Source organism: Burkholderia arboris, from assembly GCF_038723655.1.
GTDB classification, from domain to species: Bacteria; Pseudomonadota; Gammaproteobacteria; order Burkholderiales; family Burkholderiaceae; genus Burkholderia; species Burkholderia arboris.
The window spans coordinates 1,868,894-1,981,784 of record NZ_CP109821.1; the positions used below are offsets into that span (position 1 = coordinate 1,868,894).

Consider the following 112,891-nt stretch of genomic DNA (forward strand, 5'->3'; position numbering starts at 1 on the left):
GGCCGTCAACGGAACAACGCGCAGCGGCACGGCGGCTGCGCATCGCAACACATGGCAGGAAATCGAACGATGGGGAAGGGTGCATGACGGCGTGGCTGACGGTAGTGGGCATCGGCGACGACGGTTACGCGGGGCTCGGGCGCAGCGCACGACGCGCGCTGCTCGACGCGATGCGCGTGGTCGGTGCGAAACGGCATCTCGACATGCTGCCGGCACGGCTGCGTGCCGAACGCGAAGCGTGGCCGTCGCCGTTCGATCTCGCGGGCGTGCTCGCGCGGCGCGGCTCGCCCGTATGCGTGCTCGCGAGCGGCGACCCGATGCTGTTCGGCGTGGGCGCGACGCTCGCGCGCCAGCTTTCCCCCGACGAATGGCGCGTGCTGCCCGCGCCGTCGTCGCTGTCGCTCGCGGCCGCGCGCCTGGGCTGGGCGCTGCAGGACGTCGGCGCGGTCTCGCTTGTCGGGCGTCCGCTCGCGACGCTCGCGCAGCACCTGCTGCCGGGGCGGCGCCTGTTCGTACTGAGCGCCGACGGCCGCACGCCGGCCGCCGTCGCGGCCGAGCTCGCCGCACGCGGCTTCGGGCCGACGCGCATCAGCGTGTTCGAACATCTGGGCGGCCCGCTCGAACGGCGTCTCGACGGCCTCGCGCAGGACTGGACCGTCGCCGAAACGGCCGCGCTCAACCTCGTCGCGCTCGACTGCCAGGCCGGCCCCGACGCGCCGCGCCGCGCGCTCACGCCCGGCCTGCCCGACGATGCATACCGCCACGACGGCCAGCTCACCAAGCGCGACCTGCGCGCGATGACGCTCGGCCGCCTCGCGCCCGCGCACGGCGAGCTGCTGTGGGACGTCGGCGCGGGCAGCGGCTCGATCGGCATCGAATGGATGCGCGCGCATCCATCCTGCCAGGCAATCGCGATCGAGGCGCATGCGGAACGGCAGCGTTTCATCGAACACAACCGTGATGCGCTCGGCGTGCCGGGCCTGCAACTCGTCGCGGGCCGCGCACCCGATGCGCTTGCGGGGCTCGCCACGCCCGACGCGATCTTCATCGGCGGCGGTGCGACGGCGCCCGGCGTGCTCGACGCGTGCTGGTCGTCGCTGAAACCCGGCGGCCGGCTGGTCGCGAACGCGGTCACGCTGCAGGGCGAGATGGCGCTCGCCGCGTGGCGCGACGCGCACGGCGGCACGCTCACGCGCGTGTCGCTCGCGCATGCGGAGCCGCTCGGCCGCTTCGACACGTGGCGCCAGCCGCTGCCGGTCACGCTATATGACGTGCGCAAGCCCGACACGGACGACAGGGCCGATGCGATCGCCACGGCCAGCGCGTCGAATCCGGCGAACGCAACGGACGCGTGATGCGCGACGAAACCCCCGAACAGCCCGCGCCGCTGCGCTTCGGCTATACGACCGGCAGCTGCGCGACCGCGACGTCGCTCGCCGCCGCGCGGCTGCTGCTCGCGGGCCAGGCGGACGACGCGGTCGAGATCGTGCTGCCGAAGGGGCAACGCGTGATGATGCGGCTCGAGTTCTGCCGCACCACGGCCGACGGCGCCGAAGCCGGCACGATCAAGGATGCCGGCGACGATCCGGACGTCACGCACGGCGCGCTGATCTTCGCGCGCGTCGCGCTCGCGGCGGCGCCCGGCGTGCGCTTTCATGCGGGGCCGGGCGTCGGCACGGTCACCCGCGCGGGGCTGACGCTGCCCGTCGGCGAACCGGCGATCAACCCGGTGCCGCGTCAGATGATGACGACCCACCTGGAAGCGCTCGCGGCAGAACAGGGCTACGCGGGCGGCTTCGACGTGACGATCGGCGTCGAAGGCGGCGAGGCACTGGCACTGAAGACGATGAATCCGCGTCTGGGCATCGTCGGCGGGCTGTCGATCCTCGGCACGACCGGCATCGTGCGGCCGTTCTCGTGTTCCGCCTATATCGCGTCGATTCACCAGGGCATCGATGTCGCACGCGCAAACGGCATCGCGCATATCGCCGCGTGCACGGGCAACGCGAGCGAGGACGCGATGCGTGCGCACTACCACCTGCCCGACATGGCGCTGATCGAGATGGGCGATTTCGCGGGCGCGGTGCTCAAGCACCTGCGGCGCGCGCCGGTTGCGCGCCTGTCGATGTGCGGCGGGTTCGGCAAGCTCAGCAAGCTCGCGGCCGGTCACCTCGACCTGCACAGCCGCCATTCGAGCATCGACCTGCCGCTGCTCGCACAATGGGCGGCCGACGCCGGCGCGAGCGATGCGCTGCAGGCCGCGATGCGCGCCGCGAACACGAGCCAGGAAGCGCTGAAGCTTGCACAGGCCGACGGCGTGCCGCTCGGCGATCTCGTCTGCGCACAGGCGTTGCGCGTCGCACGCGATATCGTGCCGCCGTCGGTCGCCGTCGAGATGTTCGCGATCGACCGTCAGGGGCGCTTCGTCGGGGAGGCGCGATGAGCGCGCGGATCCTGCTGCTCGGCGGCACCGGCGACGCGCTGAAAATCGCGCGCGCGCTCGGCCCGCATCACGTCTATAGCCTGGCCGGTCTCGGCAAGACCCCCGACGACCTGCGCTGCGCCGTGCGCGTCGGCGGTTTCGGCGGGGCCGCCGGCTTGGCCGCGTATCTTCGCGACGCCGGCATCGGCCTCGTGATCGATGCAACGCATCCGTATGCCGCGCAGATCAGCGCGAACGCCGCTGCCGCGACCCGCGACGCCGGTGTGCCGCTCTGGGCGTTGCGACGCGCGCCCTGGATGCCGCAACCGGGTGACGACTGGCGGATGGTCGACGACTGGGCCGGCATCGAAGCTGCGCTCGCACCGTTCAGGCGGCCGCTGTTCACGCTCGGCCGCGAACCGCTCGCGCATCTCGATGCGATCCCGCCGCATCAGTTCTGGCTCGTGCGCTGCCTCGACGCGCATCCCGGCAACGCGCATGCGCAGATCCTCGCCGCACGCGGGCCGTTCACGCCCGACGGCGAACGGGCGCTGTTCGCGCTGGCGGGCATCGACGTCGTCGTCAGCAAGAACAGCGGCGGTGCGGCCACCGAGGCCAAGCTCGACGTCGCGCGCGAGCGCAGGCTGCCGGTCGTGATGCTGCGCCGGCCGCCGCTGCCCGACGCCGACCGCGCATTCGACTCGGCCGCGACATTGCTCGACGCACTCGATCCGGCCGCGCGCGCATGACGCGGCGCAGCGGATCATCCAACGAATTGACGGAGAATTTTCGATGACGGTGTATTTCATCGGCGCGGGGCCCGGCGACCCGGAGCTGATCACGGTGAAGGGCCAGCGCCTCGTGCGCACGTGCCCGGTGATCCTGTATGCGGGCTCGCTGGTGCCGGCGGCCGTGCTCGACGGTCATTGCGCGGAGCAGGTCGTCAACACGGCCGAACTCGACCTCGACGCAATCGTCGCGCTGCTCGCGGCCGCACATGCGAAAGGGCAGGACGTGGCGCGCGTGCATTCGGGCGACCCATCGCTGTACGGCGCGATCGGCGAGCAGATCCGCCGGCTGAAGGCGCTCGGGATTCCGTATGAAATCGTGCCGGGCGTGACGGCCACGGCCGCCTGCGCGGCGACGCTCGGCGTCGAGCTGACGCTGCCCGGGGTCGCGCAGACGGTGATCCTCACGCGCTTCGCGGGCAAGACGACGATGCCGGAAGGCGAGGCGCTCGGCTCGCTCGCCGCACACCGCGCGACGCTCGCCATCCATCTCGGCGTGCGTCATCTCGCGCGCATCGTCGACGAAGTGTTGCCGCATTACGGCGCGGATTGCCCGGTCGCGGTGATCTATCGCGCGAGCTGGCCCGACGAGGCGCGCGTGACCGGCACGCTGGCGGACATCGTCGCCAGGGTGCAGGGCACGCAGATCGAGCGCACCGCGCTGATCCTGATCGGACGCGTGCTCGATGCCGAAGGGTTCGCGGATTCGACGCTGTACGCGAGCGCCGGCTGATTACGCGCGCGCCGTGACCGGCGCGGCGCGGCGTGCCGTGCCGGTCACGCAGACGTGTGTCGAGCGCGGCGCCGATCGTGATCGCGCCGCCGACGAAACGGACCGGCGATGCCGTCTCGCCGAGGATCGGGATCGACGCGGCAATGCGGACGACGGGGAACCTGCAACAGGCGATCCGCGGGTGCCGGCGGTGCGACGAAGATGCGTGCGACTTGCGGCGGCGTCCGTCCGGGCGGGCCTGCCGACGGTTCGTCGCGGAGCGGGAAGCGGGCGGCTGACGGCTAACGCGAGGGCAGTCGCCTAGGCGCGCGCAACCTGCCGCGCCAACCGCGGCGCAAACCCGGCCGCCAGCGCGAACAGCACGACACACAGGCACGCCATCGCGATCCACGCAGGCGTCAAATCCGCGAGATGCTGGCGCACGATACCGGCCGCGAACGGGAACGATCCGGCGATCAAATAGCCGAGACCCTGCACGAACCCCGTCAACGATGCGGCATCGGCCGGCGTCGCCGCATGGTCGACCGTGACGATCAGCGACAGCGGAAACAGCGCGCCGATTCCCGCGCCGAGCAGCAGCGCGGCCGGCAGCGCGAGCGCTTCGGGCGCGGCCAGCATCACCAGCAACCCGGCCAACAGCGACACGATCGCCGCATGCAGCGCAGGCCGGCGATCGGGCAGGCGGTCGATCGTCGCCGAGATCGTCAACCCCGCGACGACTTCCGCGAGCGTCACGCCGCCGAGCAGGCTGCCGGCCGCCGTCGGCGACCAGCCGAGCCGCATGTAGTACGGCGGCAGCCAGGCGAGCACGAGCGTGTAGGCGCCCGTCGCGATCCCGAAGAACAGCGCGAGCCGCCATGCGCGCGGCGAGCGCGACGGCTGCGCATTCGACGTCGAGGCCGGCGCGGCGGCAAAGCCGTCGCCGCCGCGGCTGGCAAGCGGCCACGCGAGCGCGGCCACCACGGCCGGCAGCGCCCAGCCCGCGAGTGCGGCGAGCCAGCCCCAGCGCGCTGCAGCGAACGGCGCGACGACGCTTGCGAGCACTGCACCGCCCATGATCGACGTCGAATAGACGCCCATCGCGCCGCCGATGCGCGTCGCGAAATGCGCCTTCACGAAGCCGGGCAGCAGCGCCTGCACCATCGCGATCCCGACGCCCGCGCAGCAGGCGCTCGCGAGCAGCAGCCACGCGTGCTGCGCGCCGATCCGCGACACGCAGGCCAGCCCGATCAGCGCGACACCCAGCCAGACGCCGCCCGCGATGCCGGTAACGCGCTGCAGGCGCCGCGCGCCCAGTGCGCCGAGCCCCATCAGCAGGATCGGGATCGTCGTCAGCAGGCTGGCCGTGCCGTCGCCGATACCGGTCGCGCGCTGGATCATGTCGAGCAGCGGGCCAACCGCGGCCAGCGCGGGCCGCAGGTTCAGCCCGACGAGCACGATGGCGGCAAGCCGCCATCCGGGGGAAGTGAAGCGATTCATCGGCGAGGCCCTCGATATCGGTGACGGCTGCCAACGAGGCGCCGTGCGTTTTCAGGTAAAGTATCTCGACATCAAGATAAATGCTGATTTATCTCGACGTCAAGATAACTGGTGAGCCGAGGAGGGTTAATGGATCGAGCCGCGCATGCGCTCGCGCAATGGCGCGCCGAGCGTCCGGATCTGGACGCGTCGTCGATGGTGGTGATGGGGCGGCTGCAGGAAGCCGCGCTCGTGATCGCGCGCGACCGTCTCAATCCGCTGTTTGCGCGCTACGGGATGCAGCCGGGCGAATTCGACGTGCTCGCGACGCTGCGGCGCGGCGGGGCGCCGTTCGCGCTGACGCCGACGGCGTTGTACGACGCGCTGATGATGTCGTCGGGCGGGATGACCGCGCGCATCGACCGGCTGCAGAAGGCCGGCTGGGTCGAGCGGCGGCCGAACCCGGCCGACGGGCGCGGCACGCTCGTCGCGCTGACGGACACCGGCCGCGCGCTGATCGACGACGCGGTCGTCGCGCACCTCGACAACCAGCGCGCGCTGCTGGCCGCGCTGTCGGACGCGGAACAGGCCCAGTTGTCGCAATTGCTGGGCAAGCTGCTGACGGGGCTGGAAAGTCCTGTGCCGGAAGCGCCGCCGGAGGCGTGACGCGGACGCGTCGCGCGGGCAAAAAAACGCCCGCCGTGCAATGCGGCGGGCTCGCGCAGCGCGCGGGCCGCACACGGCGCGCCCGCGCGGCTGCCCGGTCGCTTAACCGCGTGCCGGAATGTTGAGCCCGCGTGCGACGGCCGGGCGCGCGACGAACGCGTCGAGCGCGCGTGCGACGTGCCGGAATTCGCTGAAGCCGACCAGGTCGCCCGCTTCGTAGAAACCGACGAGGTTGCGCACCCACGGGAAGATCGCGATGTCGGCGATCGTGTAGGTATCGCCCATCACCCACTGACGGTTCGCGAGATGCGCGTCGAGCACGGCGAGCAGGCGCTTCGACTCGTCGACGTAGCGGTCGCGCGGACGCTTGTCTTCGAAGTCGCGGCCGGCGAACTTGTGGAAGAAGCCGAGCTGGCCGAACATCGGCCCGATGCCGCCCATCTGGAACATCACCCACTGGATCGTCTCGTAGCGGCCGGCGAGATCCTTCGGGATCAGCTGGCCCGTCTTGTCCGCGAGATAGATCAGGATCGCGCCCGATTCGAACAGCGGCAGCGGCTTGCCGTCGGGGCCGTTCGGGTCGATGATCGCCGGGATCTTGTTGTTCGGGTTCAGCGACAGGAATTCGGGCGACAGCTGGTCGTTCGTGTCGAAGCGCACGAGGTGCGGCTCGTAAGGCAGGCCGGTTTCCTCGAGCATGATCGACACCTTGACGCCGTTCGGCGTCGGCAGCGAGTACAGCTGGAGACGGTCGGGATGCTGGGCCGGCCACTTGTGCGTAATCGGGAAGGCGGACAGATCGGGCATGAAGGTTCGCTCGTCGAAGTGAAGGATCCGCGCGCCGTCCGTGCCACCGCGCTCGCGCACGATCCGCGGCGCGGCGGCGGGCCGGCGCGCGCCAAAGACGCCCACTGTAGCCGATCCCCGGAATCGATGCAGGCGCCGGCCTCGGCCGGCCGCCGCCACCCCGCCCGAAGCCGTCAGAAGTTGTGCCGCAGCCCGATCATCGCGGCCGTCGTGCCGACGCCGGGCGCGACCGGCTGCCCGTACACGAGCATCTGGTCCATCGTGCCGCGGTTGTTCACGCGGCCGACCTGCGCATAGACCATCGTCCGCTTCGACAGGCTGTAGTCGGCCGCGAGCACAACCGCCGTCGAACGGTTCTCCGAGCGGTTGCGATCCTTCAGGTAGTACACGGCGGACGTGACCTGCAACGCGGGCGTGAAGCGGTATCCGACGCCGGCCGACAGCATGTCGAGGTTCACCTTGTCCGCATGCGACGGATTCCTGCCGTTGCCGTACGACGCCGACACCGAAAAGTCGTGGATCGTGTATTTCGCGCCGACGTAAAAAAAGCGATTGTTGTCGACGCCGGTCGGCGCGACGCCCGGCGCCGGATTCGTATCGTGCCCGTTGTAATAGACGGCCGACGCGTTCAGCCCGTAGTTCGCATACCTGAGCACGACGGACTCGCGCGTGCCGCCCTGGAACTGCCCGGCGACGCCGCCCGGCGCGTATTCGAGTGCGATCGTCGCGCCCGCGAACGCCGGCGACTGATAGACGAGCGCATTGCTGTCGTACAGCGCGCCGATCGCGCCGTTGGTGCTCGTGCCCGGCCAGCCGGCGGCGGTGTTCAGGCCGAGCCATGCGGTCAGCACGCTGCCGAAGAACTGCGCGTTGCGCACGTCGGTGTCGGCCATCGCATAGATCATCGGCACGATCTGGCGGCCGGCCGTAAACGAGCCGAACGGGCCCGACACGCCGAGCGACGCGACCTGGTTGAAGATCGCGACGGCGCCCGGCGTATCGCTCAGCTGCAGCTTGCCGGTCCCGCTGTCGAACGAACCCTGCAGCTTGAAGTTGACCTTGTAGCCGCCGCCGATGTCCTCGCTGCCGCGGATGCCCCAGAAGCTCGAATAGATGCCGCCGTCCTTCATGCGGAACACCTTGCCCGTATTCGGCGCGGTCGGGCTGAACGACGCAGCCGACGTGCTCTGGTACAGCAGGCCCGAGTCGATCACGCCGTAGAGCGTGACGGAGGATTGCGCGTGCGCGAGGGCCGAACAGCCGGCAAGCGCCGCGAGCGCGGCCAGTTTCGTCTTCATGAAGTCTCCGGGTTGTCATGGGCCGGACGGGATCGAGCCCGTCCGGGTAAAGCGGGGCAACATCGAGGCAGGCGGGAAGGCGCGACAAGCGGCGCCGGTGCGAGCCGTGCGGAAAGACTACGCAACGGCGGGCAGCCGCTCCCCCCCACGCACGGGGGGCAGGGTTGCGGAGAATCGAACGGGGAGGGACGGGCGGCTATGCGGCCAGGGGCAAGGGATTCAGGCCGATCTCAGGGCGCACTTTCGAGCAGCCCGAGCACCAGCGCGCGGCGCACCGCATGCTTGCGCGAGCTCGCGTCGAGCTTGCCGAACAGGTTCTTCAGGTGCCATTTCACGGTTTCCTCGCCGACGGCGAGCGCGACCGCGATCTCCTTGTTCGACAGGTTGCGTGCGAGCAGCTCGAGGATCGCGCGCTCCTTCGGCGTCAGCACGACGCTCGGCACCGCGCGCGGGCTCGCCGCACCGCGCGGGGCCGGCGGCACGATCCGCGGCTGCGGCAGCGCGTGCCGGGCGGGGCCGTCGCCGGCGAGCGCCTCGTCGCCGACGCGGCGCGCCCAGTCGGCGACGGCCGGATGCGCGTCGGCAAGCGTGCGCGTGAGTCCGAACATGTCGGCGAGATTCATCGCCTCGTCGAGCAGCGTGCGGCCGCCATGCCCCGACTGTTCGAGCGCGAACGCGCTGAGCGCCATGATCTCGATGCGCTCGCGCCCCATGCTCATTTCGCGGGCCAGCACGGCCGCTTCGTCGAGCGCCGCGCTCGCATCGTCCCAGCGGCGCGCGGCGAGCGCCGCGCCCGCATGCGCGGTCGCCTGCAGCAGCACGACGGGGCGCCGCCACAACGGCCCGTGCGCCGGAAATTGCGCCGCGGCGATCGCGTCGATCCGCTCGACGAGCGCATGGCAGGTGGCCTCGCGATAGCGCGCCGCGTGAATGCGCACCTGCTCGGCAAGGCTCGCGACCGACAGGCGCGGCAGCCGGCGCGCGACACCCATCGCGTCGAGCGCTTCGAGCAGGTCGATCGCGCGATGCTCGACGCCGCGCAGCAGCGCGATGCGCGCGGCCGTGCGATAGCCGAGCAGCACGGTATCGGGCGTGCCCGCGTGTTCGAGCACGTCGAGCCGGTTCGCGAGCAACGCGGCCGCCTGGTCGACGCGATCGGCCTCGTACGCGATGGCCGCGCACATCGCCGCGAACATGCAGGTCAGCGGATGGCGGCGCCCGAGATCGGCTTCCGCACGCGCCAGCGCCGGCGACAGCACGTCGTCCGCGAGCCGGATCTGGCCTTCGCGCAGGTAGCTCAGGCCCGCGATCAGCTCGCCCCAGCGGGCGACATAGCCGAACCCGGCCGCCGTTTCGCCGCGCGGTGCGGCCTGCTGGAAACGGCGCGCCTGCGCGGGTTCGCCGACGATGATCGCGCGCGCCGACAGCCGGTTCGCGTGTATCTGCGCGAGCCATGTCGCCGCCGGCGGCGTGAAGTCGGCCCACGGCTCGAACAGCTCGACGAAGCGGTCGATTTCGTCGGCGTAATACGCGGCCGCGCTGAGGATCAGCGCGCATTCGTAGCGCATCGCGGCCGGCGTGCCGCCATCCGCGAGGATCCCCGCGATCTGGCGCTGCGCCTCGACATGACGCTCGCCGAGCGCCAGCGCCCATGCGACCGCGATCCGTAGCGTCGGGCGCTTGTCGAGTTCCGCGTCGGGCAGCAGCGCGAGCCAGTCGAGCACATCGTTGATGCGGCCCTGCTTGATCGCATCCTCGAGGCAGCGCTGCGCGAGCGCGTACGCGGCCTCGAACTGGCCGGCCGCGTACGCGTGGCGCGCGGCTTCCTCGCTCATCCCGTGCGCATCGAGCCATGCGGCCGCGCGCGCATGCAGCGTGCTGCGCTCGACGTCGGAACGTGTGGCCAGGCGGTCGCGCAGCGTGTCGCGCACGAGCGGATGCAGCCGGCACCAGTCCGAATCGTCCGATGCAATGAACAGCGGCGTGTCGCGCGCAAGCCGTGCGAGCCGGTCGGGTGCGTTCGCATCGTCGAGCAGCGCCGCGCACAACGACGGATGCAGGCGATCGGCGACGCTCGTGCGTGTCAGGAACGCGGTGTCGTCAGCCGACTGGTTCGCGAGCAGCAGTTCGACGAGCCGGTCGCGCGTGCCGTCCATGCGTGCGGCGAGCGCGTCGACCGCCTGGCGCGGATCGGCCGAGCGCGCCATCGCGGCCATCGCGAGCTGCAGCCCGAGCGGCCAGCCGTCGACGCGTTCGAACAACCGCGCGCACCCGTCGGCGTCCACCCGTTGCGCGAAGCGCGCACCGACCAGCGCGATCGTCTCGTCGAGCGTGAAGCGCAGCCAGTCGGGGCCCGCGAGCGTGCATTGCCCGCCGGCGAGCAGATCGCCGGCCGCGTGATCGAGCCCGCGCCGCGCGGCGACGACGACATGCAGGTTCTGCGGCGCGTTGTGCAGCACGTAGATCAGCGCGTCGAGGCCGGCGCCCGGCAGCCGCTCGGCATCGTCGACGATCAGCAGCGCGTCCATCGACAGTTGCGCGACTTCCGCGAGCCACGCGGTCAGGCCGTCCAGCGCGCGCGCCGCACCGCCCGGGATCAGCCGCCCGAAGCCGGGCCGCGCGCAGCCGGTGCGCACGGCCTGCACGAGCCCCTGCAGCAGCCGCGGTGCGTCGTCGCGCTCGTCGGCCGACAGCCACACGACCGCGCGGCCGAGCGCAAGGGTTTCGCGGCGCCATTGCGCGAGCAGCGACGTCTTGCCGTACCCGGCCGGCGCCTGTACCAGCGTGACCGGCCGGCCGTCGAACGCCGGCGCGGCGAGGCTCAGCCGCGCGCGGGCGAGCAACTGCGCCGGCACGCGCGGCGCGGTCGTCTTCAGGACCAGTTCGGTGGGGGGCGCGTCGGCGCGATCGGGTGGGTGGGCCATCTGGGCAGCAGTCGGAATCCGGCGGGGCCGTGCGGGCCAGCGTCCGGGGTGGGCGTGGGGGGAAGGATCGGCCGAACCGTATTCGCCCGTCAATCCCCCCCGCGACGAGTGGGGCCGCACCGGCGCCGCGTCGATAGCATGGGTTCCGATACATGACGAACGCCGCGAGGAGGGCACCCATGAAGATCGTATCGAGCGGCACACGGCGCAGCGCGCCGACCGCCGGATAAGCGGAGCGGCGCGATGTACCGCCATCTGCTCGTGACGGTCGACGGCGTGCCCGGCGGCATCGACGCGATCGGCCATGCACTGGAACTGGCGCGGGCGGTCGGCGCGCGGGTCACGTTCGTCCTGCCCGCCGCCGCGCCGGACTCGCGTTTATCCGGAGCGCGGCTGCCGGAACACGGTGCGAAAGTGGAAGCCGCCGCGCGGGCGCAGGGCCTGTCCCATGCGATCGCGGGGGCCGGCCACCCGGCCAGCGGCGACGCATCGCCCGGCGCGCTTGCCGGCGAGCTCGGTTGCGACCTGATTGGCGTCGCGGCACTGCCGCCGGATGCCGATGCGGCGCAATGCACGCAACGGCAGCATCTGCTCGCGACGAGCGCCGTGCCGGTGCTGGTGTGCACGTCGCACCGGACGCCCGCCGAGGCGCGCGTGATGGCGCGTTGTCTCGATGCGCATCGCATGGCCGGCGTGCTGCTGCAGGCGCTGATGGGGTCCGGGCCAACGGCGAACGAACTGCAGCGGCAAGCGGTCGACGCACCGGGTGCACTGGCCTCGCTCGCCGCGCTGCAGGACGCGCGTTTCCGCACGGCCACCGAAGCGCGGCTCTTCGCGGCATTGCGCGTCCGCGCGGAGTGCGTCGCGGCCGAACTGGACGAACTCGACCGCCAGCGGCAGCGCGACGCGCAAGCGCTCGGCGCGCTCGCCCGGATCGCCGCAGACGGGCTGCCGTCGGCCGCGTTCGACGCAGCGCTGGCTCGCTATGCGCACGGCGCGTTCGAGCAGATGGGGCGGATGGAAGGCGTGATTTTCCCGGCCGCGCGGCGCTACCTGGGCGACGCGGACTGGAACGAACTGGACGAACCGCCGGTGGACCGCGCAACCGCGACGCCGCCGGGCATGACTGGACCTGACGATGCGCGACGCGCATCGGACTGACAACATACGGAGAACAAAATGGCACATGCAGTGCGATTCCACGAAACCGGCGGCCCCGACGTGCTGCGCTGGGAGGCAGTCGACGTCGGCGATCCGGGCGCCGGCCAGGTGCGCCTGCGGCACGAAGCGGTCGGCCTGAATTTCGCCGACACGTATTTCCGCAGCGGCCTGTATCCGGTGCCGCTGCCCGCCGGCATCGGCGTCGAGGCGGCCGGCGTGGTCGAGGCCGTCGGCCCCGGCGTGACGAACGTCGCCGTCGGCGATCGGGTGACTTACACGGGCTTCCTGAACACGCTTGGCGCGTACAGCACCGAGCGGTTGATCCCGGCCGCGCCGCTCGTCCGGCTGCCGGCCGGCATTTCGTGCGAGACCGCCGCCGCGATGACGATGCGCGGGCTCACGTCGGCCTATCTGCTGCGCCGCATCCACGCGTTTGCGCCGGGCGACACGATCCTGCTGCATGCGGCGGCCGGCGGCGTCGGGCTGATCGTGTCGCAATGGGCGAAGCTGCTCGGGCTCACGGTCATCGGCACCGTGTCGAGCGAGCACAAGGCCGCGATCGCCCGCGCCCACGGCTGCGACCATGCGATCGACTACAGCCGCGAGGACGTCGCGAAACGCGTGCGCGAACTGACGAACGGCGCAGGCGTCGACGTCGTGTTCGACAGCGTCGGCAAGGACACCTTCGAAGGCTCGCTCGATTCGCTGAAGCGGCGCGGGCTGATGGTGTGCGTCGGCACCGCGTCGGGCCCGATCCCGCCGTTCGATCCGCAGCGTCTCGCGATGAAGGGCTCGCTGTACCTGACGCGCCCGGCGCTGGCCGACTACATCGCCGATCCGGCCGAAAAGAACGACCTGGCCGGCGAACTGTTCGCGCACGTCGCGGCCGGCCGTATCAAGATCGGGATCAACCAGCGCTACGCGCTGCAGGACGCCGCGCAGGCACACCGCGATCTCGAATCGCGCAAGACGACCGGTTCGTCGGTGTTCATCGTCTGAGGAGACGCGCATGCGAGTCGAACCCCTGACCTGCGCGCTCGGCGCGGAACTGCTGGATGTGAGCCTCGCCGACGCCGTGCACGACGACGGCCTGTTCGCCGAAATCCGCGCGCAGTTGCTGCGGCATCGCGTGCTGTTCCTGCGTGACCAGGACATCACGCGCGCCGAACACGTTGCGTTCGCACGGCGCTTCGGCGAGCTCGAGGATCATCCGGTCGCCGGCAGCGATCCCGAGCACCCGGGGCTCGTGCGGATCTACAAGTCGCCCGACCAGCCGAACGACCGCTACGAGAATGCGTGGCACAGCGATGCGAGCTGGCGCGTGGCGCCGCCGTTCGGCTGTGTGCTGCGCTGCATCGAGGGTCCGCCGGTTGGCGGCGACACGATGTGGGCGAACATGGTGCTCGCTTACGAGAACCTGCCCGACCACGTGAAGCAGCAGATCGCCGACTTGCGCGCGCGCCACAGCATCGAGGCGAGCTTCGGCGCGGCGATGCCGATCGACAAGCGGCTCGCGTTGAAGGCGCAGTATCCGGATGCCGAGCATCCGGTCGTGCGCACGCATCCGGAAACCGGCGAGAAGGTGCTGTACGTGAACGCGTTCGCGACGCATTTCACGAACTTCCACACGCCCGGCCGCGTGCGCTTCGGCCAGGACGCGAACCCCGGCGCCGGCCAGTTGCTGCAATACCTGATCAGCCAGGCCACGATCCCCGAATACCAGGTGCGCTGGCGCTGGAAGAAGAACAGCGTCGCGATCTGGGACAACCGCAGCACGCAGCATTACGCGGTGATGGACTACCCGCCGTGCGTACGCCGGATGGAGCGCGCGGGCATCGTCGGCGACGTGCCGTTCTGAGCGCGCCCGCACCTTAACCGATCCGCAATCCCACATACGACGCGCCGGGCTCGCCGCCCGGCACGGCGGGATACGCACGCCCGTACGCCCGAAATACAACGATTTCCACTGGAGGACGACATGCAATTTCTCGACGATTCGCTGCACCCGGAAAACCAGGACAAGGTGGTCATCACGGTCGCGCCGTACGGCCCCGAATGGATGCCGGCCGATTTTCCGGAAGACATTCCGGTGACGATGGACGAGCACGTGCAGAAGGCCGTCGACTGCTACAACGCAGGCGCGACCGTGCTGCACCTGCATGTGCGCGAACTCGACGGCAAGGGCAGCAAGCGGCTGTCGAAATTCAACGAGCTGCTCGGCCGGCTGCGTGAAGCGGTGCCCGACATGATCCTGCAGGTCGGCGGCTCGATCTCGTTCGCGCCGGAAGGCGACGGCGCCGAAGCGAAATGGCTGTCCGACGACACGCGCCACATGCTCGCCGAGCTGACGCCGAAGCCCGACCAGGTGACGGTCGCGATCAACACCGTGCAGATGAACATCACCGAGCTGATGAACCGCAAGGACATCGCCGGCACGTCGCTGAACGAAGCCGCGCTGTGGGACGCGTACCGCGAGATGACGGTGCCGGCCGGCCCGGGCTGGGTCGACGAGCATCTGCGCCGGCTGCAGGCGGCCGGCATCCAGCCGCATTTCCAGCTGACCGGCATGCATGCGCTCGAAACGCTCGAACGGATCATCCGGCGCGGCGTCTACCGCGGCCCGCTGAACGTCACGTGGGTCGGCATCGGCGGCGGCTTCGACGGCCCCAATCCGTACAACTTCATGGAGTTCGTGCGGCGCTGCCCGGACGGCGCGTGCATCACGCTCGAATCGCTGATGAAGAACGTGCTGCCGATCAACACGGTCGCGATGGCGCTGGGCCTGCATCCGCGCTGCGGGATCGAGGACACGATCATCGACCAGAAGGGCAACCGGATGACGTCGGTGCAGCAGGTCGAGCAGTGCGCGCGGATTGCGCGCGAACTCGGCCGCGACATCGCGACCGGCAAGGAAGCGAAGGCGATCTACCGGATCGGCGTGCAGTACGACGGCGTCGACGAAACGCTCGCGCAGCTCGGCATGGCACCGAACCGCCGGCCGGGCCAGCTGAGCGTGCCGCTGCGCGCGGCCTGACGCGCAGCGCATCCGGGCGGCCCGCAAACGCCGCCCGCCGATCGATGTGGCGCGGCACCCATCCTCGCGCGGCGCGCGAGGCAAGCTCCGCCGGACGGAGCGGGGCCGCGCAAGCCGCGCCGGCGCATTGCCGCCCCGGTGCCGGAGGAGACACGCATGTTGATTCATCACGTCGAGCCGTCGCTGCAGGACCTGGCGGCCACCGAGCGGCGCGCGCCCGCGTATGCGTGGCTCGTGTTCGGACTGACCGTCGGGCTGCTGCTGTCGGACTACATGTCGCGGCAGGTGCTCAACGCGGTGTTTCCGCTGCTCAAGCACGCGTGGGCGCTGTCGGACACGCAGCTCGGCTCGCTGTCCGGCGTCGTTGCGCTGCTGGTCGGCCTGCTGACGTTTCCGCTGTCGGTGCTCGCCGACCGCTTCGGGCGCGTGCGCAGCATCGTGCTGATGGCCGCGTTGTGGAGCGTCGCGACGCTCGGCTGCGCGCTGTCGACCAACTACGCGGAAATGCTGGTCGCGCGCGGCCTCGTCGGGCTCGGCGAAGCCGCGTACGGCAGCGTCGGCGTCGCGCTGATCCTCAGCATCTTTCCGGCCCGGCTGCGCGCGACGCTGACCGGCGCGTTCATGGCCGGCGGCGCGTTCGGCTCGGTGTTCGGGATGGCGCTCGGCGGGCTGGTCGGCGCGCATCTCGGCTGGCGCTGGTCGTTCGGCGTGATGGCCGCGCTCGGCATCGTGCTGCTCGTCGCGTATCGCTGCGTGGTGACCGAGCGGCGGCTCGCCGCGTGCCGCGTCGAACCGTGCCGGCGCGACGCCGACGCGCCGCGCGGCCTGCGCGGCAGCGTGCGCGCGCTGATGGCGGGGCTGTTCGCGTCGCGCTCGGTGATCTGCGCGTATCTCGGCAGCGGGCTGCACCTGTTCGTGCCCGGCGCGCTGTTCGCGTGGCTGCCGAGCTACCTGAACCGCTACTACGCGATGGCGCCCGACCGTGCGGCCGTGCTCGCAGCCGGCTTCGTGCTGATCGCGGGCGTCGGGATGGTCGGCTGCGGCGTCGTCACCGACCGCGTCGGGTGTACCGACGGCTCGCGCAAATGGCTGACCGCGATCGCCTATTGCGTGCTCACCGGTGTTTGCCTCGCGATCGCGTTCCGGTTGCCGCCGGGGCCGCTGCAGCTCGCGTTGATCTGCGCGGGCATGCTGGTCGGCGCGGGCGCGTCCGGCGCATCGGGCGCGATGGTCGCGAACCTGACGCCGGCCGCGATCCATGCGTCGGCGTTCGCGACGCTCACGCTCGCGAACAACCTGCTCGGCATGGCGCCGGGCCCGCTGCTGACGGGGTGGGCCGCCGATCGCGCCGGCCTCGTCGGCGCACTGCAATGGATTCCCGTCGTGCCGCTCGCGGCCGCCGTGCTGTTCGCGATCGGACGCACGAGCTACGCGGCCGATCTCGCGCGCGTCGAACGCGAACGGCGCGCGTCTCAACTTTCCTGACCCCTTCCGGAGGCTGCATGACCCTGGCGACCGCGCCCACCATCCTGATCGTGCCCGGCTTGCGCGATCACGTCGAAGACCACTGGCAGACGCATCTCGAACGGCGCTTGCCGAATGCGCGCTCCGTCGCGCCGCTCGAAGCCGACAAGCTGAGCCGCGCCGCACGCGTTGCGGCACTCGATACGGCGCTGGCCGCGATCGACGGCCCCGTGATTCTCGTCGCGCACAGCGCGGGCGTGATGATTACCGTCCATTGGGCGCTGCAGGCCACGCGCGCGATCCACGGCGCGCTGCTCGCGGCGCCGGCCGATCTCGAGACGCCGATGCCCGCCGGCTATCCGTCGCCGGAAGCAATCGACGCACACGGCTGGACGCCCGTGCCGACGCAACGGCTGCCGTTCCCGAGCATCGTCGCCGCGAGCCGCAACGATCCGCTCGCGCGCTTCGAGCGCGCCGAGGCGTTCGCGGCCGGGTGGGGCAGCAAGCTCGTCGATCTCGGCGAGGTCCGACACCTGAACCCGGCGTCCGGGTATGGCGAGTGGCATGACGCCGAACGGCTGATCGGTGAAGTGGCGGCGCTCCGCGCGGCCTGACTGAAGATCTCTCCACCACGCGCCGGCCCGGCCGGGTTCCGGCGCGACTCCCGTCACCCTCAGCCGTGATACGGCCCCGAACCGATCGCATCTCGCCATTCACCGAGATATGACGTCCTAACACGACGCCCATTCGGCGCCGCGCCGCTGCACAATGTCGGTCAGCACGCCAATCGTTGACAAACGGAAGGTTTTTGTCAGGGAAAGTCCCGCCCCGCGCGTCGTGGTTTTTTGTTGACCGACATCGTATAACGCCGTCATGATTTCCTGAAAAGAAAGGTCCCATCCACCGACCGAAGTGAGGAGACATGAACACCACCACGATCGCTCGCCGTGTCCGCCGGATCGCACTCGCACTGGGTTTCACGCTGACGGCCGCGGCGGCCGTTGCAGCGCCCGTGTCACTGAACATCGTCGACGTCGCAGGCAACCTGCAGCTCACGCAGAAGGCCATCGAGGCGTTCCGGGACAAGAACCCGACCCTCGTGTCGAACGTCACGTTCACGAATGCGCCGGCGCCGCAGCTGCCGGGCAAGATCAAGGCGATGCAGGCGGCGGGGCGCTCCGACATCGACCTCGTGCTGACGGGCACCGACGCGCTGGCCGCGGGCATCGAACAGAATCTGTGGTTGAAACTCCTGCCCGACGACGCGGCCGCGTTCCCCGGCGTGCTCGACAAGTACGCGCCCGGCCCGCGCAAGATGCAGGATCTCGCGCAGGGCTTCGGCCTCGAAGTCACCTACATGCCGGCCGGCCCGCTGCTCGAATACAACCCGGCGAAGGTCAGCAACCCGCCGAAGACGCCCGACCAGCTGCTCGCCTGGTGCAAGGCGCACCCGAACAAGCTGATCTATGCGCGCCCGGCGAATTCGGGCCCCGGCCGCACGTTCCTGATGGGGCTGCCGTACGTGCTCGGCGACAAGAATCCGCAGGATCCGATCAACGGCTGGGACAAGACCTGGGCGTTCCTGAAGGCGCTGAACGACTGCGTGCCGTACTACCCGGGCGGCACGTCGGCGGTGATGAAGGAACTCGGCGAAGGCACGCGCGACATGACCGTGACCGTCACGGGCTGGGACCTCAACCCGCGCGCGCTCGGCATCGTGCCGGCCGAGTTCAAAATCCAGGCATTCGACAACATGACGTGGGTCAACGACGCCCACTACATGGTGATCCCGAAGGGCGTGCCGAAGGAAAAGCTCGACGTGCTGTTCAAGCTGATGAACTTCCTGCTCGAACCGGCGCAGCAGGCGATGACCTACGACGACGGCTATTTCTATCCGGGCCCCGCGGTGAAGGGCGTGACGCTCGAGATGGCGCCCGCGCACAGCCAGGAGGTGGTCCGCAAGTTCGGCCGCCCCGAGTACGCGAAGCTGCTCGCCGATCGCCCGCACGTGCAGCCGCTCAGCGCGCAGGCGATGGTCGCCGCGTTCCAGAAGTGGGACCGCGAGATCGGTTCGCAGAAGTCGAAGTGACGCCTGAACCGGCGGGCGCCGCGGCGCCCGCGTCGATGGAGTTCGCGGAATGAAGCACAGTTTCGAACGGTTACGGCTCGACGGCGTGTGCCGCAGTTTCACCAACTCGGAAGGCGCGCAGGTCGCCGCGCTGAACGGGCTCGACCTCGAGATCCGGCGCGGCGAATTCATCGCGCTGCTGGGCCCGTCGGGCTGCGGCAAGTCGACCGCGCTGAACTGCATCGCGGGGCTGCAGCCGCTGTCGAGCGGCGGCATCTGGCTCGACGACGCGCGCATCGACGTGCTGCCGCCCGAGCGCCGCGGCTTCGGGATGGTGTTCCAGAACTACGCGCTGTTTCCGCACATGTCGGTGCTCGACAACGTCGGCTTCGGCCTCAAGATGCGCGGCGTGCCGAAACAGGAAACGCGGCGGCGCGCGCAGCAGGCGCTCGAACTCGTGCAGCTCGTCGGCCACGAGGGCAAGCTGCCGGGACAACTGTCCGGTGGGCAGCAGCAGCGCGTCGCGATTGCGCGTGCAATCGTGATCGAGCCGCCGCTCGTCCTGATGGACGAGCCGCTGTCGAACCTCGACACGAAACTGCGCATCGAGATGCGTGCCGAGATCCGCCGCATCCACACGCAGCTCGAACGCGCGACGATCTACGTGACGCACGACCAGGATGAAGCGTTGTCGATGGCCGACCGCATCGTCGTGATGAAGGAGGGCGTCGTGCAGCAGGTCGCGTCGCCCAAGGACGTCTATACGCGCCCGCACAACCTGCATGTCGCGCGCTTCATGGGCTATCGCAACGTGCTGCCGTTCACGCTCGAAGGGATGGCCGGCGATGGCGTTCAAATCGCAGCCGGCGGGGTACGGCTCACGGGGATACCGATGGCCGGCTTCGACGCGAAGGATGTCGTGGTCGCACTGCGCCCCGACGACATCGAGCGCGCGGACGCGGGCGGCGACAACGCATTCGATGCGACCGTCGAAACGGTCGAATACGGCGGCCGCGATTCGCTGATCCGTGCGGTCACGCCGTTCGGCGCGATCTGGGCGCGTGTCGCCGGCGAATTCGCGGAAGGCGAGCGCTTGAGGCTGCGCATAGCGCCGTCGCGTACGCTCGTCTACGCCGCGGAGCCCGCATGAGCACGCTCGCGTCCGGCGCGCCGCGCGACCCGAAGGCGTGGCTCGTCACGCCCGCGCTTGCGTTCATCGTCGCGCTGTTCATCTATCCGTTCGCGTACGGCCTCGTGCTGTCGTTCCAGCCGATGAACGGCGGCGGCGCGCTCGCGAACTACGTGCAGTTCTTCACCGATACCGCGATGTGGCCGACCGTGCTCGTCACGCTGAAGCTCGCGGTGCCGGCGACGCTGCTCAACGTCGGCATCGCGGTGCCCGTCGCGTTCGCGCTGCGCCGCAATTCGCCGTACCGGAAATTCGTCACGACGCTGCTCGTGATTCCCGTCACGCTCGGCACGGTGCTCGTCGCCGACGGGATGCTCACGTATTTCGGGCCGAACGGCTGGTTTCCGCAGGCGCTGCAGGGGCTGCACCTGTACACCGACGAAGTGCGCCTCACGCACAACTACTGGGGCGTGCTGCTGTCGCTGATCGTGTCGGGCTTTCCGTTCGCGTTCCTGCTGATGCTGTCGTACATCAGCGGCATCGACCCGACGCTCGCGCGTGCGGCCGCGACGCTCGGCGCGAACCCGTGGCAACAGTTCCGGCAGATCTACCTGCCGCTGCTCGTGCCGGGGCTCACGATGGCCGCGTGCCTGTCGTTCGTGCAGGCGTTCTCGGTGTTCCCGTCGGCCGTGCTGCTCGGTGCGCCGGCCGGGCCGACACGCGTGATCTCGATCGCGGCGGCCGAAGCCGCATTCGAGAGCTACGACTATTCGCTCGCGTCGGCGATCGCGATCGTGATGGGCTTCGTGCAGTTGCTGGTGGTCGCGTCGATGCTCGGCGCGCGCCGCTTCTTCTATACGGGCGCGGTCACGGGAGGCAAGGGCTGATGGCGACCGACAATCATGCCGCGCGCACCTGGCCGCCGAAGCATGACGCGCCCGACGCGCGGCCCGTCGACGCAAGGAAACCGCACCGGATGAAAAGCAACCTCGCCGGCCGTGCCTGGAAGGCGCTCGTCTGGGGGCTGATGGCGTTCTTCCTGCTGAACGTGATGCTGCTGATCGCGACCGTCGCGGTGAATTCGGTCGCGACGCGCTGGTTCGGCACGCCGCTGCCGCAAGGCTTCACGCTGCACTGGTACGCGAAGGCGTGGGAGGACTTCCAGCTCGCGAGCGTGTTGTGGGTGACCGTCGAAGTCGTCGGCGCGGTCGTGCTGCTGTCGATCGCGCTCGGCGTGCCGGCCGCGTATGCGCTCGCGCGCGTGCAGTTTCGCGGCAAGCGCCTTGCGCTGCTGGTGTTCCTGCTGCCGCTGATGGTGCCGCCCGTCACGTACGGGATCCCGATGGCGACCGTGATGTACAAGATCGGGCTCGCGGGCACGCTGCCCGGCGTGATCCTCGCGAACCTCGTGCCGGCGCTGCCGTTCGTGATCCTCGTGATGACGCCGTTCATCGAGCAGATCGATCCGAACCTCGAAGCCGCCGCGCGCATCTTCGGCGCGAACACGTGGCGCTATTTCCGCTACGTGCTGCTGCCGCTGCTGGTGCCCGGCATGCTCGCGGCCGGGCTGCTGGTGCTGGTGCGCACGATCGGGATGTTCGAGCTGACGTTCTTCACCGCGGGGCCGAGCACGCAGACGCTCGTCGTCGCGCTGTATTACGCGGTGTTCTCGACCGGCGTGCGCGCGCCGCAGTCGATCGACGCGATGGCGATGATCTACATGGCGATCACGCTCGTGTGGGTCGTGATCGCGTTGCAGTTCGTGAGCCCGACGCAGCTGGTCAGCCGCGTGAAGCAGGAGCGTCAATAGGCGAGGGCGTCACACGGTCGTGCCGGCCATCCGTGCAATTGGTTACAAATGGATACCGCGCCCGGCACGCGGACGTTGCAGACTACGCGGCGTTCACCCGATCGACGGATATCCATGAAGTTTCAAACGCTGCTGACACTCGCCGGCGCCTCGACGCTGCTGGCCGCCTGCAACCTGCTCCACGACGGTCCCGGATCGAGCGACGTCGACGCGGCCGTGCGCCGCGCGCTCGAAGCGGAAAACCACGGCGGCCTGAACGCGCTGTTCGGCCAGCCGCTGCCCGTATCGGCCGATGTCGTGTCGGCCAAGCCCGACGGCGACTGCAAGAAGCTCGGCGATCGCACGTATTCGTGTGACGTCGTCGTCACGTGGCGCAACGCCGATTACTCGCCGTCGCGCGCGAACCTGACCTTCGTGAAGGCCGCCGACGGCTCGTGGCAGACCTCGGGCGTCGATGCGGCGCTCGTGACGGGCACCGCGAAATCGCTGATCGACCATATCGGCAAGGCCTGGCCGGGCAATGCGGCCAGCGGCGCGTCGGCGCCGCAGTGACGCGCCGGCTGCCAGCCTTCTTCTCCTTCTCCCGGCACGCGGCCCCGGCCTGGCAGGCCGCCCCGTCTCGCGGCTTGGTCTGAAAAGGGGCGCGAGCACCTGGCCCGATCTCGATTGAATGCATCCTCGGTATGCGGGCTGACTTATAGGGAAAACCCTTATCTCAGGGTATAATCACGGCCTAAGAGAAAGGTCGAACCATGCCTGAACGTTTCCAAACCCTTGAAAAATTTGTGTTTTCCCTCGTCGTGATGTCCGCCGTCATGTGCTCGGCATTCCTCGCGTACGAGCGTCACCCCGAGATCAAGATCGCGCTGCACGAAGGCGAAGCGCTGATGCGCGAGAGCGCCAAGTACTCGGTGATCTGCTCGCCGTCCAAGGTCGATCCTTGCGTCGAGATGTCCGCATACTGAGCGGCTTTCCGGATTAGCCCTACCGCGTCGTCGGCCTGAATTCCCCAACGTAGCGCTCAACAGGCATTCAGAAACCAGCCTCACGACCGGGCTGATGCACGAACCCGTTACGCGCCGAGTCGCCGGCGTAAGCCGCCCCCGAATTCAGTCGGCCCCGCTTCGAGCAATCGAGCGGGGCCGTTCCGTTTGTGCGTGCAGCGCTACACGACATGCCACGGTTCGCCACCGACGAACGCGGCAACGTTGTCGACGAGCTGATCGGCGAGTGCTTGCATCGCCTCGTCGCTCGCCCACGCAACATGCGGCGTCAGGATGAAGGCTGGATGCGACAGGATCGCGTGGAACGGATGCGCGGCCGGCAGCGGCTCCTGCGTGACCACGTCGAACCCCGCGCCGGCGATCTGCCCCGACTGCAACGCGTCGACGAGCGCGCTTTCGTCCACGAGCCCGCCGCGCGCGGTGTTGATCAGCAGCGGCCGGCGCGCCATCCGCGCGAACGCGTCCGCATCGACCAGGTGTCGCGTCGCGGGCGTGAGCGGGCAGTGCAGCGTGATCACGTCGCTGACGCGCAGCAACGTGTCGAGCGGCGCGTGGTCGTCACCTGCGGCATCGCCGTGCGCCGCGAACAGCACGCGCATGTCGAGCGCACGGGCGATGCCGGCCACCGCGCGGCCGAGCACGCCGTCGCCGACGATGCCCAGCGTCGAACCGGCCAGGTCGCGGATCGGATAATCGAAAAAGCAGAACTGTCCGCTGTCGAGCCAGCGCCCCGCGCGCACCGCGTCGCGATAGGCGAGGAGACTACGGCGCAGCGCAAAAATCAGCGCGAACGTGTGCTCCGGCACCGTGCGAACCGCATAGCCGCGGATGTTGCTCACGACGATCCCGCGCGCCGCGCACGCATCGAGATCGACGATGTCCGTGCCGGTCGCGGCGATCGCGACCATCCGCAGTTGCCGCGCGTCGGCTAAGGCGGCCGCATCGAGCCGCACCTTGTTGGTCACGACGATGTCCGCGTCGCCGATACGTGCGGCGACCTCGTGCGCGGCCGTGCGGTCGAACGTCTGCATCACGTGCGGAAACGGGAACGGCTTCAGCACGGTTTGCGGCGACAGCGTCGCGCGGTCGAGAAACACGATCTTCGCGGGAGAGGAAACGGAAAACATGGCAGGTCTCGCTGACAGGCGCCCGGTGGCGCGGAACGGCTTCGATTCTGCCGGCGGCGCGCGCGCCGTCGTTTGACCGTTGCGCGAGTGCGCTTTCCCGGATGGAAAGGCTGGCGCACCGCACGACAGCCGACGCGACACTCGCCCGGCGCGTGCCTTTCCGTTTCGGAAAGGCTGGTTGAGCATCGATCGATTTTCGCGGTGCGCGAACGCCGTCATGATCGCCGTCATCGACTACACGATTTGATCGGAGACAGCCATGACACGACCCCTCGACGGCATTCGCGTGCTGGAACTCGGCCAACTGATCGCCGGGCCGTTCGCGGGCCGGATGCTCGCCGAATTCGGCGCGGACGTGATCAAGGTGGAGCCGCCCGGCGTCGGCGACCCGCTGCGCAAATGGCGGCTGCTGCACGACGGCACGTCGGTCTGGTGGGCTGCGCAGTCGCGCAACAAGACCTCGCTCACGCTCGACCTGCGCACGCCCGAAGGCCAGGACGTCGTGCGCCGCCTCGTCGCCGAGACCGACGTGCTGATCGAGAATTTCCGGCCCGGCACGCTCGAAGGCTGGGGGCTCGGCTGGGACGCGCTGTCCGCGATCAATCCGGGGCTTGTGATGCTGCGCGTGTCGGGCTTCGGGCAGACGGGCCCGTACCGCGACCGACCCGGCTTCGGCGTGATCGCCGAGGCGATGGGCGGCCTGCGGCACCTGACGGGCGAGCCCGGCCGCACGCCGGTGCGTGTCGGCATCTCGCTCGGCGATTCGCTGTCGGCGCTGCACGGCGTGATCGGCGTGCTGCTCGCGCTGCGGCATCGCGAGCAGCAGGGCGGCAAGGGGCAGGTCGTCGACGTCGCGCTGTACGAATCGGTGTTCAACCTGATGGAAAGCCTGCTGCCCGAATACTCGGCGTTCGGCGCGGTGCGCGCGCCGGCCGGCAGCAGCCTGCCCGGCATCGCGCCGACCAACGCGTACCGCTGCCGCGACGGCAAGTACGCGCTGATCGCCGGCAACGGCGACAGCATCTTCCGGCGTCTGATGGAACTGATCGGCCGGCCCGATCTCGGCAACGATCCCGCGCTCGCGCGCAACGACGGGCGCGTCGCACAGGTCGAGCGTATCGACGCGGCGATCGGCGAGTGGAGCGCGCGCCACGATCTCGACGCGGTGCTCGCGGCACTGAACGAAGCACGCATTCCGTCCGGGCGCATCTACGACGTGGCCGACATCGCGGCCGACCCGCACTACCGCGCACGCGACATGATCGTCGACGCCGCGCTGCCCGACGGCACGCCCGTGCTCGTGCCGGGCATCGTGCCGAAACTCGAGGCCACGCCCGGGCGCATCGAGCGTCCGGCGCCCGCGCTCGGCGCGGATACCGACGCGGTACTCGAATCGCTCGGCATCGGTGCCGCGACACGCGACGACTGGCGCACGCGCGGCGTGATCTGAACCGGACTCGGGAGAAGACGACATGAGCACAGCACACAAACGGCTCTACATCCACGAAGTCGCGACGCGCGACGGTTTCCAGAACGAAGCTGCATTCGTCGACACCGACGACAAGATTGCGCTCGTCGACGCGCTGAGCGCGTGCGGCTACGCGAAGATCGAGGTCACGTCGTTCACGTCGCCGAAGGCGATTCCCGCCCTGCGCGACGCGGAGGCCGTGATGCACGGCATCGTGCGCGCACCGGGCGTCGTCTATACGGTGCTCGTGCCGAACGTGCGGGGCGCCGAGCGCGCGCTGTCGTGCGGCGTCGACGAAGTGAACCTCGTGATGTCGATGAGCGAAAGCCACAACCGCGCGAACCTGCGGATGACGCGCGAGCAATCGTTCGCGCAGCTGCGCGACGTGATCGACGCCGTGCGCGGCTCGCGGGTCGCGATCAACGTATCGCTGTCGACCGCGCTGGGGTGTCCGATGGAAGGCGACGTGCCGGCCGAAACGGTGCTGGCATGGATGCAGCGCTTCGCGGATCTCGGCGTGCACGGCTTCACGCTGTGCGACACCACGGGCATGGCATTTCCGTCGCAGGTGCGCGATATGTCCGAACGCGCGCGCGAGCGCTTCCGCGCGCTGCAGCTCACGCTGCATTTCCACAATACGCGCGGGATGGCGCTGGCCAACACGCTCGCGGCGCTCGACGCCGGCATCGACCGCTTCGACGCGTCGCTCGGCGGTCTCGGCGGCTGCCCGTATGCGCCGGGCGCGACCGGCAACGCATGCACCGAGGAACTCGTCCACATGCTCGAACTCGACGGCTACGATACGGGCATCGACCTCGCGGCCGTGCTGGCCGCATCGGCACGCCTGCCCGCGCTGATCGGGCACGACGTGCCGAGCCAGATCCTGAAGGCCGGGCGCCGCTCGGACCTGCACCCGCCGCCGCGCACCGACGCCGGCGACATGCCCGCGCAACGCGCTTTTTCGTGAACGACAAAAAGGAGCCCATCCCATGGCGCTGATTGACCACCTCGACCATCTCGTACTGACCTGCGTCGATCCGGACAAGACGAAGCATTTCTACACCGAGGTGCTGCAGATGCAGCTCGAAGCCTTCGGCGCCGGCCGCCTCGCGTTCCGCTTCGGTAACCAGAAGATCAACCTGCACGTGCGCGGCGCGGAGTTCGAGCCGAAAGCGCATGTGCCGGTGCCCGGCGCGCTCGACCTGTGCTTCATCGCATCGGTGCCGCTCGACGACGTGATCGCGCACCTGCGGCGCGTCGAATGGCCGATCGTCGAAGGGCCCGTCGAACGCACCGGCGCGACGCAGAAGATCCGCTCGGTCTACGTACGCGATCCCGACCTGAACCTGATCGAGATCTCCGAGCCGATCTGACCGGCAGCGGGTGGCGTGCCCATGCGCGCACGGCATTCACAGTCCTTCGCCGAAAGCGGACAGGTGCGCGCCGCGCCCGCCGATTTCGGATAGCCGGCCGCGGCCGTGCTGCGGATAATGGTGCAACGGCGCCGGCTCAGTCGCCGCCTTCGCAACACGCATGGCGAAGCTGCCCTGCGCATCCGCAACCCGACCCAGGCGCTCCCGGAATGACGATCCTCTATCGCGGCATGGACCGCGCGGCGCTCGACGCCGCGTACCTGAACACGAAGGTTGTTCCCGATTTCCCGGCGCTGCTCGCGTCATGCCAGGCGCGCAGCGCGGCGCTGTACGATGCGACGCCCGGCCGCCGCGACCTGCGTTACGGCGCACACCCTGCGCAACGTTTCGACTGGTTGTCATGCGGGCAGCCCGGCGCGCCGCTGTTCGTGTTCATTCACGGCGGCTACTGGCAGCACTGCACGAAAGAGGATTTCGCGTATGCGGCGAGCGGGCCGCTCGCGCACGGCTTCGATGTCATCCTGGCCGAATACACGCTCGCACCGGTCGCGACGATGACCGACATCGTCGCCGAGATCGGCGCGCTGCTCGACCATCTCGCTGCCGACCGCGACGGCCTCGGCACTGCGCACCGGCCGATTCACCTGAGCGGCCATTCGGCGGGCGGGCACCTGACGGCCCTGCATCGCGCGCATCCGGCCGTCGTGTCGGCGCTCGCGATCAGTCCGCTCGTCGATCTCGAACCGATCTCGCTGTGCTGCCTGAACGACAAGCTGCAGCTCACCGCGCGCGAAGTCGACGCATGCAGCCCGTTGCGTCATGTCGGGCCCGGAGCGCCGACCGTCGTTGCGGTCGGCGACGCCGAACTGCCCGAACTCATCCGCCAGGCGGACGAGTACGCGGCGGCGTGCGAAGCGGCCGGCGAACGGATCGCACGTACGTGGTTGCCCGGCATGCAGCACTTCGCGGTGCTCGACGATCTCGCGCGGCCGGATGGCGCGATGCTTGCCGCGCTGCAGGCCATCGCGCCGCGCCAGCCGCGCTCCATCGCGACTACGCGGCCGGGCGGCGTATGATCGGCGTCAGGCTCGCGCGATGATGGCGCACGACCCGCATGGCCCTCCCAGGACCCCGACATGGTGAACCCGCTTCATTTCGATCTGCAGTCGCTGCGCGTGTTCGCGCTCGTCGCCGAGCACGGCAGCCTGACGAAGGCGGCCGAACACGGCCAGCTCACGTTGTCTGCGGTCAGCAAGCGCATCGCCGAGCTCGAAAGCGTGACCGGCAGCGCACTGTTCGTCCGGCATGCGCGCGGCGTCGAGCTGACGCCCGCCGGCCGCGCGCTGCTCGACCATGCGGCGAAGGTGATCGAGCAGGTCAACCGGATGGCGCACGAGATGAGCGACTACGTCGCCGGCGTGCGCGGCCACATTCACGTGTGGACCAACACGTCCGCGATCGTCCAGTTCCTGCCCGCCGATCTGGCTGCATTCCTCACCGACAATCCGGGCATCAAGGTGAGCCTGGAGGAGCGACTGAGTCACGAGATCGTCGACGCGCTCGCGTCCGGCAAGGCCGATCTCGGCGTGTTCGCGGACAACGTGCCGGCGCCCGGCATCGAACGGCGGCTGTACCGGCGCGACGAGCTGGTGCTGCTGGTGCCGCGTACGCACCGGTTCGCCGCGCGCGACAGCATCCGCTTCGCGGATACGCTCGACGAGGATTACGTGGGCCTGAGCGACGGCAGTTCGCTGCTCGCGCGCATGACCGACGCCGCGTTCGCGGCCGAGCGCTCGCTGAAACTGCGAATCCAGGTATCGAATTTCGACGGTGTAAGCCGGATGATCGAGGCGGGGCTCGGCATCGGCGTGCTGCCGCGCGATGCGGTGACGGGCGAGCGCGCGGCGCGGCTCGGTGTCGTGAAGCTCGACGATGCGTGGGCCACGCGCACGCTGTGGGTCGGCGTGAAGGCGGGAACCGCGCTGACGACCGACGTCGCGAAACTGTTCGATTCCATGTCGGCGCGCTGAATGCGCTGAATGCGATGAAACGACGACGCATGGGGCACGGGGCACGCTTGCGCGCCCCCCGTGCCGCTCGCCGCATTACACCGGATTGATCTCATCCTGACTGCGCCGCGTGGTCAGCGGCCCGAGCATGCGCAGCGTCACCGCGACGATGCCAAGCGCGCCCGAGATCACGCCGAACATCGCGCCCGCCCCGTAGCTGCCAAGCACCGGCAGCAACACGAACGGCAGTGCGCCGCTGACGATCCGCGACAGCGCATAGGTACTGCCGATCGCCGTCGAGCGCACGCGGGCCGGAAAAATCTCGGCCTGGTACACGTGATAGGCGTTGCTGAACACGTTCGATGCGCAGGTCGTCAGGAACCCGAAGCCGACGATCAGCACGGTATTGCCCGAGTACGCGAAGCACAGCCCGAATATCGCGATCGACAGGATCGACACGATCACGAGCGTGCGGCGTTCGATCCAGTTCAACAGCGGAATCGACAGCAGCGAGCCGATCGGGTAGCCGATGAACGACAGCGCGATGAACAGCGTGCTGTCCGTCACGTCGAAGCCGCGGCTCTTCACGACCGTGCCGGCCAGCGTACCGAACCCGTAGTAACCGAAGCCCTGGAACAGGTGAAAAACCGCAAGCATCAGGTAGCGCGCGCCATATGGCTGGCGGCGCAGCAGCGCGATGCGCGCACCGAGCCCGAGCGGCCGCTGCGGCTCGACCGGTTCCGCGAACTGGTCGGGCACGCGCACGCCCGCGCTCTCCGCGAAACGGCGCAGCGCCGCGTGTGCGTCGGCGGTGCGGCCTTGCGCGAGCAGCCAGCGCGGGCTCTCCGGCAGGCGGTGCTGGACGAGCAGCACGTACACGGCGCCGAGGCTGCCGATCGCGAGAATGATGCGCCAGCCGGCCACGCCGGCCACATGCAGCGGGTTCAGCCACAGCGCGAGGAAGCCGACGAGCGGCACCGCGACATACGAGGTCGTGTAGGCCCACGCAGCGAGCCGCCCGCGCTTGTCTTTCGGCAGGATTTCGGACAGGAAGCTGTCGGCGACCGGGTAGATCGCGCCGACGCCGATGCCCGTCAGGAACCGGCATGCGACGAGCATGTCGGCGTTCACCGAAAACGCGCCGACCAGCGAGAACGCGCTGTACCACAAGAGCGTCAGCAGGAACGCCTTGCGCCGGCCGATGCGGTCGGCGAGGCTGCCGAGGCACATCGCGCCGACGAACATGCCGATGAAAGCAGAGGCCAGCAGCAGCTTGAAATCGGCGCTTTGCCGGCTCAGCCCGTATTCGTTCTGCAACGCGGAGCCGATCGTGCTGACGAGGAAGATCTCGAACATGTCGAAGAACAGCCCGATGCCGATCACCCAGACGACGAACCGGTGCAATGCGCCGACCGGCAGGTCGTCCATGAAATCGCCGAGCGTGACGCGACGTGCGGGCAGGGCCGCCGCATCGGCGCCGACGCCGGAAGAGGCGGCCGGCAGTCGGGCGGACGCGGGTCCGCCCGCGTTGCCGCCGAGATCGAGGGATTGGCTGTTCATCGTGTCTCCTGATTTTCGATATGCCGTGGCGCGCAGCCCGGCCGTTCGCGGCCGGCGTGGTGCGTCCGGCTGCACGACGCGGCGACAGACATGGCAAGGCCCGTGAAAGGGCCGGCTTTGAGGGGTGCGCCGATCGTCCGACACATGGTGGGCAAATCGGCGGCGCGTGATAATTGCGGATGTTTCAAGCGTCCTTTCCCGGGCAGAAAGGGTAGGGAACGCGCGGCAGCCCGGATTCGCGCGGCAGGCCGTTGCAGCCTGCGTGACACGCGGTGGCGTACCGGAAGCGGTGCGTCGCCGCGCACCCTGACGGGCCGGGAAAACCATGAGGCTCGTCGCGTGGCCGCCGGTGCAACCGCCGCCGACAGCCACACCGCCGTGCTCAATCGGCCGGCATGAACGCCGGCCCATGAAACACGCGCACGGGGTTCCCGCGCTCCAGCGCAAAGTGCTGCATCCGCCGCTGACGACGCGCGTCCGACGCGTGACGGTCGGCTTCCTGCTGCAAGCGCACCTGCAGCAACTGCAGCGCCAGACGCTTGTTCGCGTGCTGGCTGCGCTCGCTTTCCACGCGCACCGACAGGCCGGTCGCGACATGCGTCGCGCGGATGGCCGAGCTCGTCTTGTTCACGTGCTGGCCGCCCGGCCCGCGTGCGCGCATCGCTTCGAACCGCACGTCGCCGTCCGGCAGCGGCTGCGCATCCGCACAGCGCGTGACGCCGATGAACCAGTTCTTGCGCGGATGGCGCAACCGGTACGGGCTCGCGCAAATCCATTGCAGCGTGCCCGTCCACCGGTCCGCGAGCGCCTGCGCCGCCTTGCCATCGAGATCGAACAGCGCCGAGCGCAGCGTGCCGGGCCGTTCGCCCGGCTGTGCATCGAGCACCGTCACGACCACACGCCGCGCATCGGCTTCCGCCTGCAGGCGCCGCAACGCGTGAGCCGCGGCGAGCTGGCATTCGAGCGGGCCGTGCGCCGAGGAAATCTGCATCAGCATCGGCAGCCCTCCCCGGACGTCTTGTAGGTCAGCACCGGCGCGAGCCGGGCCAGCCGGCGCAGCAGCCCGGCCGCCTCGAGCGCGTCCACGACGCTGTCGATCGGCTTGTACGCCTGCGGCGCTTCCTCGTACAGCAGTTCGCGGTCTTCGCAGACGATGTGGCTGCCGAGCGGCGTGCGCGTGAGCTGCGACGGCGTGAAGCGCCGCTCGAGGCGGCCCTTGCAGTCGCCGCGCGCCCACTTGCGACCCGCACCATGCGCGAGCGACGCGAGGCTCGCCGCATCGTCGGGCCGCACCGGCGCGACGAGGTAGCTGTAGTCGCCGCGCGACCCGGGAATCACGACGGGCCCCGAGTCGGCCGGCGTCGCGCCTTTGCGATGCAGCCAGCCCGGTTCGCCGTCGACGCTCGCCCGGCTCACCAGGTTGTGGTTCACGTCGAGCACGCACCGGCCGTCGCTGCGCCAGCGCGCCAGCATGCGCCGCGCGATCAGGTCGCGATTCGCGATCGCATAGCGCAACGCCGCATCGTGACGCGCGAGGTACGCCGTGCACGCAGCATCCGTCTCGTCGAGGCCGTTGTAGCCGCGCTCACGCATGTGCTGCTCGAGGATCGACTGGCCGAAGCCGCGCGACCCGCTGTGCACGAGCAGCAACAGGCGGTCGCGATCGAGACCGAGCGCCGCGACCGCCTCGGCGTCGTACACCGTGTCGATCCGCTGCGCCTCCGCGAAATGATTGCCGCTGCCGATCGTGCCGAGCGACGCCGCGAACGGATGATCCGCGAATCCGGCGGCCGCGATCAGCGGCTGCCAGCCGGCATCGGGCGCGGCGTCGATCGAGCCGAGCCGGCTCGCGAGCTTCGACGCGCCGACGCGCCGCGTATCGAGCGCGGTTTGCCATAGCGCCATCCCGCAGCCGATGTCGCCGCCGATCAGCGCCGGATACAGCCGGCCCGTCGAAAAGAACGCAGCGCCGACCGGGTAGCCGCGTCCGGGGTGAAGATCGGGCATGCCGGCGACGCGCCGCATGCCGGGGAGGGTGGCAGCCAGTTCGAGCTGCCGGATGGCCTCACCTTCGATCCAGGTGGTGGGGCAAGCGCACAACGTGATGCGCTCGCCCAGGTATTGCATGGAATTGCCCATGGAGGTTTCCGTTCGATGAAAAGGAAGAACGGCGGGCCATGGCGCGGGCAGCGCACGCATGCGCTGCCCGACATCGGAAGTCGGGAGGAGGGCGGCACGACCGGATCGGGACGACCCGGCGCATCTCCGTGACGGCGATGCGCGGTGCTGCGTAGCGTGAACGATGAAACGAACGGACGCGAAAAACCCGAACTACGACCCGCGACGGGAGAAGCGTTGGCGTGACGTCATGATTTTCTTCTCCTTGCGAGTGAGGGGTTGATCGGAATGGCGGCGACTCTAGCATGCACACAACGGGCGCAGCAAGCGGGTGACGCGATGCATCCGATCGATTCGATGCACGTTGTGGCGAAAAACATACACATAGGAATCCGGATCATTCGCGCATCGATTGTACGTGTGACGTACCGCTGCAGGCATTCAACGGCTGCGGGCCACCGCAACGCGAGCGTCCGGTCGCGCTTGACAGCACAAAAGCCGTTTCGTAGCATCCGCCTGCTTCATCCCAGAACCCTCATCGAACCGGTGATCCAAGTGCCCGCAAACATTCGTCCCTTCGCCTGATACGCCGACGACTGCCGTCCCGGCCGCGTGTCGTCCTGCCCGTTTCCGTCTGCCTCGCAGCGCCGGAACCGTCATCGCAGGGCCGCGCCCGGACTCGCACTGACACCGTAACGCACACCCATCCGTTCGTTCACGTCGTCGGCTTTTTCCCTGTTTCCGGAGAAAGACCATGACGCTGGATTTTCGCGCCTACGCGCAATCGCTCGACCTCGCCCGTTACCCGCGCACGCCGCATCTTGAAGGATCGCGCCTGCAGAACGGCGACGAAGGTCACGACCACATTCCGTATCGCACCCTCGCGGGCACGCACATCGTCGTCGAGGAAAAGCTCGACGGCGCGAACACGGGCATCAGCTTCAGTCCGGCCGGCGAACTGCTGCTGCAGTCGCGCGGCCACTATCTGGCCGGCGGCGGCCGCGAGCGGCAGTTCGGGTTCGTGAAGACCTGGGCGGCCGCCCATGCCGGCTGGCTGCTCGAGCGCCTCGGCGATCGCTACGTGATGTACGGCGAAACGATGAGCAAGAAGCACGCGGTGTTCTACGACGCGCTGCCGCATCACTTCTTCGAATTCGACGTGTTCGACCGTGCGACGGATCGCTTCCTGTCGACGCCTGCGCGGCGTACGCTGCTCGCCGACGGGCCCGTGCTGTCGGTACCCGTGCTGTACGAAGGCATTGCACCGGCGCGGCTGGCCGACCTGAAAGCGCTGCTCGGCCCGTCGCTCGCGAAGACGCCGGACTGGCGCCGCGCATTCGAGGAAACCGTGCGGCGGCAGGGGCTCGACCTCGCGCGCGCCTGGCAGCAGTGCGACAAGTCGGAGCGCTCCGAAGGGCTCTACGTGAAAGTCGAGACCGACGACGCGACGACCGCGCGCCTGAAGTGGGTGCGCCACGATTTCGTGCAGGCGATTCTCGATTCCGCGCGCCATCACTCGGAACAGCCGTTCATCCCGAACCTGCTCGCACCCGATGTCGACCTGTATGCGCCGCATCCGACGGTGACGTGGCCATCGGCCCCGGCCGCGCGGCCGAACAAATGAATACGGGACGGCCGCGCGCCGTTTCGGAAGGAGTCTTGATCATGAAGTACGAACAGCTGCAGGCACTCGTGCCTGCGCCCGGCCGGCAGCCGGACTATCGCGCGTGTCTCGCGGCGTTTCCCGCGCTCGAACACGCGAAAACGACACCGCAAGAGCCCGCGCATCACGGCGAAGGCGACGTGTGGACGCATACGATGATGGTGATCGATGCGCTGCTCGCGTTGCCCGGCTATCAGGCCGCGTCGCGCGCCGACCGGGAAATCGTGTTCCTCGCCGCGTTGCTGCACGACATCGCGAAAGCGGGCACGACGGTCATCGATCCCGTCACCGGTGCGATCGGCCATCCCGGCCACTCGCGCAAAGGGGCGATCGATGCGCGCATCGCGCTGTGGGACGCCGGCATGCCGTTCGCGGCGCGCGAGGCGGTTTGCCGAATGATCGCCGTGCATCAGGTGCCGTTTTTCGCGATGAGCGGGTCGCGCCGCGGCACGCCCGAGTTCATCGCGCGCGAGCTGTCGTGGCAGGTCGGCATTCCGCTTCTGTGCCTGCTCGCGGAAGCCGACATCCGCGGGCGCATCTGCGACGACACGCAACGCGTACTCGACAACATCGAACTGTTGCGCGAACTGGCGCGGGAGGACGGTTGTTACGGCCAGCCGCGTACGTTTGCCGACCCGCATACGGCGCTCAGCTACTTCCGAGGTGCGGACGTGCATCCCGACTATCCGCTGTTCCGCACGCCGGGCTCGCAGGTCGTCGTGATGTCGGGCCTGCCGGCAACGGGCAAGAACACGTGGGTTGCGCGGCATCATCCGGATCTGCCGGTCGTGTCGTTCGACGATGCGCGCGATGCGTTGGGGCTGCGTCACGGCCAGAACGAGGGGGCGGTCGCGCACCATGCGGTCGACGCTGCGAAGGCGCTGTTGCGCGAGCAACGGCCATTCGTATGGAATGCGACGAACCTGTCGCCGCTGATGCGCAAGAAGACGCTCGACCTGCTGTATGCGTACGGCGCCGACGTGACGCTCGTCTACCTCGAACAGCCGCGCGCGGAACTGTTGCGCCGCAATGCGCGGCGCGACACGTCGCTGACGAACCGTGCACTCGAGGCGATGCTGCTGCGCTGGGATCTGCCGCTGCCGACAGAAGCGCACGCGGTGCGGTACGAAGTCTGACGCGGCACTGTCGCGGTGCGCGCCGGTACGCCGCAAGTCACTGCGGCGTACCGGCGACGCGCATCATTTCAGGTCCGGATTCTGCTGTGTCGCGCACGCGCGCAGCGCGGTGACCCGATCGTTCTTGCCCAGCTTCTCGAACAGATCGGCCATCTCCATCTGCGCCACGGGATCGCCTTCGCGTGCCGCGCGCCAGCGCAGCGACGCGATCATCCCGCGCATGCGCTCGCCGGGCGTTTCGCCGTCGTAACCCGACATCGCCTGCAGCACGTCCGCAAGCTTGTTGTAGCCGGCCGGCACGTGATGCGCGAGCAACCATGCGATCGCCGGCTGCGCGCCTTCCCAGTCTTCGTCCTCGAGCGAACTGTTCACCAGACGCGCGGCCGCACGCCATGAGCCGAGCGACGCGGCCTTTGCGTAGGCCTTGTCCGCGTCGCGGCCGCGTGATGACGGCGCCGCGTCGAACGCAGCCTGTGCAGCGTCCGACGGCGGCGGCAGCGCGAGCTTCGTGCATTGGAACGCGCCCGCATCGGGCGTGTTGCCCGGCAGGCCGGCCCAGCGCACCTGATCCTTCAACGTGCGATCGAGCGTCGGCCGCACGTCGCTTTCCTTCATCGACGCGAACACCCAGTCGGTACGCACATGGCGTGCGGCGTCCCAGTCGCTTTCGGCTGCGGCGGGTTGCGCGAATGCGAGGCAAGCGGCCACGCAGCCCATCCGGAACAGGTTTCGGCCAAGCGATTCCATCATCGATGCCGGCCTCAATGCGCGACGATGATGAATGCCGTGAGCGCGATCGGGAACAACGCCAGGCCAAGCAGGCCCACTGCGCCGTCGGCCGCAATCGTGACCGGCGACATCGCGAGCTTCGCGCCCTGGCCGAGCAGCGACGGCCGCTCGATGACCTTGACGTTGTAAGAATGATTGAACGCCTGCGGAATCGACGACGGCGTAACGTCGTTCGGCTGGTAACGCTTGCCGCTGATCGTGCCGCGCTCGGTCAGCTTGTAGCGCTCGTCCTTGAAACCGTCGGCGAGCGCCCGCGCGCGCAGTTCGGAGCCGGGGGGGGCGTCCTCGCTCGAAAGCTGCAGGATGTAACGCCCGGAGATCTTGTCGCCGTGCGTCTCGAAATCGTCGAAATCGGTATCCAGCTTGGGGCGATAGGGCGCCGTGAGGTTGACGGCGAGGGCCGGCGGCACATCGAAGATGTAGTGGTACTGCTTGCCGATCACGACAAGTTTCTTCCCGTCGGCGCTGATCAGAAACGCCGACAGCGTTTCCCGGTATTCCGGATCCTTCATCATGCGATTGGTGATCGGGCCGATATTGACGTCGGAGCAGGCGGCAAGCATGCCGGACGCCGCCACGGCGGGCAGCGCGAGGAATGTTCTTCTTTTCATGAATGCTGTGATGGTGTTGTTGGTTTTTGACAGCGGAGCCGCATGAATGTCGGGCGAAGCGTTCGGCGAACGCTGCGCGCTGACGGCCTTGGATGCGGTTTCTCCGTCCGCTATTCTAGGGGTGAAACCGGAAATGCGATACGTGCGGCCCATGCGACCCGCCAAGCTCGCGCGTCGGCCATCAACAGGAGGCAGGCAACATGAATCAACCGACCAACAACCGGACATTGTTGCGCACGCTCGGCATCCGCGCACCGATCGTCCAGGCGCCGATGGCCGGCGTCAGCACGCCGGCACTGGCCGCCGCCGTGTCGAACACGGGCGGGCTCGGCTCGCTCGGTGTCGGCGCGACCGACGCCGACGGCGCACGCAAGATGATCCGCGACACGCGTGCGCTCACCGACCGGCCGTTCAACATCAACGTGTTCTGCCACAGTCCGGCCCATGCCGATGCCGCCGTCGAACGCGGGTGGCTCGACTGGCTCGCGCCGGTGTTCCGCGAATACGGCGCAACGCCGCCCGCGTCGCTGTCGGAGATCTACACGAGCTTCGTCGCGGACGACGCGATGCAGGCGATGCTCGTCGAAGAAAAGCCGGCCGTCGTCAGCTTCCATTTCGGGCTGCCGTCCGCGGACGTGATCGCTGCGCTGAAGCGCGCGGGCATCACGCTGTTCGCCGCCGCGACGAATCTCGACGAGGCACGCGAGATCGCCGCCGCCGGCATCGACGCGATCGTCGCGCAGGGCATCGAAGCGGGCGGGCATCGCGGCGTGTTCGATTCGAGCGCGCACGACGATCGCCTCGGCACGTTCGCGCTGACGCGCCTGATCGTGCGCGAATGCGCACTGCCCGTGATCGCCGCCGGCGGCATCATGGACGGCGAAGGCATTGCCGCTGCGCTCGCGCTCGGCGCGCAGGCCGCGCAACTCGGCACCGCGTTCGTCGCGTGCCCGGAGACGTCGATCGACGACGGCTATCGCCGCGCGATCCTTGGCGACGCAGCGCGCCGCACGACGTTCACGCGCGCGATCTCGGGCCGGATCGCCCGCGGCATCGCGAACCGGCTGACCGCGCTCGGCGACGACCCGCACGCACCGGCCACGCCCGCGTATCCGATCGCGTACGACGCGGGCAAGGCGCTGCATGCTGCCGCGAAGGCAAAGGGCGAATTCGGTTACGGCGCGCAATGGGCCGGGCAGGCGGCACCGCTCGTTCGCGCGCTGCCGGCCGCCGAGCTGTTCGCCGCACTCGAACGCGAAACGCGCGCGGCGATCGAACGGCTGCAACACGCGCTGGACTGATCGCGCCGGCCGCAGATTTGCAATGTTCTGTATCTGCGCTGGCGGCGGATACAGCGCGATACAACGCCCGCGCGCGGGTTCGCTATAAAGCAGGCATGACCTTTTCCGGAGCGTGTCATGTCTGCCACCTGGTTCAAGGGGTCCTGCCATTGCGGGGCCGTCAAGTTCGAAGTCAGAGCGGCCATTGCGCCGGCCGTGCGCTGCAACTGCAGCCTGTGCCGCCGGCGCGGCGCGCTGATGAGCCCGATGTTCGCCGCCGCCGACCTGACGATCGTCGAAGGCGAGGGCGCGCTGACGTGCTATCGCTTCAACACGCACACGGCCCGCCATTATTTCTGCAGCCGATGCGGCGTCTATCCGTTCCATCAGACCCGCAAGGACCCGGCATGCTGGCGCGTCAATCTCGGCTGCCTCGACGGCATCGATCCGTATGCGCTCGACGCGACGGTCGCCGACGGCGCGAGCCTCTCGGTCGTGGAGGACGCATGAAACGCTGGTTGATGATCCTGCTGTTTGCCGCGGGCGGGCTCGCGACCGAAATCGCGCATCCGGTGCAATGCTCGTTGCTGTCGGTCAGCCGTCAGCAAGCCGGCAAGCGCCGCACGCAGCGCTGAACACGCGTCGGGCCGGTGCATCGCAGCCGATTAACATGCCTCCGATAAAATCGCATGCGATATATAATGCGGTTGTCTGCGACCATTCGCGTCGCTGGAGGAAGTTCATGAAACCGACCGAAACCCCGCCGCCCGCCGCGCCGAAGCTGTCCGAGTTCCTGTGCTTTGCGATCTACTCGGCGAATCTTGCGTTCGGCAAGGCCTACAAACCGATCCTCGACGAACTCGGCCTCACGTACACGCAGTACATCACGATCATTGCGCTGTGGGAGCAGGACAACCAGACCGTCGGCCAGCTCGGCGAGAAGCTGTTTCTCGAATCCAACACGCTGACGCCGATCCTGAAGAAGCTCGAGGCAATGGGCTACCTGGAGCGGCATCGCGATCCGTCCGACGAACGCCAGGTGCTCGTCAGCCTGACGAAGAGCGGCCGCCGCGTGCGCGAGAAGGGGCTCGACATGAATCTGGTCGAAGCCACCGGGTTGAAGCCGGACGAATTCGCGAAGGTGCAGAAGGCGATCGTCACGCTGCGCGGCAACCTGATCCGTTCGACCGAAGCATAAGCCGATGAACCATCGGCGGCCGGCGCATACGTCGCGTCGGCCGCGTCGTCATGCGTGCGCGTCGCCCAGCACCAGCAGGCGCATCTCGCGGCGCACGTCGAAACCGAGCGCGACGTAGCGCTCAATCGCAACCTGGTTCGTCGTGAGGACATGCAGGAAAGGCGTTTCCGACCGTGCGGCAATCGACGCAATCAACGACCGGATCAAGCGCGCCGCAAGACCTTGCCGCCGAAACGCGGCGTCCACGCACACGGCGCTGATCTCCGTGTAGCCATCGAGCTGCATCCGCTCGCCGGCCATCGCGGCCAGCCGGCCTTCGCTGCGCACGCCGATGTAGCGGCCGAGCTCGAATGTACGCGGGCCGAACGGGCCCGGCTGCGCGGCGGCGGTCAGTGCGAGCATGTCCGGTACATCGGCTTCGCCGAGCGTGACATGCTCCGATTCATACGCCGAATCGGGTGTTCCTTGCCAGACCATTTGCAACAGCGTCGCGCGCCGGATCACCGGCAATCCCGCCGGCGGCTCGATCTCGTCCGGCGTGACGAGGGCCGTTGGCCCGTGCGCGGCAACCAGTTCGGACAGCGCGCCGAACGACGCTGCACTCGAGTCGGCGATCGCGGCAAATGGCGCAATGGCCGCCGGAAACCGCCACGCGCGGTCATTGCCGAGCGCAAAGCGGCGCTGCTTGCCCGTGAGTGCGTTCCAGGCAACGCGGTCGAGCACGTGCGTTTCGCCTGTCGCGTTTCCGGTCGTGGCATCCGGCATCGGCTGCTCCTCGAATGAAGATGGGGTGGCGCACAGCATAGACCGGGATTGGCCGGGCAGGTAGCGCTGTCGATTCAAATTCCGCCGCCTCCAACAACAAAAAGCGCATGCGATTGCATCGCATGCGCTTTATTTGGCAGAGGTTGGCGACCGGTTTCGTCGCGCCACGCTCAATGGCCGAAATAAACCGAGCGCTCGACCGTGCGAGCCACGTTGCGGCTGCCGGACTGCGTCGCGCCGCTGGCGTCGCTGCCGTAACCGGCTGCCTGCGTGTCGGCCGCGACGGCACCGCTGTCGTGAATCCGGTTCAGCGCCGCCTGGATATTGTCCGGGTAGTTCGGATCGTTGGGACGGTTCGGCAGGTAGCCGGCCTTCTGCAGCGCGGCCAGTTCCGCACGCAGTTGCGCACGGGTGACGGTGCTTTCGCCGGCGAACGCCGGTGCGGCGACGGAGGCCGATACGGCAACGAGGAGGGCGGCAATCAGTTGGGGCTTCATCATTTACCTCGACAGGGAAACAGGCATTCGGGGGTCGCGCACCGCACGCCGGCCATCGGCGCCGTTCGCGGTTTCATTCAATGACCGAAGTAGATCGAACGTTCGGCGATGCGCGTCGCAGGCCGGCTGCCCGACTGCGTCGTGGCGGCAGCGTCGCGGCCGTAACCGGACGATGCGGAAGGTTCGGCCGCCACGGCGTCGTTCGCGTGAATGCGTGTCAATGCGGCCTGCAGGTCGTCCGGGTAATGCGGATCATTCGCGCGGCCCGGACGGTAGCCGGCCTGTTCGAGCTGGACGAGCTCGGCACGCACCTGCGCGCGGGACACGACGGCCTGGCCGGCGAACGCCGGTGCGGCAGCGGAAGCGGAAACAGCGACGAGCAGGGCAGCGATCAAGCGGGTTTTCATCATTCACCTCGACAAATTGGAAACTGGAAAGGAATCAGGGGGCACGTACCGGCGCGACGCTCAATGACCGAAGTACACCGAGCGCTCGGCCACGCTGACTGCAGGCCGGCGGCCCGATTGCGTCGCGGCGGCGCCGTTGCTGCCGTAGCCGGACACCGGCACGTTGGCCGCGACGGCATCGTCGGCATGGATCTGCGTCAACGCGGCCTGCAGATCGTTCGGGTAGGTCGCGTCGGTGGCACGGTTCAGCGGATAGCCGGCCTGTTGAAGCTGCGCGAGTTCGGCACGCACCTGCGCACGCGTCACGGTCGTTTCGTTGGCAAACGCCGGTGCGGCAACAGCGGCGGATACCGCGACGAGCAGGGCAGCGATCAATTGGACTTTCATCATTCACCTCGATAGAAAAGGAATCGGAGTTTCGGCAGGGCGGCGCTCGGCCGCCCGACATAAGTTCAGGCGATACGGATGTCGACGTCGATGTTGCCGCGCGTCGCTTTCGAGTACGGGCAGGTCTGGTGTGCGGCGTCGACGATCTGTTGCGCGACCTCGCGATCGAGCCCCGGCACGCTCACGTTCAGCCGGGCCTGCAGGAAGTACGCGTTGCCGCCGGTGCCGAGATCCACTTCGGCGTCGACCGCGAGACCGGCCGGCAGCGTCACCTTCGCGGCACGCGCCGCAAGCTGCATCGCGCCGATGAAGCAAGCCGACCAGCCGGCCGCGAACAGCTGTTCCGGGTTGGTGCCGGTGCCGGCGCTGCCCGGCGACGACAACTGGATGTCGAGGCGGCCGTCGGAACTGCGGGCCGCACCGTCGCGGCCACCGGAAGTCGTATGCGTCTTGCCCGTGTACAGCACTTTTTCGATCTTGCTCATCATTTGCTCCGTCAGTTGAGGTTTGTGTCAGATGCGATTCAATCGCATGCGACGCAGTTTGGTCCCGGCGGCCGATCGCGTCAAGCGCATTCGATTAAATCGCATGCGATATTTTGTATTCCAATGTATCTGGAGCGTGTAGCGCCTTGCTGGACAAGGCGTTCAGGCGAACAAAACCTGATTGCCCGGCATCAAGAAAAGAGGCGCGATTCGGGGAAGGTGGCGGGGGAGCGGGGAATCGTCCAACCTGGTGTTTCCATAAAGCGAACAGGTTCCTTGTCATTATTTCGCTTTCTACAACGCAACGTCTCTTCTAACCTTGCCGCACCCGATCGCAAGCGGCCCGCCCGCGGCCAGCGCTTGCGTGGACAACGAGCACAATCGAAACGGAGACATTACGTGTCGCGCGTCAGCCCTCTTGCAACGGCCACGGAATCCCGGCCGACCGGAACCCTCGCGAACCTCCGATCCATCTTCAGCGGATCGGTCGGCAACCTCATCGAGTATTACGACTGGTATGTCTATTCGGCGTTTTCGCTGTACTTCGCGAAAGCGTTCTTTCCCAACGGCAACCTGACCGTGCAGTTGCTGAACACCGCGGCCATCTTTGCCGTCGGCTTCATCATGCGCCCGATTGGCGGCTGGCTCGTCGGCATGTACGCGGATCGCCGGGGGCGCAAGGCCGCGCTGCTCGTCTCGGTGCTCGCCATGTGCGTCGGCTCGCTGATCATCGGGCTCACACCCGGCTACGACACCATCGGTATTGCCGCGCCCGTGCTGCTGGTCCTCGCGCGGCTGCTGCAAGGGCTCAGCCTCGGCGGCGAATACGCGAGTTCGGCGACGTACCTGAGCGAGATGGCCGATCCGTCCAGCCGCGGCTTCTATTCGAGCTTCCTGTTCGCGACCCTGTCGCTCGGCCAATTGCTCGCGATGGGCGTCCTGGTCGTGCTGCAGCAGTTTTTCCTGACGACCGCGCAGCTCGAAAGCTGGGGATGGCGCATCCCGTTCCTGCTCGGATCGCTGCTGGCCTGCAGCGCGATCTTCCTGCGCAGCAACATGAAGGAAACGGCATCGTTCGAACAGCATCGCCAGAGCAAGCGTCGCCACGCATCGATCGCCGACCTGTTTCACCACAAGCGCGAATGCCTGATCGTCGCCGGGCTGACGCTCGGCGGGACGGTCGCGTTTTATGCGTACACGACGTACATGCAGAAATTCCTCGTCAACAGCGCGGGGATGAGCAAGGCCGACGCATCGATGGTCTCGGTGATCAGCCTGCTTGCATTCGTCGCGATGCAGCCGGTCTTCGGCAGCCTGTCCGATCGCGTCGGCCGTCGTCCGCTGCTGATCGCGTTCGGCGTGCTCGGCACGCTCTGCACCGTGCCGATTTTCCAGGCGCTCCGCGGGGTCCAGACGACCGGCAGCGCGCTGGCGCTGATCGTCGTCGCGCTGCTGATCGTCAGCCTGTATTCGTCGGTCAGCGCGGTGGCCAAGGCCGAACTGTTTCCGGTCGGCGTGCGGGCGCTGGGTGTCGGGTTGCCTTACGCGATCACGGTATCGCTGTTCGGCGGAACGGCCGAGTATGTCGCGCTGTGGATGAAGAGCATCGGACACGAAGCGTGGTTCTTCTACTACGTGTCGGCATGCGTGCTGGTGTCGCTGCTGTGCTACCTGTGGATGCCCGATCCCAAGCGGGTCTCGCGCATCGACGAAGCGTGACGACGGCACGCTTCATCCGGGCCGCCCGCGCCTGACGCCGGGCGGCCGTCACGCATCAGCGGAAATCCGCATACTGCCGCACCAGCGACAGCATCGACGGAATCAACCCGCGCACGTCGCCGCGGCGCCACTGGAACGCATACTGGAGCGGCGCCAGCGGCGGCTCGCTCGTCAGCTCCACGAGGTTGCCGCCCAGCCGCGCACGCGCCCAGTCGACGGGCAGGAAGCCGATGCCGACGCCTTCGCCCAGCATGCCGGCGACCGCACTCCAGTTGTTGCATGCGATCCGGCGCGCATGATTGATGCCGCACGCCAGCAGCCAGTCGTCGAGAATGCGCGTCACGCCCGAGCCGGACGGCAGCAGCACCAGCGCATGGCTGGCGATCAGCGCCGGCGTCAGCACGCGCGTGCTGCCGACCAGCGCCTCGGCCGCCATCCACGCGAACCGTGCTTCCGCCACCGGCTGTGACAGCACGCTGCCGCGCGACGACCGGCCGGCGATGACCGCGAAGTCCAGTTCGCCGGCATCGACTTTCTCCTCCAGCGCCGCGCCCACGTCGACATACGGCTCGAGCGCCAGCTTCGGATGCAGCTTCTGCACCGCCGCGACGAAGCGCGGCAGCCACGTCAGCGCCGACAGCTCGCCGACCCCGAAGCGCAGCCGGCCGCTCAACCCTTCGTCCCGTGCGACCGATTCCTGCAGCGCAGCGACCGACTCCAGCACCCGCACCACGGCCGGCAACAGCGCCTCGCCGGCGTCGGTCAGGACGGCCCGATGGCCGCTCCGGTCGAACAGCGTGCGCTCGACGACCTGTTCCAGTTCGTTGATGCGCTTGGACAGCGACGACACCGACAGATGCAGCCGTTGCGCGGCGGTCGAGAAGTTTGCACAGGTCGCCGCCCAGTAGAACGCGTCGAGTTGCTTGAGAGTCGGGGTGGCCATTGTCTTTCGCTTTTATCGAACAAATTCATTGGAAGATTATCGCTTTTTAAGCGCCTCGCGCGTACCTAAAATTCCGGCACCGATTCGAAAACAGGCCGCAGAAATGACCTCGTCCGCCTCATCCCTTCCCGGAGCAAGCCGCCCCCTGGCAAACACGCGACCGCCTCGCGCGCTGCGCAACATGCTGAGCCTTCACGACTTCGAGGCGGCGGCGCGGCGCGTGCTGCCGCGCCCGATCTTCGGCTATGTCAGCGGCGCGGCGGAAGACAACCGCACACGCGACGACAACCGCGCCGTGTTCGACGAGTACGGGTTTGCCACGCGCGTGCTGCGCAACGTTTCGCAGCGGCAACAGACGGTCGAACTGTTCGGACGGCGCTATGCGTCGCCGTTCGGCATCGCGCCGATGGGGATCCATGCGCTGTCGGCCTATCGCGGCGACATCGTGCTGGCGCGTGCCGCGCAGCGCGCGGGCATTGCATCGATCATGAGCGGCTCGTCGCTCATCCCGCTGGAGGAGGTCGCCGCCGCTGCGCCGGGCACCTGGTTCCAGGCGTACCTGCCAGGCGATCCGAGCCGCATCACCGCATTGCTCGAACGCGTCGCGCGTGCCGGCTACCGGACGCTGGTAATCACGGTGGACATCCCCGTGTCCGCCAATCGCGAAAACAACGTGCGTACCGGCTTCACCACGCCGCTGCGTCCCGGGGCGCGCCTGTTCTGGGACGGCCTCACGCGCCCGCGCTGGCTGGCCGGCACCTTCGCCCGGACGCTGCTCGCGCACGGCATGCCGCATTTCGAGAACTCCTTCGCAACACGCGGCGCACCGATCCTGTCGTCCTCGGTACTGCGGGATTTCTCCGCGCGCGACCATCTCGACTGGACGCATCTGAAGCGGATCCGGCAGGAATGGAAGGGCGAACTGGTGATCAAGGGCATTCTCGGCGTGGACGATGCCGTGATCGCCCGCGACGCGGGTGCCGACGGCATCATCCTGTCGAACCACGGTGGCCGCCAGCTGGACGGCGCGGTCTCGCCGATGCGGATCCTGCCCGACGTGATTCGCGCGCTCGGGGCGGATTATCCGGTGATGATCGACAGCGGCTTTCGTCGCGGGTCGGACGTGCTGAAAGCCATCGCGATGGGCGCCCGCATGGTATTCGTCGGGCGGCCGTTCAATTACGCGGCGGCCGTGGCCGGCGAAGCCGGCGTGCTGCACGCGATCGGCCTGTTGCACGATGAAGTGGACCGGAACATGGCGATGCTCGGCGTCGAGCGGTGCAGCCATTTGACGCCCGACGTGCTGATCCGGAAAAACGGATGGCCGGCCTCGCGGACGGCTGTCCAGCGGCCGGGCGAGTGAGCGACGGAGGAACGCTCAAACGCCGGGCATCGCCGCCGTGTTGTCCGGCGGCACGTGCTCGGCCTCGTCACTGGGCGTCCGGCCGAAATGCCGCCGATATTCGCGGCTGAACTGCGATGCGCTGTCGTAGCCGACGTCGATCCCGATCTCCCCCACGCGCGCACCGCCCGACAGGATGCGCCGTCGGGCTTCTTCCAGTCTGATCTCGCGCCGGTAGTCGAGTGGCGTCATCGCCGTGATCGCCTTGAAATGGCGATGCAGCGAGGTCACGCTCATCCCGACGAGCGCCGCCAGTTCGTCGATCCGGAACGGCTGACGATAGTGCTCGCGCAGCCAGCAGGTCGCGCGGCTGATCCGCGTGAGGTTCGGGTCGTTGACGATCCCGGCAACCACCGGGCCGAACGCGCCTTGCAACAGCCGGTAAATGATCTCGCGCTCGATCATCGGCGCGAGCACCGCGGCGTCTTCCGGCCGGTCGAGAATGGTCAGCAAGCGGGTCAGCGGATCGATCAGGTCCGGCTCCAGTGCGCCCGTGACCAGCCCGCCCACGCGGTCTTTCGATCCGGGCCGCGCCGGCATCGTCGACCAGACCTCGGCAACGCGCAGGCGGTCGAGCGCCAAGGTCACGGCAAGGTGCGGGTGGTCGGGATGCGCATCGGTCACGCAGGCCGTCACCGGCACGTCGGCCGTGGCGATCAGGCACTGCGACACCCCAGCGTCGTACACCGACTGCCCGAGCAACACGCGCTTGCGGCCCTGAAGCACCACGCACAGGCGCGGCTCGTAGAAGCTGCGCACCGGCTTCGTCGGATGAGGGCAGTTGAACAACGTGACGTTCGGCAACGACGTCGCCTGACGTGGCTGCCTGCAATGTCGCCGTACGATCCGGCGAAGCGCCGACTGCTGGTTTGCGGACATGGAGGGCCGGCCCCGAAGTAAGGATGCACGCGACACGCACTTTGGCAGGATCGTGCAAGACCTTGATCTTAACGGACTAACGCGCGAGATCGCCGCGGCGCCACCATTGCACCTGCATTTCGTCGAAAGAGGAGGGTGCAACGATGGCAGCATGTCCTGAAGATTCGGTCTGGTTCGTGACCGGCAGTTCCTCCGGCCTGGGCCGCGAGCTGGCGGAACAGGCGTTGGCACGCGGCTGGCGTGTCGTGCGGCGGTCCGGCAGCCCGACGCCGTGGCGAGCCTCGCCGGCCGATATCCCGATACCGCGATGACGGTGCGCCTGGATGTCACCGATCCGGTATCGATAGCCGATGCGGTTGCCGCCGCACAAGCACGCTTCGGCCATATCGACGTCCTGGTGAACGCGGCGGGATACGGCTATCTCGCCGCGATCGAGGAGGGCGAAGACCAGGCCATTCGCGCGCAATTCGAGACCAACGTATTCGGCCTGCTGGCTGTCACCCGGGCCGTGCTGCCCGGCATGCGGGCGCGACGTTGCGGCCGCGTCGTGAATTTTTCGTCACTGGGTGGCCTCGTCGCATTCGCCGCGACCGGCTACTACCACGCAACGAAGTTCGCGGTCGAAGCGCTGTCCGAATCGCTGTCGCATGAAGTCGCGCCGCTCGGCATCGCGGTCACGATCGTCGAGCCTGGCGCGTTTCGGACGGAATGGGCCGGTCGTTCGATGGTTGCCTCCGGTACGGTGATCGACGATTACGCGCCCACGGCCGGCAAGCGCCGCGCGGCGACGAGAGCGGTATCGGGGCATCAGCCGGGCGACCCGGTCAAGGCGGCCGCCGCGGTGATCGCCGCGCTGGAATCGAATGCGCCGCCGTTGCGCCTGCTGCTCGGCAAGGCGGCACTCGAGGTTGCGCTCAAGCGCCTCGATGCGCTGCGCACGAATTTCGAAGCATGGCGCGATCTCACCGAGGGGACCGATTTTCCGGCCGCTTGACGCGCCGGATAGTCTGTCGCGGAACATGCAGTTGGATAAAACGATGCATCTATCCGGATAACTTTTCTTATCACAACATCATGATTTCATTTCCAAACTGACCAATCGGAAATCGCGTCGATCCCGGTCGCCGCGACATGCCGCAACCTTCATCGCTCGCCGGAGATGGGCGGGCCGTCTTTGCGACGAGGCAGGCGAGCGGTTCGAATGTCCGCGCTCGATCGGACAGGGCGTCAAGACAAACGCCCCAAAGGCCGGATCGATATCCAGCTTTTGGGGCGCAGTTCATTACACCGGCTGTTTGATGGGCGGGATCGGACAGCCGGCGACCTCCGCCGGCCGTGCCGCCGTACCGCCGCGATGGCTGCGAACGGCACCCGGCCAGTCTGCCCGGCGCCTCGCGACGCATCGCGAGGCGGCTTGCTTCACGACGTTTGCGCGGTGGACGTCAGAAAAATCTCCCGCATGCAAACGTGCTGCGGCTGCGCATAGGCGAAGCACACCGTGCGTGCGACGTCGTCGGGATGCAGGACCGATTCCAGCGAACTCATCCACTCACGGAACATGGTCTTGGCGGACTCCGACGTCGTTGCGTCGAGCAGGGGCGTGTCGACCACGCCGGGCGCGATGGTCGACACGCGGATATTGTGCTGACCGAGATCGGCACCGAGCCCGGCAGACATCCCGTGCACGGCGAACTTCGACGCACAATAGGCCGAATGAAACGGAAAGGCCTGGCGTCCGGTGATCGAGCTGACGTTGAAAATGCTGCCTCGCCGCCGCTCGACCATGCCCGGCAGCACGCTGTGAATCGCATTCATCGTGCCGACGACGTTCACGTCCAGCATGGTCCGGAGTTCGTCGGCCGATTGCTCGAGCGGCTCGCCGAGCAACATCGTTCCCGCGCTGTTCACGAGACAATCTACACCGCCGAACTGCGCTTGCGCGGCCTGGACCGCGGATCGCACCGCACGCTCGTCGGTCACGTCCGCCGCGACGCATACGGCGTTGGGCAAATCGAGCGACTGCAGCTCGGCCAGCCGCCGCGACACCAGCAGCAGCGGATGCCCCAGTGCCGAGAACGCACGCGCGACCGCCGCGCCGATACCGGAGCTCGCGCCCGTCACCATCACCAGCGGCAAGGTCGTCACGACGCGCCTCCCACGCGGGCCGCGCGGTCTCGCTTGCGCTGCGCGCGTTGCTGCACGTCGGCGTACATCGCCTTGACGGCATTCGCCGTGAAGAACGCCATGTGCTCGTCGAAACGTCCCGGATGGACGATCGAGAACGGGGCAGGCGGGCGTTTGCCGAGCGTGGCCTCGTAAAGCGGACCGATCGGGTCGTTCAGGTGCGTGCTGCGGAAGTTGTGCGCTGTCTGGGCCGCGTTTTCGGCGCCCGAAATCGACGCGGTCGGCGTATTGTCTTCCGGACTCACGCCGATCTGCGTCTTGACGAACTGAATGTGCTCGTCACGCCATGTCCGCACGTATTGGTACACGTAGACCGTCTGGCGAATCATCGCGGCGAGTTCCGGTTGCGTGTTCAGGCGCAGCACCTGCTGCGCTTGCTCGAGCACGGCGTCGTCGTCGCGCGCGGCCGTTTCGTTGAATTGCACCAGCCGCAGACGGAGCGAGCGTACCAGCAGCGGGTAGATCGTCAGGAACAGCCCCTTGCGGAGATTGTGCGAATGCGAGCCGCTCGTGATGCCAAGCGCCGGCCGGATCGCGAAGTAAGCCTTCGGACTGAGCGTTCGCACGATCGGCTTGATGTTGTCGGTGACGATCTGCAGCAATTTGTTGCACATCGCCAGCGACGTCGCTTCATGTTCGAACGATTCGTTCGCTTCGTCGACGAGCGCCAGAATCGAATCCGCGATGACGTCGTTGACGAGGCCCACCAGGACTTCGCTGATCTGGTGGTACGCACGAAACTGCATCAGGTACGTCGGATCCTTGAGATCGACGCAGTTGACCGCATCGCGCACCTCGTCGTTCTGCACGACCCGCTGATAGAACGCCTCGGCGCTTTCGCCTTCGTGGCGAAACACGCCCGGTACGCGAACATGGCGCAGCACGGCCAGCCAGATCGTTTCGTAATTGGTATTGACGAAGGTGTGAAAGAACGTGAAGCGTTGCGGATCGTCGAGATCCTTCTCGGAAAGGTCGAGGACCGATTCCGGCGCCGTTTTGAGCGCTTCGTACATCGCTTCGGTCTTTTTCGCGGCAGCCTGATAGGTGGACGAATCCTCGATCGACAGAAAGTCCCCGCCATTGCGGCCGAGATCCGTTTGCACCAGCAACTGCGAAAAGCGGTGCAGCGAATCGTTGAAATGATTCATCCACGTAATCTTGATCGAAACGTCGCCAAAGCGTGAATGACTGACGTCGTCGATGATCCGGTCGGCGAGGACTGAAATGTTATTCAGGCAGATTTCCGCCCCTCTGAGGATCGCGACAATACATTTTGCATCGACCTGCTGCTTTTCGCAGTTTATGAGTCGATCCAGATATTTCACGCCATGCAGAAGTTCGTAGTTCGCAAGCACCGCGGTGCCGTCGATCTCCGCGTGAGTCGCGAAGGCCTCGCGACGGCGCGTGATTTCGTCCAGGTCCAGCGATTTGGCGAGAAGCTTCTCCGTCGCGTGTTCCGCGGTGACGGGGAGATTGCTTTTGCTGCGCAGGAACGAGGCGATTTCTTGACGAATCGTACGAGCCGATTCGCTCTCAGGTGCTTTGACTTCCATTTAAAACCTCTCGATGGTCCGATGTTGATTTAATTGATTTTCATGACGTATCAGGTGGCGCGGAGGGGGATTGTATCGAGTATTTTCTCGAAATGATTGCTGTCAAAACAGACAGTTTTATTTACCTCCTCGACACCTGATGTTTATGTCAGGGATGTCTGTCAGATATTGCAGGTTCACGTCAGAAGATTTTGATTGTCTAATCACACACCGCAACAGTTATTGAAAAATTAATATATTTTCAGCATGTTCAAAGAAACACGCGGTTTGCAAATCGGATAAATACAGAATGATGCGGACGGACGATATTGCCCCGCGCCTGCGGGCCAGCCTGGCCCAGGTTCTCGGAGCGCCGCTCCATTACGGTTTTCTCGCGGCGTTGTGCCGTGCCGGGGTGCGCGGCGTCGATTGCGGCAACGACGCGACCATCACGATCCGCAGACGTTCGGCTGTCGTTGGCGCGGCCCCGACGATCACGCTCGGATCGCTCGAGCTTGCCGGGCCTCTGCGCACGCTGGTTCGACGGGTCGCCGACCGCCTCGACGCAGCGGGGGGCGCCGAAGCCGGCGCCGCCATCGATCAATGGGCGCTCGAGGTCCACGGCGCGGCGGACGGCCCCGTCGTGCTCCGGCCGCACGACCCGATGCAGGCGAACGCGTGGCAGGTCAGCGTTGCCGGCGCTCCGGCGCTCGCGGCCGCCATCGGCGACCTGTGGCGCCGCGCGGCATCCGAACTCGCCGATCAGTTGAGCGTCGATCCGATCGTCGACGTCACACGGGTGCTCGCCGGGCGCGCGATGCGCGACGCAGGCGATGCCGTGCTGACCCTGATCCACGGCGCCGACGGCAGCGTCGTGCCGTTCGCGCCGCTGGCCGCGCGGCTGCCGTTCCGCGTCCGCGCGTTTCGCGGTGTGCAGGCGCAACTCGCGCAGGCCGCCGACCTGAAGGATCTCGCGCGCCGATATGCCGATGCCCTGTGCGAGATCGACGACCGGCCGTTCCACTGGATCGGCGGTCACTCCTTCGGTGCGGTGGTGGCGCGCGAAATGGCCGCCTTGCTGGAGAAGCGCGGCAAGCGCCTCGGCGTCGTGGTCAGCCTCGATCCGTCGCTGGCCCTCGCGGCACGCGAACGCGCGAGCAACGACCGCACGGAGCGCATCACGCTGCTCAAGGCGATGTTTCCGCCGGCGGAAGCCGATCGCTTCCTCGCCGAATCACCCAGCGACGGCGACATCGACGCCCGCCTGCATCGGCGCATGCCCGCCGCCCGCCTGCGCGAGGTACTCGACATGCGCCAGACGTGCCTGGCCTTGCTGAAGTCCCATCGCACCGTCGCGGCGCCCGCCACGCGCGTGGCATGCCTGCACGCGCGCGAGCCTCTGCTGCCCGACTGGCATGCGCTCGCGCTCCAGCATCGCGTGCAGGGCATCGAAGTACCCGGCAATCACTTTTCAATGCTCTCGGAGCCGCACGTCGCATGTGTCGCTTCGATCGTTCAATCCCTTCGTCCTGAATCCTGCGATGACTGAATCCATCTATTCACCCCACATCCCGCATCGGGTCTTCGAACAGTGCGCGGCCGCGAGGCCCGAACGCATCGCGGCGGTCTCGGATCGCGAAAGCGTGACCTACGGTGAACTGAATGCACGCGCGAACCGGCTCGCGCGTTTCCTGCGCGATGAAGTCGGCATCCGCGCCGGCGAGGCCGTCGGCGTGTGCACGGATCACGATCCCGTCAGGCTGGTCGCGTTGCTCGCCATCGTGAAGTGCGGGGCCGTCTACGTGCCGGTCGATGCGGCGTGCCCCGAGGACCGCATGCGTCACATGGTCCAGCGCGCGCGAATCGCGTTCGTGCTGACCGCCCTGGAAGGCCGCGCGATGACGCAGCTCGGCGGCGTGCCGCAAAGCGACGTCTACGTGGCGCTGAAGCGGGCGAGCGAGTTGTCGTCCGACAATCTCGGACTCGATGCCGAACTGCACGATCCGCTCTACGTCATTTTCACGTCGGGTTCCACCGGGCTGCCGAAGGGCGTTGCCGTCTCGCATGCGGCTGCGTGGAATCACTTCAGCTGGATCATCGGCTACCTGGGATTCCGCGAGGACGATCGCTGGCTGCAAAGTATCAACCCGTGCTTCGATCCGTCCATGCACGAGCTGCTCGCGCCGCTGACGATCGGCGCGACGGTGTGCTTTCTCGGCGGCACGCACCGGATCGACAGCGTCGAGATCGTGGCCGCCATCCGGCGGCATGCGGCGACGCACATCACGACCGTGCCGACGATGTTCAACCTCATCACGCAAACGCCGGGCTTCGATCAATGCACGAGCCTGAAGGCGATCTGCGTCGGCGGCGAGGTCTTCCGTCCGTCGCTCGCGGAACGCGCACGGCGCCTGCTGCCGGACACGGTCGTCCACAACGTGTACGGGCCGACGGAGGCGACGATCATGGCGAGCGCATGGCCTTACGACGACGCGCCGCGGGATTCGCTGCCGATCGGTGCGCCGGTTTCGCACACGCGCTTCTACCTGCGTCGAACCGCGGCGGACGGCGTGACCGATGCGGTCGTGCCCCCGGCGCCGGGGGAAGAGGGCGAGCTGTGCATCAGCGGCGCGGCGCTGGCCAACGGCTATGTGAACGACGCCGCGGAAACGGCGCTGCGCTTCATCGCGAATCCGCTGTTCGAGGTCGGCGACCTGGCGGTGTACTCGCGCATCTACCTGACCGGCGACGTCTGCCGGGTCGATGCCGATGGCCTGGTCCACTGCGTGGGGCGCGTGGACGACCAGGTGAAGATCAACGGCCAGCGCGTGGAATTGGCGGAGATCGAATCCGCGGTGCTGCGCTCGCCGATGGTGCGCGATGCCACGGCGCTCGTGGTCGGCGACCGGCTGACCGCGATCGTGGTCCTGGCCGACGGCCACGACACCGCGTGGATGCGGGCACTGAGCGAAACCGCGGCTCACACGCTGCCGGCCGCCTGGCTGCCCAAGGACTGGGTCGCGGTCGCGGAGATTCCCCGTCAGGCGATGAGCGGCAAGGCCGACCGGCGGGCGCTCGTCGACCTCTGCCGCCAGGCCACCGAGCGCGCCCGCGCGGAGGACGCGCCGGCCAGCGACGTCGAGTCCGAAATCGGCCGCGTGCTGGCCGAGCTGATCGGCCTGGGCAGCGATGCGCCGATCGACCGGGACGAGCCGTTCGCGGACATCGGGCTCGATTCGCTGGGCGTGCAGGCGCTGTCGCTACGGCTCAGCGCCGCCTTCGGGGTGTCCCTCCGGGCTGAAGACATGTTCGAGTACTACACGATCGACCTGCTTGCGCGCGAAATCCACTCGCGGCTTGCAACGGCATGAGCACGACGCCGGCCGCCGCACGCGGCGCCGGGTCTTCCAGACGGAGAATTCTTTTGGATACCGATGTACTGATCGCCGGTGGCGGCCTGGCCGGCCTGTATGCCGCTTATGAACTGAAGAAGCGTCGCCCCGAACTGCGCGTCCGGTTGTACGAGATGCTGTCGCGCGTCGGCGGCCGGGTGCAGACCGACGAGATGCTGTCCGGTGCATTTCGCGCCGAATATGGCGCCGTGCGAATCGAACCCGATCTTCAACCGCTCGTCGATGCGTTCGTGCAGGCGCTGGGCGTACCCGTGCAACCCATTTCGTCGCATGAGGCGGGTTCGTCGATCCGTCCGTGTGCGGAGCGGCTGACCGAGGACGAGCGCGCGCTGCTGGCAGATCCGCGTGCGCACGATCCGCCGTGGGCGCTGCTGATGCATGCGGTGCGCGTGATCGTCGCGGACCAGTGGGACCTCGACGGCGACCGTTTCGACCGGCCGGGCCGGTCCGAGGCGCTGGCGCGATTCCGTACGGACGCGCAGTTCGACGGCATGCCGCTTTACCAGCAGGGCATCTGGAACGTGCTCTCAAACGTGCTGAGCCATGAAGCGGTCGAGTTCACGCGCGAGAAGGGGGCGTTCTACAACTTCAAGAACGCGAATCCGAATGCCGCGGAATGGATCGCGACCCTGCTCGATTTGCGCCTGCTCGCGCGTCCGTCGTACCTGCCGGTCGGCGGCATGCAAGCGCTGATCGACCACGCCAGCCGCGCGGTGCGCGCGCTGGGCGTCGACGTGGTCCTGAATCGCGCGCTCGTCGACTTGTCGGAGCAGCCCGACGGCACCCTCGCCGCGACGATCGAAGACGTGTCGGCTGCGGAGCGGCGCCGCGTCGTCGTCGAGTGCGGGCGCGTCGTGCTCGCGCTGCCGCAGCGCCCGCTCCGGGATCTGGCCCGCTGCCTGCCGCCGGCCGTGACCGCCAGCCTCGATGCCGTCGTCCCGTTCCCGATCACGTGGGCATGCTGCGTCGTCGAGGACCCGTGGTGGACCGCCGACACCCCGCCGGGCAGCGGCGAAGGCGCGATGGTCCGGGCCGCGCATTTCGAAGTCCACCCGCGACAGCCCGAACGGTACGGCATGGCGATGTTCTACAGCGATGAACCGTGGCATCAGTACTGGGCCAACCTGATCGACACGGACGAAGGCCGCCGCGGCTGGCAGTCGGCCCCGTATCGCAACCGGGGCGAACGCCTGAAGGCGGCGCTCGTCCGGACCCTGCAGCAGACGTTCTCCCGCGACGACACGCCGCGCATCCTCGAATGGGGCATCCGCGACTGGAGCATGGCGCCGTTCGGCGCAGGCGTGCATTTCTGGCGCCCCGGCTACCGGTCGGCGGACGTGATCCGGCAACTGGCCGCGTTCAGTATCGGCAGCGATCCGGACAACCGGCGCGTGCACATCTGCGGCGAAGCGTATTCGGACCTGCAGGGCTTTTTCGAAGGCGCCTGCCGTTCGGTGCAATGCGCGCTGCAACAGATCGACGCGCAGAGCGGAACGGAACAGAACAACGAAACGACGGAGTCGAGCAATGAAGCAGCGTGAACGGGTACCGGGGGAGATCTCCGTTGTCGGCATGGCATGCGAGTTGCCCGGAGCCGCCCATTCTCTCGACGCGTTCCGCGCGGTCGTGCTGGAAGGGCGGGAAACCACCGGGCCGATGCCGGCCGGCCGCTTCGGCGCGGACGGCGCCGCGACGCCGCCGCACGCGCTGCACGGCGGCTTCCTGGCACGCTCGCCGTGGGCATTCGATCCGACCGTGTTCTCGATCGCGCCGAAAGAGGCGATCTACATGGATCCGCAGCATCGGCTGCTGCTGGAAACGAGCTATCACGCCATCGAGGACGCGGGGCTCGACCCGTCGTCACTGAGGAAGCAGCGCTGGGGCGTGTTCGTCGGTCTCAGCACGCTCGACTATGCGCGCCGCATGGCAAGCAGCGGCGACTACAACGGATTCCTGAGCCGCGGCGCGCTGGGCAGCATGGCCGCGGGGCGGATCGCCTATCACCTCGGGCTCGAAGGACCCGCGCTGGTCGTCGATACCGCTTGCTCGTCGTCGCTGGTGGCGGTTCACCAGGCGCTCGGCGCGCTGGCCGCGGGCGAATGCGACGCGGCGATCGTGGCCGGCGCGTCGCTCATGCTGACGCATGACTACAGCGTGGATCTGGCGCAGGCCGGCATGCTGGCCGCCGACGGTCGCTGCAAGACCTTTACGCGACACGCCGACGGCTTTGCGCGCGGCGAAGGCGTCGGCGCCGTCGTGTTGATGCGCGAATCGGACGCCGTGCGCACCGGCAAGCGAATTTACGCGAACCTGCTCGGCAGCGCCGTGAACAGCGACGGCCGCAGCAACGGGATCACCGCGCCGTCGCAGGCCGCCCAGCGGCGCGTGATCGAAGACGCACTGGCGAGCGCCGCGGTGACGCCGGCCGACGTCTCCTATGTCGAAACACACGGAACCGGCACCGATCTCGGCGACCGAATCGAGTTGTCCGCGATCGCGGACGTGTTCGGCACACGCACGCATGCGCTGTATCTCGGGGCACTCAAGGCCAATATCGGCCATTGCGAGGGGAGCGCCGGGATCGCGAGCCTGATCAAGGCGGCCCTGTGCCTGTCCGCGCGGCAAATCGCACCGCACTGCATGGCGGACGATATCGACGAGGATCTTCCGCTCGCGCGGTTTCAGGGGGTGATCCCTGCGACGCCCACGCGCTGGCAGCCCGGCGACCCGGACGGGCGACTGATCGCGGGGGTCAGTTCGTTCGGCATGAGCGGCACCAACGCGCACGTCGTGCTGGGCGAGCCGCGCGCGCAACGCTCGGCCACGCCGGCGGCAGCGCGCCGGACCGGCGCGAGCCTGCTGTTCCTGTCGGCCCGCACACCGGCGTCGGTTCAGGCGTTGGCCGACGCTTATGCCAATGCCATCGACGCATCGCCCGGTATCGACATGCAGGCCATGTGCGACGCGGCGCTGGCCAATCGCCAGGTCTGGCCGCACGCATCGATCGCGGTCACGGCCAGCAGCCCGGCCGAACTGGTCGAGCGGTTGCGCGAACGTTGCGCCGCACCGGGCCCGACGACGCGGCTGCGGCGCGTGGCGATGGTCTTCACCGGGCAGGGCAGCCAGTACGCGGGCATGGCTCACGGGCTGTTCAACGCCAACCGGCGATTCCGCGAGCTGCTCACGGAATTCGCCGGTCGCGTCGACGGCATCGCCGGCTGGGACACGCCGTTGCTGCCGCGCATGCTGGCCACCGAGCCGGCTGCCGGCGCCTCGCTGCCGCTCGTGCGCGAACAGCGGGCGTCGCAACTCTCGCTGCTCGTCCTGCAATGCGCGCTCGCGCAGTTCTGGCAGGAACTCGGTTGCCGACCCTACGCGGTGCTCGGACATAGCGTCGGCGAATATGCCGCGGCGTGGTTCGCCGGCGCATTCGACTTCGACACGGCGGCGCGCCTCGTGCTCGCGCGCGCCGACGCCATGGAGCGAGCGTGTTCGGCTGCCCCCGGCAAGATGCTGTCGATCGCCGCACCGCGACCGATCGTCGAAGCCCTGATCGACGAGGTCAATCGTGGCCTGCCGTCGGCCGGGCTCTGGCTGTCGGCGCTGAATGCGCCGCAATCGACCGTGGTCGCCGGCTCCGATACGGCCGTGCTGGCCGCTGCGGAGCATGCGCAGCGGCAAGGCCTGACGGTCACGCCGCTCGACACGCAGGGCGCCTTTCATACGCCCCTGATGCAATCCGCGGCAGACGAATTCGCCGCTCACGCATCGCGTCTCCTGGCCGGCGATATCGCGGTGAAACGCCCATCCGTCCGGTTCGTGAGCTCCGTCGAAGGGCGGGTCGGTTCCGCGCACATGGAAGCGGCGCTGGGTTCGCCGGCATACTGGGCCGAACAGATCGTGCGGCCCGTCGATTTCGCGGCCGCCGCCGCCGGGATCGTCGGCGACGACGTCGACGCGGTGCTCGAAATCGGGCCGCGCCCGGTGCTCTGCGGCCTCGTCGCAGCCACCGCGCGCGCGGCGCAACGCGTGTTGACGTGCCTGCCCAGCATCGACCGGCGCGGCGCCGACGACGAAACGTTCCTGCGTGCTGCCGGACGCCTCGCCGAGGGCGGCGCACTGGACATCCGGAAGGCCATGCAGGCATTCGGCGATGCGCAGGCCGGTGAGCCGTTCATCGAGCTGCCGAAATATCCGTTCGACCACACGCTGCTGCAGCCGGCTTCGTGGCCGCACGCCGTCGCCCGCGCGAGCAGCGGCGGCACGCAAGCGCTGGCACTGCGCGATACGCCGGCGTGGTCGGCCATCGATTTTCGCGCGACCTTGCAGGTCGACCCCGGCACGCCCGCGCTGGACTGGATCAATCAGCACCGGATTCACGGCCGCGCGATCGTACCCGGCGCGTTCTACCTGTCGACGGGTGTATCGCTCGCGATGCAGGCCATTTCGCGGGCGTCCCGGCAGGATCCGGCCGGCGCCCTGATTCGGCTCGACGATCTGACAGTCAGCCGGCCGCTCGTATTCGACGATGCGGCCACGACGCACGAGGTGGCCTGCCAGATCACCGGCCCCGCACACGATGGCCGCTACGCGATCGTGTACCGGCTGCCGGCCGAGGGCGATGCCGAACTGGCACGCGTGCACGTTGCGCCGGAACATGCGCCGCTGCCGCCTTCGAGCGGTCCGTTCGCCGAGCAGCCGGATGAATGGATGCGCCCGGACGCGTTCTTCGACGAATACGCGCGCCGGGGCGTCGAGTACGGCCCGCTATTCCAGCGGATCGTTGCATACCAGCGCGTCAGCGACAGCGAAGTACGCTGCCGCATTGCACCGCCCGACACGCAGCCCGAGCTGCCGCTCAGTCACAGTGCCTTCATCGACACGTGCTTCCAGTCGCTCGGCGTGTGCCGCGGCCGTCCGGACAGCGCCTACGCTCCCGTTGCGCTCGAGTCGATCCAGATCGATCCGGATGCGCGCTGGTCTTCGGCGCTGACTTGCCGGGCCGTGCTTCGGGAGTCGAGCGACACGATGCTGGTCGGCGACGTGCGCGTCCAGGACGAATCCGGCCGGGACGTTGCAACACTTCATGGCGTGACCTGCGTGAGCCTGCCGGAACCGGCCGCCGAGCACGATGACGTGCATTTCCGGGTCGAATGGGTGCGGGACGGCGTCCCGGAACTGTCGGCCGGCGCGCCGCTAACCGGCGAAACGTGGCTGCTGCTCGCACCGGCCGATGCGCCGGCGCCCGGTCACTGGCACGACGGTCTTGCCGGGCGCGGCGCAGCGAGCTGCTCGCTCGCGTTGCCGGGCGAATCGCACCGCGCCGGCGCGCCGATCGACCGCCCGCTGGCCGATGACGCGCGCGTGCGCACGATCGTCGTGTGGGCGCCCCACGGGTGGTTGTCCGGGGCAGCGTCTTACGGCGCGGTAGCCGCGTTCGTTCGCGACGTGCGGCGCAGCGTCGAGACGGTGTCGGACCGGCAACCGGGCCAACCGCTGCAGGTGTGTCTCGTGACGGAGACGGGTCATGCCGCGCCGGACGTGCTGGGCGCCGCGACGATGCAGGCGCTCGCGGTTCATCTGCAGGCCGAGCTGCCCGCGCTGGACGCGGCACAGCTCGAGGTAGCCGTCGTGGGCGAATGCGTCGTCGACGCGATCGTGGCGGTACGGGGCGCGAAGCCGGGCATGACGCCGAGGCGGATCACGACACCGCTGTGGCGTATCGACGACGCGGGGCTGGCGCGCCGCGAAACCGTGGCCGGTTTGCCGGCAGTCGACGGCGACCAAGCGCTTCAGCCGCGCAGCGACGGCCGTTACCTCGTGACCGGTGCGTTCGGCGGTGCGGGCAGACATCTCGTCGAACATCTCGTCGACGCGTGCGGATGCCGGAACCTCGTCCTGATGCGTCGCCGCGCGTTGACGCCGGACGACGAGGATCACCGGTGGGTTGCGGGCCTGCGGGAGCGGTCCGGCGCGACGATTCAGCTGCTCGTCGCGGATCTGGCCGCCGCCGATGTCGACGGGGCGTGGCTGACCACCCATGCGGGCGCGCTGGACGGCATTTTTCACCTGGCCGGCGCGACCGCCGACAGGAATATCCTGGACACCGACTCGGCGCAGCTCGACGCCGTCCTCGGCGCCAAGTTGCGCGGTGCGTCGGTGCTGCACGACTACGCGCACGGGCAGCCCTCGATCGAGTTCGTCGTGCATTTCTCGTCGCTGGCGTCGTTCGTCGAGTCGCCGGGTCAGATTTCGTATGCGATCGCGAACGCGGGACTGCAACGACTGGCCGCGCACGGCGTGTCGCTCGGCCTGCCGGCCATCGTGGTCGACTGGGGGCCGTGGGCGGACACCGGCATGTTGAAGCGGGTGGGGGGACGCGCGCCGTCGCGCTCGCTGCGACGGCTGCAACCGCTCGACCCGAAAGCCGCCAGCGCGGCATTGATCGCGGCGATGGCGCGCCTCGCGCATGGGGCGCATCTGGCGATTTATCGCGTCGTCCGGGATGCGCCCGCGCGATCCGGCGACACGGCCGCGACACGCGACGCCGCCGCGCCGGCGATCGGGCGGGACGCGGCCACGACGACGGCCGACGGCGCGTTCGCGCTGCTGACCGGGCTGATCGCAGCGGAGACGGGGCATGCGTCGCACCAGATTTCAAGGACCTCGACGCTGGACGAACTCGGGCTCGATTCGGTCGGCACGATCCGGATTCGCAGCGAACTGCAGGGGCGACTCGGGCTGAGCCTGCCCGCGAGCCTGTTCTTCGACAGCGCGACCGTCGCGGACATCCACGAACGGCTGGTCGCATCGATGGGCAAGGCCGCGGCACCTGCTCACGTCGAGGCAACGCCCGTGAAGGAGGGCGGGACGCCGGCCCGCGTGCCGCTCTCGTACAACCAGTTTGCGATCTGGTACGAGCAGATCCGCCACCGCGACAGCCGCGCCTACAACTGCGCAGTCGGCTGGCGCGTGGTTGGCGACGGGCTCGACCTGGATCGGCTGGCGGCCCGGTGGCGGGATCTGCTTGGCGAACACGAATTGCTGCGCGCGACGTTCGACGAGGTCGAGCACGAGCCGGGATACGTGATTCACCCGCTCGACGAAACGCTCTCGCGTTGCGCCATCGCGATCGACGACGCCGCATCGGGTGCCGAGGTCGACGCGCGGATCCAGGCATTGCTGGCCGCCTCACCGGACCTGGCGACCGAATTCGCGACCCGCGTGAACGTGTTGCGCGTGTCGCCGCGCGAATGGTATCTGGTCGTGACGTCGAATCACCTCGTGATGGATGCCGCGACCATTTTCATCGTGGGCGTCCAGCTCCTTCAGGCGATGTGCGGCGCCACGGCGCCGCTGGTCGGCTCCGACGCACCGTATCGCGACTTCGTAGGCGCGCAGCGGGCGCTCGATGCGACGACCTTGACGGCGGCGCGCGCCTTCTTCGTCGAGCGGATCATCGACGGCGACGGCGTGCCCGTCAGCATTGACCTGCCGGTGGATCGGGTGCGGACGGAGCAGGGCGCGAAGACCGGCGGCACGGTGCGCGTGCCGATGTCCGGGCGTCTGGTCGAACAGCTCAACGCGATGCCGGGCGGACGGCGCGCGGCCGTGCACCTTGCCGCATGGCTGCTGCTGCTTGCGCGATACTCGAACCAGAATCGCGTGATCACGGGTGTCGCGTTCAATGGCCGCTCGGCGCAACGCTGGCGCAACACGGTCGGCCATTTCGTCAACGTGCTGCCGCTCATCAGCGAAGTCGACGAAAGCCAGACCGTCACGGCGGCAGTCGACCGCGTCAGGCGTGCGCTGTTCGAGCTGGTCGACCACCAGGACGTACCGCTCGCATTGCTGATGCGCGACGAACGCCTGCGTTCGGCCAGCCGGTCGGCCGGGTTGTTTCAGACCTACTTCAACTACTTCGATGCCTCCGAGATGGTGGTCGACGTCGGCGCGCAGCGCGACGCGACGCCGCTCGACATCACGCAGCAGGAAGCGCAATTCGATCTGAGCGCGTGGGTGACACAGCGTCAGCACGACTGGGCGATCGACCTCAAGTACGCCGATGCCGTGTTCGACCGCGCGACGGTCGAACAGATTGCGGAGCATTTCGCCACGCTGCTGGTCGCGTTGTCCGACCCCGGGCATGCCGAACGCGAAGTGGGTTCGATCACGATGCTGCCGGCCGAACAATTGCAGTTGCTGGCATCCGGGTGCGGCCCGGTTCCGCGCGACATGCGGGAGGTCGATCCGCGCGACACGGCATGCGTGCACGAGCAGTTCGCACGGCGCGCGGAAGAGACGCCGGACGCGGTCGCCATCGAATGGGGCGAACGCCGGCTGACCTACCGGGAATTGAATGCGCTCGCCGATACGGTGGCCGATACGCTGCGCAGCCAGGGCGTCGGCCGCGAGACGACCGTCGGGATCCTGTTGCCGCGCTTCGGGTGCCCGGAATCCATCGTTGCGATCCTCGCGATCTGGAAATGCGATGCCGCCTACGTCGCACTCGACCTGAAGCATCCGGCGGCGCGCACCGGCTACATGATCGACACGGCCCGATGCGCGATGGTGTTGACGCAACGGCACCGGCTGTCCGACAGCGTGCAACAGGCGCTCGCCGAGCGCGACGCGCTGGGGCTGTGCGACGTCGTGCTGCGCACGGACGACGCTGCGATCGACTGCGACGTCGTGCGCGCCGGCAGCGTGCAGCAGCACGCACGACTGGAGCCGAACGGCGCCTATGCCGATCGGGGCGGCAGGCTTGCTTACGTGCTGTTCACCTCCGGCAGCACCGGCAATCCGAAGGGCGTGCTGGTCGAGCATCTGGGGCTGACCCAGCGCCTGCGCTGGATGGAGCGGCATTTCGGCTTCTCGGCGCGCGACCGGTTCCTGCAAGGGACGGTTCTGACGTTCGATATCTCGGTGCCCGAATTCTGCCTGCCGCTGATGACGGGCGGGGTCGTCGTGCTGATGAACGAGACCGACGGGCCGGCCGGCCACGCCGCTGTGTGCGTACGCCACCGCGTGACCATGATGAGTACCGTGCCGTCGCTGCTGAACCTGCTGCTCGAGCCGCTCACCCGCTGCCCGACGCTGCGGCACGTGATTTCGGTCGGCGAAGCATTGATGCAGCCCGTGGTGCGCGCATGGCTCGCGTCGGGCACGACCACGACGCTCAACAACCTGTACGGACCGACCGAAGTGACGATCTATGCGACCCATCATGCGTGCACCCGGGTACCCGACGGGCCGGGCGCATCGATCGGCGTCGCCTGCGACGGCGTGCGCTACTGGGTGCTGGACGCGCGCGGCCGCCCGGTGCCGCCGGGCGTGCCCGGCGAGCTCACCCTCGGCGGCAGCGGGGTGGCGCGCGGCTACATCGGCACGCTCAAGGCGCCCGACGCGTTCGCCGCCAATCCGTACCAGGACGACGCGACGCGCATGTACCGCACCGGCGATATCGTCAAATGGCGGCGCGACGGCGAACTCGACTACATCGGGCGCAACGATTTCCGCGTGAAGCTGCGGGGGCTGCTGGTCGAGCTGGGCGAGATCGAGCATGTGCTGATGTCGCATCCGGGCGTCCGTCATGCGACCGCGCTGGTGGTCGATGTCGGCGCGGCATCGTCAGCCGGGCGGCAGATCGTCGGTTGCGTCATTGCGGACACGTTCGACGAGCCTGCGGTGTTGGCCGCCGCGAAAACACGGTTGCCGGATTACATGGTGCCGTGGCGCCTGATGCGATTCGAGGAATTTCCGTCGAACAGCAGCGGCAAGGTCGACCGGAAGGCGCTCACGGAACGCGTGCTGGCCCGGATCGAGCAGGACGCCGACGCGCGGCGGCAGCCGGATACGGCGGACGCATTGTCACCGGAACAAGCGGCCCTGTGTGCGCTGTGGAAGGCGCAGCTCGACCTGGCCTCGATCGGAACCCGCGAGAACTTCTTCCAGCTCGGCGGCGATTCGCTGTCGTTGACGCGCATGGTGCTCGCCGCCGAACGCGAACTCGCGCTGAAGGTCGACTTCAGCCTGTTCCTGACCAACCCGACGATCGACGGGTTCCTGGCCGCCTGTGCGAGCCGGCCCGATGGTTCGACGACGGCGGACGCCGCCGCCAGCCGGCAGGACGATGCACCGTATGCGTCGGATCTGGCAGCTGCCGCGACGTTGCCGGCATTCACGGGTACGGCGGCGAGGGCGACGGACGCCTATCTGTTGACCGGCGCAACCGGGCACCTCGGCGTATGGCTCCTGCGGATGCTGCTCGAGGAAACGCATGCGGACGTCTATGTGCTGGTGCGCGGCAGTCACGACGATGACGCGCGCGCGCGTCTCGACGCACGCTACCGCGCCATGTTCGGCGACGCGCTGCCCGCTGCGCGTGTTCGCATCTGCCGGGGCGACGCAACCTTGCCGCAGTTCGGCCTGGACAACGACCGCCATGCGCAGTTGCTGACCCGCGTCACGCAGGTCATGCATTGCGCCGCGCACGTCAACCATGCGGCCGACTACACATTCATGCGCGAAGGCAACGTCGGCGCGAGCCGGCACGTCCTGGCGTTTGCGGCGGCCGCGAAAGTCGCGCACGTGCACTACATTTCGACGCAGTACACGGAGCTCGGGTCCCTGCCGGAGCAATGGCTCGAACACGCAGCAATCCGCGAGCTGTCGTCGGGCTACGAACGCTCGAAATTCGTGGCGGAGGCCTGCGTTGCGCAAGCGGCACTGCACGGCTATCCCGCGTCGATCTACCGGCTGCCGCTGCTGATCGACGGCCGCGATCCGAACCTGAAACGGCAAAACCATTTCGTCGCGTTCAGCAACAAGTGCGTGGCGATGGGCGCTTATCCGGATCTTGCGATTCCGGTGCCGGTCATGCCGACGGAACACGTGGCGCGCTACATCGTCCGCCGCAGCAAGGTCACCATGATGTCGGCCGTGCGCAATGTCCATATCGACGATCTGGATTTTCGCGCGATCGTGTCGCGGCTGCGCCACGGGGCGGCACTGCGCGGCATGCCGGCGGCCGACTGGGTCGCCCGCGCCCGCGACGAGACGCCCGAATCCGATCCGTTCTTCAGGATGTTGCCGCTGTACAGCGCGCTCGGCGATGGCGGTAGCGGGCGGCCTGTCGAGCATGCCGCGTATCTCGACGAACTCGGCCGGCTGGAAATGCCGGCCGCCGACGACCCAAGCCGCTGGCTGCTCGACACGACGGCAGACTGCCTCGACCGGCTCGCCGCGCTTTGATCCCTTTCCCTGAACCCGGATGGACGGCTCCTCGTCCGTCCGCACTCTGACCATGAAGACATCCAAACTTGCCATTGCTTCGCTCTTTCTGACCATCTTTGTCGATGCGGCCGGCATCGGCATCGTGTTCCCCGCGCTGACGCCGATGCTGCTCAACAACGAAACCGGCCTGTTTGCCGCGTCGGTCAGCGAGGCCACGCGCTATCAGATCTACGGCATCGTGCTGGCGCTCTATCCGCTGGCCATGTTCGCCGCGTCGCCGTTGCTCGGCGACATGTCCGATCGGTACGGCCGCAAACGCGTGTTGCTGCTGTGCCTGGGCGGCAACGCGCTCGGCATGCTCGGCACCGCAGCCGGCGTGTACGCCGGCAGTCTGTGGTGGGTGCTGATCGGCCGCGCCATCTGCGGCCTGACCGCCGCAAGCTTGCCGGTCGCGCAGGCGGCCGTCATCGACATCAGCGCGCCCGACAGGAAGGCGGGCAACCTGAGCATGATCACGGCGGCGAACGGCGTGGGATTTGCGATCGGGCCGGTCATCGGCGGTGCGTTTTCCGGCGCGGGCGGCGGCGCGTTCGGCCTCGCGTTGCCGTTCGTCATCGGCGCGGCCCTGGCAGCGCTCACGCTCGCCTTCGTGACCGCCTTCTTCTCCGATCGTCGCGTACACGACGGCGCCGCGCGCGCGCGACGCACCGGTGCATGGCGGCGCATCCTCGCGAATGCGGCATCGCCGGCGCTCCGTCCGCCGCTCATCATCCTGGCGGTGTTTCTGACCGGTTACTACATCTTCTTCAACTACATGTCCGCCTTTTCCCTGTTGCGGTATGGATTCGACGCGTTCTGGGAAGCCATGTTGCTGTCGTTCTACTCGGCATGCTTCGCCGTGTCGCTGATGTTCATCATTCCCGCACTGGCGAAGGCGTTTTCCCCGAAACAGAACCTGATGGGCAGCCTGATGGCGCAACCGGTCCTGATCGCACTGGTGGTGATGGTCGACGCCCCCGCCAGCCTCTGGGCGGCCGTGCCGCTGCTCGCGCTCGCCGTATCCAATTCCTATGTCACGCTGCTCAGCATCGCATCGAACCGCGCTGCCGCCGACGATCAGGGGCAGGTGCTGGGCGTCGTGTCGTCGATCAATGCGCTCGCCTGGGGCGTCGCCCCGATCGTGACCTCGCTGCTGCAGCCGCATTCGATCGTCCTCCCGGTCGCGGCGTCCGCGCTGGTGCTCGTGGCGGCGTGCGCGCTGGGCGGGCGCTTCTGCAACCAGGCGGTCGAACTCGAGGTCAGTCGATGAACCCCCGTCAAGGTCATTCACCGCGAACCCACTGGAGAATTCAATGAATGCCAACACTCCCCAACTGCCTCATCCGCTCGGATTGCGGCGCGTCGTCGTGACGGGGCTCGGCCTCGTGACTCCGCTCGGCGTCGGTGTCGAACACACGTGGCGGAACCTGCTCGACGGTCGCAGCGGCATCACGACCATCGATCGCTTCGACACGTCGCATCTGCCTTGCAAGATCGCCGGGGTAGTTCCCGCGGGCAGCGCGCGCGACGGCGGCTTCGACGCGACCGAATGGGTCGAGGCGAAGGAGGTCAAGAAAATGGATCCGTTCATCGTCTATGCAATCGCGGCCGCCACGGAAGCGATCGACGACGCGCAATGGCATCCGGCCGACCGGGAATTGCAGAATCGCACCGGCGTCATGGTCGGCGCGGGTATCGGCGGCCTGCCGGGGATCGAGGCGGGATCGCGACAACTCGAACGCGCGCCCGGCAAGCGGCTGTCGCCGTTCTTCATTCCGTCGAACCTGATCAATCTGGCCGCCGGCCAGATTTCGATCAAGTACGGTTTTCGCGGCCCGACGCACGCGACGGTCACCGCATGCGCGTCCGGCGCCCACGCGATCGGCGATGCGGCGCGCCTGATCGCGCTCGACGACGCGGACGTGATGATCGCGGGGGGCGCGGAGGCGGCCGTATGTGAGGTCGGGATCGCCGGTTTTGCCGCTGCGAAAGCGCTGTCCACGGGGTTCAACGACACGCCGGAGCGTGCGTCGCGGCCGTGGGATGCCGACCGCGACGGCTTCGTGATGGGTGAGGGCAGCGGCATGGTCGTCCTCGAGGAATACGGGCATGCGCTCGCGCGCGGCGCGCGAATCTACGCGGAAGTGATCGGCTACGGCATGTCGGGCGACGCTTATCACATCGTCGCTCCGCCGGATGACGGCGACGGCGCGGCCCGCGCGATGCTTGCCGCCCTCAAGCGCGCACGCATCGAGCCGGACGCCATCGACTACATCAATGCGCATTCGACCTCGACGCCCGCCGGCGACCTGGCCGAGATCGCCGCGTTGAAACGCGTGTTCGGCGAGCATCTGTTCGGTGGTGCGTCGGTGTCCGCCACCAAGGCGTCGACCGGGCACCTGCTCGGCGCCGCCGGCAGCGTCGAAGCGGTGTTCGCGCTGCTGGCGCTCCGCGACCAGGTCGCACCGCCGACGATCAACCTCGATCGCGTGGCGCCCGAATGCGACGGCCTCGATCTCGTGCCGAACCGCAGCAAGCCGCGGCCGGTGCGTTACGCACTGTCGAATTCCTTCGGGTTCGGCGGAACGAACGCCGCGCTGATATTCGGGCCGCCGCCGGCGGACGCCTGATCCCGAGGCGTGCCGGATACGCCCATCCGGCACGCCCTTGACATCACAGGGCGTCCGTCCAGATAGTCACTTGCATATTAGAAGTCTCAATGATAGCCTTCACGCCATGAGAACGACCAGCTTTAAATCGATGGAGTGCCCGACCGCGCGCGCACTCGACTGCATCGGCGAATCGTGGACGCTCCTGATCCTGCGGGATGCGTTACAGGGGTGTACACGCTTCGACGAATTCCAGCGCAGTGTCGGGATTGCCACCAATACGCTGACGCGCAGATTGAAACGCCTGGTCGATCAAGGCCTGCTGGAGCGCCGGCGCTACATGACGCGACCTACGCGTTACGAGTACGTGCTGACGCAGATGGGCATCGACCTGTTTCCGCTGCTGGTCGTGCTGTTCGACTGGGGAAGCAAATACCTCGTCAACGACGGTGTCGCGGTTCAGCAGATCGACCGCGAGAGCGGCCGGGTGCTTGAATCCGTGGTCGTCGACAGGAATGACCTGCAGCCGATTACCGTGGATCGCGTCTTGCTCAGGGCAGGGCCGGTCGCATCGGCCGCCGTGCATGAACGTGTCGAGCAGGTGCGTGAGCTGCGCGAAAGTGCCTCGGGCAGCTGACCGCTCTCGTACCGTTGGAACAAGCCGGACTCGTCCCGAGTACCGGCCAGGAAATACCGGATCGACCCGGGCGGTCGCCGTTTGTCGGCGGGCGAGCGTGGCGTTTCCGATGGTGTCGTGTACTTCGGCAGGTCCGACTTGATGCGTGCTTACGTTCGATATCAGTGAAGAGTCAATACGGAGTTTGAATTGGTAGACGAATTCATGCCTATCCTTCAATCGCAGACGATGGAGGAGCTCGGGGCCCACGTGGGAAGTTTCTGCCGCGAGGCCGGATACCAAACTTATATCTATGCGGTTGTCTCGTCCGCGTCCGCCGGCGAGACGGGCGTCAATCACATCATCTCGAACTGTCCGGCCTGGCAGGATGTCTACGCCGAGCGTCGCTACGCGAACATCGACCCGATCCTCGCTCATGCACGCATGTCCTCGCTGCCGCTGCGATGGGAGCGCGCGATGTACAGTTCCGGCGAGCAGCGGTGCCTCGAAGCGGAGGCCCGTCGCTTCGGTCTCGTTCATGGCCTGAGCCTGCCGGTGCGCGGCCACCGGGGTGACATCGGCGTGCTGAGCGTCGCCTCCGACGGCTCCGAGGGCATCCCTGCGCACGACCTCGGGCAGACCGCAAAACTCAGTCTGCTTTGCGCGTATATCGAGGAAAAGGTCACCATGATCGCGCGCGAGACCAAAGGGCAGGGCGCGACGCGGATGTCCGGCATGAGTTCGCGCGAACGCCAATGCCTGCAGTGGTGTTCCGCAGGCAAGACGAGCTGGGAGATCGGCGAGATTCTCGGCATCACGGAACGAACCGTGAATTTTCACATCGGCAATGTCGTTCGGAAGCTCAATGCCAAGGGCCGTCGTCACGCGGTGACGAAGGCCATTTCCCTCGGGCTGTTGTGCGTGTGACAAGCACGCCAGCCGTTGCGTTGGGTCTGATCGCTCCGTCAACCTGGCTTCCGGAAACGGAACCGTGATCGGTCGACGGTCCCTTAATTCAGATAGCGGTTACCGGGCTTCGCCCGGTGTCCCCACATCAATCCCGCCTGGCCGTGCGCATACAACTGGCCGACCAGCCGGCGAATCATCAGCTTCCTGACCGTTTCCTTTGACACATGCAGCCCGTGGCATTCCCACAGCTTCTCGCAGGCCAGCGTCGGCCCAAAATCGGCGTAGCGCTCACGAATCAGACTCAGGGCGCGATGAGCCAGATCCTCGGGCAGTTGATGGTTGCTCACTTGGCCACGACGCTGCGAAATCAGCCCGGCCGGGCCAGCAGCCCGATACTGGGCGACCAGCCATTCAATCTGCCGTCGACTGATCCCGAGCCGCTCCGCGGCTCGCCAAGGCATCAGACGCTGCTCGATCACAGCTTCCACGACCTTCAGACGATCCAGCTCCCGCATGCTCATGGTGATCAGTCCAGGTTGGCCCACTATGCGCTCCGGCAGTTCGAACCGCCGCCAGCATGCGCCGAAACCCTCGAACTACGACATTTCAACTTTGCCCAGATGCGACATTACAACTTTGCTCTTACACCATAATTATCGATAATTATGATTATGTCAAATATGAAATTTGCCCGGTGACAGCCCTGAAATCACCGCCGGACAACGCCCGAATCGCACCTCACCGGCCGTCCGCAGCCATCCCTTTCACGGACACGAACCACCCCCGACGATCCCCCTGATCGCCGCAATCTCCAACCGGTCACCACGAACCGCCCGCATCAGGACAACATCATCCCTTGCATCTTGTGCGAGAAATGCGCGCGCTCGGCCGTCTCCATCAGCATCAGGAATTCGTCCTGCATCATGTGGATCAGCGCTTCGTGGTCGCCGGCCTCGAAATAGACTTCCGGCTGTTGCGCGAGGCGTTCCTCGAGGAACGTCTTCATCCCGTACGCCATGCAGACCGGCGGCAGCGCACCCATGTCGCAATCCTTGAACAGCTCGCGCAACTCGACCTCCCGGGCGAGCACGAGATGGCGTCCCGTCTTCACCCAGAGATCCGACAGGCGCACGGCGTGCGTCGTCGGCAAAACGGCGGCGACGTAGCCCTCGTCGTCTTCGAGGAGCACGGTTTTCGCGAGGCGATCGCCGGGAATGTGCGCCGCGGCGGCCGTCTCCATGCTCGTATGGCTATAGGGGTGGTACACGACTTCGTACCGCGATGACTTCTGGCGCAGGCAATCCTGCAGGGTGGCTGATACTGGCATGGCACACCTCGTCTGGGCGAATCGGGCGAACGGAGTTCGCTCCGGATTCGTTCAGCATAGGTCGCATTCCGGCCAATGGAAACGCCCTCGCGTAACGTCCGTCCGGGCGGCCCGGCAGCCGGTTCCGGTCTTCACCCTGTCCGGCCGCCCTCGCCCTTCGGCATGTGAAATCCGGGCCCGGAATACGCCTGGCAGACCCTCTTTTCCTGTAGACGAATGGACGCTTCGCAGGCTCGCGCGCGTATGCGCTCATCAATAGACGGATGTCGAAGCACTAGACCGTTAGTTGCATTTTAAGGAAACCAGCAGGACGATACCAGCCTGGCATCCGCAAAAAAGGCCGACGTGCAGACGTCGGCCGGTGTGTCGCCAACCCGCGGCGCCAAGGGCTTGCCCGGTGACCTATACTGAGCCGGCCGCCCGTCATCCTGCGGCGGCACCCGACTTCTGGAGCCACCATGCATTACCAGTTGATCTACGAACTCGTCGACGATTACCTGTCGCGGCGCGAACCGTTCCGTGCGCAGCATCTCGCGCTCGCGCAAGCCGCGACCGAGCGCGGCGAACTCGTGCTCGCCGGCGCGCTGACGGATCCGGCCGATCAGGCCGTGCTCGTGTTCGAAGGCGATTCGCCTGAAGCGGCCGAGTCGTTCGCGCGCGCCGATCCATACGTGCAGAACGGCCTCGTGAAATCGTGGCGCGTACGGCCGTGGCGCGTCGTGATCGGCAAGCACGCGCCGCGCTAGGCGCGCAGCACGCCTACAGCCACCCTGCCCGCTTGAAACGCCACCACAGCGCGAAGTCGGCGACGACCATCACCGCGATGCAGCCGTAGAAGCCGTATTTCAGGTGCAGTTCGGGCATGTTCGCGAAGTTCATCCCGTAGATGCCGGCGATCATCGTCGGTATCGCGAATAACGCGGCGAACGAACCGAGCCGCTTCGTCACTTCGCTCTCGGCCAGCGAAATCATCCCGAGGTTGACCTGGATCGCCGTGACGACCATCTCGCGGCGCCCTTCGATCGTCTTCACGATCCGCTGCAGATGGTCGTACACGTCGCGGAAGTAAGCGGCCATTCCGCTGCAGACCTGCGGCACGCGCCCGCCCGTGAGCTTCGCGAGCGGCTCCATCAGCGGCGCCGTGTGCTGGTACAGCAGCACGAGCCGGCGTTTCAGCGAATAGAGATCCTCGATGACCGCGCGCGACGACGCGGGCGTCGCCTTCGCGAAGATGCGGTCCTCGAGTTCTTCCAGCTCGGTGCCGAGCGTTTCGAGGATCGGAAAATAGCGGTCGACGACCTGGTCCATCAGCGCATAGAACACGAACGCCGCCCCCTCCTGCAGCAGATGCGGCTCGCGCTCGCAACGCTTGCGCACCTCGCGGAAATCCTGCTCGGTATGGTTGCGGATCGACAGCACGTAATTCGGGCCGACGAACACGTTCAGTTCGCCGACCTTGAATTCGCCTTCCTCGTCGAGTTCGACCGTATGCAGTACCGCGAACAGCGAATCGCCGTATTCCTCGATCTTCGGCCGCTGATGCCCCTTGCGGGCATCCTCGAGCGCGAGCTCGTGCAGCCCGAACTCCTCGCCCATCAGGTCGATTTCGTCGGGCGTCGGATCCTTCAGCGCGACCCACACGAAGCACTCGGGCTTCGACACGTAATCGCTGATGGCGTCGATATCGATGTCGGCCAGCTTGCGGCCGTCCTGGTAAGCAGCACAGTTGATCAGCATGTTGTCCGTGATGTTGCGGTTTGCGCATCAGTTTACCGGTTTGCTGCGCGGACGGCCCGGCTTGCACGGCACGCCGATATTGGTCATGATCGGGCTGCGTGCGCCGCAGCACGCACACCGGGGTACTTCGACAGGCCCGCCGGACCCGCGTAGTGCGACGCGCAACGGCCATGCGGCCCAACCGTCAAGGAGACAGACCTATGTGGTATTTCTCGTGGATACTCGGCATCGGCGTGGCACTCGGCTTCGGCATCATCAACGCGATGTGGCTCGAAGCGGAAGTGTTCTCGCGCGGCGACAAGCGCAATGGCGCGTCGAGCCAGGGGTCGGGGAGCACGCATTCGTGACGCATCTGGTGTTCTTCTGCGGTCACGCCGGCACCGGCAAGACCACGCTCGCGAAGCGGCTCATCGGGCCGCTCATGCGTGCAACGGGCGAAGCGCTCTGCCTGCTCGACAAGGACACGCTATACGGCCGCTACAGTTCGGCCGCGATGGGCGCGCTCACGGAAGACCCGAACGATCGCGACAGCCCGCTCTACCTGAAACACCTGCGCGATCCCGAATACCACGGCCTGCTCGACACGGCCCGTGAAAATCTCGCGCTCGGCATCGGCGCGATCGTCGTCGGCCCGCTGTCGCGCGAAGTGCGCGACCGGCGCATCCTCGATCGCACGTGGCTCGGCATCGCGCCCGATGTCACGCTGACGGTCGTCTGGGTCCACACGTCGGAAGACGTCGCGCACCAGCGGATCGTCGCGCGCGGCAATCCGAACGATGCGTACAAGCTCGCGCACTGGGACGAATACCGGCAGCGCCGCTTCGTGCCGACCGGCCACGAATGCGACGGCATCGTGATGTTCGACAACACGGCACCATCCGACGCGGACGTCGATGCGCTGCTGTGCCGCATCGCGCCGCCTGCGCAACCCGCGACGATGGTCCCGCCGCTACCGGCCTGAGCGCGCCGCCCGGCGCCCTTCCCGCTTCCCCCAAAAAACAACGCCGGAAGCGCTGCTGCGCTCCCGGCGTCGTACGGCCCTCGTGCCCGAGGCTGGCGAATGGTCAGGCGACCGCGTGCACGCGCTCCATCGTGCCGCCTTCGTACAGCTTGCCGAAGCGGTTCGACAGGAACGCCTTCAGCGACACCTTTTCCTGCGGGATGAAACCGCTCTGCGGCAGCTTCTTCTCGCGGAACAGATCCAGCACCGCGCACATCGCGCCGGCCGTCGTGATCTGGATCGCGCTCATGTGCATCCCGCACACGTCCTTCGCGAAAATCTTGCGCGTGAACACGTCCTGCACCAGCTGGCCGTCCTTCACGCCCGTCACCGTGATGAACACGAGCACGACGTCCTGCTTGGTCGACGGCACCGCGCGGCGCATGATCGACTTCAGCGTGTCGCGGTCGGTCGACAGACGCAGGTCTTCCAGCAGGAACTGGACGAGGTCGCGGTGGCCCGGGTAGCGCACCGACTTGTAGTCGAGCGTCTCGACCTTGCCCGACAGCGTCTCGCACAGGGTGCCGAGGCCGCCCGACGTGTTGAACGCTTCGTATTCGGTGCCGTCGAGCGAGAAGTGCTCGAGGCCTTCGAGCGGCTGCACCCACTGCTTGCGGCCGTCGCGGATCGCTTCGCACGGCTGGCAGTATTCGTTGATCAGGCCGTCGACGCTCCACGTCAGGTTGTACTTCAGCGCGTTGGTCGGGTACTCGGGCAGCGCGCCGACGCGCATCTTCACGTCGCGCACTTCGGTGAAGCCGTTCACGAGTTCGTGCGCGGCGAGGCCGATGAAGCCCGGCGCGAGGCCGCACTGCGGCATGAACGCGCGATCGGAGCCGTCGGCCAGTTCGCGGATCGCGTGCGTCGCACGCACGTCTTCGGTCAGGTCGAAGTAATGCACGCCGGCAGCCTTCGCAGCGGCGGCGACATTAACCGCGAGGTAGTAAGGCAGCGCATTGACGAGCGCATCGAAGCCCTTCACTGCTTCGCGAATCGCATTCGCGTCGGCCGAATCGACTCGTTGCGTCGCAATGCCTTCGCGCGACAGCTTCGCGAGCGCATCCGCATCGCGGTCGAACGCGACGACTTCGTAGTCGCCCGTTTCACGCAGCATGTGAGCAATGGTGTGGCCGATCAGACCTGCGCCGACGATGGCGATTTTCATGCGCTTATCTCCTGATGATGGGTTGGTGTTGTGAACGGCGTTGAGCCATGAACACAGTTTAGAGACGCGCAAAATCAGTTCCAAGACGAAGAATGATGCGAAACGACCGATAATTTCGACGTAACGACGACATATTTCGTCGAAACGTCGAAACGACGTGTTTTCACCCGCGGCCGGCCCGCTATGGCTGGCCTAAGTTTCGCGATTCAGACTGCATGCCGATCACCCGATTTCCAAGGAGGCATCGCATGCAATCCCTGCCCGTCCATCGCGCGTCGCACTGGCTGAACAAGGTGCCCGACGTCGCGCTGTCGTTCTGGATCATCAAGATCATGTCGACCACGGTCGGCGAAACCGGCGCGGACTTTCTCGCGGTCAACGCGGGCCTCGGCCAGACCGTCACGCGCGTCGCGATGGCGTCGCTGCTCGCGATCGCGCTGTGGCTGCAGTTGCGCACGCGCCGCTACGTGCCGTGGATCTACTGGCTCACGGTGGTGCTGGTCAGCATCGTCGGCACGCAGATCACCGACCTGCTCACCGACGGCCTGAACGTCAGCCTGTATGCGAGCACCGCCGCGTTTGCCGTCGCGCTCGCCGCGATCTTCTTCGTATGGCATCGCGTCGAAGGCACGCTGTCGATCGACACGATCGTCACGCCGCGGCGCGAGCTGTTCTACTGGGCTGCGATCCTCTGCACGTTCGCGCTGGGCACCGCCGCCGGCGATCTCGCGACCGAGGCGCTCGGGCTCGGCTTCACGCTCGGCGCACTGGCCTTCGGCGCGTCGATCGCGGCCGTGTTCGCGATGTGGCGGTTCGGCTTCAACGCGGTGCTGGCGTTCTGGATCGCGTACATCCTGACGCGCCCGTTCGGCGCGTCGCTCGGCGATTTGCTCACGCAGGCCCGCGCCTATGGCGGGCTCGGCTTCGGCGCCGCGTGGACGAGCCTGTTGTTCCTGACCGTGATCGTGCTGCTCGTCGCCGTCGCGCAATTCGGCAGCAGCGCGCAGACGCGCGCCGGCGCCGCCGAATGACGCCCTTTTCCTTCCGTTCATCGCATCGAGGACATCCCATGCCCATTCCGAATTCCGTTTCCCGTCTCGTCATGGCCGCGGCAGCGATTGCCGTGCTCGGCGCCGCCGCCGGCTGCTCGAAACAGCAGGATGCGAACGCATCGACCTCGGCGCCTTCGACGGCCGCCTCGTCGTCCGCGGCGCCCCGCGCATCGAAACTCGGCGACCTGTCGCAGTTCCGCACGATCGCCGCCGACGTGAACACGCTCGTCGGCAAGGACGACCTGCCCGGCGCGAAAACGCGCATCAAGGATCTGGAGATCGCGTGGGATTCGGCCGAGGCCGGCCTCAAGCCGCGCGCGGCCGCCGACTGGCACATGGTCGACCAGGAGATCGACCGGGCGCTCGCCGCGCTGCGCGCCGACCATCCGACCCAGGCCGATTCGGCCGCCGCGATGAAGAACCTGCTCGCGGCATTCGACCGATTCGGCAGCCAGTAAGCGCAGACCGGCGATGCGCCGGGCGCGCCGCACGTGACGCGCGCCCGGGAATCGCATACGCTGGCGGCGATCCCGCGGCACGGAGAACACGCATGCGAATACTGCTGGTCGAGGACGACCCGATGATCGGCGAGGCAGTCCATGCCGCGCTGAAGGACGCGTCGTACGCCACCGACTGGGTCACCGACGGCGGGCGCGCGCTGACCGCGTTCGCCGCGCAGCCCTACGACCTGGTCCTGCTCGACCTCGGCCTGCCCGGCCGCGACGGGCTCGACGTGCTGGCCGGCATCCGCGCGAAGGACGCCGGCACGCCACTGCTCATCGTCACCGCGCGCGACGGGCTCGACGATCGTCTGCGCGGCCTCGACGGCGGCGCCGACGATTACATCGTGAAACCGTTCGACATGGCCGAGCTGCTCGCGCGGATTCGCGTCGCGATCCGGCGCCGGGCCGGCTCGGCCGCGCCGCTGCTGAGCAACGGAATCGTGTCGCTCGACCCCGCGACGCGCGAAGCGACCGTCGACGGGCATGCGCCGGTTGCACTGTCGAACCGCGAGTTCTCGCTGTTGCGTGCGCTGCTGGTACGCCCCGGCGCGATCCTGTCGCGGCGCGAGCTCGAGGATCGCCTGTACGGCTGGGGAGAGGAAGTCGAAAGCAACGCGGTCGAATTCCTGATCCATTCGTTGCGCCGCAAGCTCGGCAGCACCGTGATCAAGAACGTCAGGGGGGCGGGATGGATGGTTTCAAGAAACGCCTGAACGAATCGATCGGGTTTCGCCTGTCGGTCGCGCTGTCGGCCGCGATCCTCGTCGTCGCCACGGTCGCGGCCGCGTTCGCGTTTTCATCGGCATTCGACGAAGCGCACGAATTGCAGGACGACGTGCTGCGCGAAGTCGCGACGCTGCTCGATCGCCAGCGTGCGCCTGCGCCGCGTGCAGCAGACACCGGCCCCGCGCGAGAAAGCGACGAGCTGTCGCGCGTGATCGTGCAGCCGCTCGGCGGCGATCCGCAACCGCGCACCGACGGCGGGCCGACGCTCGCGCTGCCGCCGACGCTCGCCGACGGGCTGCACACGGTCGATGCCGGCGGCAGCGCCTATCGCGTGATGGTCCGTACGTTCGCGAACGGCGAGCGCATCGCAGTCGCGCAGGAGGCCGGCATGCGCGACGACGTCGCGCGCGAGAGCGCGTGGCGCACCGCGCTGCCGCTGCTGATCCTCGTGCCGATCCTGCTGCTGCTCGTCGCCGATCTCGTGCGCAAGCTGTTCCGTCCGGTCGCCATGCTGTCGGCCGGGATCGACGCGCGCGACGAACACGACCTGCGCCCGGTGCCGGCCGAGCACGTGCCGGTCGAGGTGCGGCCTTTCGTCGTCGCGATCAACCGGATGCTTGCGCGCGTCGCACAATCGGTCGACGCACAGCGCCGCTTCGTCGCCGATGCCGCACACGAGCTACGCTCGCCGCTCACCGCGATGTCGCTGCAGGCCGAGCGCCTGGCCGGCACCGACCTGCCGGACGATGCGCGTGCACGGCTCGCCGCCCTGCGCGGCGGGCTCGACCGCAGCCGCCACCTGATCGGGCAGCTCCTCGCGCTCGCACGTGCGCAAAGCGCGCCGGCCGCCGCGCCCGGCGCCGTGTCGGTACATGCGGTCTATCGCCGTGTGCTGGAAGACCTGATGCCGCTCGCCGAGGCGAAAGCGATCGACATCGGCGTCGAGGACGGTCCGGATACCTGCGTGCCCGTCGACGAGCTCGAACTCGCGTCGCTGGTCATGAATCTGGTCGACAACGCGATCCGCTACACACCGGCCGGCGGTCGCGTGGACCTGTGGACGCAAGCCACGGACACGCATGCCTGCGTGTCGGTCGTCGATAGCGGGCCGGGCATCGCCCCGCAGGAACGCGAGCGCGTGTTCGATCCGTTCTATCGCGTGCCCGGCAACGTGCAGATCGGTTCGGGGCTCGGCCTGTCGATCGTGAAGATCCTCGCGGACCGGATGGGCGCCGACGTCACGCTCGCGTATGCGGACGAGCGGGCCTCGCTCGGGTTGCGCGTGTCGGTGCGGATTCCGCTCGTGCGCCCGTCAAACGCAGCGCAGCGCAGCCCCGCGACGGGGCCGACAACCGATTGACCCGCTACGCGCGCACCAAGCGTCAGCCGCCGATCGTCCCGCGATCGATCTTGCGCGACAGGATGATCGACGTCGTCGTGCGCTCGACGCCTTCGAGCGTGCCGATCTGGTCGAGCAGGTCGTTGAGCCGTTCGGGCGAATCGGCGCGCAGCCACGCGACGTAGTCGTACTCGCCGCTCACCGCGCACAGCAGCTGCACTTCCGGCATCCGGTCCAGCTTGCGCAATACGTCCTTGCCGAACTTCGGCGTGAGGATGATGCCGACGTACGCGTAAATGCTCGCGTCGAGCACGTCCTGCCCGAGCCGGACGCTGTACCCCGCGATCACGTTGGTGCGTTCGAGCCGCGCGATGCGCGCAACGACCGTCGTGCGCGCGACGTCGAGCTGGCGCGCAAGATCCGCGACGCTGGCGCGCGCATCGGCTTGCAGCAGCGCGACGAGTTGCCGGTCGAGATCGTCGAGTTGGTCGAGGCGGGGTGGACGCATGAGGCTGTGCCGATGCGCGATGCGCCGGCCGAGTGGAAGGTGACGCGATGATAGCGCCGAACACCGGCACGCCCAAACGGCATCGCCGGAATCCGGTCCGAACCTTTCAATTTCGATTCGTATCGGATGTAAGCAAGTGTCGCATTCACTGCTGCGCTGCACGCAACGTGCTACTAATAGCGTGCGACGCGAGATGCGTGCTTGCGGCAATGGCCGCCGCGCCCGCTCGCACGACACCACCCCGGAGAGCCAACCATGAAGAAAATCTCGCTCACCCTCGCTACGCTCGCCGTTGCAGCCAGCGCGTTCGCGCAAACCCCGGCCCAGCCGCAAGCGCCCGCCCAGGCCCCGGCCACGACGGCCGCGGCGTCGGCCCCGAGCGCCGAGCAGCGCGCGGCACGCCACGAAGCGCGTATCGAGCAGCGCATCAAGTACCTGCACGACCAGTTGAAGATCACGTCGGCGCAGGAACCGCAATGGAAGACGTTCGCCGATACGATGCGCGACAACGGCGAAACGATGGGCCGCCTCTACAGCGAACGGATGGCCAAGCACGACGTCTCCGCGCTCGACGACATGAAGCAGTATGCGGAACTGTCGCAGGCGAACGCCGACGGCGCGAAGAAGCTCGCCGACGCCTTCGCACCGCTCTACGAGAGCTTTCCGGCCGAGCAGAAGGCGCTGGCCGACACGACGTTCCGCAGCTGGCTGCACCACGGCGGCGAGCACCGCGGCAAGGGCAAGGCGAAGGGCAAGGAAGGCAAGGCGGCCGCCGCGCCGGCCGCGAGCGCACCCGCGCAACCCTGACGCCCTCCCCGCCGGCGCCGTGGCCCGCCCGGGCCTGACGGCGCCGCGCCTCTGCCGGCGATCGGCGCGCCACACGGCGCGCCGAATTCGGGATAAGCTCCCGGCTTTCCCGCTTTCCCGCCCTTCCCCGCCATGCTCGAACTCAAGCAACTCGATCTGCGCACCGATCCGCAGGCCCGTCGCGTCGTCAAGGACGAAACCGTCGCTGTTTCCTTCGCGGAGGCCGACGGCGAACTGATGAGCCTCGAAGGCCCGAACCGCTATGTGGCGGGCGACGCCTTGATCACCGGCTCGACCGGCGACCGTTGGGTCGTGTCGCGCGCGCGCTTCGACGCCAAATACCTGCCCGCCGATCCGGCGCTCGCCCACGGCGCGCCGGGCGCCTACCGGAACCGGCCGGCCGTCGTGCTGGCCCGCCGGATGGACGAACCGTTTACGATCGCCCGCTCGGAAAACGGCGACACGCTGCGCGGCGTCGCCGGCGACTGGGTCATGCAGTACGCGCCTGGCGACTACGGCGTCGTGCAGGCGCAGCGCTTCGCGCAGGTCTACCGCAACGCGTAATCGGCCGCGCCGGCACGCTGCCGGCGCCCGTCCTCACGCAAAGTCTTCGTCGAGTTCGAGTTCCGCGTCTCGTTCGACGGCCTCGCCGGCCGCGTGCCGCTCCTCGAGCGACCCGAGCATCGCTTCCGTATACGCATGCAGCACCGCGTGACTGCGCGCGCGCTGCATCGGCTTGAGCGCAAGATAGCGCGCGAATGCCGCCGGCACGATGCGGATCGCGAGCGTCATCCGCTTCGGCGTCGCGCCGAAACGCATCGCGAGCCAGTGTACGGACAGGCAGCGCCCGCGCGCATCGCTGATTTCGGCGAAGCGTGTCTGCTCCGGAAAGAGATCGCAGATCACGCGCGCGAGCGCGTCGAATTCCGCGCTCTGGCATTCGATCAGATAGTCGTCCATTCCGCTCCCCCGTCAGGCCGCCGCACGCGACGGCCGGCACGTCTTCACCAGCACGACGGCCAGGACCGCGGCCAGCACGAAATACGCGGCCTCGACCCACGCGGCCGGCAGCACGCGCACCTGGTACAGCAGCGTCGGCGTCGCCGCGAGCGCATGCAGCACGATCGCAAGCGGCAACACGGCCATCCGGCCGGCGCGCACGCCGCGCCAGACCAGCACCGACAGCGCGAGCTGCACCGCGAACGCCGCGCAGCGTTCGAGCAGCAACAGCAGGATCGACTGTGCCGACAGCGTCGCGAGCATCATGTGCAGCCGCACCACGGTGTCGACCGGCAGGTCGGACAGCTGCGTCTCGAGCTGGCCACGGCTCGCGAGCCATGCGAGATACGACCACTGCCCCCACACGAGCACGCCGACGAACCACGCCTCGGCCCCGGCGTGACCGATCCCGTAGCCGATCCCGCGACCGTCGCCAGCCGATTCGCCATAGCGGCGGTTCAGGAAGCGCATCCCGAGATAGCGGCCGATTTCCTCGAACACGGCGGTGGCGAGCGCGCCGTACGCGACGAACGCGAGCGGCTGCGTCAGCCAGCCGTCCTCCGGCGTGTGACTCAGCACGAGCCCGTGGAACGCGCGCTCGGCGATCATCGCGAACAGCGTGAAGACGGCGACGCCGACGATCGTGTCGCGGCGGTTGAGCGCAAGCGGCTTGCGCAGGATGCGGTAGAGGACGAGCGGCAGCAGCGCGATGATCAGCGTGGCGGCAATCAGCAGCGCCAGCGTGACGGGAGCGACAGTCATGTATTTCCTTGTTCGGGGCAGCGCACCTGACGCGCTGCGTGCCCCGAATGATACTCAGCTTGCGGTCGACGCGCGCGCACACAGTTCGCCGGGCAGCATCGCGACGCGCACGTCGCCCGCCGCGCCGTCGATCCGCTCGTGCACGAATTCGACGGCCTTGTAGCCGATTTCGTAGGTCGGCTGACGGATCGTCGTGATACCGATCAGCTCGGCCCACTCCGGATCGTCGATCGACAACAGCGCTGCCTTCTGCTGCCAGGCGGCGCCGAAACGCGCGCGCAAGTGGCGTGCGATCGAGAGCGCGACCGGCGCATTCGCGGCGAACAGCGCCGCACGTACGCCACGTCGCGCCGCATCGTCGATGCGGGTGTCGATGTCGGCAAGCGCGGCGGCCGCCGCATCGGGTTCGTTCAGGTCGAGCACGACCGTCGGCGGCACCGGCAGCCCGCGCGCATCCAGCGCCGCGCGGAACGCGGCCTCGCGTACGCGCCGCGAGCTGATGCGCTCGAACGGCTGCACGACGAAATGGATCGCGTCGAACCCGTGTTCGATCAGGTGCTCGAGCGCCATCTCGATCGCGTCGGCGTTGTCGAGCCCGATCAGGTCGGCCTCGAAGCCCTCGACCGTCCGGTCGACGAGCACGGCCGGGATCCCCGCACCGCGCAGCGGGCGCAGCACGTCTTCCTCGGCGCCGAGCGCGTTGACGATCAGCCCTTCGACACGGTAGGTCGTGAGCAGCTGCAGGAAGCGGCGCTCCATCTCGACCTCGTTCGCCGCGTGGCAGATGAGCGGCATGTATCCGAGCGCATGGCACGCGGCCTCGACGCCCTGCAGCACTTCGACGGTGTAAGGATTGGTCAGGTCGGCTGCGAGCATGCCGAGCAGCCGGTTGCGGCCGCGCTTGAGCCCGCGCGCCATCTGGTTCGGCCGGTAGTTGAGCCGTGCGATCGCCGCCTCGATGCGCTGGCGCAGATCGATGGACAGCACATGCGTCTCGCCGTTCAGGTAGCGCGAAACACTGGTCTTGCCCGTGCCGGCCTCGCGCGCGACGTCGCTGATCGTCGCCGGACGCGTCGTGGAAGGTTGCGAATCGGTCACTGTCGTGCCTCGCGACGTACGATCCGCGCCGCTTCGTGAGCAGACGGACCTTTGTTGTTGGAAACGTAAGCCATCCGGCGGACTCCCCTGTCTGAGCGCTTCTGCGCCTGCGCTGGTCCCGTGCTTCGCGGTCGATCAGCGCCCGCCAGTCGCGTGCATCGGCAGTCGGCCGCCCGGACCTGGCGCGGATCCCCGCCGCCCGACGCCACCGGCAGTGTAGCCGGGCCGTCAATGCGACGAGAGCGGGCGATCATAACGCAGCCAGCCCTCCCGCACCAAGATCATCGACTCTAACCGCGCCGGCCGGATGCCGGGGGCCGCTCAGGCGTGCGCCAGCGCGTCCGGATTGACGAGATTCGTGCGCAACCTGCCGGCCAGCGCGCCGACCAGGTTTTCCGCGGCGCAGCGCGCCATCGCGTGGCGCGTCTCGTGCGTCGCCGAGCCGATATGCGGCAGTGCGACGACGTTCTTCATCTGCAGCAGCGGCGAATCCGCCGGCAGCGGTTCCTTCTCGAACACGTCGAGTCCCGCGCCGCGGATCCTGCCCGCACGCAACGCGTCGACCAGCGCGGCTTCGTCGACGACCGGCCCGCGCGATGCGTTGATCAGGATCGCGTTGCGCTTCATCTTCTCGAATTCGGGCGCGCCGATCAGGTGGTGCGTCTGCGGCGACAGCGGCACCTGCAGGCACACGAAATCGGATTGCGCGAGCAGTTCGTCGAGCGTCACGCGCCGTGCGCCGTACTGCGTCTCGGCTTCCGCATGCGCGGAGCGGTTCGCGTACAGCACCTGCATCCGGAAGCCGAGCGCGGCACGGCGCGCGACCGCGCCGCCGATCCGCCCGAGCCCGACGATGCCGAGCGTCTTGCCCTGCACGTCGGTGCCGTACAGGTCGGGGCCGATGCTGCGATGCCAGTTCCCGGCCTTCACCCACTCGGCCAGTTCGACCACGCGCCGCGCGGACGCCAGGATCAGCGAAAACACCGTATCGGCGGTCGACTCGGTCAGCACGTCCGGTGTATGCGCGAGCACGATGCCGCGCCGCGTGAGATCGGCGACGTCGAAGTTGTCGTAGCCGACCGAGATCGTCGACCACGCCTTCAGCCGCGGTGCGCGGTCGAGCATCTGCGGCGTGACCTTCAGGCTCGCGCCGATCGCGCCGTCCGCGTCGCCGAGTGCAGCGGCAAGTGCGTCGGCGCCATCGGCCTGCACGACATCCGCATGCTCGCGCAGATACGCGAGAACGTCATCGGGCAGCGGCTTGTACGCGACGATACGGGGCTTCATCGTTTCATTTTCCTTGCAGCGGCGCAGCGAGCGGATGCGCATCGCGCGCCTGGGGTTTGACGGACAGCGTGAGGATCACCGCGGCGACGAGCGCGGCGCTCATGAACGCATACGACGCGACGGGCGACCCGGTCGCACCGTTCAGGTAGCCGACGAAGTACGAACCGACGAACGAGCCGAGCGCGCCCATGCTGTTGATCAGCGCCATTGCGCCGCCGGCGACGTTCTTCGGCAGCAGTTCCGGCACGATCGCGAAGAACGGGCCGTACGGCGCATACATCGCGGCGCCCGCGACGACCAGCAGCGCATACGAGATCCAGAAATGCGACGAGCCGAGCGCGTACGATGCGGCGAACGCGCCCGCGCCGATCAGCAGGAACGGCCACACGAAACCGCGGCGCGAGCCGACCTTGTCGGACGCCCACGATGCGGCGAGCATCGCGATCGTCGCCGCGAGATACGGCAGCGCGGACAGCCAGCCGGTCGCGACCATCCCGAGGTCGGAACCGTTCTTGACGATCGACGGCAGCCACAGCACGAAGCCGTACACGCCGATGCTCCAGCAGAAATACTGCGCGCACAGCTTGATCACGGCCGGCGAGCGGAACGCTTCGCCATAGTTGCGCACCGGCTTGATCGCTGCCTGCTCGGCCGCGAGCGCGGCGTCGAGGTCGCGCTTTTCCTGCGCGGTGAGCCACGGCGAGTCGGCCGGCTTGTCCTGCACGAGGAACCACCAGCACACGGCCCAGATGACGGCCGGCACGCCTTCGGCGATGAACATGTGGCGCCAGCCGAATTCATGCACGAGATAGCCCGACACGATCGACATCCACAGCACGGTGACCGGGTTGCCGAGGATCAGGAACGTGTTCGCGCGCGAGCGCTCGTTCTTCGTGAACCAGTTGCTGATGTAGATCAGCATCGCCGGCATCACGGCCGCCTCGACGATGCCGAGCACGAAGCGGATTGCCATCAGCGACGGGATGTTGCTGACCACGCCCGTGAGCGCCGCGCAGCCGCCCCACAGGATCAGGCTGACGAACACGAGCTTCTTCACGCTGCGGCGTTCCGCGTAGATCGCGCCGGGGATCTGGAAGAAGAAGTAACCGAGGAAGAACAGCGCGCCGATCAGCGACGACAGGCCCTTGCTGATGCCGAGGTCCTGGTTGATGCCGGCCGCCGCCGCGAACCCGTAGTTCGCGCGGTCGAGGTAAGCGAGGCTGTACGTGATGAAAACGATCGGCATGATCGTCCACCAGCGTCGGGCTGCGAGATTGGCTGCCATGAGCGTGTCTCCGTATGTCGACCGGCATCGGCGCGCTGGCGCCCGCTCCGGTCCCATCCTTTAGGGGTGTCGACCGGAGATGACGCTTTGGCGCCGGCCCGGCCTCGAACAAAACCATTGTGCGTCGTGCACAAAATGAATCCGCGGATTGTGCCGTGTTCGGCCTCTCATTGCGCGGTGACGATTTCCTCTAAGCGATCGATGCGATTGCTGACATTTTCGAGTCGGTCGAGGGCTTCGCGCGTCGGCAATCCTTCCGAATCGCCGATCACCTGGATCGCGAGCGCCCCGATCCGGTTCCCGCGCGCGACGGCTTGCTCGATGCTCCGCCCTTCCAGCAGCGCGCTGACCACGCCGACCGCGAAGCCGTCGCCGGCGCCGACCGTGTCGACGACACGCCCGACACGCTCGCCCGCAACCGTGCCTTCGCGGCCGTCGGCCGTGCGGTAATAGGCGCCCTCCGCGCCGAGCTTGATCACGACGCCGCGTGCGCCCTGCGCGAGATAGAAGCCCGCGATGTCGGCCGGCGTGTCGTGTCCGGTCAGCTGCCGCCCTTCGGCGAGGCCCGGCAGCACCCAGTCGGCGAGCGTCGCGAGCGCGTTCAACGTCTTCGCCATCACGTCGGCGGACGGCCACAGCGTCGGGCGCAGGTTCGGGTCGAACGAGATCGTCTTGCCGGCCGCGCGCATCTCGCGCGCCAGCTGGAACGCCAGCTCGCACGAGGTCGCGGAGATCGCCGGTGCGACGCCCGTCAAGTGCAGATGGCGCGCGCCGAGCACGTAGTCGGCCACGTAGTCGTCGCACGACAGGTGGCTCGCGGCCGAGCCCTTGCGGAAATATTCGACGGTCGGATCGCTGCCGTCGTCGTTGCGCGACTTCAGCTGGAAACCGGTCGGGTAACGCGGATCGACGGTCACGCACGACGCGTCGATCCCTTCGCGCGCCAGCGTGTCGAGCACGTAGCCGCCGAACGAATCGCGGCCCACGCGGCTCATCCAGCCGACCCGGAAGCCGAGCCGCGACAGGCCGATCGCGACGTTCAGGTCGGCGCCCGCGATCCGCTTCGTGAATTGCCCCGCGTGCGCGAGATGGCCCGGCTCGGTCGCGACGAACATCGCCATCGCTTCACCGTAGGTCACGACATCGAGTGCTGCTTTCATGAATGAACTCCTTCGGATCCTGCCGCCGTCACGCGGTCGCGAGCCACGCGACACGCCGGCAGGCATCGCCTGCCAGGTCGGCCGCGTCGAACGGAAATTCGATGCCGCGCGGCGCATGCTGCGGCAGCGCCGCGAGCACGCCGGTCACGAGCGCATCATCCGGCGCCGGCGCGGCGGCGAAACGACGCGCGCCCTCGCCCTCGACGGCCTTGCAATGAATGTATTCCACATGCGGCGCGAGCACCTGCGCGCAATCAAGCGGTGCTTCACCGGGCCACTGCCAGTTGCCGATGTCGAACGTCATGCCGAGCGCGTCGGGCATGCCCGCTTCCGCCAGTGCAGCGAACAGCCCGCGGAACTGCGCGAACGCGCCGCCAACCTGCAACTGGCCGTTCTCGACCACCACGCGGGCCTTCGCACCGCGCGACAGCGCGACGATGTCGGCTGCGTGCGCATCGCCGGCGAAGCCGCCGAGCTGGAATTTCACGAAGCGCGCGCCGAGCGCGTCGGCTTCCGCGAGCGCGTCGCGCAATGCGCCGGCATCCAGCGCACCCGTTTCCGTATACAGCGTGGCCGGTGTCGAATAGACCGACCACAGCTTGTGGCCGTCGATCTGCGCGCCGAGCGCGGCCAGCGCGCCGGGCGCCGCGTCGTCGTCCGACGCGAACAGTTCGCGCCGCACCTCGAAACCGGCCGCGCCGGATGCCGCCACGGTCGCGACGAATGCGCTGTGGCCCTCCTGACGCACGCGGTCCATCCCGAATGCGCTCGCCACGATCACGATGTCTGCCATTTTGCCCTTTTTTACCGGAATGGAACCGGTTCCATTTGCTTGAGACGGATGGTGCGCTTCGCGTCTGGGCCACGCCATAGAGGAAATCCCTAAGACCGGACCTCACGCGAACGCGCGCACGACGGCGTGCAACTCGCGTTCCCGGGCCGGTTTTCGGCCGCCTACGCGAGGTCCTGCGCGAGACTCATGTCGAGGAACTGCGCGGCGACCCGCGACGGTGCGCCGCCGTGCGGCACAAGTATGGAGAAATGCCGCGTGAGCGGCGCCGGCGCGAGCGAGCGCAGCACGAGCGCCGCATCCTGGTGACGCAGCGACATCGCGGACACGAACCCGACGCCCATCCCGGCGCGCACGGCCTCCTTCACGGCCTCGACGCCGGCAATCTCGAACGCGACTCGCATCGGCGCGCCGCCATGCGCGAACGCGCGCTCGACGAGCTGCCGCACGGCGGAGCCCGCCTCGCGCAGCACGAGCGGGTGCGCGGCGAGCGCGTCGAGCGTCACGCCCGCGTCGTAGCCGGACGCGGCCAGCGGATGGCCGGCCGGCACGATCGCGACGATCTCGTCCTCGTGCCACGCATGGACGGCCGTGCCGGGCGGCAGCGCCTCGCCGGGCGGCCCCTCGATCAGCGCGATGTCGAGCGACGGCAGCGCGGCCACCACGTCGGCCGTATTGCCGCTCATCGTCCGGATCGTCACGCGCGGCGCAAGCGGCTGGAATGCCGCGATCAGGTACGGCAGCAGGTAGCTCGCAGGCGTCGTGCTCGCGCCGATGCGCAGCGTGCCGGCCTCGAGGCCCCGCACCGCGTCGCGAAACGCACGCGCCTGCGCGAACGTGTCGCGCTGCGCCTTCGCGTACTGCGCGAGCTGCTCGCCGACCGGCGTCAGGCGGATGCCGCGGCCGTCGCGCTGGTACAGCGGCTCGCCGAATTCGTCCTGCAGCAGCCGCAACTGGCCCGACACGGCCGGCTGCGACAGATGCAGCGCCACGGCGGCGTGGCTGATGTTCAGGTGTTCGGCGACGGCGGCGAACGTTATCAGTTGATCCGGGGTCATGGGGATAAATTATCGGCTTTCCGGATAGTTTACGTCACAAATCACAATTTTTCATATCGATATAACGAAATTAGGATTACACCATCGCCACACGCTCCATCACGGTGCTTCCATGTCCACTGCTCCGACTCCCCATCTCAGCCATGCCGCGCCGTCGGTGCGCGGCCAGTTGAACGGCGTGCTGTTCGTCGCGCTGTTCGCCGCCGCCGTCACGAGCTTGTCCCAGCTTCCCGCGATCGCGGGGCTCGGCCTGTCGCCGCTGATCGTCGGCATCGTCGCCGGCGCGCTGTACGGCAACGCGCTGCGCGACGGCATGCCGGCCAGCTGGGCGGCCGGCGTCAATTTCTCCGCGCGCAAGCTGCTGCGCATCGCGGTCGCGTTCTTCGGGTTGCGCGTGAGCCTGCAGGAAATCGCGCAGGTCGGGCTGCCGGGCCTCACGGTGTCGGTGCTGGTCGTCGTCAGCACGCTCGTGATCGGCACCTGGGCCGGCATGAAGCTGATGAAGCTCGACCGCGACGCCGCATTGCTGACCGCCGCCGGCAGCGCGATCTGCGGCGCGGCCGCCGTGCTCGCGTTCGAATCGACGCTGCAGTCGAAGCCGCACCAGAGCGCGATGGCCGTGGGCAGCGTCGTGCTGTTCGGCACGCTGTCGATGTTCCTGTACCCGATCGCATATCACGCCGGGCTGCTGAACCTCGATCCGGCCGGTCTCGGCCTGTTCTTCGGCGGCACGATCCACGAGGTCGCGCAGGTGGTCGGCGCGGCGAGCGACATCAGCCCGCAGGTCGCGCACGTCGCGACGATCGTGAAAATGACCCGCGTGATGCTGCTGGTCCCGGTGCTGCTGGTGCTCGGCTGGTGGCTCGCCCGCTCGGCGCGGGCAACGGCCGGCGGCGCGCAAGGCAAGCGCAAGGTGGCGGTACCCTGGTTCGCGCTCGGTTTCCTCGGCTTCGTGATCGTCAATTCGCTGAACGTGCTGCCGGCGGACGTCACGCATACGCTGAACGTGCTCGACACCTTCGCGCTGACGATGGCCATGACCGCGCTCGGCATCGAGACGCGCGTCGCGCAGATCCGCGCCGCCGGCCCGCGTGCGCTGATGACCGGCCTGATCCTGTACGTGTGGCTGATCGCCGGCGGCTACGGGATCACCTGGGCCGTGCAGCACTGGCTTGGCTGAGTTGCCCGCCCGTGACACTTCGCGCGCCGCGCCCGACGGGATGGTCCCGCGGGCGCGGCGCAGTGCTATGCTTCGCGTCGTTTTCCATCGCCCTCTTTCAGCCGTGCTCTCGTTCCTGCTGAAGCTGCGCACACGCGCCCAAAAGCTGTTCCGCCTGTCGGACGCCCATACGATGCTGATCTGGTCGGCCATCGTCGGCGTCGGCGGCGCCTTTGCCACGATGGCGTTCCGCGAAGGCATCGACCTGATGCAGCACCTGATCTCGGGGCACAGCGGCAGCTTCGTGCAGATGGCCAAGAGCCTGCCGTGGTACGTGCGGTTCTGGATGCCGGCGGCAGGCGGCTTCCTCGCCGGCTGCGTGCTGCTGCTGGCGACCCGCGGCGACAAGCAGGCCGCCAAGACCGACTACATGGAATCGGTCGCGCTCGGCAACGGCGTCGTGCCCGTGCGGCAGAGCCTGTGGCGCAGCGTGTCGTCGCTGCTGACGATCGGCAGCGGCGGCTCGATCGGCCGCGAAGGCCCGATGGTGCAGCTCGCGGCGCTCGCCGCGTCGCTCGTCGGCCGCTTCGTGCACTTCGACCCGCCGCGCCTGCGCCTGCTGGTCGCCTGCGGCGCCGCTGCCGGCATCACGTCCGCTTACAACGCGCCGATCGCCGGCGCGTTCTTCGTGTCGGAAATCGTGCTCGGCACGATCGCGATGGAAAGCTTCGGGCCGATGGTCGTCGCGTCGGTCGTCGCGAACATCGTGATGCGCGAATTCGCCGGCTACCGGCCGCCGTACGAGATGCCGGTGTTTCCGGCCGTCACGGGCCCCGAAGTCCTGCTGTTCGTCGTGCTCGGCGCGCTGTGCGGCGTGCTCGCGCCGCAGTTCCTGCACCTGCTCGATGCGTCGAAGAACCAGTTCAAGCGGCTGCCGGTGCCGTTGCCCGTGCGGCTCGCGCTCGGCGGCCTCGTCGTCGGCGTGATCTCGGTGTGGACCCCGGACGTATGGGGCAACGGCTACAGCGTCGTGAACCAGATCCTGCATTCGCCGTGGACCTGGCAGGCGCTGGTCGCAGTGCTCGTGTTCAAGGTGATCGCAACCTCCGCCACGGTCGGCTCGGGTGCGATCGGCGGCGTGTTCACGCCGACGCTGTTCGTCGGCGCGGTGTTCGGCTCGCTGTTCGGGCTCGCGATGGAAGCCGTGTGGCCCGGCCATACGTCCGCGTATTTCGCGTATGCGATCGTCGGGATGGGCGCGTTCATGGCGGGCGCCACGCAGGCGCCGCTGATGGCGATCCTGATGATCTTCGAGATGACGCTGAGCTACCAGGTCGTGCTGCCGCTGCTGGTGTCGTGCGTGTTCGCGTACTTCGTCGCGCGTGCAACGGGCACGACGTCGATGTACGAGATCACGCAGCACCACTACCAGGACGCGCAGGAGCGGCTGCGGCTGCGCACCACGCAGATGCGCGCGCTGATCCAGCCCGCGCAGACGGTCGTCCCGCTCACGGCGAGCGTTGCCGACATGACGCGCGTGTTTCTCGAATATCCGGTGAAGTACCTGTACGTGACCGACGAAGCCGGGCGCTTCCGCGGTGCGGTCGCGCTGAAGGACATCACGTCGGACCTGCTCGACAAGCGCGACACGACCGACAAGACGGCCGCGCACTACGCGCATACGCCGTTTCCGCTCCTCACGCCCGACATGCCGCTCGCCACCGCGCTCGAACGCTTCATGGCGTTCCAGGGCGAACGGCTGCCGGTCATCGAAAGCGAAACCGAGCCGACGCTTGCGGGTGTCGTCTACAAGACGTCGCTGCTCGACGCGTACCGGCGGATGACCGGCGAGCGCTGACGCGCGCCGCAACCCCCGCTGCGCCGGTCAGTCCGGCGCACGCCCCAGCACGACCCGTGCGAAGAACCCCGCGAGCACCGATTCGGCCACGTCGGCCGAGACGTGCTGCGGATCGGCCGTGTAGTACGACTGCACGCCGTCGCACAGGCACATCAGCCCGAACGCGAGCGTGTCGGCCGGCAGCAGCAGCGGCGTGCCGGCGCGCTCGGCGAAGCGCTGGATGAACTCGGCCATCTGCACGCGCTTGCCGTGCAGGAACTGGTTGAAACGCACGCGGAACTTCGCGTCGCGCGCCGCCTGCAGCTTCGCCTCCCCCCACAACAGCGAGTATTCGTCGTCGCGAAACAGCGTGCGGTAATACGCGAGCGACATCGATTCCATCTGCTCGCGCGACCCGCCGCCTTCGAAAATCGCCTCGAAGTCGGCCTGCACCTCCGAGTGATCGCGCTCCAGCAATTCCAGCAGCAGGTCGGACTTGCTGCGGAAGTTCGAGTAGAACGCCCCGCGCGTATAGCCGGCCGCTGCCGCGATGTCCTCGACGCTCGCGGCCACATAGCCTTTCTTCAGAAAAATTCGATGCGCGGCTTTCAGCAGACGTTCGCGCGTCTGGTCCCTGCTCTGCTCGCGAGTTAAGCGCTGTGGTTTCATGGCGCGCAGTCTAGCACCCTTTCCCTTTCGGATTCATCTTTGCATTCAGATACAGGTGTGTATTAGAATTCGCCACAGTTTCTGAATGTGTTGTCCGCGCGCCCGTGCCGGCGCTGCTTGGGGCAAGCGCCCGACGCGCTTGCCGGCTTCGTTCCGCTCCACCTCATCTGGGGGTTTCGTGAATCGCTCCGGTTCCCGCGCCGCGCTGCTGATCGGCGCCGCGCTCGTCCTTGCCGCCTGTCATCCGAAAGAATCCGCGCCACCCGCCCCGCGCCCCGTCGTCGCGCTGCCCGCACAGGCCGATACCGCCGCGGCCGCGCGCACGCTGCCCGGCGACATCCAGCCGCGCTACGCCACCCCGCTGTCGTTCCGCATCGCCGGCAAGATCATCGAGCGCAAGGTGCGCCTCGGCGATACGGTCAAGGTCGGCCAGGTCGTCGCGCTGCTCGACCCGTCCGATGTCGAGAAAAACGCCGTGAGCGCGCAGGCACAGCTCGACGCCGCGACGCACAGCCTCGCGTTCGCGAAGCAGCAGCTCGACCGCGATCGCGCGCAAGCCCGCGAAAACCTGATCGCGGCCGCGCAGCTCGAACAGACCCAGAACAGCTACACGTCGGCGCTCGCGCAGCGCGACCAGGCGCAACAGCAGCTCGCACTCGCGAAGAACCAGCTCCGCTACGCGACGCTCGTCGCCGATCACGCGGGCTACATCACGGCCGAACAGGCCGACACCGGCCAGAACGTGTCGGCCGGCCAGCCGGTCTACCAGCTCGCGTGGTCGGGCGACGTCGACGTCGTCAGCGACGTGCCCGAGGCCGCCCTTGCATCGCTTGCGCCCGGCCATGCGGCAACCATCACGCTGCCGTCGCTGCCGGGCCGCCAGTTCGCCGCGAAGGTGCGCGAAATCGCGCCGGCCGCCGATCCGCAAAGCCGCACCTATCGCGTGAAGCTCACGCTCGCCACGCCCGATCCGGCGATCCGGCTCGGGATGACCGCGAACGTCGCGCTCGACGGCGCGCCGGCCGCCGGCGACGCAGCGCCGATCACGCTGCCCGCGACCGCGCTGTTCCACGACGGCGCGCAACCGGCCGTGTGGGTCGTGCGCACGAAGGACGACACGCTCGAATTGCGCCGCGTCGACGTCGCGCGCTTCAACGAGCGCACGGTCACCGTGTCGCACGGGCTGCAGCCGGGCGAACGCGTCGTGCTGCAGGGCGTGCATACGGTCAGCGCGGGCGAGAAGGTGCGACCGATCGCGCCGCTGCATCCGGAGGACTTCGCATCGTGAGTACGCCCCACGAAGAAGGCCGCTTCAACCTGTCGGCGTGGGCGTTGCGCCACCAGGCGCTCGTCGTCTACCTGATCGCGCTCGCGACGCTCGCGGGCATCCTCGCGTACACGCGGCTCGCCCAATCCGAAGATCCGCCGTTCACGTTCCGCGTGATGGTGATCCGCACGTTCTGGCCCGGCGCGACCGCGCGGCAGGTGCAGGAACAGGTGACCGACCGGATCGGCCGCAAGCTGCAGGAAACGCCCGCCATCGACTTCCTGCGCAGTTATTCGCGCCCCGGCGAATCGCTGATCTTCTTCACGATGAAAGATTCGGCGCCGGTGAAGGACGTGCCCGAAACCTGGTACCAGATCCGCAAGAAAGTCGGCGACATCGGCTATACGCTGCCGCCCGGCGTGCAGGGCCCGTTCTTCAACGACGAATTCGGCGACGTCTACACCAACATCTGGACGCTCGAAGGCGACGGCTTCACGCCCGCGCAACTGCACGACTATGCGGACCAGTTGCGCACCGTGCTGCTGCGCGTGCCGGGCGTCGGCAAGGTCGACTACTTCGGCGACCCCGACCAGCGGATCTTCATCGAGGTGAACAATGCTCAGCTCACGCGCCTCGGCATTTCGCCGCAGCAGCTCGGGCAGGCGATCAACGCGCAGAACGACATCTCGTCGACCGGCGTGCTGACGACCGCCGACGACCGCGTGTTCGTGCGGCCGAGCGGCCAGTTCGACAACGTCGACGCGATCGCCGACACGACGATCCGCATCAACGGCCGCACGTTCCGCCTCGGCGATCTCGCGACCGTGAAGCGCGGCTACGACGATCCGGCCGTCACGCAGATGCGCGCGAACGGCAAAGCCGTGCTCGGCATCGGCGTCACGATGCAACCGGGCGGCGACGTGATCCGGCTCGGCAAGGCGCTCGACGCCGAATCGAATGATCTGCAGGCGCAACTGCCGGCCGGCCTCAAGCTGACGCTGGTGTCGAGCATGCCGCACGCGGTCGCGCATTCGGTCGACGACTTCCTCGAAGCCGTCGCCGAAGCCGTCGCGATCGTGCTGGTCGTGAGCCTCGTGTCGCTCGGCCTGCGCACCGGGATGGTCGTCGTGATCTCGATTCCGGTCGTGCTCGCGGTCACCGCCCTCTTCATGTACCTGTTCGACATCGGGCTGCACAAGGTCTCGCTCGGCACGCTGGTGCTCGCGCTCGGGCTGCTCGTCGACGACGCGATCATCGCGGTCGAGATGATGGCCGTGAAGCTCGAACAGGGTTACAGCCGCGCGCGCGCCGCCGCGTTCGCATACACGAGTACCGCGTTCCCGATGCTGACCGGTACGCTCGTCACCGTGTCGGGCTTCCTGCCGATCGCGCTCGCGAAATCGAGCACCGGCGAATACACGCGCTCGATCTTCGAGGTGTCGGCGATCGCGCTGATCGCGTCGTGGTTCGCGGCCGTCGTGTTGATCCCTCTGCTCGGCTATCACATGCTGCCGGAGCGCAAGCGGCACGCGCATGAGGCGCACCTGCCCGACGACCACGAACACGACATCTACGACACACGGTTCTACCGGCGGCTGCGCGGCTGGATCGACTGGTGCATCGAGCGGCGCGTCGTCGTGCTGCTGATCACCGGCGCGCTGTTCGTCGTGTCGCTGATGGGCTTCTCGCTGGTGCCGCAGCAGTTTTTCCCGAGTTCCGACCGGCCCGAGCTGCTGGTCGACCTGCGGTTGCCCGAAGGCGCGTCGTTCGCGGCGACGCTGCGCGAAACCGAACGCCTCGAGAAGGTGATCGACAAGCGCCCCGAGATCGACCATTCGGTGAACTTCGTCGGCAGCGGCGCGCCGCGCTTCTACCTGCCGCTCGACCAGCAGCTGCAACTGCCGAACTTCGCGCAGTTCGTGATCACCGCGAAATCGGTCGAGGATCGCGAGAAACTCGCGAGCTGGCTCGAAACCACGCTGCGCGACAAGTTTCCGGCCGTGCGCTGGCGCCTGTCGCGGCTCGAAAACGGCCCGCCGGTCGGCTATCCGGTGCAGTTCCGCGTGAGCGGCGACAGCATCGCGACGGTCCGCTCGATCGCCGAGAAAGTCGCGGCGACGATGCGCGGCGACGCGCGCACGGTCAACGTGCAGTTCGACTGGGACGAGCCGGCCGAGCGTTCGGTGCGCTTCGAGATCGACCAGAAAAAGGCGCGCGAGCTGAACGTCACGTCGCAGGACGTGTCGAGCTTCCTCGCGATGACGCTGTCCGGCACGACCGTCACGCAGTACCGCGAGCGCGACAAGCTGATCGCGGTCGACCTGCGCGCGCCGCGCGCCGATCGCGTCGATCCGGCGAAGCTCGCGGGCCTCGCGCTGCCGACGCCGAACGGCCCCGTGCCGCTCGGCTCGCTCGGCCGCTTCAAGCCGACGCTCGAATACGGCGTCGTGTGGGAACGTGACCGCCAGCCGACCATCACCGTGCAGTCGGACGTGCGCGCCGGCGCACAGGGCATCGACGTCACGCATGCGGTCGACGCGAAGCTGAATGCGCTGCGTGCGCAGTTGCCAGTCGGGTATCAGATCAACATCGGCGGCTCGGTCGAGGAAAGCGCGAAGGCGCAGAAGTCGATCAACGCGCAGATGCCGCTGATGGCGATCGCCGTGTTCACGCTGCTGATGATCCAGCTGCAGAGCTTCTCGCGTGTGCTGATGGTCGTGCTGACCGCGCCGCTCGGGCTGATCGGCGTGGTCGCGACGCTGCTGCTGTTCGGCCAGCCGTTCGGCTTCGTCGCGATGCTCGGCGTCATCGCGATGTTCGGGATCATCATGCGCAACTCGGTGATCCTCGTCGACCAGATCGAGCAGGACATTGCGGTCGGCCACGGCCGCATCGACGCGATCATCGGCGCGACCGTGCGGCGCTTCCGCCCGATCACGCTGACGGCCGCGGCTGCCGTGCTCGCGCTGATTCCGCTGCTGCGCTCGAACTTCTTCGGGCCGATGGCGACCGCGCTGATGGGCGGCATCACGAGTGCGACCGTGCTGACGCTGTTTTACCTGCCTGCGCTGTACGCGACGTGGTTCCGCGTGAAGCGCGACGAACGCGACCCGCAGGACGGCCCGCCGCCAGGCGGCAGCACGCCGGCCGCGCCGTCGGGAGCCTGACCATGAATCGATCGATGAACCTGAAAACGAAAGCCGTGCGGGCGCTTGCGGCGGCAAGCCTCGCCGGCCCGCTCGCGGGCTGCGCGTGGTTCGCGCCGAGCGGCGAGCCGCCCGCGATGCCGTCGCCCGCGCACTACGGCACCGTGCCGCAAGTCCAGCAGACCGTATCCGCGCAAGGTGTCGCGCAACAGTTCGAAGTCGGTGCGCAGCCGGTGCCCGACTGGTGGAAACGGTACCGCTCCGATGCGCTGAATGCGCTCGTCGACGAAGGGCTGCGCAACAGCCCGACGCTCGGTGCGGCATCGCATTCGCTGGATGCCGCGCGCGAACAGCTGCGCGGACAGATCGGCAGCTCGATGCTGCCGTCGATCGACGCGGGCGGCCAGGCCACGCGCCAGCGTGCGCTCGGCGTGCCGATTCCCGCGCTCGGCGCGCCGACGCTGCTGTACGACACGTTCGTCGGGCAACTGCAGGCGAGCTACACGATCGACCTGTTCGGCGTGTCGCGCTTCGCGAACCGCGCGCTCGCGAAACGCGTCGACGTCAGTGCGTTCCAGCTCGAATCCGCGCGGCGCGCGCTGGCCGCGAACATCGTCACCGCGTCGATCACCGTGTCGGTGCTCGGCGCGCAGATCGACACGACCGAGCGGCTCGTCGCGCTCGCGAACGACCAGGCGCACGATGCCGAACGCCGCTACGCGCTCGGCTCGGCGTCCCGCAGCGACGCGCTGAACGCGCGGCAAAGCGCCGACACGTTCGCGGCGAGCCTGCCCGCACTGCGCCAGCAGCGCGACTCGGCGCGCCATGCGCTCGCGGTGCTGGTCGGCCGCACGCCCGACCGGCCGCCGGCCGATCTCACGCTCGCCGATCTGCACCTGCCCGAACAGGTGCCCGTCGTCGTGCCGTCCGACCTGCTGAAGAGCCGGCCCGACATCCAGGCGGCCGATGCAGGGCTGAAGGCAGCCGCGGCCGAAGTGGGCCTCGCGACCGCGCAGATGTTCCCGCAGCTGTCGCTGTCGGCGGCGATGGGCCAAGGCGGCTTCAGTTGGCCGACGATGCTGTCGGGCGCCGGCGCGATCTGGAACGTCGGCGCCTCGCTGAGCCAGCCGATCTTCCACGGTGGCGCACTGCTCGCGCAGCGCCGCGCGGCGAAGGCAACCTACGAGGCCGCGGTTGACCAGTACAAGCAGGCCGTGCTCGGCGCATTCCAGAACGTCGCCGATTCGCTTGCGGCGCTCGAGCACGATGCGGAAGCGCTCGACGCGTCGTCGCGCGCCGCGCTTTCCGCGCGCGGCGCGTACGACGACGCGGCCGCCCGCGTGCGGCTCGGCGCGCTGCCGCCGTCGGCGGCACGGGCGAGCGAGCTGCAGTACCGCAATGCGCGGCTCGACGAGATCCGCGCGACCGGTGCGCGGTTCGCGGATACCGCGCGGCTTTACCAGGCGATGGGCACGCCGCCGGCCGGCAAGGACGACCAAGCCGGCCAAACCGGCAACTCCGCCGGCAACAGCACAACCGGCCAGCAGGCACAGGCCGCCACGCCCGACGCCGCGCCTTCGGCGCCATGACCCGCCCCTTGCCCGGCCGCGCGTGCAGCCCCCCGCGCGGCCGGTCGCCGATTGCCGATCTTCCGCTTGACCCTCACGTAGCGTAACGTTCGAGACTCCAGTGTGCGTACCGAACGGAGGAACGAATGCGACTGAAAGTGGGAGAACTGGCGAAACGCAGCGGGCTGACCGTCCGCACGCTTCATCACTATCACGCAATCGGTCTGCTGACGCCTTCGGCGCGCGCCGACAACGGCTACCGGCTGTACGACCGCCACGACATCGCCCGGCTCCACCAGATCCAGGCGTTGCGTCGCTTCGGCCTGTCGCTCACCGAAATCGGCGACCACCTGAACCAGCCCGGCACCCCGCTCGTCGAGCTCGTCGCGAAGCAGATCGCGCTGCTCGACCGTCAGCTTGCGCAGACCGCGCGGCTGCGCGAGCGGCTCGTGAACCTGCATGCGCAGCTCGCGGCGGGCACGGAGCCGGAACTGGCCGATTGGCTCACCACACTGGAGTTGATGACCGTGTACGACAAATATTTCTCCGAGGAAGAACTCGCGCGCATGCCGATGTACCGGAAAAGCCAGGCAGGCGACGCGGAATGGATCGCGCTCGTCGGCGAGGTCCATGCGTTGCACGAAGCCGGCGTGCCCGCCGAGGACGAGCGCGCGCGTACGCTCGCCGCGCGCTGGATGGCGCTGCTCGTGCGCGACACGAACAACGATCCGCGGCTGCTGGCGAAGCTGAACCTGATGCACGAGCACGAACCGGCGATGCAGTCGAAGATCGGCATTTCGACCGCGCTGCGCGACTATGTGCTGCGCGCGTCGTCGGAAACGAAGATGCGGATCTTCGAGAAATACCTCGCGCCGGACGAGATCCGCTTCATGCGCGCGCACTACGGTGAACGTGCGATGGAGTGGCCGCAGCTGATGGGCGACGTGCGCGACGCGATCGAGACGGGCGCGAAGCCCGATTCGCCGCAGGGCCGCGCGCTCGCGCAGCGCTGGCTCGAGCTGTTCTGCAGCTATGCGGGCCACGAGCCGGCCACGCATGCGAAGTTCCGCCAGGCACTGGTGAACGAGCCGGCACTGACGAAGGATTCGTGGACCGACGAGACGCTGATCGGTTTCGTGCGCGAAGCGATGGCGCAGCTGGCGCCCGCGCGCTGAACGGGTGACAGTGACAGTGCGGGCGGCAGGCGGGATTCCCGCTTGCCGCCCGCTTCACCATTTGCAGCCGGTATCCCGCACCGCATCCAGTGCGAGCATCGGCAATGCGAGGAGGCCCGCACTCGCGTGGGCGTTCCGGCAATCGGCGCGACGGGCGTCCGACATGCCGCCGGCCAGAAGCTCGTCGACGGTGCGACTGCGCGGCGCCAGATCACCCGACGACGCACCCAGCGCACCGACCGCCGCCTGCGCAGGGCTGCGCGCCGTGGCATGCCGCGCACCGATCGCACCCAGATCGCGGCGCCAGTCGATTTCGGGTCCTGCAGTGACCGCCTGATGGTGGTCGCTCCGGTTCGCGCTTGCACCGACGCCCATCCCCCTTTGCACGGACAAAACGCCCGGCTCACCCCGGGGCGAACGCGCCGCGCTGCGCGCCGTTGCGGCCGAAGCCGAAGGCCTCGTCGGCAACACGGCGTCGCGCACGATCGCCTCGGGTGCCAGCCGTGCGGGAATCAGCTCGACGCGCAGCGCGACCCGGGGCCGCGCCGCGGCTTTCGGGCCGGTTGCCGTCGCCCCCCGTTGCAGCACGAACCATCCGAGCAGGTGGATCGACACGGACACCGCAACGGCCAGCGCGACGATGCGCGGCCGACCGCGCTCCGCAACGCCGTCGCCGCGCGGCCGCGATGCGTCAGTCGGGCGCGCCGCCACCGTCATCGCTGAACGCGAGCAGGTCGCCGGGCTGGCAGTCGAGATAGCGGCAGATCGCCTCGAGCGTCGCGAAGCGGATGCCCTTCACCTTCCCCTGCTTGAGCAGCGACAGATTCTGTTCGGTGATGCCGACGGCCGCGGCCAGATCCTTCGAGCGGACCTTGCGGGTCGCGAGCATCACGTCGAGCTTGACTACGATCGTCATCGCGCGCCTCAGACGAATTGCCGATGCTCGGCGTCGAGCTCGCTCGCCTGCCGCAGAATGTGCGCGATGACCGCAATGCAGGCGGCCGTGAACAGCGCGACCACGTACGGCATGGTGAAGCCGATGCTGATCACGCGATGGCCGACCGGTTCGCGCAGCGTCGCCCACACGCTCAGAAGCGGCTCGCACACCAGGCTCAGCACCACCCACAGACCGATCGCCCGCCCCGTCTTGCCGAGATGGCCGGCGGCCCGTGCGGAGAAGTAGTCGCGCCGCGCATACGTGCGGAACAGCGCGCGCAGATGCCGGAGCCCGTTTGCCAGCGCGACGAGCGGGACGCTCGACAACACGATGCCGACTGCCTTTTGCCACCACGGGAACGCGGCAACGTCCACACGCAGGTTCGTCAGCACCGAATCCGTGAGACCGAACACGAAACCGGGCCCCGAGGCCGCGCTCAGCGACGGAAACAGCCAGCAAGCGGCGTTCAGCACCATCATGCCGACGATGAAACCCAGCGTGACGGTGGCCATCTGCTGGCTGATACGGGCGATACGATCGGAATGCATGGCATGACCTCGACGACGAATGAACGAGCGTCGATTGTACGTCGATAATTATCGTAAAACGATAATTAATTGTTGTCTTGCCGTGATTTTTTATTGTGCTGCATGCTCATGCCCGCGCCACCCCGGCCGTATCGCGCGCAACGGCGGTGCGGCCGCCTAGTCGTAATCCCGCACGCTGATCCCGCGCCAGCGCTTCGTCATGTAGCGCAGAAACACAGGCTGTGCCTTCAGGTCCGCATTCGGCACGGGCGCCGCGCCGCCGTCCATGAGCTTGCCCTTGACCGTCACGGTTTCCTCGCCGCGCAGCACGTATTTCGTGCCGGCGTCGATCAGGAAGTATTTCATCTGATCGGCGCTGATATCGCCGCGGCAGCCGATCTTGTACGCGAACAGGAACTGCTTGTGCCCGTTGCCGAGCAGGTCGCGCATTTCGATCGACTTCGGCACGACGTCGAGGATCACGTCGACCGGGCATTCCTTCACGTAATCGCGCACGGTCCAGTCCGGCCGGCCGTCGAGCGTCGCGGACACCTTGAGCTCGACGTCGTCGCCGGACGCGGTTCTGGCGAGCGTCACCGCGTGCGCGCCGGCCGCATCGGTCCACGTGTAGTCGGCGGCCTGAGCCGGGTTGCAAAGCGTGGCGGCGGCGAGCAACAGGCAACGCGGAAGGAAGCGTTTTTTCATCGGTAAAGGCGTTGAAATCGAACGCGCATTATCGGCAAAGCCGCGTGCCGTGGCCAGCCGCGCGCGACATGCCCGTTCACCGATCGCGCGAGCCGAGCCCGAGCGCCTTCATCCGCCGGTACAGCGTCCGCTCGCTCAACCCGAGCTGCCCGGCGAGCGCCTTGCGCGTGCCGTCGAACGTACGCGCGATACGCACGAGCTCCGCGTCGGACACGCCTCGCGCGTCCGCCGTACGATCCTGCGGCGCCGCCGCGGCCGCGACGAGCTCGGCCGGCAGATGCTCGACGCGGATCGTCCCGTCGTCCGCGAACAGGCACGCGCGCTCGAGCACGTTGCGCAGCTCGCGGATGTTGCCGGGCCATGCGTATGCATCGAGACACGCACGCGCGCGCTCGGTCAGCACGAACGGCCGCGCACTCGCGTCGCCCGCCTTGCCGCGCGCGTTCGCGATGCGCCGCAGGATCGATTCGGCCAGCAGCGCGACATCGCCCTGCCGTTCGCGCAGCGCCGGCAGCGGAATCGGAAACGCGTTGATCCGGTAGTAGAGATCCTGCCGAAACCGGCCGTCGTCGATCATCTCGCGCAGCGGCTTGTGCGTGGCCGCGACGAGCCGGAAATCCGCGCGCAGCGCCTCGACGCCGCCGACACGCCGGAACGTGCCCGATTCGATCAGCCGCAGCAGCTTCACCTGCATCGGCAACGGCACGTCGCCGATCTCGTCGAGAAACAGCGTGCCGCCCTGCGCGGTTTCGACGAGGCCCGGCTTGCGCTGGTTCGCGCCCGTGAACGCGCCCTTCTCGTAGCCGAACAGCTCGCTCTCGAACAGCGACTCGGCGATCCCCGAGCAATCGACGACGACGAACGGCCCCATCGCGCGATCGCTCGCCTCGTGCAGCGCGCGGGCGAACAGTTCCTTGCCGGTGCCCGATTCGCCGAGCAGCAGCACCGGCAGCGTCGACGGCGCGACGCGCTGCAACGCGCCGAGCGCCGCATTGAACGCATCGGCGCCGCCGACGAGGCCTTCCGCGCTCGGCTGCGCGGACGCACTGCGCACCGTGGTCAGCCGCTCGACATACGCGATCACGTTGCCGTCCGCATCGAAGATCGGCCGCAGCTCGACGTCGACATGCTCGGGGCCGCGCGGCGTGTGATGGATGTGCAGCACGCGGTTCAGCCCGCGCGATTCGAGCGCCTGCTTCATCGGGCAATGCTCGCCGGCCTGGTCGCACGGCACGTCGTAGTGATGCGAGACCTGGAAGCAGTGCCGGCCCACGTGCTCGACGCCTGCTACACCGAACTGGCGCCGGTACGCATCGTTTGCCGCGAGGATGCGGTAGTCCGGATCGACGACGATCATCGGCTGCGGGTCCTGTTCGAGATACGCGACGAGCGCGCGCACGTCGGGCATCGCGTCGCGATGCGGCACGGGAACGATCGGGATGGTGTCGTGCGGATTCATGCGGCGGCTCGCTCGGTAAAGAGGCGCCTGGACGGACTGCCAGGCAGACTGCCAATTCTGCCACGACACTGCCAGTTGTGGCAGACATCGCCTGCAACCCGATACCGCCAACAACGTCACGGCGCCGTCCGCGCCCCGAAAACCCGAGCCGAATCAAGTCCCTGGCACATCGGCCGGGGCTGCGCCGCAGGCTGGCACGCTTCTTGAGTCAAAGATCCCGATTGCCGATGCAGAACCCGATCGAGGACCCCCCCGTGAGCAATGCCCCCGCCCTGTCGGTCGAAGGCTTTTTCGACCCTGCGACCCACACCGTCAGCTATCTCCTGCTCGATACGGCGAGCCGCTCGTGCGCGCTGATCGACAGCGTGCTCGACTACGACCCGAAATCCGGCCGCACGCGCACCGCCAGCGCCGACCGGCTGATCGCCCGCGTCGCCGAACTCGGCGCGACCGTGCACTGGCTGCTGGAAACGCACGTGCATGCCGACCACCTGTCGGCCGCGCCGTACCTGAAGGCACGGGTCGGCGGCCGGATTGCAATCGGTTCGCACGTGCGCCGCGTGCAGCGCGTGTTCGGCACGCTGTTCAACGCGGGCTCCGGCTTCGTGGAAGACGGCCGCCAGTTCGACCGGCTCGTCGACGACGGCGACACGCTCGCGCTCGGCGCGCTGACGATCCGCGCGCTGCATACGCCGGGCCACACACCCGCGTGCATGACCTACTGCGTCGACGACGCGACGCAGCGCGCGGCGTTCGTCGGCGACACGCTGTTCATGCCCGACTACGGCACGGCCCGCTGCGACTTCCCCGGCGGCGATGCGCGCACGCTGTACCGCTCGATCGCGCGCGTGCTCGCGCTGCCGCCCGACACGCGCCTGTACCTGTGCCACGACTATCAGCCGGGCGGCCGCGACGTGCAGTTCGTGACGACCGTCGCCGAGCAGCGCCGCGCGAACGTGCACGTGAAGGACGGCGTGACCGAGGACGATTTCGTCGCGATGCGTACCGCGCGCGACGCGACGCTCGACATGCCCGTGCTGATGCTGCCGTCCGTGCAGGTCAACATGCGCGCCGGCCACCTGCCCGAACCCGAGAACAACGGCGTGCGCTACCTGAAGATCCCGCTCGACGCGATCTGAGCCGCACGCCCCGCCCCATCCGGAGAACCCCGACATGACCATCCGCAAGCTGACCGACGCGCTGTCGGTCTCGCCGCAGATCGCGGCGGCCGACCTGCCCGCGCTTCACGCGGCCGGTATCCGCGCGATCATCTGCAACCGGCCCGACGGCGAAGGCGCCGACCAGCCGACCGTCACCGAGATCCGCGCAGCCGCCGCGCCGCTTGGCATCGACGTGCATTACCTGCCGGTCGATACCGGCAAGGTGACCGACGACCAGGCCGCGCAGTTCGGCGCGCTCGTCGCATCGCTCGACGGGCCCGTGCTCGCTTACTGCCGAAGCGGCACGCGCTCGGCCACGCTGTGGGCGTTGTCGCAAGCGGGGCTGCGTCCGCTGAACGACATCGTCGCGACGGCCGGCGCGGCCGGCTACGACCTGAGCGCGATCGCGTCGCGTGTCGCGCAGGGCGGCCACCAGGCCGCGCCGGCCGTGGATGCTCGGCACGACATCGTGATCGTCGGCGCGGGCGCGGCCGGCATCGCGGTCGCATCGAGCCTGCTCGCACGCGACGCGTCGCTCGACATCGCGGTGATCGATCCGGCCGACGTCCATTACTACCAGCCGGGCTGGACGATGGTCGGGGCGGGCGTGTTCCAGCCCGAGACCACCGCACGCCGGATGACCGACGTGCTGCCGCGCGGCGTGCACCGGATCCAGGCCGCCGTCGCGGGCTTCGAACCCGACGCGCACGCGATCGTGCTCGACGGCTGCCGCCGCATCGGCTATCGCAAGCTGGTCGTGTGCCCGGGGCTCAAGCTCGACTGGCAGGCGATCGACGGCCTCGCCGACACGCTCGGCCGCAACGGCGTCACGTCGAACTACCGCTACGATCTCGCGCCGTACACGTGGGAGCTCGTGCGCGCGTTCCGCGGCGGCAATGCGCTCTTCACGCAGCCGCCGATGCCGATCAAGTGCGCGGGCGCGCCGCAAAAGGCGATGTACCTGTCGTGCGACCACTGGCGGCGCGCGGGCCGTCTCGAAGCCGCGAACGTCGAGTTCCTGAATGCGGGCGGCGCGCTGTTCGGCGTGGCCGACTACGTGCCTGCGCTGATGGAGTACGTGAAAAGCTACGACATCGCGCTGTCGTTCGGCCACCACCTCGTTGCGATCGACGGCCCCGCGCGCCAGGCGACGTTCGTGCGCGCGCTGCCGGACGGCGGCAAGGAAACCGTCGTGCGTGCGTTCGACATGATCCACGTGGTGCCGCCGCAGAAGGCACCCGATTTCGTGCGGTCGAGCCCGCTCGCCGACGCGGCCGGCTGGATCGACGTCGATCCGGCAACACTGCGGCACAAGCACTTTCCGGACATCTACGCGCTCGGCGACGTCACCAACACGACCAATGCGAAAACGGCCGCGGCCGCCCGCAAGCAGGCGCCCGTCGTCGCGCACAACCTGCTCGCGTCGCTCGGCCGCGCACAGGGCGATGCCGCATACGACGGCTACGGCTCATGCCCGCTCACCGTCGAGCGCGGCAAGATCGTGCTCGCCGAATTCCTGTACGGCGGCAAGGTCGCGCCGACCTTCCCCGCGTGGCTGATCGACGGCAAGCGCCCGTCGCGGCTCGCGTGGCTGCTCAAGGAACGCGTGCTGCCGCCGCTCTACTGGAAGGCGATGCTCAAGGGCCGCGAGTGGCTCGCGAAGCCCGCCGTCGCACGTTGACCGGAGCCCGATGACGTCATGCTGATTTCCCTCGTACTCGGCGGCTTCGTCGGCGCCGTGCTCGGCCTGACCGGCGCCGGCGGCGGCATTCTCGCGGTGCCCGCGCTCGTCGTCGGGATGAGCTGGCCGATGCAGCAGGCCACGCCCGTCGCCCTCGTCGCGGTCGCGGGCAGCGCCGCGCTCGGCGCGCTCGAAGGCTTCCGCCGCGGGCTCGTGCGCTATCGTGCGGCACTGCTGATGGCCGTGGCCGGCGTGCCGCTGACCACCCTCGGCGTGCGGCTCGCACACCTCCTGCCGCAGCGCCTGCTGCTCACGCTGTTCGCGCTGACGATGCTGGTCGTCGCCGGCCGCCTGCTGCGGCAGGCGCTGCGGCACGGGCCCGTCGACGCGGAAGCATCGCCGCTGTGCGTCGGCCGCGTGAACCCCGATACGGGCCGGCTCGTGTGGTCCTGGCCGGTCGGTGTCGCGCTGGCGTCGACCGGCGCGATGACGGGCCTGATGACGGGGTTGCTCGGCGTCGGCGGCGGCTTCGTGATCGTGCCGATGCTGCGCAAGTTCACGAACGTGTCGATGCACGGTGTGGTCGCGACGTCGCTGATGGTGATCGCGCTGGTCGGTACCGGCGGCGTGCTCGCGACGGTCGTGTCCGGCACGCGCGCGCCGCTCGACGTGACGCTGTGGTTCACCGTCGCGACCGCGCTTGGCATGGCCGCCGGTCGCGGCGCGTCGCGCCACCTCGCCGCGCGGCACGTGCAGGCCGGGTTCGCGGCCGTGCTCGTGTGTGTTGCGCTCGGGCTGCTGGCGAAGGCGGCGTTCGGCGCGTAAGCCATCGGCCGCCGACGATCCGCGCCGCCAGACAAAACGCCCGGCCCGACTCGTCGTCGGCACCGGGCGTTTTTCAGTGTGGCTGCAACAACCTGAGCGTCAGGCCGCGAGCCCCGCCATCCGCTTGCGCTCCTGACGCAGCATCACGAAGTTCGCGATCACGACGCCGGCCGTCACCGCAACGATGAACAGCGTCGCGAGCGCGTTCATCTCCGGGTTCAGGCCGAGACGCACGCGCGAGAACACGACGAGCGGCAGCGTCGTCGAGCCGGGGCCCGACAGGAACGCCGACAGCACGAGGTCGTCGATCGACAGCGTGAACGACAGCAGCCAGCCCGCGATCAGCGCCTGCGAGATCAGCGGCAGCGTGATCGTGAAGAACACCTTCAGCGGCGTCGCGCCGAGATCGAGCGCGGCTTCTTCCAGCGACGGGTTCAGCTCGCGCACGCGCGACTGCACGATGATCGCGACGTACGAGATGCACAGCATCACGTGGCCGAGCCAGATCGTGAACACGCCGCGCTCGGCCGGCCAGCCGATCCATTTCGCCAGCTCGATGAACAGCAGCAGCAGCGAGATCCCCTGGATCACCTCGGGGATCACGAGCGGCGCGTTGATCATCCCGCTGAACAGCGCGAAGCCGCGAAAGCGCCCCATCCGGGCGAGCACGAAACCGGCCCACGTGCCGATGAACACCGACGCGAACGCGGTCAGCACGCCGATCTTCAGCGACAGCCAGGCGGCCGTCAGCAGCTCGTCGTCCTGCACGAGCGCGGCGTACCAGCGGAACGAGAAACCCGACCACACGGTGACGAGCTTCGACTCGTTGAACGAATAGACGATCAGGCTGAGGATCGGGATGTAAAGGAACGCGAAGCCGGCAAACAGCGCCGCGAACTGCAGATAGCGATTCGGCTTCATCGACGGCCTCCCTGTTCCTTCGCCTGGAAGTGCTGGAACATCGCCATCGGCACGAGCAGCAGCAACACCATCGCGCAGGTCACCGCCGACGCCATCGGCCAGTCTGCGTTGTTGAAGAACTCGTTCCACATCACGCGGCCGATCATCAGCGTATTCGCGCCGCCGAGCAGCTCCGGAATCACGTACTCGCCGACCGCCGGGATGAACACCAGCAGGCAGCCCGCGATGATCCCGTTCTTCGACAGCGGCAGCGTGATCTGCACGAACGCCTTCCACGGCTTCGCGCCGAGGTCGTACGCGGCTTCGAGCAGGCGCAGGTCCATTTTCACGAGGTGTGCGTACAGCGGCATCACGAGGAACGGCAGGTACGAATACACCATCCCGATGTACACCGCGTAGTTCGTGCGGTACAGCTCGATCGGCGTGTGCGTCAGGCCGATCCACATCAGGAAGTTGTTCAGCAGCCCGTTGTTCTTCAGGATGCCGATCCACGCGTACACACGGATCAGGAACGACGTCCAGAACGGCAGCATCACGCCCATCATCAGCAGGTTGCGGGTCGCCGGGTTCGAGCGCGCGATGTAGTACGCCATCGGATAGCCGACCAGCAGACACAGCAGCGTCGTGATCGCGGCCACCCACACCGAGTTCACGTAGGTCGCGAAATACAGGCTATCCGTGAACAGGAACGCGTAGTGCGACAGGTTCAGCGCGACGTGCACGACGCCGTCGGTGTACGACGCGAGTTCCGTGTACGGCGGGATACCGAGCTGCAGCTCCGCGAAGCTGATCTTGACGACCAGCACGAACGGCACGAGGAAGAACAGCACGAGCCACGTGAACGGCCCGGCGACGACCGCCGACGCGCCCGTCAGGTTGAAGCGCCGCACCGGCCACTCGAGCAGGGACTTGAACGCGGTCATGACGTCAGCACCACGCCGGCCGTCGCGCTCCAGCGCACGTAGATCTCGTCGCCGAGCGCCGGCGTGTCGAGCTCGGAAATCGCGAGGCTCGACACGTTCGCGATCACCGTCTTGCCCGCGTCGAGCTTCACGTGATACAGCGAATAGCCGCCCATGTACGCGACGTTGCTGATCCTGCCGCGCGCCCAGTTGAACGCGCCTTCGGGCGGCTTGCGCGTGAGCGCGATCCGCTCGGGACGCACCGACACCGTCACCGGCATGCCGAGCGGGCCCGAGATCCCGTGGCTCACGTACAGCCGGCTCGGCAGCTCCGGCGATTCGATGTACACGTGGTCGGGTTCGTCCTCGACGGTCACGCCGTCGAACAGGTTCGTCGAGCCGATGAATTCGGCCGAGAAGCGGCTGTTCGGGTATTCGTACACCTCGTTCGGCGAACCGATCTGCACGATCTGGCCTTCGCTCATCACCGCGAGGCGGTTGGCCATCGTCATCGCTTCTTCCTGGTCGTGCGTGACCATGATGCAGGTGACGCCGACCTTGTTCAGGATGTTGACGAGCTCGATCTGCGTGCGCTGGCGGATCTGCTTGTCGAGCGCGGACATCGGCTCGTCGAGCAGCAGCAGCTTCGGGCGCTTGACCAGCGAACGCGCGAGCGCGACGCGCTGCTGCTGGCCGCCGGACAGTTGATGCGGCTTGCGCTTCGCGTACTTGCTCATCTGCACGAGTTCGAGCGCCGACGCGACGCGCTCCTTCAGCTCGGCCTTCGGCGTGCCTTCCTGCTTCAGCCCGAACGCGACGTTCGACTCGACCGACATGTGCGGGAACAGCGCGTACGACTGGAACATCATGTTCACGGGCCGCTTGTACGGCGGCATCTGCGCGAGGTCCTCGCCGTCGATCAGGATCTTGCCCGACGTGACCGTCTCGAGGCCCGCGAGCATCCGCAGCAACGTCGACTTGCCGCAGCCCGAGCTGCCGAGCAGCGCGAACAGCTCGCCCTGGCGCACGGTCAGGTTGACGCTGCGCACGGCTTCGGTGTCGCCGAATTTCTTGACGACGTCGACGATCTGGACAAAGTTCTCGGCGCGCGCATCGGCGCCGGAGGAGGAAACGGAGAACGGCGCGCCCGCAACCGGCGCACCCGACTGGCTATTCATGATGTGCTGCTTCTCTCCTGCGTTAGACGAACAAAGCCCCCGGGGGCACCAGGGGCTTCATGACTGCTGGTTCACTCCGGCTCGCGTCAGCGGCCCGACTTCAGCTCGGTCCACAGACGCGTCTGCAGACGCTGGATTTCAGGCGGCAGCGGCTTGAGCAGGAACAGCGTCTTCACGACGTCGGCCGGCGGGTAGACGGCCGGGTCGTTCGCGACGTCGGGCCGCACGTACTTGCGGGCCTCAGCGTTGGCGCTCGGGTAGTACACCGCGTTCGTGATCGCCGCGTGCACCTTCGGATCCTCGATGTAGTTGATCCACTGCAGCGCGGCATCCTTGTTCTTCGCATCCTTCGGGATCGCCATCACGTCGAACCACACCGGTGCACCGCCCTTCGGAATGTAGTACTCGACCTTGTACGGCTTCTTGGCTTCGATCGCGCGATGCTTCGCGATCACGACGTCGCCCGACCAGCCGAACGCGAAGCAGATGTCGCCGCCGACCAGGTCGTTGATGTAGCCCGACGAGTTGAATTGCGTGATGTACGGGCGGATCTTCTTCAGCACTTCCATCGCGGCCTTGTAGTCGGCCGGGTTCGTGCTCATCGGATCCTTGCCGATGTAGTGCAGCGTCGCCGCGAACATCTGGTCGGGCGCGTCGAGCACCGACACGCCGCAGGTCTTCAGCTTCGAGATGTTTTCCGGCTTGAACAGGATGTCCCAGTTGTCGAGCGGCACCTTGCCGAGCGCCTGCTGCGCCTTCGTCAGGTTGTATGCGAGACCGGTCGTGCCGTACGCCCAGGGCACCGAGAACTTGTTGCCCGGATCGGCGCCGGCGACGAGCGCCATCAGTTGCGGATCGAGGTACTTGAGGTTCGGCAGCTTCGACTTGTCGAGCGGCGCGAAGATGCCGGCGGCGATCTGCTTGCCCGCGTAGTTGCTGGTCGGCACGACGATGTCGTAGCCCGAGCTGCCCGTCAGCAGCTTCGCCTGCAGCGTGTCGTCGCTGTCGTAGTTGTCGTAGCGGACCTTGACGCCCGTCTGTTTCTCGAAGTTCGGGATCGTGTCCTTCGCAATGTAGTCCGACCAGTTATAGACATTGAGCTGCGTATCCTTCGCCGCTGCCGCCGACGCACCCACGCACAGCGCGAGCGCTGCGAACCGGCCCACTACCTTTGCTTTCATCCCGATCTCCCTCCGGCCGGACGCGTTGCCCGGCTGCCGTCTGCCTCGTCACGGCGGCGCATTCTGGCGCGCCGCCCCTCGAAAACCCCGAAAACTACCATCATTCGCGCCCCGTCACAAAAAAATCATGCCGGTGTCGCGCAAACGGAACAGATTCCCGCCACTGGCCCGTCGGGCCGCCCGTGCGGCGGGGTGTTCCGGGGGAATTTTATCGGGTAATCGGCCGCTGTCCACCGGGAAAAACGGGCAGCGGCGAAACTGCGTGCGCGGGCCGTCCGGCACCTGCGCCGGACGGCCCGCCGTACTGTCACGCTCCCGCACAGGGACAGCATGCCGGCGCCACCGCCCGAGCCGGCCGCCGCGATGGATTAAAATGGCGGCTGACGATTCAACTGCGCGAACCCTTCCGATGGCCTCCAATCTCCACGACCTGCCCGACAGCCCCTGCATCGGCGTGTGCTCGACCCTCTTCGACGAAGTCTGCAAGGGCTGCGGCCGCACGGCCGCCGAAGTGTCGAACTGGGTGTTCCTGAGCGACGACGAAAAACATGCGGTGTGGGAACGCATCACACGCGAAGGCACCGCGATGCGCTTCCAGTACGACAAGCTGTAAACCGGCCGCGCAAAAAAAAGCGGCATGCCGACCGCCATGCCGCCAACCCCAACTCTGTTCTATTCCCGTCGCGTCAGAACTTCATCCCGACGCCCACGCCGACGATCAACGGATCGATGTGCAGCGTGCCGATGCCCTTGTCGCCCAGCGTCGCATCGGTGCTCATCCAGATCTTCTTCACGTCGACGTTCATGAACACCTTCTTCGTCACCTGCACGTCCACGCCGAACTGCAATGCGGGGCCGAAGCTGCTCTTGTTGATCGACACGCCCTGCCCGCCGACGTTGAGCCCGTTGTTGTAGAAGTACGTGTAGTTCAACCCGGCGCCGACGTACGGGCGCACCTTGCCCGCATGGTTGAAGTGATACTGCAGCAGCAGCGTCGGCGGCAGCACGCCCACGCCGCCGAGATTGCCGAGGCTCGACGTCATCTGGTGCCGCGACGTGCCGAGGATCAGCTCGACGCCAAGGTAATCGCGGATCATGTACGTGAAGTCGAGTTCCGGCACGATCGCGTTGTTCACGCCCGTGTTGATTGCGCCGAGCGTGTCGCTCGCGCGCTCGTTCGGCTGGATGCTGATCGCGCGAAGCCGAACCAGTACGTCACCCTGGTTGATGCCGTCGCCCGGCGATGCCGCGTGCGACAGCGAAGGCATCGCAACGAGGCTTGCCGCGACGGCGGCAGCGGTGACACAAGTTCGAATCGTTTTATGCATGGTACGGACCCCCAAAGAATGGTTTCCATTCTCCCTGTAGGGTCTTTTTGCCATCTTGATATTGGTCAAGCCAGCGTAAACGTGGGGCGGTTTGCCGCAGGCTCGGCCGCACAGCCTGTCAGCAGCAGGTCGAGCAGATCGCGCACGCTGCGGATCGCACGGCCGAACGGCAACGCTTCGCGGCCACGGAAGAACAGCCCGTTCGCGACGTCGCCGCGCAGCGCGGCCGCGAGCCGCGTGTCGATGCAGAAGTGGCCGAACTTCTCGATGCCGTCGCGCAAACCGCATACGCTCAGGCATTCGAGCGCGGTCGGGCAGCGCTGCTTCAGTGCGCCGAGCTTGGTCCGGATGCGCGTCTCGTTGCGCAGGTAACGATCGAGCCACGGCGTCTTCACAGCCCGCGCGGGCAGCCCCGTCACGCTGACGAATTCGACGATGTCGTCGGGCGTCGCATCGGCGAGCACGCGCTTGAAATGCGGATGCGCATCGCCCTCTTCGGTCACCGCGAACGGCGTTCCGACCTGCACGCCGTTTGCACCGGCTGCGAACGCCGCACGCACCGTGTCGTGACTGTTGATCCCGCCCGCAACGATCAGCGGAATCGTTTCGCGTGCGAGACCGAGCGACGCCATCACCTGTGCGGTCTCGTCCAGCACGCGAGCGAAATCGAAGCGGCCGTCGTGCATGTCGTCGATCTGCGTGACGCCGAGGTGGCCGCCCGCATGCGCCGGATGCTCGATCACGATCGCATCGGGCAGGCGCCCTTTCTTCATCCACTTCTTCAGCACCAGTGCGATCCCGCGGCTGTCCGACAGGATCGGGATCAGCGCGATGTCGCGTCCTTGCGTGAGGTCGGGCAGATCGAGCGGCAGGCCCGCGCCCATCACGATCGCGTCAGCGCCCTCGTCGCACGCGACACGCACGTAATCCGCGTGTGCGCTCACGGCCTTCATCACGTTGACCGCGATCATCCCGCGCCCTTCGCTGTAAGTCTTCGCGAGACGGATCTCGCGGGCGAGCGCGTCGAGGTTCGCGGCTTCGAGCGTCGCGCGATCGGGTTGCGCGCGGCAGCGTGCCAGCAGGTCCGCGTGATGGTGGCGCAGGTCGATGCTCGCGATCGTGCCGACCGCGCCTTCGCGCGCGACGCTGCCGGCCAGCCGGTGTGCGGAGATGCCGACGCCCATGCCGCCCTGCACGACAGGCAGCAAGGTGCGGCCGCGAATCGTCAGCGGCGGAAAGGAAGTGCGTACGGTCATCTGAAACCTCGTCGGAACATCGGAACCGCGATGATCGACGATCCACCGACGCGCACCTTGACGGCCGTCAATAAAAAAACGGCACGCGAGCGTGCCGTTTCCGGTTCATGCCGTCGGAAGCGTTCAGGCAGGCTTCGCCGGCTTCAGTTGCATCGACTTGTACTCGAGATACTCTTCGAGCCCGTACACGCCGTTCTCGCGGCCATGCCCCGACTGCTTGTAGCCGCCGAACGGCGCCGCGCCGTTCCACGTGCCGCCATTGATGTCGACCTGCCCCGTGCGGATGCG

The 112,891-nt window shown here is 67.9% G+C and carries 101 protein-coding genes and 2 pseudogenes (1 of these 103 only partly in view); 58 read left to right on the forward strand and 45 right to left on the reverse strand.

Annotated features, from left to right (window positions below):
• The first annotated feature begins 83 nt into the window (after nt 1-83).
• Genes cbiE through cobM form a run of 4 tightly spaced genes read left to right on the forward strand, consistent with a single transcriptional unit; the run spans nt 84 to nt 3,943 of the window.
• Entirely contained in the window at nt 84-1,355 is a 1,272-nt protein-coding gene (gene cbiE, locus OHZ10_RS08825; RefSeq protein WP_342702104.1) for a precorrin-6y C5,15-methyltransferase (decarboxylating) subunit CbiE, read from the forward strand.
• Nucleotides 1,355-2,443: a cobalt-precorrin-5B (C(1))-methyltransferase gene (locus OHZ10_RS08830; protein ID WP_342702105.1), complete on the forward strand. Its 1,089-nt coding sequence runs from the start codon at nt 1,355-1,357 to the stop codon at nt 2,441-2,443. Before cbiE ends, OHZ10_RS08830 begins: the two co-directional genes overlap by 1 nt.
• Nucleotides 2,440-3,171, forward strand: a complete 732-nt coding sequence (locus OHZ10_RS08835) for a cobalt-precorrin-6A reductase (protein WP_342702106.1) — start codon at nt 2,440-2,442, stop codon at nt 3,169-3,171. Before OHZ10_RS08830 ends, OHZ10_RS08835 begins: the two co-directional genes overlap by 4 nt.
• 43 nt (nt 3,172-3,214) lie before the next feature.
• Nucleotides 3,215-3,943, forward strand: a complete 729-nt coding sequence (gene cobM, locus OHZ10_RS08840; RefSeq protein ID WP_174991500.1) for a precorrin-4 C(11)-methyltransferase — start codon at nt 3,215-3,217, stop codon at nt 3,941-3,943.
• Nucleotides 3,944-4,243: 300 nt separating this feature from the next.
• On the opposite strand, the gene OHZ10_RS08845 is transcribed toward cobM, so the two are convergent.
• On the reverse strand, nt 4,244-5,422 hold the full coding sequence (locus tag OHZ10_RS08845; RefSeq protein WP_342702108.1) for an MFS transporter: 1,179 nt from the start codon (nt 5,420-5,422) through the stop codon (nt 4,244-4,246).
• Between the two features lie 129 nt (nt 5,423-5,551).
• Here OHZ10_RS08845 and OHZ10_RS08850 point away from each other — a divergent pair, with 129 nt between their 5' ends.
• Nucleotides 5,552-6,067 (forward strand): MarR family transcriptional regulator, encoded by a 516-nt coding sequence (locus tag OHZ10_RS08850; protein ID WP_342702110.1) that lies wholly within the window; start codon nt 5,552-5,554, stop codon nt 6,065-6,067.
• A 102-nt stretch (nt 6,068-6,169) separates the two neighbouring features.
• Here the strand turns inward: OHZ10_RS08850 and OHZ10_RS08855 are convergent, their stop codons facing one another.
• The 3 genes from OHZ10_RS08855 to OHZ10_RS08865 all read right to left on the reverse strand — a co-directional run bounded on the left by OHZ10_RS08855 (nt 6,170) and on the right by OHZ10_RS08865 (nt 11,096).
• Nucleotides 6,170-6,874, reverse strand: a complete 705-nt coding sequence (locus OHZ10_RS08855) for a glutathione S-transferase N-terminal domain-containing protein (RefSeq protein ID WP_059236757.1) — start codon at nt 6,872-6,874, stop codon at nt 6,170-6,172.
• A 173-nt stretch (nt 6,875-7,047) separates the two neighbouring features.
• Nucleotides 7,048-8,172, reverse strand: coding sequence for a porin (locus OHZ10_RS08860; protein ID WP_342702113.1), 1,125 nt, complete (start codon nt 8,170-8,172; stop codon nt 7,048-7,050).
• Between the two features lie 230 nt (nt 8,173-8,402).
• Complete coding sequence (locus tag OHZ10_RS08865; RefSeq protein ID WP_342702115.1) at nt 8,403-11,096, reverse strand: LuxR C-terminal-related transcriptional regulator; 2,694 nt, start codon at nt 11,094-11,096, stop codon at nt 8,403-8,405.
• Between the two features lie 243 nt (nt 11,097-11,339).
• Between OHZ10_RS08865 and OHZ10_RS08870 the strand changes: the two genes are divergently transcribed.
• The 12 genes from OHZ10_RS08870 (at nt 11,340) to OHZ10_RS08925 (ending at nt 22,727) form a co-directional block, all read left to right on the forward strand.
• Nucleotides 11,340-12,257, forward strand: a complete 918-nt coding sequence (locus OHZ10_RS08870) for a universal stress protein (RefSeq protein ID WP_342702117.1) — start codon at nt 11,340-11,342, stop codon at nt 12,255-12,257.
• Between the two features lie 18 nt (nt 12,258-12,275).
• Nucleotides 12,276-13,256: a quinone oxidoreductase gene (locus OHZ10_RS08875; protein ID WP_342702118.1), complete on the forward strand. Its 981-nt coding sequence runs from the start codon at nt 12,276-12,278 to the stop codon at nt 13,254-13,256.
• 10 nt (nt 13,257-13,266) lie between these two features.
• Complete coding sequence (locus OHZ10_RS08880; protein WP_174991505.1) at nt 13,267-14,115, forward strand: TauD/TfdA dioxygenase family protein; 849 nt, start codon at nt 13,267-13,269, stop codon at nt 14,113-14,115.
• A gap of 120 nt (nt 14,116-14,235) precedes the next feature.
• The gene (locus OHZ10_RS08885) at nt 14,236-15,291 is read left to right on the forward strand and encodes a 3-keto-5-aminohexanoate cleavage protein (RefSeq protein ID WP_059234172.1); all 1,056 of its coding nucleotides are present in this window, start codon (nt 14,236-14,238) and stop codon (nt 15,289-15,291) included.
• A 156-nt stretch (nt 15,292-15,447) separates the two neighbouring features.
• Complete coding sequence (locus tag OHZ10_RS08890) at nt 15,448-16,776, forward strand: MFS transporter (RefSeq protein ID WP_342702121.1); 1,329 nt, start codon at nt 15,448-15,450, stop codon at nt 16,774-16,776.
• 17 nt (nt 16,777-16,793) lie between these two features.
• Nucleotides 16,794-17,369 carry an RBBP9/YdeN family alpha/beta hydrolase gene (locus OHZ10_RS08895; protein WP_342702122.1) on the forward strand — a complete coding sequence of 192 codons (576 nt, stop codon included), beginning with the start codon at nt 16,794-16,796 and terminating at the stop codon, nt 17,367-17,369.
• Nucleotides 17,370-17,677: 308 nt separating this feature from the next.
• Complete coding sequence (locus OHZ10_RS08900) at nt 17,678-18,844, forward strand: ABC transporter substrate-binding protein (RefSeq protein ID WP_342702124.1); 1,167 nt, start codon at nt 17,678-17,680, stop codon at nt 18,842-18,844.
• 49 nt (nt 18,845-18,893) lie between these two features.
• Entirely contained in the window at nt 18,894-19,973 is a 1,080-nt protein-coding gene (locus OHZ10_RS08905) for an ABC transporter ATP-binding protein (RefSeq protein WP_059234168.1), read from the forward strand.
• A complete protein-coding gene (locus OHZ10_RS08910) occupies nt 19,970-20,839 on the forward strand; it encodes a sugar ABC transporter permease (RefSeq protein ID WP_342702127.1) in 870 nt (289 codons plus the stop codon). Before OHZ10_RS08905 ends, OHZ10_RS08910 begins: the two co-directional genes overlap by 4 nt.
• On the forward strand, nt 20,839-21,762 hold the full coding sequence (locus OHZ10_RS08915) for an ABC transporter permease (RefSeq protein ID WP_059234166.1): 924 nt from the start codon (nt 20,839-20,841) through the stop codon (nt 21,760-21,762). Before OHZ10_RS08910 ends, OHZ10_RS08915 begins: the two co-directional genes overlap by 1 nt.
• A 114-nt stretch (nt 21,763-21,876) precedes the next feature.
• Entirely contained in the window at nt 21,877-22,314 is a 438-nt protein-coding gene (locus OHZ10_RS08920) for a hypothetical protein (RefSeq protein WP_059234165.1), read from the forward strand.
• A gap of 200 nt (nt 22,315-22,514) precedes the next feature.
• The gene (locus OHZ10_RS08925) at nt 22,515-22,727 is read left to right on the forward strand and encodes a hypothetical protein (RefSeq protein ID WP_047900698.1); all 213 of its coding nucleotides are present in this window, start codon (nt 22,515-22,517) and stop codon (nt 22,725-22,727) included.
• 200 nt (nt 22,728-22,927) lie between these two features.
• Here the strand turns inward: OHZ10_RS08925 and OHZ10_RS08930 are convergent, their stop codons facing one another.
• Nucleotides 22,928-23,893, reverse strand: a complete 966-nt coding sequence (locus OHZ10_RS08930) for a D-2-hydroxyacid dehydrogenase (RefSeq protein ID WP_342702130.1) — start codon at nt 23,891-23,893, stop codon at nt 22,928-22,930.
• Nucleotides 23,894-24,152: 259 nt separating this feature from the next.
• Between OHZ10_RS08930 and OHZ10_RS08935 the strand changes: the two genes are divergently transcribed.
• The 5 genes from OHZ10_RS08935 (at nt 24,153) to OHZ10_RS08955 (ending at nt 28,764) form a co-directional block, all read left to right on the forward strand.
• Nucleotides 24,153-25,343, forward strand: coding sequence for a CaiB/BaiF CoA transferase family protein (locus OHZ10_RS08935; RefSeq protein ID WP_059234163.1), 1,191 nt, complete (start codon nt 24,153-24,155; stop codon nt 25,341-25,343).
• Nucleotides 25,344-25,365: 22 nt separating this feature from the next.
• Entirely contained in the window at nt 25,366-26,328 is a 963-nt protein-coding gene (locus tag OHZ10_RS08940; RefSeq protein WP_256084869.1) for a hydroxymethylglutaryl-CoA lyase, read from the forward strand.
• A gap of 22 nt (nt 26,329-26,350) precedes the next feature.
• A complete protein-coding gene (locus OHZ10_RS08945; protein ID WP_059234161.1) occupies nt 26,351-26,734 on the forward strand; it encodes a VOC family protein in 384 nt (127 codons plus the stop codon).
• Between the two features lie 209 nt (nt 26,735-26,943).
• Nucleotides 26,944-27,810, forward strand: coding sequence for an alpha/beta hydrolase (locus OHZ10_RS08950; RefSeq protein ID WP_342702134.1), 867 nt, complete (start codon nt 26,944-26,946; stop codon nt 27,808-27,810).
• A 60-nt stretch (nt 27,811-27,870) separates the two neighbouring features.
• Nucleotides 27,871-28,764, forward strand: a complete 894-nt coding sequence (locus tag OHZ10_RS08955) for a LysR family transcriptional regulator (protein ID WP_342702136.1) — start codon at nt 27,871-27,873, stop codon at nt 28,762-28,764.
• 75 nt (nt 28,765-28,839) lie between these two features.
• On the opposite strand, the gene OHZ10_RS08960 is transcribed toward OHZ10_RS08955, so the two are convergent.
• The 3 genes from OHZ10_RS08960 to OHZ10_RS08970 all read right to left on the reverse strand — a co-directional run bounded on the left by OHZ10_RS08960 (nt 28,840) and on the right by OHZ10_RS08970 (nt 32,442).
• A complete protein-coding gene (locus OHZ10_RS08960; protein WP_059234158.1) occupies nt 28,840-30,303 on the reverse strand; it encodes an MFS transporter in 1,464 nt (487 codons plus the stop codon).
• A 382-nt stretch (nt 30,304-30,685) separates the two neighbouring features.
• A complete protein-coding gene (gene prfH, locus OHZ10_RS08965; protein WP_342702137.1) occupies nt 30,686-31,294 on the reverse strand; it encodes a peptide chain release factor H in 609 nt (202 codons plus the stop codon).
• Nucleotides 31,294-32,442, reverse strand: a complete 1,149-nt coding sequence (locus OHZ10_RS08970; RefSeq protein WP_342702138.1) for an RNA ligase RtcB family protein — start codon at nt 32,440-32,442, stop codon at nt 31,294-31,296. The genes prfH and OHZ10_RS08970 overlap by 1 nt, the downstream gene beginning before the upstream one ends.
• A 733-nt stretch (nt 32,443-33,175) precedes the next feature.
• Here OHZ10_RS08970 and OHZ10_RS08975 point away from each other — a divergent pair.
• Both OHZ10_RS08975 and OHZ10_RS08980 read left to right on the forward strand, forming a co-directional pair.
• Entirely contained in the window at nt 33,176-34,045 is an 870-nt protein-coding gene (locus tag OHZ10_RS08975; RefSeq protein WP_342702139.1) for an RNA ligase family protein, read from the forward strand.
• A 41-nt stretch (nt 34,046-34,086) separates the two neighbouring features.
• Nucleotides 34,087-35,220, forward strand: a complete 1,134-nt coding sequence (locus OHZ10_RS08980; RefSeq protein WP_340624129.1) for an AAA family ATPase — start codon at nt 34,087-34,089, stop codon at nt 35,218-35,220.
• Between the two features lie 63 nt (nt 35,221-35,283).
• Here OHZ10_RS08980 and OHZ10_RS08985 read toward each other — a convergent pair whose 3' ends face one another.
• Together OHZ10_RS08985 and OHZ10_RS08990 are read right to left on the reverse strand one after the other, a co-directional pair.
• Nucleotides 35,284-35,970, reverse strand: a complete 687-nt coding sequence (locus tag OHZ10_RS08985) for a hypothetical protein (RefSeq protein ID WP_342702140.1) — start codon at nt 35,968-35,970, stop codon at nt 35,284-35,286.
• 11 nt (nt 35,971-35,981) lie between these two features.
• A complete protein-coding gene (locus OHZ10_RS08990) occupies nt 35,982-36,773 on the reverse strand; it encodes a 5-formyltetrahydrofolate cyclo-ligase (protein WP_226196451.1) in 792 nt (263 codons plus the stop codon).
• Nucleotides 36,774-36,820: 47 nt separating this feature from the next.
• Here OHZ10_RS08990 and OHZ10_RS08995 point away from each other — a divergent pair, with 47 nt between their 5' ends.
• From OHZ10_RS08995 to OHZ10_RS09010, 4 genes are all read left to right on the forward strand, one after another.
• Nucleotides 36,821-37,921 (forward strand): nitronate monooxygenase, encoded by a 1,101-nt coding sequence (locus OHZ10_RS08995; protein ID WP_342702142.1) that lies wholly within the window; start codon nt 36,821-36,823, stop codon nt 37,919-37,921.
• 117 nt (nt 37,922-38,038) lie between these two features.
• Nucleotides 38,039-38,410 carry a GFA family protein gene (locus OHZ10_RS09000; RefSeq protein ID WP_059234150.1) on the forward strand — a complete coding sequence of 124 codons (372 nt, stop codon included), beginning with the start codon at nt 38,039-38,041 and terminating at the stop codon, nt 38,408-38,410.
• Entirely contained in the window at nt 38,407-38,535 is a 129-nt protein-coding gene (locus OHZ10_RS09005; protein WP_256084876.1) for a hypothetical protein, read from the forward strand. The genes OHZ10_RS09000 and OHZ10_RS09005 overlap by 4 nt, the downstream gene beginning before the upstream one ends.
• A 107-nt stretch (nt 38,536-38,642) precedes the next feature.
• Nucleotides 38,643-39,098, forward strand: a complete 456-nt coding sequence (locus OHZ10_RS09010) for a MarR family winged helix-turn-helix transcriptional regulator (protein WP_222905002.1) — start codon at nt 38,643-38,645, stop codon at nt 39,096-39,098.
• A gap of 48 nt (nt 39,099-39,146) precedes the next feature.
• Here OHZ10_RS09010 and OHZ10_RS09015 read toward each other — a convergent pair whose 3' ends face one another.
• The 5 genes from OHZ10_RS09015 to OHZ10_RS09035 all read right to left on the reverse strand — a co-directional run bounded on the left by OHZ10_RS09015 (nt 39,147) and on the right by OHZ10_RS09035 (nt 41,639).
• Nucleotides 39,147-39,863, reverse strand: coding sequence for a GNAT family N-acetyltransferase (locus OHZ10_RS09015; protein ID WP_059234148.1), 717 nt, complete (start codon nt 39,861-39,863; stop codon nt 39,147-39,149).
• A 170-nt stretch (nt 39,864-40,033) separates the two neighbouring features.
• On the reverse strand, nt 40,034-40,363 hold the full coding sequence (locus tag OHZ10_RS09020; protein WP_059234147.1) for a DUF4148 domain-containing protein: 330 nt from the start codon (nt 40,361-40,363) through the stop codon (nt 40,034-40,036).
• Nucleotides 40,364-40,437: 74 nt separating this feature from the next.
• Nucleotides 40,438-40,767 (reverse strand): DUF4148 domain-containing protein, encoded by a 330-nt coding sequence (locus tag OHZ10_RS09025; RefSeq protein WP_059236755.1) that lies wholly within the window; start codon nt 40,765-40,767, stop codon nt 40,438-40,440.
• Between the two features lie 60 nt (nt 40,768-40,827).
• The gene (locus tag OHZ10_RS09030; protein ID WP_059236753.1) at nt 40,828-41,154 is read right to left on the reverse strand and encodes a DUF4148 domain-containing protein; all 327 of its coding nucleotides are present in this window, start codon (nt 41,152-41,154) and stop codon (nt 40,828-40,830) included.
• A gap of 65 nt (nt 41,155-41,219) precedes the next feature.
• Nucleotides 41,220-41,639, reverse strand: a complete 420-nt coding sequence (locus tag OHZ10_RS09035; RefSeq protein ID WP_059236751.1) for an organic hydroperoxide resistance protein — start codon at nt 41,637-41,639, stop codon at nt 41,220-41,222.
• Between the two features lie 399 nt (nt 41,640-42,038).
• Here OHZ10_RS09035 and OHZ10_RS09040 point away from each other — a divergent pair, with 399 nt between their 5' ends.
• Nucleotides 42,039-43,358, forward strand: coding sequence for an MFS transporter (locus OHZ10_RS09040; RefSeq protein WP_059234146.1), 1,320 nt, complete (start codon nt 42,039-42,041; stop codon nt 43,356-43,358).
• Nucleotides 43,359-43,413: 55 nt separating this feature from the next.
• Here the strand turns inward: OHZ10_RS09040 and OHZ10_RS09045 are convergent, their stop codons facing one another.
• Entirely contained in the window at nt 43,414-44,301 is an 888-nt protein-coding gene (locus OHZ10_RS09045; protein ID WP_059234145.1) for a LysR family transcriptional regulator, read from the reverse strand.
• A gap of 103 nt (nt 44,302-44,404) precedes the next feature.
• On the opposite strand from OHZ10_RS09045, the gene OHZ10_RS09050 reads away from it, so the two are divergent.
• Nucleotides 44,405-45,664 (forward strand): alpha-hydroxy acid oxidase, encoded by a 1,260-nt coding sequence (locus OHZ10_RS09050; protein WP_425394778.1) that lies wholly within the window; start codon nt 44,405-44,407, stop codon nt 45,662-45,664.
• Between the two features lie 15 nt (nt 45,665-45,679).
• On the opposite strand, the gene OHZ10_RS09055 is transcribed toward OHZ10_RS09050, so the two are convergent.
• Nucleotides 45,680-46,735 carry an AraC family transcriptional regulator gene (locus OHZ10_RS09055; protein ID WP_342702145.1) on the reverse strand — a complete coding sequence of 352 codons (1,056 nt, stop codon included), beginning with the start codon at nt 46,733-46,735 and terminating at the stop codon, nt 45,680-45,682.
• On the opposite strand from OHZ10_RS09055, the pseudogene OHZ10_RS09060 reads away from it, so the two are divergent.
• Nucleotides 46,726-47,576, forward strand: a pseudogene (locus OHZ10_RS09060) (oxidoreductase). The gene OHZ10_RS09055 and the pseudogene OHZ10_RS09060 sit on opposite strands and share 10 nt — an antisense overlap.
• Before the next feature lie 425 nt (nt 47,577-48,001).
• Here OHZ10_RS09060 and OHZ10_RS09065 read toward each other — a convergent pair.
• Both OHZ10_RS09065 and OHZ10_RS09070 read right to left on the reverse strand, forming a co-directional pair.
• Nucleotides 48,002-48,727 carry an SDR family oxidoreductase gene (locus OHZ10_RS09065; protein WP_196486572.1) on the reverse strand — a complete coding sequence of 242 codons (726 nt, stop codon included), beginning with the start codon at nt 48,725-48,727 and terminating at the stop codon, nt 48,002-48,004.
• Complete coding sequence (locus OHZ10_RS09070) at nt 48,724-49,914, reverse strand: hypothetical protein (RefSeq protein WP_155627137.1); 1,191 nt, start codon at nt 49,912-49,914, stop codon at nt 48,724-48,726. The genes OHZ10_RS09065 and OHZ10_RS09070 overlap by 4 nt, the downstream gene beginning before the upstream one ends.
• Before the next feature lie 694 nt (nt 49,915-50,608).
• Between OHZ10_RS09070 and OHZ10_RS09075 the strand changes: the two genes are divergently transcribed.
• From OHZ10_RS09075 to OHZ10_RS09110, 8 genes are all read left to right on the forward strand, one after another.
• Nucleotides 50,609-51,847: a thioesterase domain-containing protein gene (locus OHZ10_RS09075; protein ID WP_342702146.1), complete on the forward strand. Its 1,239-nt coding sequence runs from the start codon at nt 50,609-50,611 to the stop codon at nt 51,845-51,847.
• Entirely contained in the window at nt 51,840-53,669 is a 1,830-nt protein-coding gene (locus OHZ10_RS09080) for an amino acid adenylation domain-containing protein (RefSeq protein ID WP_342702147.1), read from the forward strand. Before OHZ10_RS09075 ends, OHZ10_RS09080 begins: the two co-directional genes overlap by 8 nt.
• Nucleotides 53,670-53,722: 53 nt before the next feature.
• Nucleotides 53,723-55,252, forward strand: a complete 1,530-nt coding sequence (locus tag OHZ10_RS09085; RefSeq protein WP_342702149.1) for a flavin monoamine oxidase family protein — start codon at nt 53,723-53,725, stop codon at nt 55,250-55,252.
• Nucleotides 55,239-64,964 carry a non-ribosomal peptide synthetase/type I polyketide synthase gene (locus tag OHZ10_RS09090; protein ID WP_342702151.1) on the forward strand — a complete coding sequence of 3,242 codons (9,726 nt, stop codon included), beginning with the start codon at nt 55,239-55,241 and terminating at the stop codon, nt 64,962-64,964. Before OHZ10_RS09085 ends, OHZ10_RS09090 begins: the two co-directional genes overlap by 14 nt.
• A 19-nt stretch (nt 64,965-64,983) precedes the next feature.
• Nucleotides 64,984-66,255 (forward strand): MFS transporter, encoded by a 1,272-nt coding sequence (locus OHZ10_RS09095; protein ID WP_059234137.1) that lies wholly within the window; start codon nt 64,984-64,986, stop codon nt 66,253-66,255.
• 43 nt (nt 66,256-66,298) lie between these two features.
• The gene (gene fabF / locus OHZ10_RS09100) at nt 66,299-67,615 is read left to right on the forward strand and encodes a beta-ketoacyl-ACP synthase II (protein ID WP_217468142.1); all 1,317 of its coding nucleotides are present in this window, start codon (nt 66,299-66,301) and stop codon (nt 67,613-67,615) included.
• Between the two features lie 106 nt (nt 67,616-67,721).
• Entirely contained in the window at nt 67,722-68,231 is a 510-nt protein-coding gene (locus OHZ10_RS09105; RefSeq protein ID WP_059234135.1) for a winged helix-turn-helix transcriptional regulator, read from the forward strand.
• Between the two features lie 204 nt (nt 68,232-68,435).
• Nucleotides 68,436-69,137: a helix-turn-helix transcriptional regulator gene (locus OHZ10_RS09110; protein ID WP_059234134.1), complete on the forward strand. Its 702-nt coding sequence runs from the start codon at nt 68,436-68,438 to the stop codon at nt 69,135-69,137.
• A gap of 176 nt (nt 69,138-69,313) precedes the next feature.
• Here the strand turns inward: OHZ10_RS09110 and OHZ10_RS09115 are convergent.
• Both OHZ10_RS09115 and OHZ10_RS09120 read right to left on the reverse strand, forming a co-directional pair.
• A pseudogene (locus OHZ10_RS09115) lies at nt 69,314-69,664 on the reverse strand (helix-turn-helix domain-containing protein); the annotation flags it as partial.
• A 293-nt stretch (nt 69,665-69,957) separates the two neighbouring features.
• Nucleotides 69,958-70,446, reverse strand: a complete 489-nt coding sequence (locus tag OHZ10_RS09120) for an aminoacyl-tRNA deacylase (protein WP_059234117.1) — start codon at nt 70,444-70,446, stop codon at nt 69,958-69,960.
• Between the two features lie 458 nt (nt 70,447-70,904).
• On the opposite strand from OHZ10_RS09120, the gene OHZ10_RS09125 reads away from it, so the two are divergent.
• A complete protein-coding gene (locus tag OHZ10_RS09125) occupies nt 70,905-71,192 on the forward strand; it encodes a YciI-like protein (RefSeq protein ID WP_174991524.1) in 288 nt (95 codons plus the stop codon).
• 13 nt (nt 71,193-71,205) lie between these two features.
• Here OHZ10_RS09125 and corA read toward each other — a convergent pair whose 3' ends face one another.
• Complete coding sequence (corA, locus tag OHZ10_RS09130; protein ID WP_059234115.1) at nt 71,206-72,183, reverse strand: magnesium/cobalt transporter CorA; 978 nt, start codon at nt 72,181-72,183, stop codon at nt 71,206-71,208.
• 200 nt (nt 72,184-72,383) lie between these two features.
• Between corA and cydX the strand changes: the two genes are divergently transcribed.
• Both cydX and OHZ10_RS09140 read left to right on the forward strand, forming a co-directional pair.
• On the forward strand, nt 72,384-72,530 hold the full coding sequence (gene cydX / locus OHZ10_RS09135; protein ID WP_174991526.1) for a cytochrome bd-I oxidase subunit CydX: 147 nt from the start codon (nt 72,384-72,386) through the stop codon (nt 72,528-72,530).
• Nucleotides 72,527-73,144 (forward strand): AAA family ATPase, encoded by a 618-nt coding sequence (locus OHZ10_RS09140; RefSeq protein ID WP_059234114.1) that lies wholly within the window; start codon nt 72,527-72,529, stop codon nt 73,142-73,144. Before cydX ends, OHZ10_RS09140 begins: the two co-directional genes overlap by 4 nt.
• 103 nt (nt 73,145-73,247) lie before the next feature.
• Here OHZ10_RS09140 and OHZ10_RS09145 read toward each other — a convergent pair whose 3' ends face one another.
• Nucleotides 73,248-74,348: a saccharopine dehydrogenase family protein gene (locus OHZ10_RS09145; RefSeq protein WP_059234113.1), complete on the reverse strand. Its 1,101-nt coding sequence runs from the start codon at nt 74,346-74,348 to the stop codon at nt 73,248-73,250.
• A 248-nt stretch (nt 74,349-74,596) separates the two neighbouring features.
• Between OHZ10_RS09145 and OHZ10_RS09150 the strand changes: the two genes are divergently transcribed.
• The 4 genes from OHZ10_RS09150 (at nt 74,597) to OHZ10_RS09165 (ending at nt 77,989) form a co-directional block, all read left to right on the forward strand.
• Entirely contained in the window at nt 74,597-75,379 is a 783-nt protein-coding gene (locus tag OHZ10_RS09150) for a hypothetical protein (RefSeq protein WP_059234112.1), read from the forward strand.
• 38 nt (nt 75,380-75,417) lie between these two features.
• Nucleotides 75,418-75,858, forward strand: coding sequence for a hypothetical protein (locus OHZ10_RS09155; protein ID WP_340624140.1), 441 nt, complete (start codon nt 75,418-75,420; stop codon nt 75,856-75,858).
• A gap of 92 nt (nt 75,859-75,950) precedes the next feature.
• On the forward strand, nt 75,951-76,616 hold the full coding sequence (locus OHZ10_RS09160) for a response regulator transcription factor (protein WP_059234110.1): 666 nt from the start codon (nt 75,951-75,953) through the stop codon (nt 76,614-76,616).
• Nucleotides 76,592-77,989 carry a HAMP domain-containing sensor histidine kinase gene (locus OHZ10_RS09165; RefSeq protein WP_342702156.1) on the forward strand — a complete coding sequence of 466 codons (1,398 nt, stop codon included), beginning with the start codon at nt 76,592-76,594 and terminating at the stop codon, nt 77,987-77,989. The genes OHZ10_RS09160 and OHZ10_RS09165 overlap by 25 nt, the downstream gene beginning before the upstream one ends.
• Before the next feature lie 22 nt (nt 77,990-78,011).
• Here OHZ10_RS09165 and OHZ10_RS09170 read toward each other — a convergent pair whose 3' ends face one another.
• Complete coding sequence (locus OHZ10_RS09170; RefSeq protein WP_006481526.1) at nt 78,012-78,476, reverse strand: Lrp/AsnC family transcriptional regulator; 465 nt, start codon at nt 78,474-78,476, stop codon at nt 78,012-78,014.
• 255 nt (nt 78,477-78,731) lie between these two features.
• Here OHZ10_RS09170 and OHZ10_RS09175 point away from each other — a divergent pair, with 255 nt between their 5' ends.
• Both OHZ10_RS09175 and OHZ10_RS09180 read left to right on the forward strand, forming a co-directional pair.
• Nucleotides 78,732-79,283, forward strand: a complete 552-nt coding sequence (locus OHZ10_RS09175) for a Spy/CpxP family protein refolding chaperone (protein ID WP_059234108.1) — start codon at nt 78,732-78,734, stop codon at nt 79,281-79,283.
• 132 nt (nt 79,284-79,415) lie between these two features.
• Nucleotides 79,416-79,847: a PGDYG domain-containing protein gene (locus tag OHZ10_RS09180; protein ID WP_059234107.1), complete on the forward strand. Its 432-nt coding sequence runs from the start codon at nt 79,416-79,418 to the stop codon at nt 79,845-79,847.
• A 33-nt stretch (nt 79,848-79,880) separates the two neighbouring features.
• Here the strand turns inward: OHZ10_RS09180 and OHZ10_RS09185 are convergent, their stop codons facing one another.
• The 8 genes from OHZ10_RS09185 to OHZ10_RS09220 form a co-directional block, all read right to left on the reverse strand.
• Nucleotides 79,881-80,243, reverse strand: coding sequence for a DUF3022 domain-containing protein (locus tag OHZ10_RS09185; protein WP_059234106.1), 363 nt, complete (start codon nt 80,241-80,243; stop codon nt 79,881-79,883).
• 12 nt (nt 80,244-80,255) lie between these two features.
• On the reverse strand, nt 80,256-81,044 hold the full coding sequence (locus OHZ10_RS09190; RefSeq protein ID WP_059234105.1) for a YhfC family intramembrane metalloprotease: 789 nt from the start codon (nt 81,042-81,044) through the stop codon (nt 80,256-80,258).
• A 54-nt stretch (nt 81,045-81,098) separates the two neighbouring features.
• Complete coding sequence (locus OHZ10_RS09195) at nt 81,099-82,142, reverse strand: LacI family DNA-binding transcriptional regulator (RefSeq protein ID WP_059234104.1); 1,044 nt, start codon at nt 82,140-82,142, stop codon at nt 81,099-81,101.
• A 321-nt stretch (nt 82,143-82,463) separates the two neighbouring features.
• Entirely contained in the window at nt 82,464-83,429 is a 966-nt protein-coding gene (locus OHZ10_RS09200) for a D-glycerate dehydrogenase (protein ID WP_342702177.1), read from the reverse strand.
• A 4-nt stretch (nt 83,430-83,433) separates the two neighbouring features.
• Nucleotides 83,434-84,714, reverse strand: a complete 1,281-nt coding sequence (locus OHZ10_RS09205) for an MFS transporter (protein WP_059234103.1) — start codon at nt 84,712-84,714, stop codon at nt 83,434-83,436.
• Between the two features lie 167 nt (nt 84,715-84,881).
• Nucleotides 84,882-85,874 (reverse strand): sugar kinase, encoded by a 993-nt coding sequence (locus OHZ10_RS09210; RefSeq protein ID WP_059234102.1) that lies wholly within the window; start codon nt 85,872-85,874, stop codon nt 84,882-84,884.
• A gap of 28 nt (nt 85,875-85,902) precedes the next feature.
• On the reverse strand, nt 85,903-86,667 hold the full coding sequence (locus OHZ10_RS09215) for a xylose isomerase (protein ID WP_059234101.1): 765 nt from the start codon (nt 86,665-86,667) through the stop codon (nt 85,903-85,905).
• 161 nt (nt 86,668-86,828) lie between these two features.
• Entirely contained in the window at nt 86,829-87,722 is an 894-nt protein-coding gene (locus tag OHZ10_RS09220) for a LysR family transcriptional regulator (RefSeq protein WP_059234100.1), read from the reverse strand.
• A gap of 112 nt (nt 87,723-87,834) precedes the next feature.
• Here OHZ10_RS09220 and OHZ10_RS09225 point away from each other — a divergent pair, with 112 nt between their 5' ends.
• Nucleotides 87,835-88,902 carry a YeiH family protein gene (locus OHZ10_RS09225; protein WP_059234099.1) on the forward strand — a complete coding sequence of 356 codons (1,068 nt, stop codon included), beginning with the start codon at nt 87,835-87,837 and terminating at the stop codon, nt 88,900-88,902.
• A 103-nt stretch (nt 88,903-89,005) separates the two neighbouring features.
• On the forward strand, nt 89,006-90,739 hold the full coding sequence (locus OHZ10_RS09230) for a ClcB-like voltage-gated chloride channel protein (protein ID WP_196486601.1): 1,734 nt from the start codon (nt 89,006-89,008) through the stop codon (nt 90,737-90,739).
• 27 nt (nt 90,740-90,766) lie between these two features.
• On the opposite strand, the gene OHZ10_RS09235 is transcribed toward OHZ10_RS09230, so the two are convergent.
• Entirely contained in the window at nt 90,767-91,387 is a 621-nt protein-coding gene (locus OHZ10_RS09235; RefSeq protein ID WP_059234097.1) for a TetR/AcrR family transcriptional regulator, read from the reverse strand.
• A 178-nt stretch (nt 91,388-91,565) separates the two neighbouring features.
• Between OHZ10_RS09235 and OHZ10_RS09240 the strand changes: the two genes are divergently transcribed.
• The 4 genes from OHZ10_RS09240 to OHZ10_RS09255 all read left to right on the forward strand — a co-directional run bounded on the left by OHZ10_RS09240 (nt 91,566) and on the right by OHZ10_RS09255 (nt 98,543).
• Complete coding sequence (locus OHZ10_RS09240; protein ID WP_059234096.1) at nt 91,566-92,675, forward strand: efflux RND transporter periplasmic adaptor subunit; 1,110 nt, start codon at nt 91,566-91,568, stop codon at nt 92,673-92,675.
• The gene (locus tag OHZ10_RS09245) at nt 92,672-95,821 is read left to right on the forward strand and encodes an efflux RND transporter permease subunit (RefSeq protein ID WP_059234095.1); all 3,150 of its coding nucleotides are present in this window, start codon (nt 92,672-92,674) and stop codon (nt 95,819-95,821) included. Before OHZ10_RS09240 ends, OHZ10_RS09245 begins: the two co-directional genes overlap by 4 nt.
• A gap of 2 nt (nt 95,822-95,823) precedes the next feature.
• A complete protein-coding gene (locus OHZ10_RS09250; RefSeq protein ID WP_059234094.1) occupies nt 95,824-97,389 on the forward strand; it encodes an efflux transporter outer membrane subunit in 1,566 nt (521 codons plus the stop codon).
• Nucleotides 97,390-97,514: 125 nt separating this feature from the next.
• On the forward strand, nt 97,515-98,543 hold the full coding sequence (locus OHZ10_RS09255) for a MerR family transcriptional regulator (RefSeq protein WP_342702179.1): 1,029 nt from the start codon (nt 97,515-97,517) through the stop codon (nt 98,541-98,543).
• A gap of 54 nt (nt 98,544-98,597) precedes the next feature.
• On the opposite strand, the gene OHZ10_RS09260 is transcribed toward OHZ10_RS09255, so the two are convergent.
• From OHZ10_RS09260 to OHZ10_RS09280, 5 genes are all read right to left on the reverse strand, one after another.
• Complete coding sequence (locus OHZ10_RS09260) at nt 98,598-99,260, reverse strand: hypothetical protein (protein ID WP_342702181.1); 663 nt, start codon at nt 99,258-99,260, stop codon at nt 98,598-98,600.
• Nucleotides 99,235-99,459, reverse strand: coding sequence for a helix-turn-helix domain-containing protein (locus OHZ10_RS09265; RefSeq protein WP_059234091.1), 225 nt, complete (start codon nt 99,457-99,459; stop codon nt 99,235-99,237). The genes OHZ10_RS09260 and OHZ10_RS09265 overlap by 26 nt, the downstream gene beginning before the upstream one ends.
• An 8-nt stretch (nt 99,460-99,467) precedes the next feature.
• A complete protein-coding gene (locus OHZ10_RS09270) occupies nt 99,468-100,028 on the reverse strand; it encodes a DUF2975 domain-containing protein (RefSeq protein ID WP_059234090.1) in 561 nt (186 codons plus the stop codon).
• A 156-nt stretch (nt 100,029-100,184) separates the two neighbouring features.
• Nucleotides 100,185-100,712, reverse strand: coding sequence for a M949_RS01915 family surface polysaccharide biosynthesis protein (locus tag OHZ10_RS09275; protein ID WP_342702183.1), 528 nt, complete (start codon nt 100,710-100,712; stop codon nt 100,185-100,187).
• A 76-nt stretch (nt 100,713-100,788) separates the two neighbouring features.
• A complete protein-coding gene (locus OHZ10_RS09280) occupies nt 100,789-102,171 on the reverse strand; it encodes a sigma-54 interaction domain-containing protein (RefSeq protein WP_174991536.1) in 1,383 nt (460 codons plus the stop codon).
• A 227-nt stretch (nt 102,172-102,398) separates the two neighbouring features.
• Between OHZ10_RS09280 and OHZ10_RS09285 the strand changes: the two genes are divergently transcribed.
• The 3 genes from OHZ10_RS09285 to OHZ10_RS09295 are packed head-to-tail and all read left to right on the forward strand — an operon-like array spanning nt 102,399 to nt 105,837.
• A complete protein-coding gene (locus tag OHZ10_RS09285) occupies nt 102,399-103,310 on the forward strand; it encodes an MBL fold metallo-hydrolase (RefSeq protein ID WP_425394769.1) in 912 nt (303 codons plus the stop codon).
• A gap of 34 nt (nt 103,311-103,344) precedes the next feature.
• Nucleotides 103,345-105,012 (forward strand): TIGR01244 family sulfur transferase, encoded by a 1,668-nt coding sequence (locus tag OHZ10_RS09290; protein ID WP_342702189.1) that lies wholly within the window; start codon nt 103,345-103,347, stop codon nt 105,010-105,012.
• Between the two features lie 18 nt (nt 105,013-105,030).
• On the forward strand, nt 105,031-105,837 hold the full coding sequence (locus OHZ10_RS09295; protein ID WP_342702192.1) for a sulfite exporter TauE/SafE family protein: 807 nt from the start codon (nt 105,031-105,033) through the stop codon (nt 105,835-105,837).
• A 99-nt stretch (nt 105,838-105,936) separates the two neighbouring features.
• On the opposite strand, the gene OHZ10_RS09300 is transcribed toward OHZ10_RS09295, so the two are convergent.
• The 4 genes from OHZ10_RS09300 to OHZ10_RS09315 form a co-directional block, all read right to left on the reverse strand.
• Complete coding sequence (locus tag OHZ10_RS09300) at nt 105,937-106,758, reverse strand: ABC transporter permease subunit (RefSeq protein ID WP_059234085.1); 822 nt, start codon at nt 106,756-106,758, stop codon at nt 105,937-105,939.
• Complete coding sequence (locus OHZ10_RS09305) at nt 106,755-107,681, reverse strand: ABC transporter permease subunit (protein WP_059234084.1); 927 nt, start codon at nt 107,679-107,681, stop codon at nt 106,755-106,757. Before OHZ10_RS09305 ends, OHZ10_RS09300 begins: the two co-directional genes overlap by 4 nt.
• Nucleotides 107,678-108,838, reverse strand: coding sequence for an ABC transporter ATP-binding protein (locus OHZ10_RS09310; protein ID WP_034186810.1), 1,161 nt, complete (start codon nt 108,836-108,838; stop codon nt 107,678-107,680). The genes OHZ10_RS09305 and OHZ10_RS09310 overlap by 4 nt, the downstream gene beginning before the upstream one ends.
• 86 nt (nt 108,839-108,924) lie before the next feature.
• Nucleotides 108,925-110,019, reverse strand: coding sequence for a polyamine ABC transporter substrate-binding protein (locus tag OHZ10_RS09315; protein ID WP_174991540.1), 1,095 nt, complete (start codon nt 110,017-110,019; stop codon nt 108,925-108,927).
• Between the two features lie 409 nt (nt 110,020-110,428).
• Between OHZ10_RS09315 and OHZ10_RS09320 the strand changes: the two genes are divergently transcribed.
• Entirely contained in the window at nt 110,429-110,632 is a 204-nt protein-coding gene (locus tag OHZ10_RS09320; protein ID WP_059234082.1) for a DUF1289 domain-containing protein, read from the forward strand.
• A 73-nt stretch (nt 110,633-110,705) separates the two neighbouring features.
• Here OHZ10_RS09320 and OHZ10_RS09325 read toward each other — a convergent pair whose 3' ends face one another.
• From OHZ10_RS09325 to OHZ10_RS09335, 3 genes are all read right to left on the reverse strand, one after another.
• Nucleotides 110,706-111,347: an OmpW/AlkL family protein gene (locus OHZ10_RS09325; RefSeq protein ID WP_059234081.1), complete on the reverse strand. Its 642-nt coding sequence runs from the start codon at nt 111,345-111,347 to the stop codon at nt 110,706-110,708.
• A gap of 65 nt (nt 111,348-111,412) precedes the next feature.
• Entirely contained in the window at nt 111,413-112,603 is a 1,191-nt protein-coding gene (locus OHZ10_RS09330) for an NAD(P)H-dependent flavin oxidoreductase (RefSeq protein WP_174991541.1), read from the reverse strand.
• 123 nt (nt 112,604-112,726) lie between these two features.
• A protein-coding gene (locus OHZ10_RS09335) for an aldehyde dehydrogenase family protein (protein ID WP_059234079.1) crosses the window boundary here: on the reverse strand, nt 112,727-112,891 show its final stretch. The gene runs 1,272 nt beyond the window's last position; the window shows 165 of its 1,437 coding nt (coding positions 1,273-1,437); its start codon lies off the right edge, out of view; its stop codon occupies nt 112,727-112,729.

Excerpts from the sequence above, each read along its gene's own strand:
- OHZ10_RS09295 (WP_342702192.1), top strand. The coding sequence starts at position 105,031 with ATGCTGATTTCCCTCGTACTCGGCGGCTTCGTCGGCGCCGTGCTCGGC.
- OHZ10_RS09270 (WP_059234090.1), bottom strand. The coding sequence starts at position 100,028 with ATGCATTCCGATCGTATCGCCCGTATCAGCCAGCAGATGGCCACCGTC.
- OHZ10_RS08855 (WP_059236757.1), bottom strand. The coding sequence starts at position 6,874 with ATGCCCGATCTGTCCGCCTTCCCGATTACGCACAAGTGGCCGGCCCAG.
- OHZ10_RS09260 (WP_342702181.1), bottom strand. The coding sequence starts at position 99,260 with ATGACGGTGGCGGCGCGCCCGACTGACGCATCGCGGCCGCGCGGCGAC.
- OHZ10_RS08915 (WP_059234166.1), top strand. The coding sequence starts at position 20,839 with ATGGCGACCGACAATCATGCCGCGCGCACCTGGCCGCCGAAGCATGAC.
- OHZ10_RS08945 (WP_059234161.1), top strand. The coding sequence starts at position 26,351 with ATGGCGCTGATTGACCACCTCGACCATCTCGTACTGACCTGCGTCGAT.
- fabF (WP_217468142.1), top strand. The coding sequence starts at position 66,299 with ATGAATGCCAACACTCCCCAACTGCCTCATCCGCTCGGATTGCGGCGC.
- OHZ10_RS09180 (WP_059234107.1), top strand. The coding sequence starts at position 79,416 with ATGCTCGAACTCAAGCAACTCGATCTGCGCACCGATCCGCAGGCCCGT.
- OHZ10_RS08865 (WP_342702115.1), bottom strand. The coding sequence starts at position 11,096 with ATGGCCCACCCACCCGATCGCGCCGACGCGCCCCCCACCGAACTGGTC.
- OHZ10_RS08940 (WP_256084869.1), top strand. The coding sequence starts at position 25,366 with ATGAGCACAGCACACAAACGGCTCTACATCCACGAAGTCGCGACGCGC.
- OHZ10_RS08960 (WP_059234158.1), bottom strand. The coding sequence starts at position 30,303 with ATGAACAGCCAATCCCTCGATCTCGGCGGCAACGCGGGCGGACCCGCG.
- OHZ10_RS08900 (WP_342702124.1), top strand. The coding sequence starts at position 17,678 with ATGAACACCACCACGATCGCTCGCCGTGTCCGCCGGATCGCACTCGCA.
- OHZ10_RS09325 (WP_059234081.1), bottom strand. The coding sequence starts at position 111,347 with ATGCATAAAACGATTCGAACTTGTGTCACCGCTGCCGCCGTCGCGGCA.
- OHZ10_RS08920 (WP_059234165.1), top strand. The coding sequence starts at position 21,877 with ATGAAGTTTCAAACGCTGCTGACACTCGCCGGCGCCTCGACGCTGCTG.
- OHZ10_RS09010 (WP_222905002.1), top strand. The coding sequence starts at position 38,643 with ATGAAACCGACCGAAACCCCGCCGCCCGCCGCGCCGAAGCTGTCCGAG.
- cobM (WP_174991500.1), top strand. The coding sequence starts at position 3,215 with ATGACGGTGTATTTCATCGGCGCGGGGCCCGGCGACCCGGAGCTGATC.
- OHZ10_RS09030 (WP_059236753.1), bottom strand. The coding sequence starts at position 41,154 with ATGAAAGTCCAATTGATCGCTGCCCTGCTCGTCGCGGTATCCGCCGCT.
- OHZ10_RS09045 (WP_059234145.1), bottom strand. The coding sequence starts at position 44,301 with ATGGCCACCCCGACTCTCAAGCAACTCGACGCGTTCTACTGGGCGGCG.
- OHZ10_RS08885 (WP_059234172.1), top strand. The coding sequence starts at position 14,236 with ATGCAATTTCTCGACGATTCGCTGCACCCGGAAAACCAGGACAAGGTG.
- OHZ10_RS08860 (WP_342702113.1), bottom strand. The coding sequence starts at position 8,172 with ATGAAGACGAAACTGGCCGCGCTCGCGGCGCTTGCCGGCTGTTCGGCC.
- OHZ10_RS09020 (WP_059234147.1), bottom strand. The coding sequence starts at position 40,363 with ATGATGAAGCCCCAACTGATTGCCGCCCTCCTCGTTGCCGTATCGGCC.
- OHZ10_RS09225 (WP_059234099.1), top strand. The coding sequence starts at position 87,835 with ATGTCCACTGCTCCGACTCCCCATCTCAGCCATGCCGCGCCGTCGGTG.
- OHZ10_RS09015 (WP_059234148.1), bottom strand. The coding sequence starts at position 39,863 with ATGCCGGATGCCACGACCGGAAACGCGACAGGCGAAACGCACGTGCTC.
- OHZ10_RS09090 (WP_342702151.1), top strand. The coding sequence starts at position 55,239 with ATGAAGCAGCGTGAACGGGTACCGGGGGAGATCTCCGTTGTCGGCATG.
- OHZ10_RS09210 (WP_059234102.1), bottom strand. The coding sequence starts at position 85,874 with ATGAAAGCAGCACTCGATGTCGTGACCTACGGTGAAGCGATGGCGATG.
- OHZ10_RS08995 (WP_342702142.1), top strand. The coding sequence starts at position 36,821 with ATGAATCAACCGACCAACAACCGGACATTGTTGCGCACGCTCGGCATC.
- OHZ10_RS09315 (WP_174991540.1), bottom strand. The coding sequence starts at position 110,019 with ATGAAAGCAAAGGTAGTGGGCCGGTTCGCAGCGCTCGCGCTGTGCGTG.
- OHZ10_RS08905 (WP_059234168.1), top strand. The coding sequence starts at position 18,894 with ATGAAGCACAGTTTCGAACGGTTACGGCTCGACGGCGTGTGCCGCAGT.
- OHZ10_RS09275 (WP_342702183.1), bottom strand. The coding sequence starts at position 100,712 with ATGAAAAAACGCTTCCTTCCGCGTTGCCTGTTGCTCGCCGCCGCCACG.
- OHZ10_RS09200 (WP_342702177.1), bottom strand. The coding sequence starts at position 83,429 with ATGAAGCCCCGTATCGTCGCGTACAAGCCGCTGCCCGATGACGTTCTC.
- OHZ10_RS09165 (WP_342702156.1), top strand. The coding sequence starts at position 76,592 with ATGGATGGTTTCAAGAAACGCCTGAACGAATCGATCGGGTTTCGCCTG.
- OHZ10_RS08910 (WP_342702127.1), top strand. The coding sequence starts at position 19,970 with ATGAGCACGCTCGCGTCCGGCGCGCCGCGCGACCCGAAGGCGTGGCTC.
- OHZ10_RS09255 (WP_342702179.1), top strand. The coding sequence starts at position 97,515 with ATGCGACTGAAAGTGGGAGAACTGGCGAAACGCAGCGGGCTGACCGTC.
- OHZ10_RS09120 (WP_059234117.1), bottom strand. The coding sequence starts at position 70,446 with ATGCCAGTATCAGCCACCCTGCAGGATTGCCTGCGCCAGAAGTCATCG.
- OHZ10_RS08985 (WP_342702140.1), bottom strand. The coding sequence starts at position 35,970 with ATGATGGAATCGCTTGGCCGAAACCTGTTCCGGATGGGCTGCGTGGCC.
- OHZ10_RS09155 (WP_340624140.1), top strand. The coding sequence starts at position 75,418 with ATGCCCATTCCGAATTCCGTTTCCCGTCTCGTCATGGCCGCGGCAGCG.
- OHZ10_RS09205 (WP_059234103.1), bottom strand. The coding sequence starts at position 84,714 with ATGGCAGCCAATCTCGCAGCCCGACGCTGGTGGACGATCATGCCGATC.
- OHZ10_RS08980 (WP_340624129.1), top strand. The coding sequence starts at position 34,087 with ATGAAGTACGAACAGCTGCAGGCACTCGTGCCTGCGCCCGGCCGGCAG.
- OHZ10_RS08845 (WP_342702108.1), bottom strand. The coding sequence starts at position 5,422 with ATGAATCGCTTCACTTCCCCCGGATGGCGGCTTGCCGCCATCGTGCTC.
- OHZ10_RS09265 (WP_059234091.1), bottom strand. The coding sequence starts at position 99,459 with ATGACGATCGTAGTCAAGCTCGACGTGATGCTCGCGACCCGCAAGGTC.
- corA (WP_059234115.1), bottom strand. The coding sequence starts at position 72,183 with ATGCTGATCAACTGTGCTGCTTACCAGGACGGCCGCAAGCTGGCCGAC.
- OHZ10_RS09050 (WP_425394778.1), top strand. The coding sequence starts at position 44,405 with ATGACCTCGTCCGCCTCATCCCTTCCCGGAGCAAGCCGCCCCCTGGCA.
- OHZ10_RS08950 (WP_342702134.1), top strand. The coding sequence starts at position 26,944 with ATGACGATCCTCTATCGCGGCATGGACCGCGCGGCGCTCGACGCCGCG.
- OHZ10_RS08925 (WP_047900698.1), top strand. The coding sequence starts at position 22,515 with ATGCCTGAACGTTTCCAAACCCTTGAAAAATTTGTGTTTTCCCTCGTC.
- OHZ10_RS09105 (WP_059234135.1), top strand. The coding sequence starts at position 67,722 with ATGAGAACGACCAGCTTTAAATCGATGGAGTGCCCGACCGCGCGCGCA.
- OHZ10_RS09250 (WP_059234094.1), top strand. The coding sequence starts at position 95,824 with ATGAATCGATCGATGAACCTGAAAACGAAAGCCGTGCGGGCGCTTGCG.
- OHZ10_RS09280 (WP_174991536.1), bottom strand. The coding sequence starts at position 102,171 with ATGAATCCGCACGACACCATCCCGATCGTTCCCGTGCCGCATCGCGAC.
- OHZ10_RS08975 (WP_342702139.1), top strand. The coding sequence starts at position 33,176 with ATGACGCTGGATTTTCGCGCCTACGCGCAATCGCTCGACCTCGCCCGT.
- OHZ10_RS09235 (WP_059234097.1), bottom strand. The coding sequence starts at position 91,387 with ATGAAACCACAGCGCTTAACTCGCGAGCAGAGCAGGGACCAGACGCGC.
- OHZ10_RS08955 (WP_342702136.1), top strand. The coding sequence starts at position 27,871 with ATGGTGAACCCGCTTCATTTCGATCTGCAGTCGCTGCGCGTGTTCGCG.
- OHZ10_RS09075 (WP_342702146.1), top strand. The coding sequence starts at position 50,609 with ATGATGCGGACGGACGATATTGCCCCGCGCCTGCGGGCCAGCCTGGCC.
- OHZ10_RS08890 (WP_342702121.1), top strand. The coding sequence starts at position 15,448 with ATGTTGATTCATCACGTCGAGCCGTCGCTGCAGGACCTGGCGGCCACC.
- OHZ10_RS08930 (WP_342702130.1), bottom strand. The coding sequence starts at position 23,893 with ATGTTTTCCGTTTCCTCTCCCGCGAAGATCGTGTTTCTCGACCGCGCG.
- OHZ10_RS09330 (WP_174991541.1), bottom strand. The coding sequence starts at position 112,603 with ATGACCGTACGCACTTCCTTTCCGCCGCTGACGATTCGCGGCCGCACC.
- OHZ10_RS09310 (WP_034186810.1), bottom strand. The coding sequence starts at position 108,838 with ATGAATAGCCAGTCGGGTGCGCCGGTTGCGGGCGCGCCGTTCTCCGTT.
- OHZ10_RS08850 (WP_342702110.1), top strand. The coding sequence starts at position 5,552 with ATGGATCGAGCCGCGCATGCGCTCGCGCAATGGCGCGCCGAGCGTCCG.
- OHZ10_RS09190 (WP_059234105.1), bottom strand. The coding sequence starts at position 81,044 with ATGACTGTCGCTCCCGTCACGCTGGCGCTGCTGATTGCCGCCACGCTG.
- OHZ10_RS08880 (WP_174991505.1), top strand. The coding sequence starts at position 13,267 with ATGCGAGTCGAACCCCTGACCTGCGCGCTCGGCGCGGAACTGCTGGAT.
- OHZ10_RS09145 (WP_059234113.1), bottom strand. The coding sequence starts at position 74,348 with ATGAAAATCGCCATCGTCGGCGCAGGTCTGATCGGCCACACCATTGCT.
- OHZ10_RS08835 (WP_342702106.1), top strand. The coding sequence starts at position 2,440 with ATGAGCGCGCGGATCCTGCTGCTCGGCGGCACCGGCGACGCGCTGAAA.
- OHZ10_RS08935 (WP_059234163.1), top strand. The coding sequence starts at position 24,153 with ATGACACGACCCCTCGACGGCATTCGCGTGCTGGAACTCGGCCAACTG.
- OHZ10_RS08970 (WP_342702138.1), bottom strand. The coding sequence starts at position 32,442 with ATGGGCAATTCCATGCAATACCTGGGCGAGCGCATCACGTTGTGCGCT.
- OHZ10_RS09160 (WP_059234110.1), top strand. The coding sequence starts at position 75,951 with ATGCGAATACTGCTGGTCGAGGACGACCCGATGATCGGCGAGGCAGTC.
- cbiE (WP_342702104.1), top strand. The coding sequence starts at position 84 with ATGACGGCGTGGCTGACGGTAGTGGGCATCGGCGACGACGGTTACGCG.
- OHZ10_RS09000 (WP_059234150.1), top strand. The coding sequence starts at position 38,039 with ATGTCTGCCACCTGGTTCAAGGGGTCCTGCCATTGCGGGGCCGTCAAG.
- OHZ10_RS09285 (WP_425394769.1), top strand. The coding sequence starts at position 102,399 with ATGCAGAACCCGATCGAGGACCCCCCCGTGAGCAATGCCCCCGCCCTG.
- OHZ10_RS09110 (WP_059234134.1), top strand. The coding sequence starts at position 68,436 with ATGCCTATCCTTCAATCGCAGACGATGGAGGAGCTCGGGGCCCACGTG.
- OHZ10_RS09300 (WP_059234085.1), bottom strand. The coding sequence starts at position 106,758 with ATGAAGCCGAATCGCTATCTGCAGTTCGCGGCGCTGTTTGCCGGCTTC.
- OHZ10_RS09025 (WP_059236755.1), bottom strand. The coding sequence starts at position 40,767 with ATGAAAACCCGCTTGATCGCTGCCCTGCTCGTCGCTGTTTCCGCTTCC.
- OHZ10_RS09005 (WP_256084876.1), top strand. The coding sequence starts at position 38,407 with ATGAAACGCTGGTTGATGATCCTGCTGTTTGCCGCGGGCGGGCTCGCG.
- OHZ10_RS09175 (WP_059234108.1), top strand. The coding sequence starts at position 78,732 with ATGAAGAAAATCTCGCTCACCCTCGCTACGCTCGCCGTTGCAGCCAGC.
- OHZ10_RS08830 (WP_342702105.1), top strand. The coding sequence starts at position 1,355 with ATGCGCGACGAAACCCCCGAACAGCCCGCGCCGCTGCGCTTCGGCTAT.
- OHZ10_RS09035 (WP_059236751.1), bottom strand. The coding sequence starts at position 41,639 with ATGAGCAAGATCGAAAAAGTGCTGTACACGGGCAAGACGCATACGACT.
- OHZ10_RS09305 (WP_059234084.1), bottom strand. The coding sequence starts at position 107,681 with ATGACCGCGTTCAAGTCCCTGCTCGAGTGGCCGGTGCGGCGCTTCAAC.
- OHZ10_RS09095 (WP_059234137.1), top strand. The coding sequence starts at position 64,984 with ATGGACGGCTCCTCGTCCGTCCGCACTCTGACCATGAAGACATCCAAA.
- OHZ10_RS09215 (WP_059234101.1), bottom strand. The coding sequence starts at position 86,667 with ATGGCAGACATCGTGATCGTGGCGAGCGCATTCGGGATGGACCGCGTG.
- OHZ10_RS09055 (WP_342702145.1), bottom strand. The coding sequence starts at position 46,735 with ATGCTGCCATCGTTGCACCCTCCTCTTTCGACGAAATGCAGGTGCAAT.
- OHZ10_RS09150 (WP_059234112.1), top strand. The coding sequence starts at position 74,597 with ATGCAATCCCTGCCCGTCCATCGCGCGTCGCACTGGCTGAACAAGGTG.
- OHZ10_RS09320 (WP_059234082.1), top strand. The coding sequence starts at position 110,429 with ATGGCCTCCAATCTCCACGACCTGCCCGACAGCCCCTGCATCGGCGTG.
- OHZ10_RS09170 (WP_006481526.1), bottom strand. The coding sequence starts at position 78,476 with ATGCGTCCACCCCGCCTCGACCAACTCGACGATCTCGACCGGCAACTC.
- prfH (WP_342702137.1), bottom strand. The coding sequence starts at position 31,294 with ATGCAGATTTCCTCGGCGCACGGCCCGCTCGAATGCCAGCTCGCCGCG.
- OHZ10_RS09080 (WP_342702147.1), top strand. The coding sequence starts at position 51,840 with ATGACTGAATCCATCTATTCACCCCACATCCCGCATCGGGTCTTCGAA.
- cydX (WP_174991526.1), top strand. The coding sequence starts at position 72,384 with ATGTGGTATTTCTCGTGGATACTCGGCATCGGCGTGGCACTCGGCTTC.
- OHZ10_RS09185 (WP_059234106.1), bottom strand. The coding sequence starts at position 80,243 with ATGGACGACTATCTGATCGAATGCCAGAGCGCGGAATTCGACGCGCTC.
- OHZ10_RS08990 (WP_226196451.1), bottom strand. The coding sequence starts at position 36,773 with ATGGGCCGCACGTATCGCATTTCCGGTTTCACCCCTAGAATAGCGGAC.
- OHZ10_RS08895 (WP_342702122.1), top strand. The coding sequence starts at position 16,794 with ATGACCCTGGCGACCGCGCCCACCATCCTGATCGTGCCCGGCTTGCGC.
- OHZ10_RS09070 (WP_155627137.1), bottom strand. The coding sequence starts at position 49,914 with ATGAATCATTTCAACGATTCGCTGCACCGCTTTTCGCAGTTGCTGGTG.
- OHZ10_RS09290 (WP_342702189.1), top strand. The coding sequence starts at position 103,345 with ATGACCATCCGCAAGCTGACCGACGCGCTGTCGGTCTCGCCGCAGATC.
- OHZ10_RS09125 (WP_174991524.1), top strand. The coding sequence starts at position 70,905 with ATGCATTACCAGTTGATCTACGAACTCGTCGACGATTACCTGTCGCGG.
- OHZ10_RS09220 (WP_059234100.1), bottom strand. The coding sequence starts at position 87,722 with ATGACCCCGGATCAACTGATAACGTTCGCCGCCGTCGCCGAACACCTG.
- OHZ10_RS08870 (WP_342702117.1), top strand. The coding sequence starts at position 11,340 with ATGTACCGCCATCTGCTCGTGACGGTCGACGGCGTGCCCGGCGGCATC.
- OHZ10_RS08875 (WP_342702118.1), top strand. The coding sequence starts at position 12,276 with ATGGCACATGCAGTGCGATTCCACGAAACCGGCGGCCCCGACGTGCTG.